The 114,191-nt window shown below is 58.0% G+C and carries 102 protein-coding genes and 1 pseudogene; 54 read left to right on the forward strand and 49 right to left on the reverse strand.

The window, feature by feature from the left end:
* The first annotated feature begins 166 nt into the window (after positions 1-166).
* The gene (locus E5J99_RS08125; protein WP_135497226.1) at positions 167-361 is read left to right on the forward strand and encodes a hypothetical protein; all 195 of its coding nucleotides are present in this window, start codon (positions 167-169) and stop codon (positions 359-361) included.
* Positions 362-472: 111 nt separating this feature from the next.
* Positions 473-847, forward strand: coding sequence for a PH domain-containing protein (locus E5J99_RS08130; protein ID WP_135497227.1), 375 nt, complete (start codon positions 473-475; stop codon positions 845-847).
* A gap of 45 nt (positions 848-892) precedes the next feature.
* On the opposite strand, the gene E5J99_RS08135 is transcribed toward E5J99_RS08130, so the two are convergent.
* A complete protein-coding gene (locus E5J99_RS08135; protein ID WP_135497228.1) occupies positions 893-2,266 on the reverse strand; it encodes an NAD(P)/FAD-dependent oxidoreductase in 1,374 nt (457 codons plus the stop codon).
* 179 nt (positions 2,267-2,445) lie between these two features.
* Positions 2,446-3,135, reverse strand: coding sequence for a carboxypeptidase-like regulatory domain-containing protein (locus E5J99_RS08140; protein ID WP_245318806.1), 690 nt, complete (start codon positions 3,133-3,135; stop codon positions 2,446-2,448).
* A gap of 110 nt (positions 3,136-3,245) precedes the next feature.
* On the opposite strand from E5J99_RS08140, the gene E5J99_RS08145 reads away from it, so the two are divergent.
* Genes E5J99_RS08145 through E5J99_RS08155 form a run of 3 tightly spaced genes read left to right on the forward strand, consistent with a single transcriptional unit; the run spans position 3,246 to position 4,729 of the window.
* Entirely contained in the window at positions 3,246-3,635 is a 390-nt protein-coding gene (locus E5J99_RS08145; RefSeq protein WP_135497230.1) for an ArsR/SmtB family transcription factor, read from the forward strand.
* Between the two features lie 48 nt (positions 3,636-3,683).
* The gene (locus tag E5J99_RS08150; protein ID WP_135497231.1) at positions 3,684-4,004 is read left to right on the forward strand and encodes a (2Fe-2S) ferredoxin domain-containing protein; all 321 of its coding nucleotides are present in this window, start codon (positions 3,684-3,686) and stop codon (positions 4,002-4,004) included.
* Positions 4,005-4,015: 11 nt separating this feature from the next.
* Positions 4,016-4,729: a YjjG family noncanonical pyrimidine nucleotidase gene (locus E5J99_RS08155; protein WP_245318808.1), complete on the forward strand. Its 714-nt coding sequence runs from the start codon at positions 4,016-4,018 to the stop codon at positions 4,727-4,729.
* Between the two features lie 85 nt (positions 4,730-4,814).
* Here E5J99_RS08155 and E5J99_RS08160 read toward each other — a convergent pair whose 3' ends face one another.
* Positions 4,815-5,975 (reverse strand): lanthionine synthetase LanC family protein, encoded by a 1,161-nt coding sequence (locus tag E5J99_RS08160; RefSeq protein ID WP_210114416.1) that lies wholly within the window; start codon positions 5,973-5,975, stop codon positions 4,815-4,817.
* A gap of 235 nt (positions 5,976-6,210) precedes the next feature.
* Entirely contained in the window at positions 6,211-6,390 is a 180-nt protein-coding gene (locus tag E5J99_RS08165; protein WP_135497233.1) for a hypothetical protein, read from the reverse strand.
* Positions 6,391-6,618: 228 nt separating this feature from the next.
* On the opposite strand from E5J99_RS08165, the gene E5J99_RS08170 reads away from it, so the two are divergent.
* Positions 6,619-7,662 (forward strand): sensor histidine kinase, encoded by a 1,044-nt coding sequence (locus E5J99_RS08170; protein ID WP_135497234.1) that lies wholly within the window; start codon positions 6,619-6,621, stop codon positions 7,660-7,662.
* 4 nt (positions 7,663-7,666) lie between these two features.
* The gene (locus tag E5J99_RS08175; RefSeq protein ID WP_135497235.1) at positions 7,667-8,398 is read left to right on the forward strand and encodes a LytR/AlgR family response regulator transcription factor; all 732 of its coding nucleotides are present in this window, start codon (positions 7,667-7,669) and stop codon (positions 8,396-8,398) included.
* A 22-nt stretch (positions 8,399-8,420) separates the two neighbouring features.
* On the opposite strand, the gene E5J99_RS08180 is transcribed toward E5J99_RS08175, so the two are convergent.
* Entirely contained in the window at positions 8,421-11,510 is a 3,090-nt protein-coding gene (locus E5J99_RS08180; RefSeq protein ID WP_135497236.1) for a lantibiotic dehydratase, read from the reverse strand.
* Between the two features lie 406 nt (positions 11,511-11,916).
* Between E5J99_RS08180 and E5J99_RS08185 the strand changes: the two genes are divergently transcribed.
* On the forward strand, positions 11,917-12,468 hold the full coding sequence (locus tag E5J99_RS08185) for a nucleoside/nucleotide kinase family protein (protein WP_135497237.1): 552 nt from the start codon (positions 11,917-11,919) through the stop codon (positions 12,466-12,468).
* Between the two features lie 112 nt (positions 12,469-12,580).
* Here E5J99_RS08185 and E5J99_RS08190 read toward each other — a convergent pair whose 3' ends face one another.
* The gene (locus tag E5J99_RS08190; RefSeq protein ID WP_135497238.1) at positions 12,581-14,671 is read right to left on the reverse strand and encodes a hypothetical protein; all 2,091 of its coding nucleotides are present in this window, start codon (positions 14,669-14,671) and stop codon (positions 12,581-12,583) included.
* Between the two features lie 348 nt (positions 14,672-15,019).
* Between E5J99_RS08190 and pruA the strand changes: the two genes are divergently transcribed.
* On the forward strand, positions 15,020-16,684 hold the full coding sequence (gene pruA, locus E5J99_RS08195; RefSeq protein ID WP_135497313.1) for an L-glutamate gamma-semialdehyde dehydrogenase: 1,665 nt from the start codon (positions 15,020-15,022) through the stop codon (positions 16,682-16,684).
* Between the two features lie 560 nt (positions 16,685-17,244).
* Here the strand turns inward: pruA and E5J99_RS21830 are convergent.
* From E5J99_RS21830 to E5J99_RS22035, 3 genes and pseudogenes are all read right to left on the reverse strand, one after another.
* On the reverse strand, positions 17,245-17,439 hold the full coding sequence (locus tag E5J99_RS21830; protein ID WP_245318810.1) for a hypothetical protein: 195 nt from the start codon (positions 17,437-17,439) through the stop codon (positions 17,245-17,247).
* A 22-nt stretch (positions 17,440-17,461) separates the two neighbouring features.
* On the reverse strand, positions 17,462-17,566 hold the full coding sequence (locus tag E5J99_RS22030) for a Uma2 family endonuclease (protein WP_262712983.1): 105 nt from the start codon (positions 17,564-17,566) through the stop codon (positions 17,462-17,464).
* Between the two features lie 56 nt (positions 17,567-17,622).
* Positions 17,623-17,799, reverse strand: a pseudogene (locus E5J99_RS22035) (Uma2 family endonuclease); the annotation flags it as partial.
* Positions 17,800-17,979: 180 nt separating this feature from the next.
* Between E5J99_RS22035 and E5J99_RS08205 the strand changes: the two are divergent.
* The 12 genes from E5J99_RS08205 (at position 17,980) to E5J99_RS08260 (ending at position 27,259) form a co-directional block, all read left to right on the forward strand.
* Complete coding sequence (locus E5J99_RS08205) at positions 17,980-18,375, forward strand: NADH-quinone oxidoreductase subunit A (protein ID WP_135497239.1); 396 nt, start codon at positions 17,980-17,982, stop codon at positions 18,373-18,375.
* A 78-nt stretch (positions 18,376-18,453) separates the two neighbouring features.
* Positions 18,454-19,011, forward strand: a complete 558-nt coding sequence (locus E5J99_RS08210; protein ID WP_135497240.1) for an NADH-quinone oxidoreductase subunit B — start codon at positions 18,454-18,456, stop codon at positions 19,009-19,011.
* 87 nt (positions 19,012-19,098) lie between these two features.
* Entirely contained in the window at positions 19,099-19,665 is a 567-nt protein-coding gene (locus E5J99_RS08215) for an NADH-quinone oxidoreductase subunit C (protein ID WP_135497241.1), read from the forward strand.
* A gap of 102 nt (positions 19,666-19,767) precedes the next feature.
* Positions 19,768-21,033 carry an NADH dehydrogenase (quinone) subunit D gene (gene nuoD, locus E5J99_RS08220; RefSeq protein ID WP_135497242.1) on the forward strand — a complete coding sequence of 422 codons (1,266 nt, stop codon included), beginning with the start codon at positions 19,768-19,770 and terminating at the stop codon, positions 21,031-21,033.
* Positions 21,034-21,046: 13 nt separating this feature from the next.
* Positions 21,047-21,346: a nucleotidyltransferase family protein gene (locus E5J99_RS08225; protein WP_135497243.1), complete on the forward strand. Its 300-nt coding sequence runs from the start codon at positions 21,047-21,049 to the stop codon at positions 21,344-21,346.
* The gene (locus tag E5J99_RS08230) at positions 21,327-21,680 is read left to right on the forward strand and encodes a HepT-like ribonuclease domain-containing protein (protein WP_135497244.1); all 354 of its coding nucleotides are present in this window, start codon (positions 21,327-21,329) and stop codon (positions 21,678-21,680) included. The genes E5J99_RS08225 and E5J99_RS08230 overlap by 20 nt, the downstream gene beginning before the upstream one ends.
* On the forward strand, positions 21,680-22,258 hold the full coding sequence (locus E5J99_RS08235; RefSeq protein ID WP_135497245.1) for an NADH-quinone oxidoreductase subunit NuoE family protein: 579 nt from the start codon (positions 21,680-21,682) through the stop codon (positions 22,256-22,258). Before E5J99_RS08230 ends, E5J99_RS08235 begins: the two co-directional genes overlap by 1 nt.
* Positions 22,259-22,285: 27 nt before the next feature.
* A complete protein-coding gene (nuoF, locus tag E5J99_RS08240) occupies positions 22,286-23,626 on the forward strand; it encodes an NADH-quinone oxidoreductase subunit NuoF (RefSeq protein ID WP_135497246.1) in 1,341 nt (446 codons plus the stop codon).
* Between the two features lie 128 nt (positions 23,627-23,754).
* The gene (locus E5J99_RS08245) at positions 23,755-24,762 is read left to right on the forward strand and encodes a 2Fe-2S iron-sulfur cluster-binding protein (protein ID WP_135497247.1); all 1,008 of its coding nucleotides are present in this window, start codon (positions 23,755-23,757) and stop codon (positions 24,760-24,762) included.
* A 91-nt stretch (positions 24,763-24,853) separates the two neighbouring features.
* Complete coding sequence (nuoH, locus tag E5J99_RS08250; RefSeq protein ID WP_135497248.1) at positions 24,854-25,936, forward strand: NADH-quinone oxidoreductase subunit NuoH; 1,083 nt, start codon at positions 24,854-24,856, stop codon at positions 25,934-25,936.
* A 7-nt stretch (positions 25,937-25,943) separates the two neighbouring features.
* The gene (locus E5J99_RS08255; RefSeq protein ID WP_135497249.1) at positions 25,944-26,531 is read left to right on the forward strand and encodes a NuoI/complex I 23 kDa subunit family protein; all 588 of its coding nucleotides are present in this window, start codon (positions 25,944-25,946) and stop codon (positions 26,529-26,531) included.
* Positions 26,532-26,740: 209 nt separating this feature from the next.
* On the forward strand, positions 26,741-27,259 hold the full coding sequence (locus E5J99_RS08260) for an NADH-quinone oxidoreductase subunit J family protein (RefSeq protein ID WP_135497250.1): 519 nt from the start codon (positions 26,741-26,743) through the stop codon (positions 27,257-27,259).
* 63 nt (positions 27,260-27,322) lie between these two features.
* Here the strand turns inward: E5J99_RS08260 and E5J99_RS08265 are convergent, their stop codons facing one another.
* Both E5J99_RS08265 and E5J99_RS08270 read right to left on the reverse strand, forming a co-directional pair.
* Positions 27,323-27,712 carry a hypothetical protein gene (locus E5J99_RS08265; protein WP_210114417.1) on the reverse strand — a complete coding sequence of 130 codons (390 nt, stop codon included), beginning with the start codon at positions 27,710-27,712 and terminating at the stop codon, positions 27,323-27,325.
* A gap of 133 nt (positions 27,713-27,845) precedes the next feature.
* On the reverse strand, positions 27,846-28,409 hold the full coding sequence (locus tag E5J99_RS08270) for an RNA polymerase sigma factor (RefSeq protein ID WP_135497251.1): 564 nt from the start codon (positions 28,407-28,409) through the stop codon (positions 27,846-27,848).
* A gap of 421 nt (positions 28,410-28,830) precedes the next feature.
* Here E5J99_RS08270 and nuoK point away from each other — a divergent pair, with 421 nt between their 5' ends.
* The 5 genes from nuoK (at position 28,831) to E5J99_RS08295 (ending at position 34,578) form a co-directional block, all read left to right on the forward strand.
* Entirely contained in the window at positions 28,831-29,163 is a 333-nt protein-coding gene (gene nuoK / locus E5J99_RS08275) for an NADH-quinone oxidoreductase subunit NuoK (protein ID WP_100339108.1), read from the forward strand.
* A gap of 116 nt (positions 29,164-29,279) precedes the next feature.
* Positions 29,280-31,220, forward strand: coding sequence for an NADH-quinone oxidoreductase subunit L (gene nuoL / locus E5J99_RS08280; RefSeq protein ID WP_135497252.1), 1,941 nt, complete (start codon positions 29,280-29,282; stop codon positions 31,218-31,220).
* A gap of 3 nt (positions 31,221-31,223) precedes the next feature.
* Positions 31,224-31,583, forward strand: coding sequence for a superinfection immunity protein (locus E5J99_RS08285; RefSeq protein WP_210114423.1), 360 nt, complete (start codon positions 31,224-31,226; stop codon positions 31,581-31,583).
* Complete coding sequence (locus tag E5J99_RS08290; RefSeq protein WP_135497253.1) at positions 31,583-33,064, forward strand: complex I subunit 4 family protein; 1,482 nt, start codon at positions 31,583-31,585, stop codon at positions 33,062-33,064. The genes E5J99_RS08285 and E5J99_RS08290 overlap by 1 nt, the downstream gene beginning before the upstream one ends.
* 116 nt (positions 33,065-33,180) lie before the next feature.
* Positions 33,181-34,578 (forward strand): NADH-quinone oxidoreductase subunit N, encoded by a 1,398-nt coding sequence (locus E5J99_RS08295; RefSeq protein WP_135497254.1) that lies wholly within the window; start codon positions 33,181-33,183, stop codon positions 34,576-34,578.
* 74 nt (positions 34,579-34,652) lie between these two features.
* Here the strand turns inward: E5J99_RS08295 and E5J99_RS08300 are convergent, their stop codons facing one another.
* From E5J99_RS08300 to aspS, 6 genes are all read right to left on the reverse strand, one after another.
* Complete coding sequence (locus E5J99_RS08300; protein ID WP_135497255.1) at positions 34,653-36,014, reverse strand: OmpA family protein; 1,362 nt, start codon at positions 36,012-36,014, stop codon at positions 34,653-34,655.
* 579 nt (positions 36,015-36,593) lie between these two features.
* Complete coding sequence (locus tag E5J99_RS08305; protein WP_135497256.1) at positions 36,594-37,406, reverse strand: ribonuclease H-like domain-containing protein; 813 nt, start codon at positions 37,404-37,406, stop codon at positions 36,594-36,596.
* Between the two features lie 521 nt (positions 37,407-37,927).
* Positions 37,928-38,581: a response regulator gene (locus E5J99_RS08310; protein WP_135497257.1), complete on the reverse strand. Its 654-nt coding sequence runs from the start codon at positions 38,579-38,581 to the stop codon at positions 37,928-37,930.
* Positions 38,582-38,873: 292 nt separating this feature from the next.
* Positions 38,874-41,939, reverse strand: a complete 3,066-nt coding sequence (locus E5J99_RS08315; RefSeq protein ID WP_135497258.1) for a sensor histidine kinase — start codon at positions 41,937-41,939, stop codon at positions 38,874-38,876.
* 569 nt (positions 41,940-42,508) lie between these two features.
* A complete protein-coding gene (locus E5J99_RS08320) occupies positions 42,509-43,093 on the reverse strand; it encodes a transposase (protein ID WP_135497259.1) in 585 nt (194 codons plus the stop codon).
* A 131-nt stretch (positions 43,094-43,224) separates the two neighbouring features.
* Positions 43,225-44,991: an aspartate--tRNA ligase gene (gene aspS, locus E5J99_RS08325; RefSeq protein WP_135497260.1), complete on the reverse strand. Its 1,767-nt coding sequence runs from the start codon at positions 44,989-44,991 to the stop codon at positions 43,225-43,227.
* 446 nt (positions 44,992-45,437) lie between these two features.
* On the opposite strand from aspS, the gene E5J99_RS08330 reads away from it, so the two are divergent.
* The 6 genes from E5J99_RS08330 (at position 45,438) to E5J99_RS08355 (ending at position 52,878) form a co-directional block, all read left to right on the forward strand.
* The gene (locus E5J99_RS08330; RefSeq protein WP_135497261.1) at positions 45,438-46,337 is read left to right on the forward strand and encodes an ABC transporter ATP-binding protein; all 900 of its coding nucleotides are present in this window, start codon (positions 45,438-45,440) and stop codon (positions 46,335-46,337) included.
* A 162-nt stretch (positions 46,338-46,499) separates the two neighbouring features.
* Positions 46,500-50,123, forward strand: coding sequence for an ABC transporter permease/M1 family aminopeptidase (locus tag E5J99_RS08335; protein WP_135497262.1), 3,624 nt, complete (start codon positions 46,500-46,502; stop codon positions 50,121-50,123).
* Between the two features lie 189 nt (positions 50,124-50,312).
* Positions 50,313-50,777, forward strand: a complete 465-nt coding sequence (locus tag E5J99_RS08340) for a hypothetical protein (RefSeq protein WP_135497263.1) — start codon at positions 50,313-50,315, stop codon at positions 50,775-50,777.
* A 165-nt stretch (positions 50,778-50,942) separates the two neighbouring features.
* Positions 50,943-51,509, forward strand: coding sequence for a DcrB/PsbP domain-containing protein (locus E5J99_RS08345; RefSeq protein ID WP_135497264.1), 567 nt, complete (start codon positions 50,943-50,945; stop codon positions 51,507-51,509).
* Positions 51,510-51,715: 206 nt separating this feature from the next.
* Positions 51,716-52,162, forward strand: a complete 447-nt coding sequence (locus tag E5J99_RS08350) for a nucleoside deaminase (RefSeq protein WP_135497265.1) — start codon at positions 51,716-51,718, stop codon at positions 52,160-52,162.
* Between the two features lie 107 nt (positions 52,163-52,269).
* Positions 52,270-52,878 (forward strand): superoxide dismutase, encoded by a 609-nt coding sequence (locus tag E5J99_RS08355; RefSeq protein WP_135497266.1) that lies wholly within the window; start codon positions 52,270-52,272, stop codon positions 52,876-52,878.
* 61 nt (positions 52,879-52,939) lie between these two features.
* Here the strand turns inward: E5J99_RS08355 and E5J99_RS08360 are convergent, their stop codons facing one another.
* The 4 genes from E5J99_RS08360 to E5J99_RS08375 are packed head-to-tail and all read right to left on the reverse strand — an operon-like array spanning position 52,940 to position 54,765.
* Positions 52,940-53,245, reverse strand: coding sequence for a winged helix-turn-helix domain-containing protein (locus tag E5J99_RS08360; protein WP_245318812.1), 306 nt, complete (start codon positions 53,243-53,245; stop codon positions 52,940-52,942).
* Positions 53,229-53,822, reverse strand: a complete 594-nt coding sequence (locus E5J99_RS08365; protein WP_135497267.1) for a hypothetical protein — start codon at positions 53,820-53,822, stop codon at positions 53,229-53,231. Before E5J99_RS08365 ends, E5J99_RS08360 begins: the two co-directional genes overlap by 17 nt.
* Positions 53,823-53,851: 29 nt before the next feature.
* A complete protein-coding gene (locus E5J99_RS08370) occupies positions 53,852-54,163 on the reverse strand; it encodes a hypothetical protein (RefSeq protein WP_135497268.1) in 312 nt (103 codons plus the stop codon).
* 35 nt (positions 54,164-54,198) lie between these two features.
* On the reverse strand, positions 54,199-54,765 hold the full coding sequence (locus tag E5J99_RS08375; protein WP_135497269.1) for a hypothetical protein: 567 nt from the start codon (positions 54,763-54,765) through the stop codon (positions 54,199-54,201).
* A gap of 831 nt (positions 54,766-55,596) precedes the next feature.
* On the opposite strand from E5J99_RS08375, the gene E5J99_RS08380 reads away from it, so the two are divergent.
* The gene (locus tag E5J99_RS08380) at positions 55,597-56,889 is read left to right on the forward strand and encodes a nucleoside permease (protein WP_135497270.1); all 1,293 of its coding nucleotides are present in this window, start codon (positions 55,597-55,599) and stop codon (positions 56,887-56,889) included.
* Between the two features lie 208 nt (positions 56,890-57,097).
* Here the strand turns inward: E5J99_RS08380 and E5J99_RS08385 are convergent, their stop codons facing one another.
* Complete coding sequence (locus tag E5J99_RS08385) at positions 57,098-57,517, reverse strand: nucleoside-diphosphate kinase (RefSeq protein WP_135497271.1); 420 nt, start codon at positions 57,515-57,517, stop codon at positions 57,098-57,100.
* A gap of 396 nt (positions 57,518-57,913) precedes the next feature.
* On the opposite strand from E5J99_RS08385, the gene E5J99_RS08390 reads away from it, so the two are divergent.
* The 5 genes from E5J99_RS08390 to E5J99_RS08410 all read left to right on the forward strand — a co-directional run bounded on the left by E5J99_RS08390 (position 57,914) and on the right by E5J99_RS08410 (position 61,654).
* Positions 57,914-58,957, forward strand: a complete 1,044-nt coding sequence (locus E5J99_RS08390; protein WP_135497272.1) for a DHH family phosphoesterase — start codon at positions 57,914-57,916, stop codon at positions 58,955-58,957.
* 39 nt (positions 58,958-58,996) lie between these two features.
* Entirely contained in the window at positions 58,997-59,950 is a 954-nt protein-coding gene (locus E5J99_RS08395) for an FKBP-type peptidyl-prolyl cis-trans isomerase (RefSeq protein ID WP_135497273.1), read from the forward strand.
* A 72-nt stretch (positions 59,951-60,022) separates the two neighbouring features.
* A complete protein-coding gene (locus E5J99_RS08400) occupies positions 60,023-60,520 on the forward strand; it encodes an FKBP-type peptidyl-prolyl cis-trans isomerase (protein ID WP_135497274.1) in 498 nt (165 codons plus the stop codon).
* A gap of 78 nt (positions 60,521-60,598) precedes the next feature.
* Complete coding sequence (locus E5J99_RS08405) at positions 60,599-61,156, forward strand: FKBP-type peptidyl-prolyl cis-trans isomerase (RefSeq protein WP_135497275.1); 558 nt, start codon at positions 60,599-60,601, stop codon at positions 61,154-61,156.
* Between the two features lie 21 nt (positions 61,157-61,177).
* Positions 61,178-61,654 (forward strand): FKBP-type peptidyl-prolyl cis-trans isomerase, encoded by a 477-nt coding sequence (locus E5J99_RS08410; protein WP_135497276.1) that lies wholly within the window; start codon positions 61,178-61,180, stop codon positions 61,652-61,654.
* Positions 61,655-61,768: 114 nt separating this feature from the next.
* Here the strand turns inward: E5J99_RS08410 and recO are convergent, their stop codons facing one another.
* The 4 genes from recO to E5J99_RS08430 form a co-directional block, all read right to left on the reverse strand.
* A complete protein-coding gene (recO, locus tag E5J99_RS08415) occupies positions 61,769-62,491 on the reverse strand; it encodes a DNA repair protein RecO (RefSeq protein ID WP_135497277.1) in 723 nt (240 codons plus the stop codon).
* Positions 62,492-62,596: 105 nt separating this feature from the next.
* Positions 62,597-64,930, reverse strand: coding sequence for a type IX secretion system anionic LPS delivery protein PorZ (gene porZ / locus E5J99_RS08420; RefSeq protein ID WP_135497278.1), 2,334 nt, complete (start codon positions 64,928-64,930; stop codon positions 62,597-62,599).
* A gap of 59 nt (positions 64,931-64,989) precedes the next feature.
* The gene (locus tag E5J99_RS08425; RefSeq protein ID WP_135497279.1) at positions 64,990-65,613 is read right to left on the reverse strand and encodes a thymidine kinase; all 624 of its coding nucleotides are present in this window, start codon (positions 65,611-65,613) and stop codon (positions 64,990-64,992) included.
* Positions 65,614-65,933: 320 nt separating this feature from the next.
* Positions 65,934-66,263, reverse strand: a complete 330-nt coding sequence (locus E5J99_RS08430; RefSeq protein ID WP_135497280.1) for a 2Fe-2S iron-sulfur cluster-binding protein — start codon at positions 66,261-66,263, stop codon at positions 65,934-65,936.
* Positions 66,264-66,297: 34 nt separating this feature from the next.
* Between E5J99_RS08430 and E5J99_RS08435 the strand changes: the two genes are divergently transcribed.
* The gene (locus E5J99_RS08435; protein WP_135497281.1) at positions 66,298-67,539 is read left to right on the forward strand and encodes a hypothetical protein; all 1,242 of its coding nucleotides are present in this window, start codon (positions 66,298-66,300) and stop codon (positions 67,537-67,539) included.
* Positions 67,540-67,569: 30 nt separating this feature from the next.
* Here the strand turns inward: E5J99_RS08435 and E5J99_RS08440 are convergent, their stop codons facing one another.
* Genes E5J99_RS08440 through mrdA form a run of 3 tightly spaced genes read right to left on the reverse strand, consistent with a single transcriptional unit; the run spans position 67,570 to position 72,263 of the window.
* Complete coding sequence (locus E5J99_RS08440) at positions 67,570-69,108, reverse strand: hypothetical protein (protein ID WP_135497282.1); 1,539 nt, start codon at positions 69,106-69,108, stop codon at positions 67,570-67,572.
* Positions 69,109-69,132: 24 nt separating this feature from the next.
* The gene (gene rodA / locus E5J99_RS08445) at positions 69,133-70,428 is read right to left on the reverse strand and encodes a rod shape-determining protein RodA (RefSeq protein WP_135497283.1); all 1,296 of its coding nucleotides are present in this window, start codon (positions 70,426-70,428) and stop codon (positions 69,133-69,135) included.
* Between the two features lie 2 nt (positions 70,429-70,430).
* Entirely contained in the window at positions 70,431-72,263 is a 1,833-nt protein-coding gene (gene mrdA / locus E5J99_RS08450; protein WP_135497284.1) for a penicillin-binding protein 2, read from the reverse strand.
* Between the two features lie 831 nt (positions 72,264-73,094).
* Between mrdA and E5J99_RS08455 the strand changes: the two genes are divergently transcribed.
* The 6 genes from E5J99_RS08455 (at position 73,095) to E5J99_RS08480 (ending at position 76,891) form a co-directional block, all read left to right on the forward strand.
* Positions 73,095-73,406, forward strand: a complete 312-nt coding sequence (locus tag E5J99_RS08455; RefSeq protein ID WP_167852044.1) for a carboxypeptidase-like regulatory domain-containing protein — start codon at positions 73,095-73,097, stop codon at positions 73,404-73,406.
* Positions 73,407-73,841: 435 nt separating this feature from the next.
* Positions 73,842-74,231: a hypothetical protein gene (locus tag E5J99_RS08460; RefSeq protein ID WP_135497286.1), complete on the forward strand. Its 390-nt coding sequence runs from the start codon at positions 73,842-73,844 to the stop codon at positions 74,229-74,231.
* Between the two features lie 114 nt (positions 74,232-74,345).
* Complete coding sequence (locus E5J99_RS08465; protein ID WP_245318814.1) at positions 74,346-74,906, forward strand: YceI family protein; 561 nt, start codon at positions 74,346-74,348, stop codon at positions 74,904-74,906.
* Between the two features lie 23 nt (positions 74,907-74,929).
* Positions 74,930-75,844, forward strand: coding sequence for a DUF5777 family beta-barrel protein (locus tag E5J99_RS08470; RefSeq protein WP_245318815.1), 915 nt, complete (start codon positions 74,930-74,932; stop codon positions 75,842-75,844).
* Positions 75,845-75,855: 11 nt separating this feature from the next.
* On the forward strand, positions 75,856-76,287 hold the full coding sequence (locus E5J99_RS08475) for a hypothetical protein (RefSeq protein WP_135497288.1): 432 nt from the start codon (positions 75,856-75,858) through the stop codon (positions 76,285-76,287).
* A gap of 205 nt (positions 76,288-76,492) precedes the next feature.
* Positions 76,493-76,891, forward strand: a complete 399-nt coding sequence (locus tag E5J99_RS08480) for a globin family protein (RefSeq protein WP_135497289.1) — start codon at positions 76,493-76,495, stop codon at positions 76,889-76,891.
* A 245-nt stretch (positions 76,892-77,136) separates the two neighbouring features.
* On the opposite strand, the gene E5J99_RS08485 is transcribed toward E5J99_RS08480, so the two are convergent.
* The 4 genes from E5J99_RS08485 to purH form a co-directional block, all read right to left on the reverse strand.
* On the reverse strand, positions 77,137-77,670 hold the full coding sequence (locus E5J99_RS08485; protein ID WP_245318816.1) for a hypothetical protein: 534 nt from the start codon (positions 77,668-77,670) through the stop codon (positions 77,137-77,139).
* A complete protein-coding gene (gene mreC, locus E5J99_RS08490) occupies positions 77,667-78,593 on the reverse strand; it encodes a rod shape-determining protein MreC (RefSeq protein WP_135497290.1) in 927 nt (308 codons plus the stop codon). The genes E5J99_RS08485 and mreC overlap by 4 nt, the downstream gene beginning before the upstream one ends.
* A gap of 90 nt (positions 78,594-78,683) precedes the next feature.
* A complete protein-coding gene (locus E5J99_RS08495; RefSeq protein WP_100339144.1) occupies positions 78,684-79,709 on the reverse strand; it encodes a rod shape-determining protein in 1,026 nt (341 codons plus the stop codon).
* Positions 79,710-79,996: 287 nt separating this feature from the next.
* Positions 79,997-81,529, reverse strand: a complete 1,533-nt coding sequence (gene purH, locus E5J99_RS08500; protein WP_135497291.1) for a bifunctional phosphoribosylaminoimidazolecarboxamide formyltransferase/IMP cyclohydrolase — start codon at positions 81,527-81,529, stop codon at positions 79,997-79,999.
* Between the two features lie 205 nt (positions 81,530-81,734).
* On the opposite strand from purH, the gene E5J99_RS08505 reads away from it, so the two are divergent.
* The 3 genes from E5J99_RS08505 to E5J99_RS08515 are packed head-to-tail and all read left to right on the forward strand — an operon-like array spanning position 81,735 to position 84,324.
* A complete protein-coding gene (locus tag E5J99_RS08505; RefSeq protein WP_245318817.1) occupies positions 81,735-82,949 on the forward strand; it encodes an acyl-CoA dehydrogenase in 1,215 nt (404 codons plus the stop codon).
* 16 nt (positions 82,950-82,965) lie between these two features.
* Positions 82,966-83,688 carry a PIG-L deacetylase family protein gene (locus E5J99_RS08510; RefSeq protein WP_210114419.1) on the forward strand — a complete coding sequence of 241 codons (723 nt, stop codon included), beginning with the start codon at positions 82,966-82,968 and terminating at the stop codon, positions 83,686-83,688.
* A 39-nt stretch (positions 83,689-83,727) separates the two neighbouring features.
* Positions 83,728-84,324 carry a class I SAM-dependent DNA methyltransferase gene (locus E5J99_RS08515; RefSeq protein WP_135497293.1) on the forward strand — a complete coding sequence of 199 codons (597 nt, stop codon included), beginning with the start codon at positions 83,728-83,730 and terminating at the stop codon, positions 84,322-84,324.
* Here E5J99_RS08515 and E5J99_RS08520 read toward each other — a convergent pair.
* From E5J99_RS08520 to E5J99_RS08560, 9 genes are all read right to left on the reverse strand, one after another.
* Positions 84,321-85,550 (reverse strand): glycosyltransferase, encoded by a 1,230-nt coding sequence (locus tag E5J99_RS08520; RefSeq protein WP_135497294.1) that lies wholly within the window; start codon positions 85,548-85,550, stop codon positions 84,321-84,323. The genes E5J99_RS08515 and E5J99_RS08520 overlap by 4 nt on opposite strands.
* Positions 85,551-85,790: 240 nt before the next feature.
* Positions 85,791-86,957 (reverse strand): BamA/TamA family outer membrane protein, encoded by a 1,167-nt coding sequence (locus E5J99_RS08525; protein WP_135497295.1) that lies wholly within the window; start codon positions 86,955-86,957, stop codon positions 85,791-85,793.
* Between the two features lie 220 nt (positions 86,958-87,177).
* Positions 87,178-88,236 (reverse strand): BamA/TamA family outer membrane protein, encoded by a 1,059-nt coding sequence (locus tag E5J99_RS08530; protein WP_167852045.1) that lies wholly within the window; start codon positions 88,234-88,236, stop codon positions 87,178-87,180.
* Between the two features lie 269 nt (positions 88,237-88,505).
* Positions 88,506-89,420 (reverse strand): geranylgeranylglycerol-phosphate geranylgeranyltransferase, encoded by a 915-nt coding sequence (locus E5J99_RS08535; protein WP_135497297.1) that lies wholly within the window; start codon positions 89,418-89,420, stop codon positions 88,506-88,508.
* Between the two features lie 130 nt (positions 89,421-89,550).
* Entirely contained in the window at positions 89,551-89,745 is a 195-nt protein-coding gene (locus E5J99_RS08540; RefSeq protein WP_135497298.1) for a cold-shock protein, read from the reverse strand.
* 124 nt (positions 89,746-89,869) lie between these two features.
* The gene (locus tag E5J99_RS08545) at positions 89,870-90,376 is read right to left on the reverse strand and encodes a KdsC family phosphatase (RefSeq protein WP_135497299.1); all 507 of its coding nucleotides are present in this window, start codon (positions 90,374-90,376) and stop codon (positions 89,870-89,872) included.
* Positions 90,377-90,466: 90 nt separating this feature from the next.
* On the reverse strand, positions 90,467-90,706 hold the full coding sequence (iscX, locus tag E5J99_RS08550) for a Fe-S cluster assembly protein IscX (RefSeq protein WP_135497300.1): 240 nt from the start codon (positions 90,704-90,706) through the stop codon (positions 90,467-90,469).
* A gap of 77 nt (positions 90,707-90,783) precedes the next feature.
* Positions 90,784-91,113: a 2Fe-2S iron-sulfur cluster-binding protein gene (locus E5J99_RS08555; protein WP_135497301.1), complete on the reverse strand. Its 330-nt coding sequence runs from the start codon at positions 91,111-91,113 to the stop codon at positions 90,784-90,786.
* A 58-nt stretch (positions 91,114-91,171) separates the two neighbouring features.
* Positions 91,172-92,005 (reverse strand): Rossmann-like and DUF2520 domain-containing protein, encoded by an 834-nt coding sequence (locus E5J99_RS08560; protein ID WP_135497302.1) that lies wholly within the window; start codon positions 92,003-92,005, stop codon positions 91,172-91,174.
* Positions 92,006-92,194: 189 nt separating this feature from the next.
* Here E5J99_RS08560 and E5J99_RS08565 point away from each other — a divergent pair, with 189 nt between their 5' ends.
* A complete protein-coding gene (locus tag E5J99_RS08565) occupies positions 92,195-94,930 on the forward strand; it encodes a T9SS type A sorting domain-containing protein (protein WP_135497303.1) in 2,736 nt (911 codons plus the stop codon).
* Positions 94,931-95,353: 423 nt separating this feature from the next.
* Here the strand turns inward: E5J99_RS08565 and ccsA are convergent, their stop codons facing one another.
* The 7 genes from ccsA to E5J99_RS08600 all read right to left on the reverse strand — a co-directional run bounded on the left by ccsA (position 95,354) and on the right by E5J99_RS08600 (position 105,002).
* The gene (gene ccsA / locus E5J99_RS08570; RefSeq protein WP_135497304.1) at positions 95,354-97,951 is read right to left on the reverse strand and encodes a cytochrome c biogenesis protein CcsA; all 2,598 of its coding nucleotides are present in this window, start codon (positions 97,949-97,951) and stop codon (positions 95,354-95,356) included.
* Positions 97,952-98,054: 103 nt separating this feature from the next.
* Positions 98,055-98,480, reverse strand: a complete 426-nt coding sequence (locus E5J99_RS08575) for a cytochrome c maturation protein CcmE domain-containing protein (protein ID WP_135497305.1) — start codon at positions 98,478-98,480, stop codon at positions 98,055-98,057.
* A 180-nt stretch (positions 98,481-98,660) separates the two neighbouring features.
* A complete protein-coding gene (locus E5J99_RS08580; RefSeq protein ID WP_210114420.1) occupies positions 98,661-98,900 on the reverse strand; it encodes a CcmD family protein in 240 nt (79 codons plus the stop codon).
* Positions 98,881-99,549, reverse strand: a complete 669-nt coding sequence (locus E5J99_RS08585) for a cytochrome c biogenesis protein (protein ID WP_135497306.1) — start codon at positions 99,547-99,549, stop codon at positions 98,881-98,883. Before E5J99_RS08585 ends, E5J99_RS08580 begins: the two co-directional genes overlap by 20 nt.
* 151 nt (positions 99,550-99,700) lie before the next feature.
* The gene (locus E5J99_RS08590) at positions 99,701-100,369 is read right to left on the reverse strand and encodes a heme exporter protein CcmB (RefSeq protein WP_262712986.1); all 669 of its coding nucleotides are present in this window, start codon (positions 100,367-100,369) and stop codon (positions 99,701-99,703) included.
* A gap of 280 nt (positions 100,370-100,649) precedes the next feature.
* Positions 100,650-103,874, reverse strand: coding sequence for a hypothetical protein (locus E5J99_RS08595; RefSeq protein ID WP_245318818.1), 3,225 nt, complete (start codon positions 103,872-103,874; stop codon positions 100,650-100,652).
* A 51-nt stretch (positions 103,875-103,925) separates the two neighbouring features.
* A complete protein-coding gene (locus E5J99_RS08600; protein WP_135497307.1) occupies positions 103,926-105,002 on the reverse strand; it encodes an NAD(P)/FAD-dependent oxidoreductase in 1,077 nt (358 codons plus the stop codon).
* Between the two features lie 190 nt (positions 105,003-105,192).
* Between E5J99_RS08600 and E5J99_RS08605 the strand changes: the two genes are divergently transcribed.
* The 5 genes from E5J99_RS08605 (at position 105,193) to E5J99_RS08625 (ending at position 113,185) form a co-directional block, all read left to right on the forward strand.
* The gene (locus E5J99_RS08605) at positions 105,193-105,828 is read left to right on the forward strand and encodes an MBL fold metallo-hydrolase (protein WP_135497308.1); all 636 of its coding nucleotides are present in this window, start codon (positions 105,193-105,195) and stop codon (positions 105,826-105,828) included.
* Positions 105,829-105,849: 21 nt separating this feature from the next.
* Positions 105,850-106,539 (forward strand): CDP-alcohol phosphatidyltransferase family protein, encoded by a 690-nt coding sequence (locus E5J99_RS08610; protein ID WP_135497309.1) that lies wholly within the window; start codon positions 105,850-105,852, stop codon positions 106,537-106,539.
* A 135-nt stretch (positions 106,540-106,674) separates the two neighbouring features.
* Positions 106,675-110,652 (forward strand): type IX secretion system sortase PorU, encoded by a 3,978-nt coding sequence (porU, locus tag E5J99_RS08615; protein ID WP_449549458.1) that lies wholly within the window; start codon positions 106,675-106,677, stop codon positions 110,650-110,652.
* Between the two features lie 43 nt (positions 110,653-110,695).
* Positions 110,696-111,898 carry a type IX secretion system outer membrane channel protein PorV gene (porV, locus tag E5J99_RS08620; protein ID WP_245318819.1) on the forward strand — a complete coding sequence of 401 codons (1,203 nt, stop codon included), beginning with the start codon at positions 110,696-110,698 and terminating at the stop codon, positions 111,896-111,898.
* Between the two features lie 9 nt (positions 111,899-111,907).
* Positions 111,908-113,185, forward strand: coding sequence for a M16 family metallopeptidase (locus E5J99_RS08625; RefSeq protein ID WP_135497311.1), 1,278 nt, complete (start codon positions 111,908-111,910; stop codon positions 113,183-113,185).
* Positions 113,186-114,191 lie beyond the last annotated feature (1,006 nt).

The raw sequence follows: 114,191 nt of genomic DNA on the forward strand, positions 1-114,191 counted from the left end.
AAAATGGCGAAAGTTTTTGTTTTGGCGACGAAACTCGGGAATCTGGGCTAAATGCGTCTGTAAGGACATCGGCGAAACGAGGGAAAACCCGAATTTACCCCACCTGCCTCATAGTGCGGTTAATCTGCCGCTCAGCCCGTACACCAATCTGGTAGCGGCGGTGAATATGCAGCAAGCCAGTACCGATGTAACTATCGACGGCCAAGTGGTCAAGGTGGGCCAGGTTATCTACTTTACCTACGTGCCCGGCCCGCGTATTCGGGAGGCTATTTGCACGCAAAACACTGTGCCGCTGCTTATTCCGCATCTGGTGCTGAGCAACGCGGGTACTACCGCCTGCCCAACGGCCGCTGACCGGTAGCCGCCCCGCAGCAGGACCGCCGCCAAGCGGCATCCGTGGTTTCGATCAACTACGTAAACAGCCACCAATTCTTTAGATTAGCACCCACACCACCCTCTTCTCTTCTCCGCTATGGGAATTCTCGACGGCCTGCTGGGCAATGCTTCCGAAAACGATGCGCAGGAACTCCAACAGGAGCTGACGCAGCTGCTGGCCATTGGCGAACAAGTGGAAAAAGCCTACGCCATCATCCGCGACCAAATTATCTTCACCAACAAGCGCCTGCTGTTAGTCGATAAGCAGGGCGTGACGGGCAAGAAGCGTGAAATCATGAGCGTGCCCTACCGCAGCATCGAGCGGTTCAGCATGGAGACCACCGGCCACTTTGACCTCGATGCCGAGCTGAAAATCTGGATTCGGGGCCAGACCGAGCCCATCAGCAAAACCTTCCGCGACGACCGCAGCATCCACGACATCTGCCGCGCGCTGGCCCAGTACGCACTATAAAGGAGCTAGCGGTTCAGTACTTTCTTTTGGTCTATCATCCTTCCCCTACGCCGGCGTCTGAATGGCGGGCGGCGTAGGGTTGTACTGTGGGGTGCTGGTGTTGTGCTCGGCCTTCTTTTTGCCTTGGTCGTCTTTCACGTCGCGGCGGCTAAAGGGCCGGATGATAAGACGCAGGGCCTGGTCGGAACTGAAGTAGCTGAAAGCCCAGTCGACGAACGCTACTACCTTGTTCCGGAAGCCAACCAGCGTCATCAGATGCACGAACAACCAGGTCAGCCAGCCGAAGAAACCGCTGAAATGCACGCCTTTCGGCAAGTCGACCACCGCTTTGTTGCGGCTCACGATGGCCATTACGCCTTTGTTCTTGTAGGTAAAATCGGCGGGCGTCTGCCCCTTGAGCAGGCGCTGAATGGTGTCGGCCAGGTGCTCGGCCTGCTGCTGGGCCACGGGAGCCAGCATGGGCAGGCCGCGCGGCATTTCGCCGGTCACCATGTTGGCCACGTCGCCGATGGCGAATACGTTGGCGTAGCCCACCACCTGGTTGCAGCGGTTCACGTTGATGCGCTTGTTGCGGGCAATGGCCTCGGCCGGAAACCCGGGTACTTCGGCCCCGTTCACACCGGCCGCCCAAATCAGGTTTTCGGTTGGAATAAACTCGGTTTCGGAGTAGTAGGCCCGGCAGTTCTCGTAGCCTTTAATGTGCGTATTGAGCCGCACCTGCACGCCCAGCTCGTCCATGTAGCGCTTGGCATTCTGCTGCGACTTCACCGACATGGGCCCCAATAGCTCCGTGCCAGCCTCCACCAGAATGATCTGCATCTTGCTCAAATCGAGTTCCGGATAGTCTTTGGGCAGCACGTGCTTGCGCATTTCGGCCAGCGAGCCGCTGATTTCCACGCCCGTTGGTCCGCCCCCCACGACTACGATATTCAGCAGGGCCTGCTTCTCGTCGGGGTCGGCTGTGAGCAGGGCCTTCTCGAAATTCTGAAAGATGAAGCTCCGCAGATTCAGGGCATTGGGAATGCTCTTGATCTGCATGGCATTTTTCTCGAGGCTTTCAATACCAAAGAAATTGGTGAGCGAGCCAGTAGCCAGCACTAGGTAGTCGTAGTGAATATCGCCGACGCTGGTATGAATCGTGTTGCTGGCCGTGTCGACGCGCTGCACGTCGGCCATGCGGTAGAAGAAGTTTTTCTGGCCGGCAAAAATCTTGCGAATCGGGTAGGCAATGCTGTCGGCCTCCAGCGCCCCGGTAGCCACCTGGTAGAGCAGCGGCTGAAAGTTATGGTAGTTGTTGCGGTCGACAACGACCACCTGCACCGGCGCATCGCGCAAGGATTTGGCCAGCTGCAGGCCTCCAAAGCCACACCCCACGATGACGACGCGGGGCTGAGTTGAAACCGGAAGATTCGTATCCATAAGAAGAGGAGTGTGCGGTAAGAGGTGCAGCAAGGTAGCCGCTTTTCGCCAGCGGCACCTGCCCCAGGCTTTACCCCAAAACCAGCGCTGTGGTTGCTGCCGGTAGTTAGCTTGGGCACCCAATAGACGCCCGAAAGCCCGCCGATGGGCGGGCTATCGGTAGCAATGCAGTCGGCCGACTAGTAATCGACGCCTTCTTTCTTCTTGAGTTCGCCCTGCTTGATCTGGTTGATAAGCTGCAACCAGCTGAAGGGGTTCAGCAGCGGGTTGTTGGTATAGGGATTGGGAGCAGTGCCCATGCGACGCGCCTGGTCGTACTGCTGGTTCTGCATGGTTTGGCGGTAGTTGCCCATGCTCGTCACGGGCGCATTGTTGAAAATGCGCCGCAGCACTTGCTCGTTGAGGTTATCAGCCATATTGGAACCACGCTCTTTGGGGAGCTTCAGGGCCAGAAAAGCGCGCTTAAACTCCTTCTCGGTAGCGTAGGGAAAAATGCGCACTTCGGGCAGCACCGTAGCGTCTTCTTTGAGCTGCACAATCACGGAGTAGCTTTGGCGCTGATAGTCGAGCGGAATGGTCACCGTTTGGTTGCGGTAGCCCAGGGAACGAATCACGACACTGTCGCCGGTGAGCACCGGCAGCGAGAAGTAGCCGTAGGCATTGGTGGCGGTGCCGCGCCCGGCTTTGGGCACGAATACAGTGGCCCCGGGCACGCCCAGCAAACTGTCGCCGGTGGCAATAATGCCGGTAAACTGCACCACGCGGCGCTGGCCCTGGGCCTGGGCCCGCAGTGGGGCCAGGCTTAGCAGAGCCACCACGACCAGTGCCACGACCAGCCACCCAGAAGGAATTCGAACACTACCAGACATACTCAACATTACGGGTTACAATAATACGGCTCTTTCAGGGTGGAAGACTGGCTTGGTGTAAATTTGTTCCCGCCCCAGCTTGCTGGCCCGTTTCGCCATTCAGACAAAAGATGCGCCTAAAACACTTCAACGTTGCATTTGGGCAACAACTATTCAAAGCTTTTGGCGATGAGTCGCGTGTGCGCATCCTGCACTTGCTGTGGCGCAACCAGGAAATGTGCATTTCCGACCTCGAACAGGTACTCGACTTCACCCAAACCAAGACCTCGCGGCAATTATTGTATCTGAAAAATGCAGGCCTGGTGAACTTTCGGCGGCTCGACAACTGGGCCTTCTACTTCATTAAGGACGAGGCCGCCGACTTGGTTCAGCAGCTGCTGGCGTTTATGGAGAAAGACCCGCTACTGCTGCGCGACCAGCAGATTTACCAAACGCTGTGGTCGAATCGGGAGCTGGCTGCGTATAAGCTCCAGAACCGCCATTGGACCGGTGCAGCCTGAGCTGGCCACATCTGCACCCCGTTTATCCCCTCTCCCACTCGCTGCCGTATGAGTTCTGCGTACCACCACCTGTTTGTCTGCAACAGCCAGAAAGACGAAATCGGCAAAGACGTGGCCCGCGCCCTGAAGACGGAAATCAAGAAACAGGGCCTGAAAGCCTTGCTGACGGGCGGGGCCAAACGCAAAACCCGCGTGCAGACCTGCAACTGCCTGGATGTGTGCAAGCACTGCAAAAAAGGCCCCGGGGCTGCACTGATTGTATACCCGGAGGGTACGCTGTATGGCGACGTGAAGCCCAAGGACGCGGCCGAAATCGTACAGGAACATCTGCTGGCCGGCCGCGTTGTAAAAAGACTACTTTTAGATTAATCACCTCTGCTGTGCCTACCATCTCACCTGCCAAGCCCTACCGGCACCTCTTCTTCGACCTCGACCATACGCTGTGGGATTTTGAAAAGAATGCCGACGAAACCCTACGCGTCCTGTTTGAGCTGCATGACCTGGGCCGTTTCGGCACCTTTACCGTCGACACGTTCATTGACCGCTACCGGGATGTGAACCATGCCCTGTGGCGGCTCTACCAAAGCAATAAAATCACGCAGCAGCAACTGCGCAGTGTGCGGTTCGTGCGCACCCTGGCCAAGCTGGGAGTGGCCGAGGCCGAGGTGCCGGCCACAATTTCCCAGCAGTTCACCGAGTTGCTGCCCCGGAAGTCAGCGGTTTTCCCCTTCACCTATGAGGTGCTCGACTACCTGCAAACCAAGTACACGCTGCACCTGATTACGAACGGCTTCAAGGATATTCAGCACGTGAAGCTGGCCTCTTCCGGGCTCACCGACTATTTCCAGGAGGTGGTTACTTCTGAGTGCAGCGGCCACCTGAAGCCCGACACGCGCATGTTTTCGCACGCGTTGGCCCGCGCCGGAGCCACGGCCGCCGAAAGCCTGATGATAGGCGACAACCTGGAGTGCGACGTGCTGGGGGCTTACAATGCCGGCATCGACCAAGTATATTTTAACCCCGACAAGCGGCGGCATTTCAACCAGATAACCTATGAAATCAGCTGTTTGAGCGAGCTACGGCAAATTCTGTAACAGCACCGGAGGACCAACCCGAGACTAAAGCCGCCGCTTTCGTCCCAGGCTGGCCCTCCGGTGGCCTCTTTTTTAAAGGTTGTTTTCAGAGCAGTATCTCGTCCCACTGCAGCTCCTGCGGGGTTATGGCCGAGAGCAGCACCAGGCTTACGCGCACTAGGTCCTGGTAGTCCTTTTCGCCCCGGAGGGTTTCCAGATCGGTAGCCAGTTCCTGCGTCAGCCAGCTGCGCGTTTGGTTCAGCCAGAAGGTATAGCCCTTTTGGTACGACTCGTGCCCACTGGCCTGGTACAGCCGCCGGTAAAGATGAGCCACTCCAGAAGCGCCTTGGCTAAACGAGGAGCTATGGATGGCAGTGGCCCGAAAATCAGTGCGCAGTAGGGTATTCAGGCCGACTAGCTCAGCTATTTTTTTCAGCTCCTCATCGGCCAGCAGCCGGTGCGCCTCATAGAGCAGCAGCGAATGCCCCAGGTCGCTGTTACGCCAGCTCAGCTCATTGCTGAAGGTAGCCTCCTGATTGGCAAGGCTCACATCGTCGGGGAATACCGCGTACCGGCCGGTCGAGAAATCTACCTCGCGCTTCGTATTCAGCAGATACCGGATACCCTGGCGCACAATCTCCTTGAGACTTTCGTGGTTCTCCCCGGCCTGCTGCAGCTTAATGAGCAACAGCAATTCCCCAGCGACACCGTTTTCCAGCCCTAAATTCAGCACCGTTGATTGCTCCACCGGGTTTGGAAGGCCAGTAGGCTGTAGCCGCGAGTATTGGCTTCCGGCGGTAGCACCCTGCAGCAACTGTAGCGTGCGCCACAGGTAGCCCCCAGCCACCAGATCGGGCTGCCGGAGCATAAAATACCGCAGCGTCCGGAACAAGTCCATTCGTGCCAACGGCTTATGTTGCTGTAGCAGCCCTTGTGCCTCCGCAAACAGGCGCTGATCCAGTGCTTCCAGCAGGCTGCTTATGCCTGGCTCGGCGTGGCCAGCTGCCGCGAAGCGGGCACTAAGCCACGCTACGCCCACCGCATGCTCCGGCGACAATGTTGGGGCCGCACTACGGGCCAGATCAGCAGTTAGCTGATTGAAAAGCTGCAGTGCCAGAAGCTTATCGGCCTCCCGCCCGAAAGCCACATATACCGAGTAATAGTAAATCGAAAAGCCGATCTGGTCGGAAACCGTTGTAGTAGCACGACTAACGGTAGTGAGTCGTGCATGTGTATCAGCCCATATTTTCACGAACTCCTCCTTCACTGCACAGAGTGGAGAACAGCCAGACTTATCAGTTCTACTGCTCAGAAAAGGAGAGTAAACGGTAAGCACTGCTGTCCCCATCATCTTATTGTGTTATGACCTATCTTGTGTCCCACGCGGTGCCCGATGCAATGCACTGAGCAAATCGTGGTGAATCATCTGGTAAACAAACTGCCATTTTGCCGGCTAAAGCTCCGGTCGATACTTTTACCCCCTGAGCAGCACAACGACGTGCTTACAGCCCGGAGCCACCGGTGAAAATGCCGATAGTGGGGAAAAGGGTCGAAACACTCGAGTTGGTGGTGTCAGCATCATTGTCAGAATGCGCGGCATTGCCCCCAGTGGAGGTTTTCGTGAATTTAGTGATAGTCGTTTTCGTGAATTGGAATTTGCTGGTGGCCTCGAGATTTTTCATGTGACTAAGGATATAAAGTTGTTAGGGTTGCTTTGTAGCTATGTCGCTTACTTGAAACAAACATAGCTTTTGGCCTGCGCCCTGCTAAAAAAATTACACCAACGGGACGTTTTGCGGGACTAATCCGGTCTTTTCCCAACTTTCCGCCTTGGTTGCCCCTCGCGGCTCCTTCCTCAAAAGTGCCGGCCGACCTTGCGCTTCCTTCTACTTCACCCAGGCTTTGCCCGTATGCGTGTTCTTCCCAAGCTTGCCAATACAATCATCATCCACTTTTCCGTCTGGATTTTCTACATCGTTTATGAAATCGGAATCCTGCTACTGTCCCGCCCAAATGAAGTTAACTTACTGGAGACCCTTTTCAATTTCGCGTTGTACGCGGCCCTGTTTTATGTCAATAGCCTGCTGCTGCTGCCGAAGCTGATTGGCACCAAGAGATACCTGACCTATGCCTTGTCATTGCTGGCAGTCATCGGGCTCTTTTTCCTGGCAAAATATATATTATATATCAATATTTTACCAAGTATAACCAGTCATTTACTGCACCCCATTACCACTTTCGACGACTTTATGTCGAATAACCTGTACCGGGGCACCTACTTTGTACTGCTCAGCTTCGGCTTCTGGTTTGCGCGAAACGCGGTGCAGCTTGAAAAGCAGAAACGGGAACAGGAGCGCCAGCTGCGCATCGCGGAAAAGAGCCTGATGGAAGCTGATCTGGCTTTTCTAAAGAGCCAGATCAACCCGCACTTCCTTTTCAATGCCCTCAATTTCCTGTATGCCCACGCCTATCCGCACTCCGAGGATACAGCCAAAGGCATTCTGCTGCTGTCCGATATCATGCGCTATGCCTTGAAGGATGACGACAACAATGGCAAAGTGATGCTGGAAAAAGAGGTGCAGCACCTGCACAATTATATTGCTATCAACCAGCTGCGGTTTAACAATCGCCTGCAGATTCAATTTGAGATTGTAGGTGGGCTGCAGTTCCTGATGATTTTGCCGCTGGTGCTCATCACCTTCGTGGAAAACTGCTTCAAGCACGGGGAGCTGGCCGACGCCGAGCATCCCTTGCGCATCCAACTAAAGACCGAAAACAACCGCCTTCATTTTTCGACGCACAACAGGAAGCGCAACGGCCCCAAGGAAAGGACTACAGGAATAGGACTTGTAAATACTAAGAAAAGGTTGGACCTTGTTTATCCGGACCGCTATGCGCTGGTCGTAACCAATGAGCCGGAGTACTACACCTGCCAACTCACCATTGACCTGTAACTAAATGATTTCCTGCCTGATAGTTGATGATGAACAAGGTGCTGTTGACATCCTGAAAACGTTTATCGATAAGACTCCCTTCCTCACCCTCGCGGGCAGTACCACCAATCCGATTGAAGCCCTGAGCCTGGTACAGGACCAAGCCATCGACCTGATCTTCCTGGACATTCATATGCCCCAGATTTCGGGTCTGGACTTTATGCGCCTTATCAAGGGCAAAACCAGAGTCATTCTGACGACTGCCTACAGCGAGTTTGCCGTCGAGGGCTTCGAGTTGGAGGCGCTCGACTACCTGCTCAAGCCCATTGCTTTCGAGCGGTTTCTGAAAGCGGCTCAGAAGGCGCTAAACACGTCTATGGAACCCTCGGCCCGCTGGCAGTCGCCCGACAAGGAAGATGACTACATCTTCGTCAAGACCGAAAGCAAAGGCAAGATGACCAAGGTCAACTTCGACGAGATTATATTCGTGGAAGGCATGAAGAACTACGTTTCCATTAATACCGGCGACGACCGAATTATTACGCTGCTCAATATTAAGGATCTGGAAGACCGGCTGCCCACGAAAAACTTCATGCGCGTCCACAAGTCCTATATCGTATCCTTGAATAAAATCAGAGCCCTGGACGGCAACCAGATTTTATTCAAGGATATGAAAGCCTTTGTTCCCTTGGGCGACACCTACCGCACCGCTTTCTTTGAGGCGCTGCAACAAAAAGTAATGGGCGGCAAAAAGTAGCCCGGCATACAGCTAAAACGTCCTAAAGCGGCACCTTGCGCACCGCCTGCTGCGACTGGTACTGCCGATGCAGGAAGTCGTAGAGTACCAGCTCGTGCAAGCGGGCATCCACCGGAACCAGCCGGTTCAAGAGCATGTGGATGTAGCTGCCCAGCAGACTATTCTTTTCCACCTCCAGCTCCCCCTGCCGTTCTAGCGCATTGATTTGCTCGGCAATATCCTGGAGGCGTTGAGTCTCCGAAGTAGCGGTAGCCCCCCTTTCCTCCTCCAATCCCCGCTGAATGGCGGGGCGAAAAGTGCGGTACTTGGCATCGAGCTGTAGCTTGAGTGCCTTATTCATCCCAAACTCGCGGCCAAAGCTTTCTTTGAGCGTATGGAGCAAGGCGGTTTTTTCGGCCAGCGTATACCCGAATGCCCGCAGCAGCTCATCCACCTGACGCAGCCCCCAGATCCAGGGAGCCGCGCTGTCGTCGCCGGCGGTTTCGGTCAGCACGGCTAGCACGGCCCGGCTATTCTCATAAAACCAAGCCTCCGACAGCGCCATCGTTCGGGTGCCATACCGCTCCAGCTCGCGGCGGTAGGTGTCGATCTGGGTTTTCCAGATGTAGCCGTTGCGCACGTAGGGCTGCACGAAACTATTGACCAGCTGCACGATGTCGCCGACGCGGCGTACGTCGGGCAGGTGCAGCCGCAACCGGATATGGTTGTCCGGGTCGGCGTAGCGGATAAAGAACCACTGGTCGATCAGGCCCTGCCGGAGCAGCTCTTCCGTCAGGGGCCCAATACCATCTGCCAGCACCCGGTCGGCCACCTTTTGGCCGCAGTAGAGCTTATAATACAGCCACTCGGAACCCAGGGAAAACTCCCGTACCAGTGCCGGCTGAGCGCTGGCACTGACCGGGCCTAACCCCGTGTAGCATGGGGTGTTGCGCACGAGCAAAGCCACCAGCTGGTGAGCATAGGCGTGGCCGGCGGCGTCGCGCACTGGGCTGCTCTGGGCCCCAAACAGGAACTCCTTGAGCTTAACCACGGGCCGGTTGCGGATGGCGGCCAGCCATACGGCCACGCTGGTTGAGTTTTCGGCGTCTACCAGCAGCTCGTTGTCGCCATCGGCCAGGGTAAAGAAACGCGGCAGCTGCCAGCGGCCCCGCAAGGCCTGCAGGCACGCGGCAACGTTGGCGGCCGGAGCCTCCAGCAGCGCGCCCAGATCAGCCCGGTCGAGCTGCCAGGAAGCGGCCTGCAGGATGACCCGGCGGAAGGCAAGGCGCGGCAAAAACTTGGCGTAGAGCGAAACCGAGGCCCAGGCAAACCCCAGATGCGGCTGCAAGCCCTGAGTTTGCAGGTCGCACAAAAACTCGTAAACCGGCAGGGCCTGGTGGGAAAAGTTGTGTGCCGAGCCGAGCCGGGGCACAATGATCTGGTGGTTGTGCCGGGAGCGGAGCACAAGCTGGCGGCCTTGCAGCGACAGGGTCAGATCCTGCAGCCGGATACGGCCTTCAACTGGCCCGCCCGGCTGGGCGAGGTACGGAATTTCGAAGTCACGAAAGGATGGGCGGAGCAAAATATTGCCGATACGGCTCGCGGGCAGGTGGCATATTTCCGCGAACCGCACCGCCGGATTCTGGTCCTGCTCGTGCCGCGTAATCTGGCGTATCACCTGCTCGATACCGGCATCGGCGTGGGCGAAGCGGCCCAGCAGATTTACGGCACTGGAGCCACCGGCGTTTTCAAGCAAGATCTGTCCTTCATCCAGCACCCGAAACATAATTGCGAGGGAAGGCGGCAGCGGGCTGGCTACGGGCTCGAAAGTCTGCACTTCCTCTTTGGTAATAGCGACGCTGTATTCGCGGTTGCGGTCGGCTTCGCGCAGCTTCTGGTAGAGAAAGTGCTGCACGTCGTTCTGCCGGATAGTTCGGGCAGCGCGGCTGTGCCCGGTCAGGGCCAGATCGTGCACCAAAGCCGAATATGTGCTCTTGCCAAAATCAGAGTAGCGCAGGCCGCTCTCGTTGTCCAGTGCTTCCAGCAGCGGCACGGCTTGCCCTTCGTAGCGGGCCTGAAACCGGTCTTTGAAGTCCTCCAGCCGCTCGTTCTTGTGCGGCGGGGTGAGGTAGGTAAGCACATCCAGGGCCTGCAGCAGCTGTTCCTGCAGCTCGTTACTCAGCGTAGCTTCGCCCGCCAGCCCTCGGATGGAGTCGGTCTGAAATAGCTTGCTTTGCTGTATCGGAATACCCAGGGGCAGCAGCGATTCTACGATGTGCTGGTAGGCCGGGGCGGCATTCACCAGGTTCTGATCCAAGATGCGCAGCTGTTCTGCAACCTGCGCCAGAATAGTCAGCACGGCTTGAATTCCGGCATCCGGCGCGGCAGCATTCAGGCGGTGCAGCACGGCTTGCAGGTGGTCGTAAAACTCGGGGCCGGTTACGGTAGGCTCCAGCTCACTGACGAGCACCTGCGCCCCAATCAGCTCCTCGACATAGGCCAATGCGTCCGGCAGCTCGCTTTCATCGGCGGCGAGCAGCGTGGCTATAGCCGTGCGGGTCAGGCCCGGCCGGCTGGCATCGACAACCTGCTGCAGATACGGGGAGGCCCCGACGGAGCTGATCTGATGCACCCGCTCGTTGTGCTCGTAGCGGTGCTCAACGTAGCGGAGCTCTTCGCCAATCTGATACAGGCTGGTATTCGGGAAATAGAGAATCCGGTCTTTCACCGCTTCCAGCTCGGCCAGCTGGTAGGCCAACGCGCACAGGTAGTGCATATCGAGGCGGGTGTGCCGGGTGTTGTTCTCCCTGGCCAGCGTAACACGGCTTTCGGGGCCCCAACTGATTACGGAGCAGCCGGCAAACAAGCCGAAAGGCGTGCTGCGGCTCGTCATGCGGGCGTAGTAGCGGGCCAGGGTGGCTTGCAGCTTATCTATTTTTTTAGGATCCGTTAGCTCGCCATTCAGCCACTTCTGGCACTCCTGACACAGGTCGGGCGAGGCCAGGTACAAGGCTTCCATAAACACTTCGTCGCGCAGCCGGCTTTGCAGCGCTGCCGCGTCGAACGTAGGATCGAAGGGGCCGGCGGCAGTACGCAGAATCAGATTAGGATGGAAACTGTAGTGCTGCTTCATCTATAAAAATGGGCTATAAGCATTACGGCAAAGGAAGTGGGGGACCGAAGCCCAGGTGCCAGACGCGCCGCTAGCGCCTGGTTTTTCGCAGCATCAAGTTGGGGAAAACCCGCCAGCCAGCAAAACCGGACCGTGGGAAGTCGGCGGAACCGTAGCGCGCCAGCAGCGCCACAAAGAGTATTGACGCCCAAAAACCAGCCCGACCAGTCCGCTTTCAACCTCAGTCAAAGCCTCTAAAACCAGTGCGTTGGAGGCACCGCTGGCCCCCGCATACAGGGAACTTGGCAGTGGCAGTCAGTAAACCAGCGGTAGAAAAAGGAGCTAGTGCGTTGCAAGCCAGCAAAACCCATCGGACCTTGCCGGTTTCCTCTCATCCTGTTTCCTGCTCATTGTTGAGCTTTTCTCAATGGTTCATCTCATCGGCCTTTCCGGCAAGCGGGGCAGCGGCAAAGACACCGTAGCCCGCCTGCTGCAACAACTTCAACCCGAGCGGCACTGGCAGATCCTGTCCTTTGGCGACGCCATAAAGGCCGTGTGCGCTACGTTGGCCGGCGAAGATCTGGCTCCTTACTACCGCCAGAGTGGCAAAGCGGAGCTGCTGCCTGCCTTCGGCCGCACCCGGGGTGAAATGCTGCAGCAGGTAGGCGCGGCTCTGCGGGCCTGGAACTACGAAATATGGGTGCAGGCCTTCTTTGCCCGCCTGCCAGCGGATCAGTTTATCATCGTGCCCGACGTGCGCTTTCCCAACGAGGCCCAGCCCATACTGGACCGGGGCGGGCTGATGCTGCGCATCGAAGGTGACCCGCTGGCCCAGCAGGGCGACGGCACCCGCGACGACAATCATCCCAGTGAAACGGTGATGGACACCTACGACCGGTTTGCCGCCGTGCTGCACAACACCGGCTCCCGCGACGCATTGCGCCGCCAGGTCGAGCAGCAGGTAGTGCCACTGTTGTAACGGCTGTAGTATCGGTATCCATTGGTCCGGATTGTGGATATGTAGCATACGAAAAGCCAGTCTGCTTGCGCAGACTGGCTTTTCGACACAGAAGACGGATGACTCAAGCCGGCTAGTGCAGCACCTGTACGCGCTTGTGGAACAGTTGCCCATCAACGGAGCAGGAGAGAAAATATACACCCACGGCGAGACTGCGCGTGTCGATGTAGACTTTAGTATCCAGGCTCGTGCCTTGCGTCATGGTGCGGCCCAGATTATCGCGTAGGCTGTAGGAAACAGAAACCAGCTTATCGGCTCCACCCCTTCTCAGCAGTGCTGCCGGAGCTATTACCAACTCAAAGCCCGTGTTGCTGGGGTTGGGAAATACTTCCAGCGCATCGCCACTACTGGCTGGTGAGATAGCCGCCTTACTGTAGACACCACCTGGGTTATCATTATCACAGGGAATACGAAAGTTGGTGTTAGGGTTGGCCGTTGTGTAGTAGCGTTCAATAGTTGAGCTCAGACCACAGCTATTGGTAACAACACACGATACGGTGACAGGTACATCGTAGCTGTTGGGGGCAATGATAGAACACAGCGGCGTGTTGCCGGGGTTACGAAAACCGGGCGCGGAGCTGCTCCATGCATAGGATAGCGTGCCCTCCAAATCCGGCCGCGAAACTCCTGCTTCAAAGTACATAGTCAGCCCTGGGCATACCAAGTCGGTAGCGGGTTCCTTTTTCATATCTGCCCGTGGCCCCCCTACCCATACTTGGCGCGTCAGGTTGACAGGGCCAGCATAACAGCCATCCGTGTTGTTATAGCTGGCCTTGATGGTGATCATACCGTTGTAGCCGGGCGTGGGCGTTACGCTGTAATGACTTGATTGAGTAAACCACTGCACAACGACCAAGCCCGTAGCAGCGAAGCTAGGCTCTACCGACCAAGTCACCGGAGCGGTGGTAGGCGCGGTGAAGTTCATACTAGAGCCTGGGCACACCAGCGTGCTGGCGCTGGCGATTTTCTGGTTTTTTAGATCTTCAATAATTCCCGCATTGTAGGCAAACCACTGAAATAGAGTAGCTACCGCCCGAATGGAAAAATTGAAGTTGACATTGGCAATCTGCGCCGTATTGATATTGGTTGGCGAACTCCAGCCGAAGGAGCTGTACACGCTATTGATGTAAGCGTTGGAGCCCTGGGACAGGTTGGTGTCGCCCCAGCCGAACGACTGGTTGCCACCCCGACTGAAAGCACCCATATCAGCAAAATTAACCCCACTGGGAAAGAAGTCGGCCAGCTGATTGACGGTGTAAAACATATACTTCGCCCGAGCCATATCGTTGGGTTGGCAGTAGATATCCGAAATCAGACCGCCCTGCTGCGCCGCCGTCGCGGCCGACCAGCTGTAGGCCGGGTACGCTCCGCCCGGGTCATTTTCGCACACATTTAGATTATTGTTTGAGTAATAGGTGTTACCCATGTCATTCTCATAATGGTCGGGCAGGTTAAGCGGGCACGGATGAAAATGGGAATGGGTGTGAGCCGGCACACTCATATCACCGAGCAGGTGGGCTACGCGGCCCAGCAACTGTAGCGCCACGGGCTGGCCGAAGCTCTGATTGAACTGCGGCAAGTGGTAATAATTGACGCGGCCGCTACCATCGGCATTGCTGATACCTTCCAGGAAATAATTACCCTTGTAGAGTTCGGGCAGCGAGGTATAGGTGATGATGTAATTGCGCAGGTAGCCCACGCCGGGCATCACATACGGAATCGTGACATCGTGAGTGCCGTTGCGGTCTTGGCAAAACAGGTACACGCGGGCTTTTTCCCAGGCATTGGGCGCCTTTGAGCTGCCGTTAACGTTCAGCGGCACCGACTCATAATTCTCATTCGGATTATCAGCATCCCAGAAGTGGGTAATAGAAGGCGTGCTGCTATTAACGCCCAGTCTGTAGCCATACACCGGATCTTCCGTATCCTCGCGCCACGCCCCGATACCGATGGGGTAGCTAGTGTTGAAGGGCTGGGCATCATTCCCCTTACCGTGGTAGTTCAGCCCAATGGCGTTCCGCAGTGCTGGAATAGCCCCGATCTGCTGCTCTAGGTACAGGTACGACTGCTTCACCATGTACTGATGCACCCACTCTTTGTGGGCAAATGCCGGCGTGTGGCCCAGGCCTAGGCAGAGTAATCCGAGCGATAAAAGTTTTTTCATAAAGAAGGAATAACAGAAACAAGGATGGTGGAACTACACGCAACTGCCAGGTCCATGCCCCACCCTACCAGGCGGTTGGCGGCTTACCTGGCAGCAAGGTGGGCAGCAACCCGCAACGCGCTAGTTTTATTACACCAATCACCGCATTCACGGTATCAATCGGCCAGTAACAGCCAGTAACAGCCGGTAGCCGCCGTTCCAAAATCCGGAATACTCCCCGGCGCGTGTCAGGTGCGGTTCTGCATTTTGGAAGGCGGCTAAATGCCCGACCGGTAGCATTCCCAACTCTGGGCGGTACCTTTGCTCCGCCCCATCCCCAAACGAAAAACCAACCCCAACACCCAACTTATGGCTAACGGCTTTTTCAACGTCCCGACCCCGATCAACGAGCCCGTGAAGGGCTACGCCCCCAACTCGCCCGAGCGGGTGGAGCTGCTCAAGACCCTGAAGGAGTTCAAGCAGCAGGAGCGCGACATCCCGATGCACATCGGCGGCCAGGAAATCCGCACCGGCAAGACGAAGAACATTACCCCGCCCCACGACCATAAATTCGTGCTGGGCCAGTTCCACGAGGGCGACAAAACCCACGTCCAGCAGGCCATCGACGCCGCCCTGGCTGCCCGCGCCAACTGGGCCGAAATGCCCTGGGAGCACCGCGCCGCCATCTTCCTGAAAGCCGCCGACTTGCTGGCCGGCCCCTACCGCGCCCGCATCAACGCGGCCACCATGCTGGCCCAGAGCAAGAACTGCTTCCAGGCCGAAATCGACGCGGCCTGCGAGCTGATCGACTTCTTCCGGTTCAACGTGCACTTTATGCAGCAGATCTACCAGCAGCAGCCAGAAAGCCTGCCCGGGATGTGGAACCGCCTGGAGCACCGCCCGCTCGAAGGCTTCGTATTTGCCCTCACGCCCTTCAACTTCACCTCCATTGCCGCCAACCTGCCCGCCGCGGTGGCCATGATGGGCAACGTGGTGGTCTGGAAGCCCGCCAACACCCAGATCTACTCGGCCCAGGTGCTGATGGAGCTGTTCAAGGAAGCCGGCGTACCGGATGGCGTTATCAACCTGGTGTATGTCGACGGCCCTACCGCCGGCGACGTCATCTTCGCCCACCGCGACTTTGCCGGCATCCACTTCACCGGCTCCACGGGTGTGTTCCAGAACATCTGGAAGACCATCGGCCAGAACATTGCCTCCTACAAGAGCTACCCGCGCATCGTGGGCGAAACCGGCGGCAAGGACTTTATCCTGGCCCACCCTTCGGCCCACGCCAAGGCCGTGGCCGTGGGCATGAGCCGGGGCGCGTTTGAGTACCAGGGTCAGAAATGCTCGGCGGCTTCGCGGGTGTACCTGCCCTCCAACCTCGCCGATGAAATCCTGGGCTACGTGAAGGAAGACCTCGCCTCGTTCAAGATGGGCGACGTGGAGGACTTCTCGAACTTTATCAACGCCGTTATCAGCGAGGCTTCGTTCGATAAGCTGGCCAAGTACATCGACGGTGCCAAGGCCGACCCGAACGCCGAAATCGTGGCCGGCGGCGGCTACGACAAGTCGAAGGGCTACTTCATCGAGCCGACGGTTATCGTGACCAAAGACCCGAAGTACGTGACCATGTGCGAGGAGCTGTTCGGCCCCGTGCTCACGGTGCACATCTACGACGCCGACAAGTTTGAGGAAACCCTGGAGCTGGTCGACTCGACTTCGCCCTACGCCCTCACCGGCGCCATCTTCTCCCAGGACCGCTACGCCATCGATCTGGCCTCGAAGAAGCTGGTGCACGCGGCCGGCAACTTCTACATCAACGACAAGCCCACCGGGGCCGTAGTCGGCCAGCAGCCCTTCGGCGGGGCCCGCGCCTCCGGCACCAACGACAAGGCCGGCTCCATGCTGAACCTGCTGCGCTGGGTGTCGCCGCGCGCCATCAAGGAAACCTTCGTGCCGGTTACGGACTACCGCTACCCGTTCCTGGGCGCCGCCCCGGCCGAAGACCTGAACCGGGACAAGGGCCTGTAGGAGGCAGTTTAGTTTTGCACAGAAAAGACCGCTTCGGAATTCCGGAGCGGTCTTTTCTGTGCTCATTGATCCTCTAGTGAGACTTTTTGCTGTACTTTCAGCAATATCAGTCCCCCTATATCTATGCTCCGTATTCTTCTTGCTTTACTTCTTCTGAGTTCCACTTCAATATGTTATGGTCAAGCATTTCACTGGCCTGCTAAGTATGCTGTGAAAATTCCGCGGCCGGTGTATCTGCAATTGAAGGAGCAGGTTCAGGTAAAAGAGCATTGGGGGGGTGGCACCTGATATGTTCACATATCTACCTGTATTCAATGTACTCCATCCGACGCAACGCGAATTCACGGACGGTATTTATTATAATGTGGGGAGTGTACATGATTCAGGCAGGTTGTTCATATACCGAAAAGGTAAAACAACTTTCCTACGCAATACCTCTACTGCGGCAATCCTAGCAGACTTTACTGCTTTCATCAAAGCTTATCCTTTACCTGAAGGCACACAAGTTGATTATCTGAACGCAGTAGCCGCCTTCATGAAATTTCTACAAGAAGAGTAGTTTACCCCTCCACCGGTGGCTGGGCTCGCATCGGCGTAATACTGATTTCGTCGTAAATATCAGCCACCCGCAGCGTAATGGCCAACTCTGGGATTTCCAACGTGTCCGTCAGCTCGCCCAGCGGCGTGAATGACCAAACGCCCGTCGGCTCCCGCCGGAACCACTCCACCAGACACGTGTGCTGGGCTACTAGCATAATAGTGCTGCAACGAGGGCAACTACTTGTACTGGTTGAACTTCCAGCTCTGGTCGTGGTCGGCGGTGGACGGCGACAGGATTTCGATGAGCAGCACCGGATGGCGCATGGTGCGCTCCTCGTTCACGTCGTCAGGATGGCTGGTTACCAGTACATCCGGGTAAGTGTGATAGCGCCCGTCGGCTACAGCCAGTGCATCCCCTCGTCGTACACTTTACAGCCCCGGCCCCGTAGCGAGGTGCGCAGGCTGATTACGCAATTCTGCTGGAGAGTATGATGCGTGGCCGAAGCACCCGACATAGCAAAGACTTCGCCCTCGAAATACTCGTGGCGCTGCTCCGAAACTTTTTCCAACGCCTGATACTCTTCTACGGTATAGCGCCAGGTAGGCGCTTAAGGCTGCGACATGGGGCCAAAAGCTAATTTGTCCAAATATACGCCATTCCGCCCCCCACCCTGCCGAACCTTTGTTCCCAACCCGGCAGGACCTACCTTTGCCCTCCAATGCCCGTTTATCCGGGCCTTTAACCGCCGAATCGTATGCTGCTCGCCGTAACCACTAATTACCAGCCGGTTGATTTTCTGCCCATTGTGGTGCAATTCGGTCTCGCCATTGCCTTCGTTGCCTTCGCCATGATTGTGTCTCACCTCGTGGGACCCAAGCGCCAGAGCACCGTGAAGGACTCGTCTTTCGAGTGCGGCATCGAGTCGGTGGGCAACGCCCGCACCCCGATTTCGATTAAATACTTCCTCACCGCCATCCTGTTCGTGCTCTTCGACGTGGAGGTAATCTTCATGTATCCCTGGGCCGTGAACTTTCGCACCCTGGGCTGGGACGGCTTCGTGCAGATGATTGTGTTCCTGACGCTGCTGATGGCGGGCTTCGCCTACGTCATCAAAAAGGGCGTTCTGAAGTGGACCGGCACCCACGCCTAAGCCCATTTCGACCAAACCTTTACCGGTCCGCCGGTGTTCGGAAACAGGGAAACCCTCCCTTCCAAAACGACAAGTCCGATGAGTGATATTCGTGTTCCTGAGATAAAAATAGCTGAGGCTCCCGACGGAGTGGAGGGCGCAGGCTTCTTCGCTACGTCGCTGGAGTCGGTGGTGGGTATGGCCCGCGCCAACTCGCTGTGGCCGCTGCCGTTTGCCACTTCCTGCTGCGGCATCGAGTTCATGGCCACCATGGGCTCCCACTACGACATTTCCCGCTTCGGCTCGGAGCGTCCCTCCTTCTCGCCCCGGCAGGCCGACCTGCTGATGGTGATGGGCACCATTGCCAAGAAGATGGCCCCTATCGTGAAGCAGGTGTACGAGCAGATGGCCGAGCCCCGCTGGGTGCTGGCCATGGGCGCCTGCGCCTGCTCGGGCGGCATCTTCGACTCCTACTCCGTGCTCCAGGGCATCGACCGGATCATTCCCGTCGACGTGTATGTGCCCGGCTGCCCGCCCCGCCCCGAGCAGGTCATCGACGGCCTGATGCGCGTCCAGGACCTGGCCCGCACCGAGTCCATCCGCCGCCGCAACGCGCCCGAGTACCAGGCGCTGCTGGCTTCTTACAACATTAAGTAAGAAGCTAGGAGCTAGAAGTCAGAAGGTAGAATTTGTTCGATCTGACTTCTAGCTCCTAGCTTCTTACTCCTAGCTTCTCCCAAAAGAATGGCTGAAAACACCGAAGAATCGGCTGCCGCGCAGGAAACGGCCGCCATCCAGGACCCGCAGGCGGCTAAGAACGCCCAGCTGCTGGCGCTGCTGCACCGCCTGTTCGGCGCCGACGCGTTTACCGACGTGGAGGAGCCCTACGGCATGCTGACGGCCACCACGACCCGGGAGCGAATCCATGAAATCATAGCCGGCCTGCAGCAGGAAATGGAGCTGCAGCTCCATTTCCTGACCACGATGTGCGGCATCCACTACCCCGAGAACGAGGGTAAGGAGCTGGGCATGGTGTACCACGTGCATAGCCTGGTGAACAACCTGCGGCTGCGCCTCAAGATCTACTTCCCCATTGCCGACCCGACGGTGCCCACGCTCACCGACCTCTACGCTGCGGCCAACTGGATGGAGCGCGAGGCTTACGACTTCTACGGCATCATCTTCACGGGCCACCCCAACCTGATCCGCATCCTGAATGTGGAGGATATGGACTACTACCCCATGCGCCGCGAATACGCGCTGGAGGATGGCACCCGCGAAGACAAAACCGACCTTTTCTTCGGACGCTAACCTTTTAGTACAGAGTAGCGAGTATTGAGTACTTAGTACTCCGAACTGATTTTCAGCTTTTCGTCCTTACTCACTACTCAATACTTCCTACTCACTACTAGAATGGCAGTAAACGACACGCTGGAAGGCACTCGCAAAATAGTCGAATCGGCGCAGGAGCAGCAGCACAACAGCGGCCTGATTCCGACGCTCAACGACTTCAGCCAGGAGCTGACGACCCTGAACCTGGGTCCGACGCACCCGGCCACGCACGGCATTTTTCAGAACATCCTGCAAATGGATGGGGAAAGGATTATTTCGGGCGTGCCCACCATCGGCTACATCCACCGGGCCTTCGAGAAGATTGCCGAGCGCCGGCCCTTCTACCAGATTACGCCCCTGACGGACCGGATGAACTACTGTTCGTCGCCCATCAACAACATGGGCTGGCACATGACGGTAGAGAAGCTGCTCGGCGTGACGGTGCCCAAGCGCGCCCAGTACATGCGCGTTATTGCCATGGAGCTGGCCCGCATCACCGACCATTTGATCTGCAACTCGATTCTGGGCGTGGACACCGGCGCGTTTACCGGCTTTCTGTACGTGTTTCAGGAGCGGGAGAAGGTGTACGAGATTTACGAGGAAATCTGCGGCGCCCGCCTCACCACCAACATGGGCCGCGTGGGCGGCATGGAGCGCGACTTCTCCGATGTGGCCATCCAGAAGCTGCGCGACTGGCTGAAAACCTTCCCGGCCGTGATGAAGGAGTTTGAAACCCTGTTCAACCGCAACCGCATCTTCATGGACCGCGTGGTGAACGTGGGCCCGATTACGGCGGAAAAAGCGCTGAACTACGGCTTCACCGGCCCAAACCTGCGCGCTGCCGGCGTCGACTACGACGTGCGGGTCATGAACCCCTACTCCAGCTACGAGGACTTCGACTTCGAAATTCCTATCGGCACAAAGGGCGACACCTACGACCGGTTCATGGTGCGCAACGAGGAAATCTGGCAGAGCCTGCGCATCATCAACCAGGCCCTGGAAAATCTGCCCGAAGGCCCTTTCCACGCCGATGCGCCGCACTACTACCTGCCCCCCAAGCAGGCCGTGTACCAGAACATGGAGGCCCTGATCTACCACTTCAAAATCATCATGGGGGAGATTGAAGCGCCGGTGGGTGAGGTGTATCACTCCGTGGAAGGCGGCAACGGCGAGCTGGGCTTCTACCTCGTCTCGGACGGCGGCCGCACGCCCTACCGCCTGCACTTCCGCCGCCCCTGCTTCATCTATTACCAGGCTTACCCCGAAATGGTGGTGGGCAGCAGCCTCTCCGACGCCATCGTGACCCTGTCGTCGATGAACGTCATTGCCGGCGAGCTGGACGCGTAATCCGTCTTCTATCATGCACCTCACCGAACAGCAGCTAGAAACCATCCGGACGTTTTTCCGCACGCAGCCCGTGCTGAAGGCTTACCTGTTTGGTTCCTACGCCCGTGGTGAGGCGGATGCCGAAAGCGACGTAGACCTGCTGGTGGACATCGATTACAGCAAATTCAGTCTGAGCTTTTTTAGCATGTATGCCGATTTAGCCCGGATTCTGAATAAGAAAGTAGACATCGTTTCCTCCCGGGGCCTGCATCACCTGTACCGCCCTTTCATTGAAGCCGATAAACGATTGGTGTATGAAAGAGGGTCGAATTGATAGTCGGCAGCGCCTCTTGCACATGCTGGAAGCTATAGCAGAGGTTCAGGGGTTTGTAGCGGGCGTAAGCCGGGCCGAATTTGACCTTGACCACCGGACGCTTTTTGCCTGCGTGCGGGGAGTTGAAATTTTGGGCGAAGCCGCCCGACACGTAGCCGATGAAATTAAAGCGCAGTATCCGGAAATCAATTGGCGTGGCATTGTGGACTTGCGCAACTTTGTAGTTCATCAATACTTCGCCATTGATAATGAGGCCTTGTGGCTCGTTATTCACGACCACCTGCCGGTGTTAAAGCCTCAACTTGAACGAGTGTTACAAGCACTTTCTGTCTAATGGAATCAACAACAAACGCGCCCGTTAAGCCCCGGTTCTCGGCGGCAGCCCAGGCTGAAATAGACCGTATCTGTAAGCAGTACCCCGCCGACCGGCGCAAGTCGGCCATGCTGCCGGTGCTGCACATTGCCCAGTCCGAATTCGGGGGCTGGGTGGCGCCCGAGGTGCAGGATCTGGTGGCCGAGGTGCTGGGCGTGAAGCCCATCGAGGTGTACGAGGTTTCGACCTTCTACACCATGTTCAACCTCAAGCCGGTGGGCAAGCACGTGCTGGAAATCTGCCGCACGGGCCCCTGCCAGCTGCGCGGCTCCGATGAGCTGACCCTGGAGCTGGAGCGCATCACCGGCGCCAAAGTGGGCGAAGGGCCTTCGGCCGACGGGCTGTTCACCCTGAAAGAAGTGGAATGCCTGGCCGCCTGCGGCTTTGCCCCCGTGGTGCAGGTGCGCGAGAAATACTACGAGCAGCTCGATACCGAGGAGTCGGTAGACGCCATGCTCAGCGAGCTGCGCACGATGGTGCACCGCCCCGCCCTGCCCTGGGAGGAAACCGGCCTGCCCAACGCCGTAGCCAACAATTAACCGCCACCAGCTAACCGCTCAGACACTATGGGACGCAAACTGCTGACCGAACATATCAACGTTGAAGGCATCGACACCATTGAGGTATACCGCAAGCACGGCGGCTACCGCTCGGTGGAGAAGGCCATCAAAACCATGACCCCCGACGAGGTGGTGGAAGAGGTGAAGAAGTCGGGCCTGCGGGGCCGCGGCGGCGCCGGCTTCCCCACGGGCCTGAAGTGGAGCTTCCTGGCCAAGCCCGAGGGCGTGCCGCGCTACCTGGTCTGCAATGCCGACGAGTCGGAGCCGGGCACCTTCAAGGACCGGCAGCTGATGTCGAAGCTGCCCCACCTGCTCATCGAGGGTATGATTACGAGCTCCTACGCGCTGGGCGCCAATACCTCGTACATCTACATCCGTGGTGAGCTGCTCTACGTGCTGCGCATCCTGGAAAAGGCCATTGCCGAAGCCTACGCGGCCGGTTTCCTGGGCAAGAACATCCTGGGCTCGGGCTACGACCTCGACCTGTACGTGCACCCCGGTGGCGGCGCCTACATCTGCGGCGAGGAAACCGCGCTGCTGGAAAGCCTGGAAGGCAAGCGCGGCAACCCGCGCAACAAACCGCCGTTTCCGGCCGTGTCGGGCCTTTACGCCCGCCCCACGGTGGTCAACAACGTGGAGTCGATTGCCGCCGTGCCGGTTATCGTGAACGAGGGCGGCGACGAGTACGCCAAAATCGGCATTGGCCGGAGCACCGGTACCAAGCTGATTTCGGCCTGCGGCCACCTCAATAAGCCCGGCATCTACGAAATCGAGATGGGCGTGCCGGTCGAGGAATTCATCTACTCCGATGAGTACTGCGGTGGCATCTGGAAAGGCCGGGAGCTGAAGGCCGTAGTAGCAGGTGGCTCGTCGGTGCCGATTCTGCCCAAAGAGCTGATTCTGAAAACCGCCGCCGGCGAGCCCCGCCTGATGACCTACGAGTCGTTGTCGGATGGTGGGTTCGTGACGGGTACCATGCTGGGTTCGGGCGGCTTCATTGCCATGGACGAAACCACCTGCATCGTGCGCAACACCTGGAATTTCTCCCGCTTCTACCACCACGAGTCGTGCGGGCAGTGCTCGCCCTGCCGCGAGGGTACGGGCTGGCTGGAGAAAATCCTGCACCGCATCGAGCACGGCCACGGCACTGAGCGCGACATCGACGTGCTGGCCAGCGTGGCCAAGCAGATCGAAGGCAACACGATTTGCCCCTTGGGCGAAGCAGCGGCCTGGCCGGTGTCAGCCGCCATCCGCCACTTCCGCGACGAGTTCGAGTGGCACATCCGCCACCCCCAGGAAGCCACCCGCCCCGGCGCCGTGTTTCCCGGCAAAGCAGTGCTGGCCTAGCGGCAATTAAGAATTGAGAATTAAAAATTAAGAATCGACCTCTGCGAACCTCAGCGTTTCCTCTGCGCACCTCTGCGGGAACCGACGTTGAACAACTTCAAAAGGGCCGATTTCTGGACTCTGAACCAATGGCTAAAATAACCTTCGACGGCATCGAGGTGGAAGTTCCGGACGGAACCACCATCCTCAACGCGGCCCGCACCATCGGCGGGGGCATTGTGCCCCCGGCCATGTGCTACTACACGCCGCTGAAAGGCTCGGGCGGCAAGTGCCGCGCCTGCCTCGTGCGCGTGGCGGCCGGCTCGGCCAAAGACCCGCGCCCCATGCCCAAGCTCGTCGCCTCCTGCGTGACGCCGGTGCAGGATGGTATGGTGGTCGAGAATACGACTTCCGAGCAGGTGCTCGACGTGCGCAAGGGCATCGTGGAGATGCTGCTCATCAACCACCCGCTCGACTGCCCCGTGTGCGACCAGGCCGGGGAGTGTGACTTACAGAACTTCGCCTTCGAGCACGGCGTGAGCACCACCCGCTACGAGGAGGAGCGCCGCACCTTCGAGAAAATCGACATCGGGCCGCTGATTCAGCTGCACATGACGCGCTGCATCCTGTGCTACCGCTGCGTGTACACCGCCGACCAGCTCACCGAGGGCCGCATACACGGCGTGCTGGGCCGCGGCGACGCCGCCGAAATCGGCACCTACATCGAGAACATCCTCGACAACGAGTTCAGCGGCAACGTCATCGACGTGTGTCCGGTGGGCGCGCTGACCGATAAAACCTTCCGCTTCAAGCAGCGCGTGTGGTTTACGAAGCCCGTAAACGCCCACCGCGGGTGCGAAAACCCGAAGTGCTGCGGCAAGGTGGTGCTCTGGTACAAGGGCAAGGACGTGATGCGCGTGACGGCCCGCAAGGACCAGTACGGCGAGGTGAAGGAGTGGATCTGCAACACCTGCCGCTTCGACAAGAAGGAAACTGCCGACTGGACCATCGAAGGCCCCGCCCGCATTGACCGTTCCTCGGTCATCTCGGCCAACCACTACGAGCTGCCCGTGCTCAATGCCCAGGTTATTGCCGACCTGCCCGAAAGCTCCGTCCGCGACCTGGAACAGAATCCTCCCATGCGCCTCGGGAATTAGTTTTTAGTTGTTGGTTTTTGGTTTTTGGCTTTGTTCCGACATCCGCCAGTCCAGAGGCCAAAAACCAAAAACCAGAAACCAAAAACCAACCATGATCGAACTACCAACCCTCGGCTGGCAATCCATTGTTATCTTCGTCGTCTTCGCCGTTTCGCTGCTGATTGCGACCTATTGCACTTACGCGGAGCGTGTCATTGCCGCTTTCCTGCAGGACCGCGTGGGCCCGGACCGCGCGGGTCCGCTTGGCCTGCTGCAGCCGCTGGCTGATGCCGTGAAGCTGTTTACCAAGGAAGAATTCTTCCCCGCCGGAGCCAACCGGGCGCTGTTCATTATGGGCCCCTGCCTGGCCATGATTACGGCGCTGATGTCGTCGGCGGTTATTCCGTTCGGCAACGTAATTCAGTTCGGCAACAACGTCTTCAACCTGCAGGGCATCGAAGTCAACATCGGCATGCTGTGGATTTTCGGCATCGTGTCGCTGGGCGTGTATGGCGTGATGATTGGCGGCTGGGCTTCCAACAACAAGTTCTCCCTGCTCGGTGCCATCCGCGCCGGCTCCCAGAACATCAGCTACGAGCTGGCTATGGGCATGTCGCTCATCGCCGTGCTGATGATTTCGGGCACCCTGAGCCTGCGCGACATCACGCTGCAGCAGTCGGTAGCCGGCGAGTGGCACTTCTGGAACATCGTGAAACAGCCCCTGGGCTTCATCATCTTCCTGGTCTGCGCCTTCGCTGAAACCAACCGTACGCCGTTCGATTTGCCCGAGTGCGAAACCGAGCTGGTGGGCGGCTACCACACCGAGTACAGCTCCATGAAAATGGGTCTGTACCTGTTTTCGGAGTACGTAAACGTGTTCGTGGCCTCAGCCGTGATGAGCGTGCTGTACTTCGGCGGCTTCAACTTCCCGTTTCAGTACGAGCTGCGCGACTGGTTCGTGAACAGCCAGGGCTGGGCCCTGACGTCGGCGCAGAACCTGATTTCCGTAGTGGGCCTGCTGGGCCTGTTCGGGAAGATCTTCGCCTTCATCTTCTTCTTCATGTGGATCCGCTGGACCCTGCCCCGCTTCCGCTACGACCAGCTGATGCGTCTGGGCTGGACCATCCTGATTCCGCTGGCCATCTTCAACATCCTGCTCACCGGCGGCCTGATTCTGGGCGGTATCATTAAGTAATCAACCTATGCAGTCCTTAAGCAATAGAGCGAAAAAGCTGGAGGTGAAACCGATGACCCTGGCCGAGCGGGCCTACCTGCCGGCTATCTTCCAGGGCCTGAGCATCACGATGCGCCACTTTTTCCGGGCGGCTACCAAAAAGCAGATTACCATCCGCTACCCCGAGGAGCAGCGCCCCTTCTCCCCCATCTTCCGCGGCCTGCACGTGCTCAAGCGCGACGAAGCCGGCCGGGAGCGGTGCACCGCCTGCGGCCTCTGCGCCGTAGCCTGCCCCGCCGAAGCCATTACGATGGTCGCCGGCGAGCGGAAAAAGGGCGAGGAAGGCCTCTACCGCGAGGAGAAGTACGCCGTCAGCTACGAAATCAACATGCTGCGCTGCATCTTCTGCGGCCTCTGCGAGGAAGCCTGCCCGAAAGCCGCCGTGTACCTGCAAGCCGACAAGATGGCTCCGCCCCGCTTCGAGCGCGACGAGTTCATCTACGGCAAGGACCGCCTCGTGGAGCCCACTGCCCCCGACGCCCGCTCCGCCCGCGGCATCCAGCTGACGCCCGAGCAGGCCGCCGCCCTGGCCCAGCGCATGGCCCAGTCAGCCTAAACCACACCTGCCATCCTGAGCAAAGCGAAGGACCTTCCTCTTTTCGCACTGAAAAACTCCTTTTAATGCTTAGCGTCTTTTACCGTTCGCTCGGAAAAGGCTTTGCTCATCGAAAGGCCCTCGCAGATAACGAAGAGGAAGGTCCTTCGCTCTGCTCAGGATGACAGACGATTTTTTTGCACCTCTCACGTTCGCGCTACTTTCCGCCAATGGCCTCTTCCTCCCTGTTTTTCTTCCTGTCGTTCGTGGCGCTTTTTGCGGCGCTGGGCGTGGTGCTGGCCAAAAACCCGGTGCACAGCGTGCTGTTCCTGATCCTGACGTTCTTCTCGCTCTCGGGGCACTACCTGATTCTGAACGCGCAGTTCCTGGCCGCCGTCAACATCATCGTGTACGCCGGGGCCATTATGGTGCTGTTCCTGTTCGTGATTATGTTCCTGAACCTGAACGCCGACACCGAGCCCCACAAGCCCCTGCTGGCCAAGGTAGCCGCGGCCGTAGCCGGGGGCTCACTGCTACTGGTGCTGGTAGCCGCCCTGCGCGACGTGCAGCCCGGCACCACCTACAACGCCGCCGTCTTCGACTCGCAGATTGGGATGGTCAGCCAGCTAGGTATGGTTCTCTACACGAAGTACCTGCTGCCCTTCGAGCTGGCCTCGGTGCTGTTCCTGGCCGCTATGGTCGGCGCCGTGATGCTGGGCAAGCGCGAAACCGGGGAGCGGAACTTCTAGGATTTGGCAGCTTCTTAAGCAACGAAAGCGGCGTCTGAAGCATCAGGCGCCGCTTTTCATTTGCTACTCAGCCGGCGCGTTTAACGCCGTTTCGGCGGGCTGCCGGCGCATCCAGGGCGGGCTGCAGCTGGTGCGCATTTTCTGGCGGAATTGTTCCTGCTCCTCCGGCGTCATGCCGGCCAGGCGGGATTCCATCTGTTGCTTCCAGTCGTTTTTATGCTGCTGCCACTTGCGGCTGAAGCCGGGCCGGGCCCCGCCGCCGCGGAAGCCGGTGAGCAGGCGGGTGAGCAGCAGCAGGCCGATGGTCTGCCAGAAGGTGAGCACGGGGCCGTTAAAAAGATCGGGCACGAGCCAGTTCCACAGCCGCATCGTGACGAAGCCCATGACGGCGACGAACAGCAGGCCGAGGAGAATGAATTTGAGGACGCGAAGCGGCCAGAGGGTACGGTTCATGAGTTTAATGTGCTGATGTGGAAATGTGCTGATCTGCTAATGTGCTCTTGGGTGCGTTGTTGAAATTCAGTACCCGTTTGTTTTCGGCGACTTTCGAACAGCACATGAGCACATTAATCATTAGCCCATTGAGTTAGTCCGTGAACAGGTTGTTGTACAAGACTTGCAGGCGTTGGCGCAGGTGCTGCACGGCGTAGTGCTTGCGCGAAATCAGGGTTTTGAGCGGCACCCCGGTTTCGGCGGCCAGCTCCTTGAAAGTCTTGCCCTCCAGCTCGTGCCACACGAATACGTCGCGCTGGTTTTTGGGCAATTCGTCGAGGGCTTCGGCCAGGGCTTCCATGAGGGTTTCGCGGAGCAGCCGGTTTTCGGGAGCATCGTCGGCGGCGGGCAGCACGTCGGCCAGCAGCAGGGCACCTTCCTCGTTGTCGTCGGCGTAGCGGAGCATTTCCTCCTCCAGCGAGGCCGTCTTCTTTTTGCGGTAGAGGTCGGTGATACGGTTGCGGGCCACGCGAAACAGCCAGGAGGCCACTTTTTCCACGGGTTTGAGCATCCGGTAGCTTTCGACCAGTTCCCCGAACACATCCTGCAGGATGTCCTCGGCGTCGGCGGGGTCGGGCACGCGGCGGCGGATGAAGGCCAGCAGCCGGCCGCGCTGTTCCTGCACGGCGGCTTGAATCTGCTGGTCCTGTCCTCTCATCGAGCCTAGGGGTAAGGCGTTTAATGCAAGTGCTTCCATTCTGAACAAGCAGACGCGGCAGGCGGAAAATTACTTTATCGGGAGCAGAAAATTTTGGTAGGCCCATAATCAGCAACCATAAGAACGTCATGCCGAGCGCAGCCGAGGCATCTCGCGTGCTGACGTTGGGTTACCAACTCAACGAAGCGAGCGAGATGCCTCGGCTGCGCTCGGCATAACAATACCGTTTTCGCAGCGCCTGTACTACACTGTTGCACACCACCGAATTTTGCGCCATTCCTTACGATTCCTCCCATCAGCAGCCAGCCGGGCACAACTGTACTTTTCCCTGTGGTTTTCCCGATTGTCTGGCTACCTTTGCCAGCTAATTCACCCCGGCGGCCCTTCAGCCGGGCTTTGCCTTGTCCGCTGACCCCACTGCATGGAACAGACCATTCCGGAAGTCATTCGCACCGTCCCGCTGGAGTATTACATCTACTTCGCCACGGCGCTATTTGCCATCGGTGTTACGGGCGTGCTTACCCGACGCAATGCCATCATCATCTTTATGTGCGTCGAGCTGATGCTCAACGCGGTGAACGTGCTGCTGACGGCCTTCTCGGCTTACCGCTCCGACCCCAACGGCCAGATTTTCGTGTTTTTCATCATGGCCGTAGCCGCCGCCGAAGTCTCGGTCGGGCTGGGCATCATCGTGATGATCTACCGCAACTTCCAGAATACCGACGTCAATCTGCTTAACCGCCTTAAGTGGTAACCCCTCCCCCAACCCCTCCCCAAAAGGGAGGGGCTTTAGCTTTAGCTTTTAAAAGCTAGATGCTAGAGCCCCTCCCTTTTGGGGAGGGGTTGGGGAGGGGTTCCAGCATACTCTCTATGCAAGAAACTGTAATCCCCGCGGCCAGCGCCCCTTATTCCACGCTGCTGTACGTCCTGATTCCGCTGCTGCCGTTCCTGGGTTTCCTGATCAACGGGCTGCTCAACAAGAAGCTCTCCGGCACGGTGGCCGGGGCCATTGGTAGCCTCACGGTGCTGGGCTCGTTCCTGATTTCGGTGTATTTGTTCAGCACCTTTCAGTACCAGTACACGGTGCACCTGTTCGACTGGATTTCGGTCGGCTCGATGCAGATTCCCTTCTCCTACCAGATCGACCAGCTGAGCCTGATCATGCTGCTGCTGGTTACGGGCGTGGGCTTCCTGATTCACGTCTACAGCATCGGCTACATGCACCACGATGAGAACGTGGGCAAGTTCTTCGCCTTCCTGAACCTGTTCGTGTTCAGCATGCTGGTGCTGGTGCTGGGGGCCAACTTCGTGATTCTGTTCATCGGCTGGGAAGGCGTGGGGCTGTGCTCCTACCTGCTCATCGGCTTCTGGAATAAGGACCACGCCAACAACAACGCCGCCAAGAAAGCCTTCATCATCAACCGCGTCGGCGACCTGGGCTTCCTGCTGGGCATCTTCCTGATCTACCTCACCTTCGACTCGGTGCAGTACGCCGAGGTGTTCCAGAAAGCCTCGACGATGCAGATCGGGACGGGCGTGCTGACGGCCATTACGCTGCTGCTGTTTGTGGGCGCGATGGGTAAGTCGGCCCAGCTACCGCTCTACACCTGGCTGCCCGACGCCATGGCCGGTCCCACCCCGGTTTCGGCCCTGATTCACGCCGCCACGATGGTCACGGCCGGTATCTACATGGTGCTGCGCGCCAACGTGCTCTTCACCCTGGCCCCCGACACGCTGAGCGTCATTGCCTGGATTGGCGGCATCACCGCCCTGTTTGCCGCCACCATCGGCCTGGCCCAGAACGACATTAAGAAAGTGCTGGCCTACTCCACGGTTTCCCAGCTCGGCTACATGTTCCTGGCGCTGGGCGTCATGGGCTACAGCACTTCCCTGTTTCACGTGCTGACCCACGCTTTCTTCAAAGCGCTGATGTTCCTGGGCGCGGGCTCGGTGATTCACGCCATGAGCAACGAGCAGGACATTCGCCGCATGGGCGGCCTGCGCAAAGCCCTGCCGATTACGTTCCTGACCTTCCTCATCGGTTGCCTGGCCATTTCGGGCATTCCGCCGTTTTCGGGCTTCTTTTCCAAAGACGAAATCCTGGAGCACGTTTTCCAGCACAATAAGATTCTGTGGGGCATGGGCCTGCTCACGGCTTTCCTGACGGCCTTCTACATGTTCCGCCTGTTGTTCCTGACCTTCTTCGGCGAGTTCCGCGGCACCGAGGCGCAGAAGCACCACCTGCACGAGTCGCCGGCCAGCATGACGCTGCCGCTGATTGTGCTGGCCATCCTGGCGGCCGTGGGCGGCTTTATGGGTGCGCCGATGTTCGTGGGCAAGCACTACCTGGCCGACTACCTTGCCCCGCTCTTCACCTACTCCCAGCGCCTGAACCCCGAGGCCTTTGCCGGCGAGCTGGACCACGGCACCGAGCTGCTGCTCATCGGCCTGTCGGTAGCCGCCGGGGTGCTGGGCATCCTGCTGGCCTACGTGCAGTACGTGAGCCGCAAGGTGCGCCCGGCAGAAGACGCCGCCCAGCGCTCGGCCCCCGAAAGCCTAGTCTACCACAAATATTACATCGACGAGCTATATAACGCCCTGTTCGTGCGCCCCGTCATGTGGCTCTCGACCGGCCTGTACCGCTTCGTGGAGCAGGGCCTCATCGACCCGATTGTAAACGGCTTCGGCCGCGTCACGCTCGGCGGCGGGCAGCTGCTGCGCTACGTGCAAACCGGCTTCGTCGGCCTCTACCTGATTCTGATGGTCGTCGGCATCGTGCTGATTCTGGCGCTGAACCTGGGCCGGCTGTAATATATGAATGACACCTCATCCTACTTACTGGAGAATATGAGCGCCGGCGGAATACCCCTGCTACTGCTCGGTATTCCCGCAGTGTTCCTGGTGTTTTTTATTCCTTCAATTATTGCCCGTCACCGTTCCGACTTCTCAACAATCCTCCTGATCAACGTAGTGGCTGGCTGGTCAATCATTGGTTGGGTCGCCGCTTTGTATCTCGCCCTGCGCAAAAACTCTACTACTCTCTCTTCAACTGCTTCGGCTGGGCCTTCTACCTTTTCGGTAGCTGATGAAATAGCCAAGCTCCGGGACCTACGTGAACAAGGCGTACTTACCCCGGCGGAATTCGAGCGTCAAAAGAACAACCTGATTAGCTAATGCTGACTGTCTTTCTCCTACTCTTTCCCGTCGCGGCGGCGCTGCTGCTGCACTTTGCTAAAGGCAATGCGGCGCGTGTGCTGGCCCTCGGCGCGGCTCTTCTCGAATTCGCCGTGGCGGTGTTTGCTGCCGTGTCGGCTTCGCTGAACATGGCGCCCGGCCACAGTGCGGCGGCCTACTCGGTGTTCTCGGTCAACATTCCCTGGATAGCCTCGGCCGGCATCAACTTCCACGTCGGCATGGATGGCCTCAGCCTGCTGATGGTGCTGCTCACCACGTTTCTGGTGCCGCTCATCATTCTGGCCTCCTTCCGCCACGACTACCCCAACGCTTCGGCCTTCTACGCCCTGATCCTGTTTATGCAGACCGGCCTGATCGGCGTATTCGTGTCGCTGGATGCCTTCCTGTTCTACTTCTTCTGGGAGGTGGCCCTGATTCCGATTTACTTCATTGCCGGCGTGTGGGGCGGGGAACGGCGTATTCAGGTCACGTTCAAGTTTTTCCTCTACACCATCATCGGCTCGCTGTTTATGCTGGCCGCCTTCGTGTACCTCTACTTCCAGACCGACATCAACAATGCCGGACTCACCTCCGACATCGATGCCTTCTATAACCTGACGCTGACGGCCTCGCAGCAGGCCTGGGTGTTCTGGCTCATCTTCATTGCCTTCGCCGTGAAGATGCCGATTTTCCCCTTCCACACCTGGCAGCCAGATACTTATACCGAAAGCCCCGTGCCGGCTACCATGCTGCTCTCGGGCATCATGCTGAAAATGGGTATCTATGGTACGCTGCGCTGGCTGCTGCCCATTGTGCCGCTCGGCACCAGCCAGTGGGGCAAAGTGGTCATGATTCTGGCCGTTATCGGCATTATCTACGGCGCTATCATCGCCATCCGTCAGCGCGACATGAAGCGGCTCATTGCCTATTCGTCCCTCTCCCACGTGGGGCTAATGGCGGCGGGCGTATTTTCCCTCACCTTCATCGGGTTGCAGGGAGCCGTTATTCAGATGCTGGCGCACGGCGTAAACGTGGTGGGCATGTTCTTCATTGCCGACATCATCCAGCGCCGCACCGGCACCCGCGACATCTCCGAGCTGGGCGGCCTGACGCGCAACACGCCGCTGCTGTCGGTGTGCTTTCTGGTGCTGCTGCTCGGCACCGTGGCGCTGCCGCTTACCAATGGCTTCGTGGGTGAATTCCTGCTGCTGGCCGGCGTGTATCAATACAACATGTGGCTGGGTGCCGTAGCCGGCATCACCATTATTCTGGCTGCCGTGTACTTGCTGCGCATGTTCCAGCGCGTGATGCTGGGCCCCGAAACCTCCTTCACCGCTTCTATCCAGGATCTGACTGGCTCCGAGCTGGCCGTGCTGGTGCCGCTGATAGTGCTCGTGTTCTGGATCGGCCTGTTTCCCAATATGTTCCTGCGCATCTCGGAGCCGGCGGTGCTCCAGATTCTGACGCTGGTCAACCGCTAAAAACCCCTCCCCAACCCCTCCCCAAAAGGGAGGGGCTTAGATTACTAATCTAACGCCCTAATTCGTCTGGTTCCCCTCCCTTTTGGGGAGGGGCCGGGGGAGGGGTCACCCAGAACATGACTTCTATCATTCTGCTCTCCGTTCTCGGCATCATTAACCTGTTCTTCGGGTTTCTGCGCTCCAACAAAATCCTGCTGCCGGCGGCAATGGTCATTCTGGCCCTCGTGTTTGGCGCTAACCTGCTCGACTGGAATGCGGCTTCACAGTCGTACTTCAGCGACATGCTCACCATCGACCGGTACTCGGTGGCCTTCACCGCCATTATGGTCCTGACGACGCTGCTGCTGATTCCCTTCTCCCAGAAATACGTGCGCGACGGCGAGGAAAACCTGGCCGAATACTACTCGCTGCTCCTCTTCTCGCTCGTGGGTGCCATCATGATGGTGAGCTACGACAACCTGCTGATGCTGTTCGTGGGCATCGAAATCCTGAGCGTGTCGATGTATGTGCTGGCCGGCTCCGATAAGCGCAACGTGCGCTCCAACGAAGCGGCCCTGAAGTATTTTCTGATGGGCTCGTTTGCCACCGGCATTCTGCTTTTCGGCATTGCCCTGGTCTACGGCGCTACCGGCACCTTCCAGCTTACCCAGATCAACGCGGGCATCGTGAATCCGGCCAATGCCTCGCTGCAGCCCATGCTCTACATTGGCATGCTGCTGATGTTCATCGGTATCAGCTTCAAAGTATCGGCGGCACCCTTCCATTATTGGACGCCGGATGTGTACGAGGGCACACCTACCTTCTTCACGGCTTTCATGAGTACAGTGGTAAAAACGGCAGGTTTCGCGGCCTTCTTTAAGCTGCTCATGGCCGCTTTCTTCGCCGCCAAAGGCTTCTGGATTCCCACCATCATGGCCATCACCGTGCTGACGCTGCTGATCGGCAACGTGGGAGCCGTGGCTCAGACCAGCATCAAGCGGATGCTGGCCTACTCCAGTATTTCGCACGCCGGCTACCTCTTCATTGGCCTGGTGGCTGTGAATGGCAAGCTCTCGGCGAATGGTCTTTTCTTCTATTCCCTGGCCTATTCGGTGGCTACCATTGCTGCCTTCGCCGTGCTCAAGCTGGTTTCCGACCAGCGCCAGCGCGAAGACTATGCGGGTTTCAACGGCCTGGCCAAAACCAATCCGCTGCTGGCTTTCGTGATGACGGTAGCCATGCTTTCCTTAGCTGGTATTCCTCTCACGGGCGGTTTCTTCGGCAAGTTCTTCATCTTCGGCGCAGCCATCGACCGGGGCTACATTGGCCTGATCGTATTTGCCGTCGTCATGTCGATGGTTAGTATCTACTACTACCTGCGCCCGGTTATCGCCATGTATATGCGCCCCGCCGAGGACGACAGCACCACGCCTATCGTGGTCGGCGGCTTTCAGTCGGCCGTGCTGGTGCTGCTGGCGCTCCTTACCGTGGTACTGGGCCTGCTGCCCGGCTTGTTGAGCGACGTGTTCCAGTAAGATTTCCTGCGTAGCTATCCACAAAAAGAGCGGCCCATAAGCCGCTCTTTTTGCGTTGTAAACCCTGGGCAACCTTACTTTTCCGTTACCCGGATACTGATTCGCCGATTGAGCGAACGGCCGACGGGCGTAGCGTTACTAGCTACCCCGTGCTTGCCGCCGTAGCCTTTGGCCTCCAGCCGATTGAGCGTGATGCCCATACCCGCCAGCTCCGACATGGCCGCATTCGCGCGGGCCTCGCTCAGCTTTAGGTTGGAAAGTACGTTGCCGGTGGTGTCGGTGTAGCCGCCAATTTTGACGTGGGCTGCCGGAAAGCTTTTCAGAATGCTGGCCACATTGCGCAGCTGCTGGCGCGATTCATCCGTGAGGGAGGCTTTCTTGGTATCGAAATACACCCGGTCGAAATTGATCCAGCCCTTGGTGCGGTTGACGGGGTCTACTTGCACTGCCGGGTCGGCTAGAAACGTGTACAGCTGGTTTTCAGTAGAGTTCACCCCTACCGTCTGGCTAGTGCCATCGACCATCATCAGCGTAATGGCGCGCCCGGGGTCGTAGATGTAGGCATCACGCGCAGCATCGTAATGACCACCTGCGGTGGCCGTCATGGCATTGGCGGCCGGAGCCTCGGGCGCGGTGGCTGTCAGGCCCAGAGAAGCGGCAACGGGAGTTACCGTCGCACCCGTACTGGTTTGGGTGCGCATAAAAAAGTACTCCGCCGCCGCACCCAGCACGACCAACGCCAGTACCCATATCCAGCGGGAAGCGCCGGTGGTACGGGCGGGCGCAGGCATGGGTGGAGCGGGCGAGCTATAGGCGTGGCCCCCGCCTACCGTAGCCCAGGTGCCTCCGGTGCTCAACCCAGCTCCAACTTCTGCATCTGACTCGGCAGCGACTTCCGGGCGTACCTTAGCCGGCCCCACCGGCTCATGGTTGAAAGGCAACGTGCTACTGCCGGGCAGCATCGTTTCCAGTACTTGGGCCCGCTGGCTTTTCAGGAAAGCCAGCAGCTCTTCCGGATTCATATCGCGCTGGGCGGCATCAATGGCCAGCCGGTGCAACACGGCCTGGGCCACGATGGCCAGCAGGGTTTCCACCGACGAGGGTTTGATGGCCGTCGTGTTGGCGACGCGGGCCACGGTAGCGCCGTAGGCCTCGCCCAGCAGGGCCCGCATCAGGTCGGAGCGCCGCTGTAGCGTATCGGCGGTCAGCAGGTTGGGAAGCACGCCCGATTCGCCGGCTTCGTGCGTGAGAGTCCACAGGGCTTCGGGCCCACCCGGCCGCTCGGCGCGACTCATGAAACTACTGAGAATAAGAGGAGTAATTTTTACCAAAGCCTTCCGCACCCCCTCCTCACTCTCGCCCACCACTACGCTGGTCTGGCTTACGGTGTTACCCGTAAAGTACGTTTCGACTTCTTCCAGTAGGTTCTGTTGCATAACTGAAGAATTTTGACGTGTACGATAGATGATAATACTAATTTTTATTTGAATAAGTATAATCAAAGACCTCACAAAATTCCGGCTTAGCCCTACTAGTGCTGCTTATTGGGCGCCCCATAGCCTCCAAAACAGCACAGCCAGCTCCTAAGCAGGAAGCTGGCTGTGCAACCAAAAGGCAGAGATAGAGTGGGTTCGGGGCTTATTATTCTGATTTTTGTGTCATTCCGAGCGAAGTCGAGGAATCTTGCGTGCAACAGTAATCAGACTACTGCTGCGGAAGAGATGCTTCGACTGCGGGAACGTCAGATCAAGCAGGACAGAATCAACTTTTGAGCATTCCCAACACGCTCGTAGATGAAGCTAGAGAAGCCGTGCATCGTAGCTTCTGTCGCGTGGAGGAAGCGACGAGTCGTACCTGACAAGCAGCAGTTGGCGCTGATCTGGAGTATTGAACTAGACGATGTAGCCAGCAAGTAAAAAGAACGTCCTGTCGAGCAGTGCGAGATATCTCGCGTTGCTCGACAGGACGTTCTAGAAAGGAAAAACACCTCCCCAAATGCTTGTTTTGGGCCACGCCTACACTGAGCGCATCACGCCGACTGCCGGCCACGGGGTGTACGTTACCTGCACCGTGGGCCACAGATCTTTCTGTCCGCTAAAATGCAGCAGGACGCGGGCAGTAGTTTCTACGTCTTTCTGGCAGTAGGTCACGATGCGGCCCAGATCCTGATCTTCCCAGTACACCTGCCCGACCTGAGAGCCGTTGATGTCGTTTTTGGGTGATGGAATGCCGAAAAGTCCCGCCAACAGCGCCAGGGAAATGAAGCCTTTGTTGTCGCCGAACTTCCACATATCCATCGTATCGAGCAGATGCGGCAGGTCCCAGGGCTTGTAGGTGGCAATGTTGAGCATCGGCGGCAGCGGAATGCCACAGATCAGCATCCGCCGGCCCAGGTAGCCATAATCAAACTCGCGCCCGTTGTGGGCACACAGGAAATAACCTTTTTCGCGCTGGGTGGTAGAGCCCGGCAGCTTGGTTCCGAAGGGGGCCCGCTCGCCCAGCAGCCCGGCGAACCCGCGCAGCACTTCGCACTCGTCATCATCGGCAAACGACTTCACCCGAAACTCCAGCGTTTCGTCGGGCAGCAGGCGAAAATAGCCAACGGAGATGCACACAATTTTGCCAAACTCGGCGTAGAGCCCGGCATTGGCAAACAGCGCGTCATGCGTCTGGCCCTCGGCTACTTCCTTGTGGTGCCGCTTGCCGCAGAATGTGTTCCAGAGTGCCTGGTGTTCGGGCGGCAGATCGGCGTGGCATTTCTGGCCCGGTACGGTTTCGATATCAACGATAAAAACGCGGGTTAATTCGACGTGACGCAGGGCATTCATAAGCAGCAGGGAGCAGACTGAGTACCGAAGATAGGCTTTTCAACTGCTCAGCTGCGCATGATGGTTGCCTTTTTCTGCATCCAGCTACCGACTACTCCTTACCACGCCCCACTCCAAGTGGCCAGCAGCAGCGGGCGGGCGAGGCAATGCGAACAACCCGGCCCCGCGCGGCCGGGTGCGATGCCGCGTTCTGCTTTCGGGCCGACCCGAAACTACACCGCCCAACCTCCGGTGGTGTGTGGACCGGAAATCGGGCGATGAATATCGGTTGCGGTAGCGCGTGGAGATACGCCAGCCGGCTTCAGGCTAGGGCAGGACGCCCAATGAGCCACAGGCCCAGCATCACAATCAGCACTTGGTGGCGTGGTTTTGGCATGACAACAGACGGTTTGGAAACAGTATCCAGTGGCTCCGCTTGCCCTCCGCCCAGCGGATTTGTCGAGGTCATTGGTCAGATTAAAGTTGCGATTTTCTGGCCTGCGAATCAATCACATGAACATGTGAGCGGGCCTTCATCCAGCTTAGGTCAGGCCCTGGCGCAGGGCCTTGCTTACGGCCTCGGTCATGGAACGCACGTGCAGCTTTTCGTATATTTTCTTGATGTGGGAGCGCACGGTATCGATGCTGATGCCCCGGTCGGCGGCAATCATCTTGTAGCTGTAGCCCTCTACCAGCAGCCCTAATATTTCCTGTTCCCGGGCGCTCAGGTTGGCCGGCGACTCATCGGGCACCGTGACCATGGGCTTGGAGCGCGGAAACAGACGCAGCACCTGCCGGGCAATGGCGGGCGTCATGGGAGCCCCGCCCAGACGCACTTCGCTGATGGCATCGAGCAGCTTCGCGGGCGGCGTTTTCTTGAGCAGGTAGCCATCGGCCCCGGCGCAGATGGCCTCAAATACCCGGTCATTGTCCTCAAACACCGTGAGCATGACCACATTCACCTGGGGTGCCACTTTCTTGATCCGCCGCAGGCCCTCAATACCCGTGATGCCGGGCATATCGATATCCATCAGAATAACGTCGGGAGTGAGGCGGGCAATATCGGTGGTGGCCTGCATGCAGTTGCCCAGCGCGCCCACCAGCTCCAGCCCCTGAGTGCCGGCAAGTAGCTGGCTGAGGCTGGCCCGCAGGTCAGAGTTATCTTCGTAGATCAGAACGCGGGTGGGAGTTTCCATCAGACACTAACAGGGAGAATGTTCAACTCTGTGAAGGTAGTGCACGGCGGAGCATAGTTGCGCCCACATGATAATGTGACTACCCGGCGGCTTACTCGCCATTGCTACGGGTGCATTGGCAGAATTGTCCTGCCTGCTCCGACGTCCGCGCAGTCGAAGCACCTCTCCCGCTCCGGTGCATTGCCAAATGTTTACCACTGCGGTAGAGATGCTTCGGCTTCGCTCAGCATGACGAACTTGGTGTTTTTAGCAATTCCCAAGTACACTGTCAAAACAAACAGGCTCTAATCAACTATTTAAGCGGCACGCTCAGCTGGAGGTCGGTGCCCTGCCCGGGGGCCGTGCGGATAGTCAGGGTGCCGCTCATGGCGGTGGCGCGGTTGCGCATGTTGGTCAGGCCGTTGCCGCCGCCCTGGGCCGGAGCGTCGGCGTCGAAGCCCACGCCATCGTCCTGCACGCTGAGCAGCAGCCGGTGGTGCTCATAGGTCAGCCGGATGGCGGCCTGGCGGCACTGGGCATATTTGGCCAGGTTATTTATGGCTTCCTTGAAGAGCAGAAAAAACTCCCGACGGGCCCGCATATCCAGCCGCAGACCTGCCACCGACGGATCGGCGCGGAAGGTGAAGTCGATGCCACGGGCTTCGAGCACATCGGAAGCGAAACCACGCATGCGGGCCACCACGTCCTCCATCGAATCGTGGGCTGGGTTGATGGTCCAGACGATATCGTCCATGGCATCGAGCATGCGGCGCGAGCTGTCCCCAATCTGGTCGAGCAGCACGGTGGCTTGCTCGGTGCGGTGGTGGTGCTGGTGGGTGCGGGCAATCTGGCTCAGAATAGAGATGCTGCTGAGCGTAGAGCCCATATCGTCGTGCAAATCACGGGCGATATTGTGGCGCACGCGCTCCAGAGCCAGCAACTGCCGTACCCGCAGCCGGTACCCCAGAAACAGCAGGCCAAACACCACCCAGCTGATCAGAATCCGGAACCACCAGGTGCCGTACCAGGGCGGCTGCACGATGATGGTAAGGGCCGTGCCGCGGGGGTTCCAGATGCCGTCGTTGTTGGTGGCTCGCACCCGAAACGTGTAGATGCCGGGGTCGAGGTTGGTGTAGGTGGCCTCGCGCTTGGAGCCCGCCTGCACCCAATCGGGGTCGAAATTCTCGAGCATGTAGGCATAGCGGTTCTTTTCGGGCTGGCGAAAGTTGAGAGCCGCGAATTCCAGGGAAAAGAAATAGTCGCTCGGGGCCAGCTCGATGCTGCGCCGCACGGTGATGCTGGTATCCAGATCGACGAGCTGATTAAACTTGCGAAATCCCGTCAGGACCACCGGTGGCGGCGTGGTATTGGTGCGCACGGTCGCCGGCGTGAAGCGCACCAGCCCATTGACGCCGCCAAAATAGAGCTGCCCGCGCTGGCCGTGATGGTAGCCGCCGGCGTTGAACTCATCGAAGGGAAGCCCGTCGCGCGTGTCGAAGGTAAAAAACTGCCTGCTGGCCGGGGTGAAGCGGGCCAGCCCCTTGTTGGTCGACAGCCATAGATGGGCCGTAGCATCTTCCAGCACCCCATACACCACATCGTTGGGCAGGCCCTGGGGCTCCCGGAACGTAGTGAACGTGCCTCGTGTGCGGTCATCGAGACGGCACAGGCCGCCGCCCTCCGTGCCAATCCAGAGCTGACCAGCGCGGTCTTCCAGAATAGAGCGCACAAAGTTGCTGCTCAGGCTGCGTGGGTCGTGGTCGTCGGAGCGAAAGGCCCGAAAACGGCCCGTTTTGGGGTTATACTGGCACAAGCCGCCGCCGCCGGTGCCCACCCACACCATACCGGCGCGGTCCTGAAGCACTACCCGCACGAAGTTGTTGCTGAGGCTGGTTGAATCGTGGGGAATATTGCGAAATACCGTAAACTGCTGCTGCCCGGGCTCGTAGCGGTTGAGCCCGCCCTCGGTGCCCACCCACAGACTGCCCTGCGGGTCTTCGTACACCGTCCGGACATAATCTTCGCTCAGGCTGCCCTTCACGGCCGGGTCGTGGCGGTAGTGCACGAAGCGCGTGGCTCCCGGCTCCAGGCAGTCGAGGCCCTGACTTTGGGTGCCCACCCACAAACGACCACGCCGATCCACACACACGGCCCGCACGAAATCTTCGCTCAGGCTGCCGGGGTCGTTGGGGTCGTGGCGGAACTGCCGCTGCTGGCCTGTGGCCGGGTCGTAGCAGCGCAGTCCCTTGCTTTCCGTGCCCACCCAGGTGCGGCCGGCCGCGTCTTCGCACACCGCCCACACGGGGCCATCCAGCCCGGGGTAGGTGGCAAAAGTGCTGGGCCGGGCCTCGAAGCTGCTAATGCCGCCCTCGGTACCCGCCCACAGCAGGCCCGAGCGGTCCTGAAACACTGATAGCACCACATTGTCGGGCAAAGTGGATGCGCTGCCGACCCGGTATTGGTATACCTGAAACGACCCGGTAGCCGGCTCATGGCGCACCAGCCCTTTGTTCGTCCCGGCCCATACTACTTGTTGCCGGTCCAGGAACAGGGCCCGAATGGCTTCGCCCATTTCGCCTGGCCGCCGACCCACGGCCTGGGGCCGGCCCGTAGCGGGCAGATACCAGAGCCCATCGGTTTCGGTGCCCACCCAGAGGCCGCCTTTTTGGTCTGGTTGCAGGGCAGTAATGGCACTGGCAGCCTGCCAGCGGGCATCGGGCTCAAGCTGTCCGGTGCTAGTATTCAGCGCACTGACCCGGCCCTCGCCCGTGCCGACCCACAGCGTACCAGTAGTGCTTTGGGCGATGGTCCGGACGGAATTGCGCCGCAGGTTTTCCAGGGGCGTGTCAGGGTGCGTGAAGCGGCGGAAGTTGTTCGTCGTGGGGGCGAAGCGGTGCAGGCCGCCTTCCGTACCCGCCCAGATCTGCCCGTTTCGGTCGCAGAACACGACCCGCACGAAGTTATCGGCTAAGCCGGTACTGAGGTCGGGCGCGTACTCAAACGTGCGAAAACGCCCCGTCACCGGGTTGTAGCGGCACAGTCCGCCCCCGCCCGTGCCCACCCACACGTGGCCCTGCTGATCTTCGGCCAACGACAGAATGAAATTGCTGCTCAGGCTGGCCGCGCGCTGGGGGTCGTTGCGGAACACCCGAAACTCGACGCCGTCATAACGACTCAGCCCATCCTGCGTGCCCAGCCACAGGAAGCCCCGCTTGTCCTGTAAGATGCTGTAGACGCTGTTTTCGGACAAGCCCTGCGCCGCTGTGAGCGTGCGGAACATGAGGGCGGAAGTAGTTTGGGCCGTTACGGCATGGCTCGCCCAGCTCAGCAGGAAGCTCAGGAAACCAATGCGCAGCCATGCCAGAAACGGATAAGTCATACAGGAAGCCAAGCTGCTAAGCAGTACACCACGCTACTGTGGGAATCCTAAGCTGATACTGGACTGCAACCTATGAATTTCCAGCTTTCACCCAAGCCGGTTCTACCAGCAAGAAGGTGGAAGGGCTTTAGTTTAGCTGAATGACTTTTCACGCGCCCGAAGCTCTAAACAATTTTGGGGTAAACAATTTGAAATTGTTTACCCCAAAATTGTTTAGAGCTGACCAAGGGTTGCTCCTATGCTAGAGTGTGTGGACAGCCAATGAAGCTGTTTAGAAAGTCACTGAAAACAAGTAGAACGGCATGCTTCACCTGGCGTCCGCGCAGCCGAAGTATCTCTATCGCTTCTTTGAACGGCTCCTACGAAGTGGTGGAGATGTTTCGACAAGCTCAACATGACCGGAAAACAACTTTCTAAACACCTTCAGTAAAAAGAACGTCATGTCTCGCGCCGCTCGATATGACGTTCCAGAAAGGTAAAATACCTCCCACAGCGCTACTATCCACACAGCCTAGTACAGCGACCAAAAGCGGCACCTGATCCTTCAGGTGCCGCTGCGCTATGCTTCCTCAACCGGCCCAATACGAAAGAGGCCACTGCTGCCATGTATCCGCCACGCCAGCACGCACCGGGTTTTCTAACGTGTAGGCAATGATGTTGCGCATTTCGGCCGCGTAGCGCACCACATGGTCGTAGCTTTCCCGGTGCCAGAACTGCCCGGTGCGCTTCAGCAGTCGATTGGCCTCGCGGGCCGTGTGGGCTTTCACCGATTGCAGCGCCCGTAGCATGGGCACACCGGCCTCCAGTAGCGTGGCTACCAGGTGCACATGGTTGGGCATCACACAGTAGCAAATCAGCGAATAGGCCCGCCCATCGAAGAAATGCAGGGCATCGGCGACCAGCTGCTCAATGGCGGGCAGCTGCAGCCACGTCGGGCCGTGCGCCGAGCCATCCAGCAGCGCGTCGAACTTGCCGAAATACCGCTTTTGCCGCACGTAGGAGGCTTCCTCCGTGGCCGCTTCGCCGTGGTACTCTTCCCGCAGCTGTTCCAGCACAGCCTCCGGTAACGAGCCGGCCAGCCGGAAGGTAACGAAGACCGTTTCGCCGGGCGGCAATATGTGGGGCAGATTGCGGCGATACTCATAAGGATTCATGATTCACTATAGCGTGGCACTGGTTGTAACGCGAAGTTCCACTTCGCGAGGCATTGAACGTTGACGTTGAATATACCTGACAACGTCGTCGTTCAATGCCTCGCGAAGTGGAACTTCGCGGTACAGGCAGGCTACTTTTTCTCCACCACCGCCGTAGCAATGCTCAATTCCTTGAGCTGAGCGCCGGAAATGGGCGAAGGCGAGTCAATCATCACGTCACGGCCGGAGTTGTTCTTGGGGAAGGCAATGAAGTCACGAATCGAGTCGGCGCCGCCGAAGAGGCTGCAGAGCCGGTCGAAGCCGAAGGCAATGCCGCCGTGGGGCGGCGCGCCGTACTCGAAGGCGTCGAGCAGGAAGCCGAACTGCGCTTTGGCTTCTTCATCCGAGAAGCCCAGCAGGCTGAACATGCGGGCCTGCACGGCCCGGTCGTGGATGCGGATGGAGCCGCCGCCCACTTCCACGCCGTTGATAACCATATCGTAGGCATTGGCCCGCACCTCGCCGATAGTGGCGGGGTTGTCGAGCAGGGCCATATCCTCGGGTTTGGGCGAGGTGAAGGGATGGTGCATGGCGAAGTAGCGGCCTTCTTCCTCGATGTATTCGAGCAGGGGAAAATCGACGACCCACAGCGGCGAGAACGTGTCCTTGTCGCGCAGGCCCATGCGGTGGCCCATTTCCAGGCGCAGCTCGCTCAGAGCCTTGCGGGTTTTACCAGGCTCACCGGCCAGCACCAGCAGCAGGTCGCCAGGGTTGGCGTTGAAGGCGACTTTCCACTTCTGCAGCTCGTCCTGGGAATAGAATTTATCCACCGACGACTTCACGCTGCCGTCGCCTTCCACGCGGGCGTACACCAGGCCGGTAGCGCCCACCTGGGGCCGCTTCACGAAATCGGTGAGCTCGTCGAGCTGCTTGCGGGTGTACATGGCCGAGTTCTGGGCGTTGATGCCCACCACGAGGCCGGCCGCGTCGAACACCGGGAAGCCCTGGCCTTTCACCACGTCGTTGAGCTCCACGAACTTCATTTCGAAGCGCGTGTCGGGCTTGTCGTTGCCGTAAAAGCGCATGGCATCGGCGTAGGTCATGCGGGGCAGCTCCCCGATTTCCAGGCCCTTCACTTCCTTAAACAGGTACTGCACCAGCTTTTCGAAGGTGTTCAGAATATCTTCCTGCGTCACGAATGCCATTTCGCAGTCGATCTGGGTGAACTCGGGCTGGCGGTCGGCCCGCAGGTCTTCGTCGCGGAAGCACTTCACGATCTGGAAGTAGCGGTCGAAGCCCGACACCATCAGCAGCTGCTTGAAGGTCTGGGGCGACTGGGGCAAGGCATAGAATTCGCCGGGGTTCATGCGCGACGGCACCACGAAGTCGCGGGCACCTTCGGGCGTGCTTTTGATGAGCACCGGCGTTTCGACTTCGATAAACTGCTGGCCATCCAGGAAGCGGCGCGTGGCCTGGGCCACACGGTGGCGCAGCATCAGGTTATTGCGCACCGGGTTGCGGCGCAGGTCGAGGTAGCGGTACTTCATCCGCAGGTCGTCGCCGCCGTCGGTTTCGTCCTCGATAAGAAAGGGCGGCAGCTTGGCCGGGTTCAGCACCGTGAGGCTGGCTACCCGAATTTCGATGCCACCGGTGGGCATCTTGTCGTTTTTGGAGTGGCGCTCGGCCACCGTGCCCGTCACGCTGATAACGTATTCGCGGCCCATTTCGCGGGCCTGGGCGCGGGTTTCTTCACTCTCCACACCTTCCTCCAGGGCCAGCTGGGTCAGGCCATACCGGTCGCGCAGGTCCAGCCAGAGAATACCGCCTTTGTCGCGGGTGCGCTGCACCCAGCCGCAAAGCGTAACGGTGTGACCAACGTGTTCGGGGCGAAGTTCGCCGCAGGTATGGGTTCGGAGCATAATCGAAGGGTAGTCAGATGAAAGAAGCGCGGGGCCGCTCGGCGCAAAGATAGGATTCATGGGCGCGTGCGCCATAAGCGGCGGGCAATGTGGCGGAATTTGCCGGTTGCGGCCCTAATTAGTCTAAGCTGGAAGCTGAGAAAATTTCGGATCATGCTCTATCTGGCGTCCGCGAAGTCGAAGCACCTCTACCGCAACAGTACCTAGATTTAGTTTGGCGGTAGAGATGCTTCGACAAGCTCAGCATGACGGTCTGTGCCCAACAACAGCAGCATGCCAGATGCTTCACTTTGCTCTGCATGACGATACTACAATGCACCCAAGTAGTTAAAATTCAGGCAGAATACATATTTCTATATATCTACCAGCAACCCCGGACAACCGTTGACTTGCTTCCGGTGTCTACCTCTCCACTCCCTACTTTCCACCCCATATCCTTGCAGACTATGGAACTGGTTATCGACAACCTCTCCAAAACGTACCCCAACGGCACCCAGGCCCTCAACAACGTTTCGCTGCGCATCGCGCCGGGCATGTTTGGCCTGCTGGGTCCCAACGGGGCCGGTAAATCGTCGCTGATGCGCACGATTTCCACCTTGCAGGAAGCCGATGCGGGCACCATTCGGCTCGGCGACCTCAACGTGCTGGAGCAGCCCGAGCAGGTACGGCAGGTATTGGGCTATCTGCCCCAGGAGTTTGGCGTGTACCCCAAGGTAACGGCCAACGAGCTGCTGGAGCACTTCGCGGTGCTCAAGGGCGTCAGCAACAAAGGGGAGCGGCGGCAGGTAGTGGATGCGCTGCTGCACCAGACCAACCTCTGGGAGGCGCGCAACAAGAACCTGGGCGGCTACTCGGGCGGCATGAAGCAGCGTTTCGGTATTGCCCAGGCGTTGCTGGGCAACCCCAAGCTCATCATCGTGGATGAGCCCACGGCCGGCCTCGACCCTACTGAGCGCAACCGCTTCCACAACCTGCTGGCCGAAATCGGTGAGGACCGCATCGTGATTCTGAGCACCCACATCGTGAGCGACGTGTCGGATTTGTGCCGACAGTTTGCCATCATCAACAAGGGCCGGGTGCTGTATACCGGCGACCCGCTGGTAGCCATTGAGGAAATGCGCGGGCAGATCTGGCGGCGCAGCGTGCCGAAAGCCGAGCTGGCCAGCTACCAGCAGCAGTTCGCGGTGATTTCCTCCCGCCTGTTTGCGGGCCAGACCATCATCCACGTGCATAGTCTGGCTCAGCCCGCCCACGGCTTCGAACCGGTGGAGCCCACGCTGGAAGACGTGTACTTCGCCCGCATTCACGCCGCCGAGCAAGTGGCCGTGGAGGTGGCAAAGGGGTAAACCAGAACGTCATGCTGAGCGAAGCCGAAGCATCTCTACCGCAGTAGTAATCAAATCACTTTGGCGGTAGAGATGCTTCGACAAGCGGACGCCAGATGGAGCATGACGTCCCTTTCCGCCACCATCGGCGCAAGCTGTACCTGACTTAGAAACCAACGGACCATGTTCCTCGAAATCTTCCTGTTTGAAATTCGCTACCGGCTGAAACGACCGGCTACCTACATCTACTTTGCCTTGCTGGCCGCCATAGCCTTTCTGCTGATGCTGGCCGTGGGGGGAGTGTTTGGGGTGCGCGTCAGCATAGGAGGCGGGGGCGGCCGGGTGCTGGCCAACTCGCCCTTCCAGATTACCGCCATTCTAATGGTGCTGAGCTTGTTCGGCAGCTTTATCACCTCATCCATGATGGGCACGCCGGTGTACCGCGACTTTGAGCACCGCACCCATTCGCTGTACTACACCACGCCCATCAGCAAATTGGGCTACCTGGGCGGGCGGTTCCTGGGCTCGTTTGTCGTCACGGTCGGGGTCTTTCTGGGCGGGGCGCTGGGCTTGTGGCTGGCCACCTACTGGCCCACGATGCTGCCCGATAAACTGGGCCCCAACCACCTGGCCACGTATCTGCAGCCCTACCTGCTTATCGTTATTCCCAACCTGTTTCTGACCGGGGCCATCTTCTTTACCGCCGCTACGCTTTCCCGCTCGGCGCTGGCTATCTACCTGGGCGGCGTGCTGTTTCTGGTACTCTATGTTGTCAGCGACGGTATCAAGCAGAACTTCGACAACGATACGGTAAAGAACCTGCTCGACCCGCTGGGTGCCGGCGCCATCAACCTGACCCAGCGCTACTGGACCGTGGCCGAGCGCAACTCCCAGCTGCTACCCTGGAGCAGCTATATGGTACAAAACCGCTTGCTCTGGGGCGCGGTAGCCGCGCTGACGCTGGCGGCGTGTTACAGCTTTTTCCGGTTTTCCTTCGCCAATAAAGCCGACTCGGGCTCCCGCCGCAAAGCCGCCGCTGACGCCGAAACGGACCGGCCCACGACCCTGAAGCTGCCCGTCGTCACGCCGCGCTTTACGCCGGGGCTGGCCTGGGCGCAGGCCGGGCGGCTGGGGCGGCTGGAGTTTTTCAGCACCGTTCGCAGCGTCTACTTTATCGGTATTCTGGGCGCGGGGCTGCTGTTCCTGCTGATTGCGGGCCTGCAGGTAGGTAAGATATATGGTACCAACACCTACCCCGTAACGCCCGTGGTGGTGAAGCTGCTGATGGGCGCCTTTAGCCTGTTTCAGCTCATCATCATCATTTTCTACTCGGGCGAGCTGGTGTGGCGGGAGCGGGATGCCAACATTCACCAGATCTACGACGCCATGCCCATGCCGAGCTGGGTGCCCTTCGTGGCCAAGCTCGGCGCGCTCATGCTCATCCAGGTGCTGCTGCTGGCCCTGGTGATGCTCTGCGGGGTGCTGCTGCAAACCGGTATGGGCTACTTCCGCTACGAGCTGGGCCTGTACGTGAAGGAGCTGTTCGGCTTTCAGCTCATCAGTATGCTGCTGCTCTGCGTGCTGGCCATGCTGGTGCAGGTGCTGGTGAACAACAAGTTCATGGGCCACGCCATCATGATTCTGTACTATGTGTTCAGCATTTTCAAGGATCAGCTGGGCCTGGAGCATAACCTGTACAGCTTCAACTCCGACCCCGGCGTGCAGTACTCGGCCATGAACGGCTACGGCCACTTCGTGCTGCCCTATTTCACCTTCAAGTTCTACTGGGCGGCCTTTGCCGTGATGCTGGCCATTGCCAGTAGCCTGCTGTGGCCCCGGGGCACCGAAACCCGCTTTTCGTGGCGCTGGCAGCAGCTGCGCTATAGCTTTTCGCCGGCCCTGCGGGTGGTGGCGGGCGTGGCCTTGGTGGTTTTCGCGGGCCTGGGAGCCTATATTTTCTACAACACCAACGTGCTGAACCAGTACCGCTCCACGGCCCGGCAGGACGAGCTGCGGGCCCGCTACGAGAAAACCTACAAGCCCTACGCCCGCCGGTACCAGCCGCGCGTGGTGGCCGTGAACGTGGCCGTGGATATATTTCCCGAACAGCGCGACATCCGGTTTCACGGCTCCTACTGGCTGCTCAATGGCAGCGCCCGGCCCATCGACTCGGTGCAGCTCGTCGGCGATGCCCAGGCCCGGGTGACGCAGCTGCAGCTGGGCCGCCCCAGCCAGGAAGTGCTCCACGACCAGCTCGGCGACCTGTATTTCCGCATCGTGCGCCTGGCCCAGCCCTTGCAGCCCGGCGACTCGGTGCAGCTCCACTTCGATTTGACCTACACCAACCCGGGCTTTCTCAACAGCGGCTCGAATACCAGCACGGTCTATAATGGCACGTTTGTCAACAGCTCCGCGCTGCCGCACATCGGCTACCAGGAAGGCTTGGAGCTGGTCGATGATGATGTGCGCAAAGAGCAGGGCCTGCGGCCCCGGCCCCGCATGGCTGCCGTCGGCGACCCGGTGGCGCGGATGAAGCCCTACGTCAGCAACGACGGGGACTGGATTCGCTTTGAAGCCACGGTGAGCACCACGCCCGATCAGGTGGCCGTGGCGCCGGGCTACCTGCAAAAGGAGTGGACCACGGGGGGCCGCCGCTATTTCCACTACAAAATGGACGCGCCCATTCTGAACTTCTACTCCTTCCTCTCGGCCCGCTACGCCGTGTATAAGGATAAGTGGAAAGACGTACCGATTGAAATCTACTACCAGCCGGGCCACGAGTACAACCTCAAGCACATGGCCACGGGCGTAAAAAAGTCTCTGGACTACTACACCACCCACTTTGGCCCCTACCAGCACCGGCAGGTCCGCATCCTGGAGTTTCCGGGCTACAGTAGCTTTGCCCAGAGCTTCCCCAACACGATTCCCTTCTCGGAAAGCATCGGCTTCGTGGCCCACGTCGACTCCACCGACCCCGAGGATATCGACTACCCGCTCTACGTGACGGCCCACGAGGTGGCCCACCAGTGGTTTGGCCACCAGATTGTGAGCGGCAACGTGCAGGGTGGCACGCTCATGTCGGAAACCCTGAGCCAGTACGGGGCCCTGATGGTGATGAAGCACCTGTATGGCGAGCAGAAAATGAAGCGTTTCCTGCGCTTCGAGCTGAACTCCTACCTGACCGGCCGCGCCATGGAGCGTAAAAAGGAAGTGCCGCTCTATCTGGTCGAAAACCAGCCCTATATCCACTACCGCAAAGGCTCGCTGGTGATGTACGCCCTGCAGGACTACCTGGGCGAGCAGGTCGTAAATGACGCCATCAAAGAGTACCACGACAAAGTGGCCTACCAGCGCGCCCCGTTTACCAACTCGGTGGAATTCCTAACGGCCCTGCGCCGGCACACCCCGGATTCGCTCCAGTCCCTGGTGACGGACCTGTTTGAGCGCATCACGCTGTATGAGAATAAGGTGGACTCGGCGGAGTACCGCAAGCTGCCCAACGGCCAGTACCGCGTGCAGTTCACCATCGACACCAAGAAGCTCTACGCCGACTCGCTGGGCAATGAAACCGCCGATACCCGGTCCCGCTCGCTGATTGAGGTGGGCGTGATGGGCCGTAAAAAAATAAACGGCAGCTGGCAGGACGTGCCCCTTTTAATGCAGAAGCGCCGCCTGCGCCCCGGCCACCACCGCCTCGAATTTACTGTGCCCCGGAAGCCGGAGCGCGTCGGCATCGACCCGTATAACAAGCTCATCGACCGCAACCCCGACGACAACCTCAAAGCGCCCGAGGAGAAGAAGGCGTAGCGCGTATATTATCCTCGTTCTGAAGCCCGGCCCGCCACGGCCGGGCTTTTTGTTTGGGCGCCGGGCTAACGCCAGCCGTACTACCTTCGTACCCCAGACCGGCGGCTTGCGGACCGCAATAATTTTGGCCCGGATTCTGCAATGCGCCTCCCCGATACTGCTTACCTGCTTTCTCCCCTCCTCCTGAATATGAAACGTACCGTTCTTTTCGCCGCTGCCGCCCTGTTGGCTTTTTCCACCGCCCAGGCCCAGACGTCGCCGACCAAGATCAAAACCAAGTCCAAAACGGAGTCGGGCACCACGGTTAAAACCAAGACGGAAGCCGACGCCGAGCCCGTGACCCTGAACGGCCCCATCAAGCGGGTAGAGACGCTGTCGGGCATCGACGTATTCCCCGCCTCGGGCGGCAATACCATCATGCTCAGCTTCACCCAGCAGTTCACCAAGCCCGGCACGCTGGTGATGACCGACTACAAGAACAAGCCCGTGTACACCACCGCGCTGGACCCGAACAACAACACCGGTCAGCCCGTGGATCTGGGCCGCATTCCGGCCGGTACCTACATGATAGAAGCCAAAACCGGCAACTACGTGTACTGGAAGAAGGTGCGCATCAAGTATCCTTCGGCCCCTGTGTCGAGAAAACGTCGCTAGAACCGCTATAAGGCCTTAGTTCGCCTCCGGAATCGTTCTGATTTCGGGGGCGTTTTATTTCGGCCGGCTTTCCGGAACAGGCCCTCCCGGCTGGCGCGTTTCATCCACTACTTTCCTGCCGCGCCGCGCTCCTTCGCGGTGGCCCGGCTACCTTGCCGCTCGCTTATGAAAACATTCCCCTTTTCCGGCCGTCTGGCGGCCCTGCTGCTGGCAGTGGTGCTGCTCACCGCCTTTGGCGGCCCCAAGCTGACCAAAACTTCCGTTGGCAAAGGCATCACCATTGGGGTGCCGGCCGGCTTCACGGCCCTGCCCGACGAGGGCATTGCGGTAAAATATCCCGCGCCCCGCAAGCCACTGGCCGTTTTCACCAACCCCAGCGGCCGCGTCGATTTGAGCGTCGCCCAGAAGCCGACCACGTTTTCGGACCGGGACTACGCGCTACTGCTGAAGATTTATAAGGCCAGCATTCAGAATATGTATTCCAAGGTGGAATTTCTGTCGGAGGATATTCGCACCGTCAACAAGCGCGACTTCGTGGCCCTGGAGTTCGTTTCGTCGGTGGCCGACAACAAGCGCGGCAGCAATCTGACGCCGATTCGTCGCTACCAGTTTGTGCAGTATGCCATTCAGGGCGACCAGCTGCTGGTGTTCACCTTCAACTGCCCCGCCGACGAGCAGGCCCAGTGGCGCCCCACGGCCCAGGCCCTGATGCAGAGCATTACGGTGAAGTAGGAAGATGGCCGTTTGTCATTGCGAGCAACGCGAAGCAATCCGTCCTCTGAAATGTAGAAAGCACTCTTCTGTGAAAAGCCCTTAATCGTTGCATACGAATAAGGGCTTTCTGGTAAAAGGATGGGGAAACCTTCGCAGAGGACGGATTGCCTCGTCATTCTCCCTCGCAATGACACATTAAACTCACTATCTCACCATCTCAGTTTATGACCCTTTCCCTGTATTCCGACGAGCAGTACATGCGCGAGGCGCTGAAGCAGGCGCGCTATGCCTTGCAGGAGGAGGAAATTCCGATTGGGGCCGTGGTGGTGATGGACAAGCAGATTATTGCCCGCGCCTACAACCAGACGGAGAAGCTGCGCGACGTGACGGCCCACGCCGAAATGCTGGCCCTAACGGCGGCGGCCAACTACGTGGGCAATAAGTACCTGGCCGACTGCACGCTGTATGTAACGGTGGAGCCCTGCGTGATGTGCGCCGGGGCCAGTTTCTGGGCGCAGGTGAAGCGCGTGGTATACGGCGCAGCCGAGGAGAAGCGTGGCTTCCGGCGGCACGGCAACCTGTTGCACCCCCGCACTGAGCTGGCAACGGGCATTCTGGCCGACGAGTCGGCTGAGCTGATGCGGCAGTTCTTCGCGCAACGGCGTAAATAACCTACTTTTGGTTCCTGCTGAGCTTACCCGCCACAACCCTGGCGGGGGCATTGTAGTTACTACCTCGTCCCTTTCCTTCTCATCATCCAACTCAACCTTCACGGCTTATGACTTTCGAACTGCCCCAACTTCCTTATAGCCACGACGCGCTGGAGCCTCATTTCGACGCGCAGACGATGGAAATCCACCATACCAAGCATCACCAAGCCTACGTTACCAACCTGAACAACGCCGTGGCCGGCACCCCGCTGGAGGGTAAGCCGCTGGAAGAAATTCTGCAAAACATTGCCAGCGCGCCGGCTCCCGTGCGCAACAACGGCGGTGGTCACTGGAACCACTCCCTGTTCTGGACTATTCTGAGCCCTACCGGTGGCGGCGAGCCTACCGGAGCCGTGGGAGAAGCCATTACCCAGGCTTTCGGCAGCTACGAGAAGTTCAAGGAAGAATTCACCAAAGCCGCCACCACGCGCTTCGGCTCGGGCTGGGCGTGGCTGTGCAAGCAGGCCGATGGCTCGGTTCAGATCTGCTCGACTCCGAACCAGGACAACCCACTGATGCCCGACACCGGTTGCAAAGGCACACCCGTATTGGGCCTCGACGTGTGGGAGCATTCCTACTACCTCAAGTACCAGAACCGCCGCCCCGACTATATAGCGGCGTTCTACAACCTGATCAACTGGGACGAAGTGAACCGCCGTTTTCAGGCTGCTAGCTAAGATCAGCTGAGACCAATAAAAAAGCCTCTCCGATACCGGGGAGGCTTTTTTTTGTACCATTTCAGGCAGACTCAGGCGGTTTCAGATAGCGCTGCAGGGCCTGCACGTAGGCGTCGAAGGCCGTGACGCCCTGCGGGGTAATGGCGCAGCGGGTGAGCGGATAGCTGCCGTTCATTTCGCGCGTCATGCTCAGGTAGCCAGCGTCTTTAAGCTTGCCCAGCTGCACGCTCAGATTGCCGGCGGTGGCTCCGGTTTTCTCCTTCAGAAACGTAAACTCGGCCTCGCGCACCCCCAGCAGCAACGACATCACCGCCAGCCGCAGCTGCGAGTGCAGCAGCGGGTCGAGTTCTTCAAACGGCGCGGCCACGGTAGTATTGATTTTTGAGCAGATGCCCGGGGATAATGTACGCCACCAGCACGGCGGTAGCTATCAGTAGCAATTGGGTATCGAAGGCGACCCGAAACGCTACCGTGGCCAACAGCCAGCATGCCGCCCCGCCCCAGATCAGCGGCCGGAACCGCAGCGCCCCACCCGTAGCAAACGTGCCCAGACCGTAGAGCCCGATGATGAGCGGATACGCCTTGTCCCAGCCGTGGACTGCGCCGACCCCGATGAGCATCAGCATCAGCACCCCAAACCCAGACCACAGATAGACCATAAAGTCGCCCTGGGCCGTGCGCACCTGCTCGCGGCGGCCCCGGCGCGCCCCGTGTATGAAGGCTACCACCGAGCCCAGGCCCATGAGTACCGGCCAGCCCATCCAGGGCTTGTCGTAGCCAATTTGCAGCAGGCCGTAGTGAGCCAAAGACGCCGCCAGCACCAGCCAGCCCCACAGCAGAAAGTCAAACGAATTGTCGCTCAGATCCTGCTTGGCCGACTGAATCATTTCCTGAATCAGGCGCAGGCTGTCGGGCGCTGAAAGTGGTTTATCGGAAGTTTCCATATGCATTGGGAGAAGAGGCAAGTGTGTGGTTACAAAGAAGAGAAGGAAAGCGGATCGAAAAAGGGGTTGCAGCGCATTTCTCCGGTTGGCCCCGGCTTAGGCCGCGCCTGGCGGGGAGCAGCAGGCAGTGGCACGATGCTGGCTGTCGGTGGTGCCTGCCGGCTCCGGGCCCATAGCGCCAGCATCGTTTGGGGCAGCAACAGGGCTTGGCGCACACGAGCTGCCGTCAGCAACAGCCGGCCTCTCAGACGCTGGCGTGCTGAATCGACGGAGCCGGAGCCAGGAGCTACCAGGGCCAGTTGCGGCTGCGAGACCACTGGAAGTCGTTGCGAAGCGTTCATGGCTGACAACAGATTGAGTGCAGAAATACCTGTAGCTAAGCGCGGGCAGCCGTGCGCAGAGTGGCCCCGGGCAGCAGCAGTGCCGCGGCAGCGGCAGCCGTCAGTAGTATCATTTGATCGACGGGTGCGGGAAAACGCAGCGCCAAAGAGCCGAAAACCCAAGCGGCGGCACCCCCAAAAATGAGCACCCGGCGCTGCAATATGCCCCCGGCCACGAACGTGCGGATGCCCAGCGCGAACAGCATGAGCGGTAGCACAGTGGCCCAGCCCAGCTGCGGAACCAACGCCGGCAGCACGGCCAGCAGCACCCAGGTAGCCAGCCGCAACAGCCGCAACGCCTCGCCCTGACCTGAACGCACGCCTTGGTTCCAACCCCGATAGAAATGAAAGGCAAACGCCAGCAGGCCAGCTCCCGCTATAGCCACGGAAAAAGACAGGCCCCGCAGGTCGGGTGCGGCTGCCTGTGCTACGGCCGCCGCGCCCACCGCCGTTCCCCACAGCAGATAGTCGGTAGCGTTAGTAGCTAACTCTTGCGGCGTGATGGCCAGCGGACGAGTGGCAGCGGGCAGCGAAGCGGACGAAAGCGTGGCGGGCGTTTGCATGATCCTGACGATTGAGGTGGTGGATGAGTGATTGAACGACACAAACATAGACTACTTTATTTTATAAACCAAATTACACGACAAACTTATTTACAAGACCTATCTGCTTATTCCATACGCTTTCTCCCTGCCGCGACCTGTGGCGTAGCTGCGTGGCACCGTTTCTCAGTCCATCAATCCGGGCCTCCTACGCAACGAGTCGAACACCTCACCCGCTGTTTCTTAGAGCCTGTCCGAATAGGCGGTCATGCTGAGCTTGTCGAAGCATCTCGCTCGTGTCGTCAGAGTCGTTCAACGACACGAGCGAGATGCTTCGGCAAGCTCAGCATGGCGTTCTGGAAAAATATATTCGGATAGGTTCTTAGTGGCATCTACCTGCTTTTAGGCAGTTTGTACCAGCCCGTCCGGGCCGATATCCGGAACGTCGGGACCTTTCCATTTTTATTTATCTTTGACGGCTTCGCTCCTTCCGGTGCGGCCATTTCCTTTTTTCCACTCGTGCCTTTTATGGAAAGATTTTCCGGTCTGGTTGACGCCACGCTGGTTCTGGTGCCTGCATAGGCGCATTCGGTCAGCAGAAAACCACTTTCTGGACCCACGGCAGTACTTGTGGCCTTTAGCCCAGCCTGTGTAATTTCCACTTGCACGCGGCCAGCCCAGCCGCTTAGCTGACTTCTGCTCCCTAGCTCATGGGTAGCACCAGCCTATCAGGTTCGGCCACTACCTACTGATTTCCCTCGTTCTCCGCACTTTTCTCCCCCCATTCCTCCGGCCGGAAACCTTGTATCTTGTCGGTCGAAATTCCCACCTTTTCCTTTAAGCTGAACCTGCATGAATACGAAGCTGCGTCTCATTATCATGAGTTTCCTACAGTTCTTTATCTGGGGCTCGTGGCTGATAACTATTGGCGCGTACTGGTTTCAAACCCAGCAATGGTCGGGGGCGCAGTTCGGCGCCATCTTCTCGACGATGGGCATTGCCTCTATCTTCATGCCCTCGCTCATGGGCATTGTGGCCGATAAATGGGTGAATGCCGAAAAGCTCTACGGCGTGCTGCACATTCTGGGCGGGGTCGTGCTCTTCACCGTCCCCCTGGTCACTGACCCCGGCACCATGTTCTGGGTGATGCTGCTGAACATGATTTTCTATATGCCCACCCTGGCGTTGTCCATCGCCGTGTCGTATTCGGTGCTGAAAAAACAAGGCCTCGACGTAGTGAAGGATTACCCGCCCATTCGCGTGTGGGGCACTATTGGCTTTATCGTGGCCATGTGGACGGTAAGCTTGCTGGGCTTGGAGAAGTCGGCCAGCCAGTTCTACGTAGCGGCCTGCGCGGCCATTCTGCTGGGGTTCTACTCGTTTACCCTGCCCCAATGCCCGCCGCCGTCAAAGGGTACGCCGAGTGGCTCCCTGGTCGATGCGCTGGGCCTCAAGTCGTTTGCCCTGCTGCGCGACACCAACATGGCTATTTTCTTCGTTTTCGCCCTCTTGCTCGGCGCGGCCCTGCAACTCACCAATGCTTACGGCGACACGTTCCTGCACGATTTCGACAAAGTACCCGCCTACCAGGATACGCTGACGGTGAAGTATCCGGCCATCATCATGTCCATCTCGCAGATTTCCGAGACGCTCTTCATCCTGGCTATTCCCTTCTTCCTGCGCCGCTTCGGCATCAAGCAGGTGATGTTCTTCAGCATGATTGCCTGGGTGCTGCGCTTCGGTCTGTTTGCATACGGTGACCCCGGCAACGGCCTCTGGATGATTATCCTCTCGTGCATCGTGTACGGCATGGCTTTCGACTTCTTTAACATCTCCGGCTCGCTGTTCGTCGAGACGCGTACGGCTCCGGCCATCCGGGCCAGCGCGCAGGGCTTGTTCATGATGATGACCAATGGCTTTGGTGCCGTGCTGGGCAGCTCGCTGAGCGGCTTAATCATCGAGAAGTACTTCACCTACCCCGACCAAAGCAAGGATTGGCACAGCATCTGGCTGGCCTTTGCCCTGTATGCGCTGGTTATTGCCGTGCTGTTCCTCGTCTTCTTCAAGCATAAGCACGACCCCAACGCCATTGAGGAAACGCACCCCGAACACCCCGAGGCAAAGCTTTCTGTGGAAGCGGCGTAGCTGCCTGTGCCACAAATTGCTCGCATCAATCTTTTTCCCTTACTTGCTGACTAACAACACTATAACCCCTTCTCTTGTAGCAAGAGTCGGGGTTATAGTTTGTAATAAGCATACGATTAGTATAAAAACAGTCTGTTTTTAGCACACGAAAAAACCCGCTTTGCGCAACGCAAAGCGGGTTTTCTTGCTCTAGGAAGCTTACGAAAGCTTAGAACTGCTCGTCGGCCGCGAAGTAGAAGTCGCCTTCGATTTGCGCGTTATCATCGGAGTCGGAGCCGTGCACGGCGTTGGCTTCGATGCTCTTGGCATATTTCTTCCGGATGGTGCCGTCAGCGGCCTGGGCCGGGTTGGTAGCACCAATCAGCGTCCGGAAGTCGGCTACTGCATTGTCCTTCTCCAGGATAGCCGCTACGATAGGACCCGACGACATGTACTTCACCAGGTCGCCGTAGAAGGGGCGCTCCTTGTGTACTTCGTAGAACTGGCCGGCGCGCTCGGCCGTCAGCTGTACTTTTTTCAGGGAAACGATACGGAAGCCACCCTCTTCGATCATCTGCAGGATACCACCGATGTGGTTGTCCTGCACCGCGTCGGGCTTAATCATCGTAAACGTGCGGTTAGTTGCCATTCTGCTGGGAAAGTTAAAACTGTAAAAATGAGATGCGTGCCTGGTGTCTGCGGGGCAGATTGTGGCCGCAAAAGTAGCCGAATCTTCGCAGTTCAGTACAACACCCCAAAAATTGCGGAGCCTGCGGCTGGGTTGTCTGCCGGGCCGCGGCATCTTTCTTAGCGTTGCCCGGGTCCCGCGCGCCGGCCCGTACCACCGCTTCTTGCCATCCAGTGCGCTTTTACAGAACCTCTTGCCAGCGCATGGGGGCCGGCCCCACTCCGGCCACAATCCTTATTCGAACCCAAAGCAGAGGAAGCTTTGTTAGGGCTTAGGTAATATCTGCGGAATATTTCCGACTTTTGCCGCCTTGCTTCCGGCCTAAACCACCGAATTTCAGCCACCTATCAGTAGGCAATGTCCACTATCAGCGACCTGAAGGAGCTGCTCGCGCAGCCCCGGCAGATTTTCATCACTACCCACTACAAACCCGACGCCGATGCCCTCGGCTCTTCGCTGGGTTTGGCGGGCTACCTCCGCAAGAAAGGCCACCACGTTACCGTGGTTACGCCTTCCGACTATCCGAGCTTTCTGGCCTGGATGCCCGGTAATGACGAGGTACTCGTGTACGATTCGCGGCATAATGACGCGCAGGTCCGCGAAATTATCGGAACGGCCGAGATTATTTTCTGTCTCGATTTCAGCTGTCTGGGTCGCATCAATGAGATGGGCGAGTACATCCGCACGGCGCCGGGCACCAAAGTGCTCATCGACCACCACCTCGAGCCCGAGCAGTTTGCCGACCTCGACTTTTCGAACCCCAAAGCGGCAGCTACCGCCGAGCTGGTCTTCGAAGTAATTCGGGACCTGGGCGACCAGGACCTGATTGACGTGGGCATCGGTGAGAGCCTCTACGCCGGCATCATGACCGATACGGGCTCGTTCCGCCACCCCAGCACCTCGCGCAACGTCCATCTGATTATTGCCGAACTGCTCAACGCGGGCATTGACCTTTCGTCCGTGCATCGCCGCATCTACGACTCGCACTCCGAAATGCGCCTGCGCTTTTTGGGCTTCGTGCTGAAGGATAAACTCGTGGTGCTGCGCGAATTCAATACGGCCTACATTGCCATCACCCAGGACGAGCTGCGCCAGTACCAGTCCAAAACCGGAGACACGGAAGGCTTGGTGAATTTTGCGCTCAGCATCGAGGGCGTGGTTTTCGCGGCTGTTCTCATCGACCGGGGCCAGGGCGTGAAGATTTCCTTCCGCTCGGTGGGAGCCTTTTCGGTGAATGAGTTTGCCCGCAAAAACTTCAATGGCGGCGGCCACCACAATGCGTCCGGCGGCATCAGCCACGAGCCGCTGGAGCCTACGGTAGAGAAATTTCTGGCGCTGCTGCCCCAGTATCAGGCCCAGCTCGTGACGGCTCCTTTGGCGGTTGCGCCTCCTTCGGCGTAACTTGCCTCAACTTTATTTTTTTCCAACCCTTCTCTTTTCATGTTCCTTCAACGCAATTTTCTGAGCCTGGCCCTCGCTGCCGGCGTTCTGGGCCTGGCCTCCTGTAACAAGGGCGGCGGTGACTTCACCAAGACCAAGTCTGGCATCGAGTACAAAATCTTCAAAAACGAAGGTGGCAAATACAGCGACCGGGCGGTAGCGGCCGAAGGCGACGCGGCGTACAAAGACCGGTTGGGCAAAATCCTGGCGATGAACGTAGAATACCGGACCGCCAAGGATTCGGTGCTGTTCAACTCCCGCAAGCAGCAGGGCATCCCGATGCGCATTAAGCTGCAGGAGGTGACCGTGAAAGGCGGCATCGAAGAAGCCATTGCCCTGCTTCAGCCCGGCGACTCCGCCGTGTTCAAGTTCAACGTGGATACCATCTTCGCCAAGTCGTTTAAGCAGCCGGTACCTGCTTTCATGAAGAAAGCCGGCAACACCATGACCATGTTCGTGAAAGCTGACAAGCTGCAAACGGAAGAAGAGGCCAAGGTGGACCAGCAGAAGCAGATGGAAGACCAGCAGAAGAAAATGATGGCCTATGCGGAACAGCAGATCAAAAAGGACGACGTGATTCTGCAGGAGTACATCAAGAAAAACAACCTGACCGCGCAGAAAGACCCTTCCGGTGTATACTACGTGGTAACCAAAGCCGGCACCGGCGCCAAGCCCACCGCCGGCCAAACGGTATCGGTGCTCTACAAAGGCACGCTGCTCGACGGCAAAGTATTCGACTCGTCGGAGAAGATGGGCAACAAGCCAATCGACTTCCCACTGGGCGTAGGCCAGGTGATTCCGGGTTGGGATAAGGGCATTGCCCTGCTCAACAAAGGCAGCAAAGCGACCTTGCTCATTCCGTCGTCGCTGGCCTACGGGCAGCGCGGCGCGGGTGCTGATATTCCTGCCGATGCGCCCCTGCGCTTCGACGTGGAACTCGTAGACGTTAAGTAAGTCAAACCACTTACACGAGCCGCCGTGCTTGCGCCCTGGGGCCGGGCGCGGCGGCTTTTTTATTCCCGCATCATGCTTTTCTCCTTCTTTCCCCGTTCGTTCAGCCGCTTACTGCTGCTTGTGCTCAGCACCGCGGGCTTACTCACTGCCTGCGCAAAAGACAAAGACTACACGGCCATCGATGAAGCCATTATCAAGCAATACGTAGCTGATAATAAGCTCACCGGGGCGCAGCGGCAGAATTCCGGCCTGTATTTTGTTCCGATTACGACCACGACCGGCATGCAACCAAAAGCGAAGCAAACAGTCTCCGTACTGTACACCGGCTCGCTGCTGAATGGCACCGTATTCGATGCCTCATCGAAAAACGGCAACAAGCCCTTCCGCTTTCTGTTGGGGGAGAATCAAGTCATTAAGGGTTGGGATGAGGGCATAGCGCTGCTCACCAAGGGAAGCAAGGCCACGCTGCTTATTCCGTCTCATTTGGCCTACGGGTCGCAAGGAGCCGGAGCATCGATTCCGGCCAACGCGGTTTTGCGCTTCGATGTGGAGCTGGTGGATATTGACTAGACGCCTTAAAGGGCTTTAGAAACATCCGAGGCACTATTTTTTTTCAGTACAAGAGAGACCAAGGAAAAAGGAAAAGAGATGAAAAAGTTACTCACCCGTTCGGTTTTTACGCGTTTGCTGGTTCTGCTAGTGGCCGTTGCTCCCATCTTCTCGGCCTGCAACACCGAGAACGACTCGGTTAAGCGCGCCCGTGAGCACGAGGAAGAATACAAGAAGATTGATGACACCCTGATTCAGGAGTACTTTGCCCGGCACAACATCACCAGCAGCAACTACCAGCGCACGGAAGACGGTATCTACATTGTCACCGTTAAGGAGGGAACCGGCCAGAAAATCGTGGCGGGCAACAAAATTCAGGTACAATACATCGGCCGCTACCTCAAGAAGGAACGGGAAGATGTAGTGTTCGACAAGTCGTACGGCAACCGGACGATCTGCGAGTGCACGGAGGTGGTGGTAGGCCAGAATTCCGTGATTAAAGGCTGGGAAAGGGCGCTTCTGCTCATGAAAAAGGGCGACGAGAAGCGGATATTTGTTCCCTCCTACCTGGCGTACGGCCAGTTTGGCAACACCAACATCCCCGGCGACGAACCGCTGCAGTTTGAGATGAACATCACTAAGGTTGAGTTTCAATAGCCCACCTTCTCTTCTCTGGTAATGCAAATCCACTGGCTGCTCCGTATCGGCTTTTTCGGCTTAGCCTGTAGCAGCTTCAGCCACATGGCGCAGGCGCAAGTCAGGCCCGGCCACCCGGCCGTGGCGGATACTGCTCTGAGTCAGAAAACGGCCAACGGCGTCCGCTACACGGTGCGGCAGCTCGGCACTGGCCCCAAGGCCCAAACCGGCGACCGGATGCAGGTTCATTACACCGGCCTGTTGCCCGATGGGCATATCTTCGATTCGTCGGTAGCGCAGGGGCGGCCGTTGCGCCTGCGGGTAGGCCAGGGCGAGGTAATTCCGGGCTGGGATGAAATTCTGCTGTTGCTACCGATGGGCAGCCGGGCGCGGGTCTGGATACCGGCCGCGCTGGCGTATGGCAGCACGGGTGTCCGCAACCCGGATGATGAGCAACGGTTTATCGTACCGCCCAATACTGACCTTATTTTTGAGCTGGAAGTCGTTAAGATACGCTAGCCCTCCTCATCGCAAAAAAGCTCCTGCCAATGATGGCAGGAGCTTTTTTGTGTTAGGCTGCCAGCGGTAAGGGCTGCCGCGGCTACTCGTAGGCAGTGTGCGCTTACCCCGCTGCTACTCGGCCAAAACTTCCGAGAGAACCGCCAAAGAGCGTATATCGCCCAGCTTTTCGATGTGGAGCTGATAGTAGCGAATGAGCACGTTCAGAAGCTCGCGCCGGATGCGGCCGTTGGGAATCGTGGTGTGGTCGGGAGTTTGCAGAAGCTCATCGAAGTACTGATCGAATTCGCGGAAGCGGAGGACCGCCGGGCCGGCCTCGGCGGCGGCCGTAGTGGGAGCCACCGAGGCGAAAGCTACCTGCGTCGTGATTTCCTGCCCCGATTCGATACCAAAGCCCAGATAGCTGGCCAGCTGCAGCAGAAAAATCAAGGCGAAGTTCTCAAATCCCGTCCGTTGCTGATCGAAGCGCACGATGGAGTCGTGGAGGAAAGCGAACAACGGCTCGTTCTCTTCTTCCTCCAGCAGCGTGCGGCTGACGACTTCCGACAGGAAAAAGACGACGCTGCTTTTGGGCACATCGTAGGGCAGCGTGCTGAAGGGCACGGCGCACCGGAACTCGGCCAGCCGCGTGATACCGCCCTGCCGGGACGTGTAGGCTACCAGGTCGAGCAGCGTGAAGGGCTGAAACAGCGCAATACGCCCCGGTGGCTTAGCCTTGCGCACCCCATTGATGATATAGGTCTGCAGACCCAGCCGCTCCGTGTAAATGCGGGCAATGATGGATGTCTCGCGGTATTTGATGTAGTTCAGGACGATGCCCCGGGTTTTGATCAGCATGGATAGGCAGAAGCAGGTAGTGGCGCGCCAGCCAAAGGCGGCTCACGCAGTAGAGAAACACGGCTCCGGGCCCGATGGCTCCCTGGGGCTCCCCAAGGCCACTCTTTATTTTTCCACTACGGCGATTTTACTAACGCAGCCGTTTTTTCCATCCGCATCCGACGACAGCACCAAATACACGCCCGACTGCACTTTGCGGCCGTTGTAGTCATTCAGATTCCAGGTCACGGTGCCGCCGCTGGCCCGGGTCTGATACACCATTTTGCCCGTCACGTCCGTAATTTTGACCGTGCCATTGTTGGCTAACCCGGTAATGCCCACCTGCCCGGTAAAGTCGGTGCGCACCGGGTTGGGCGACACTTTCGCGCAGTCGGGCTTGCCCTCCGTCACAGAAGCCGAGCCCCGGTAGGATACCACTCCTGCATCAGTTACCACGAACACTTCTCCCGTGCGGTCATTCACCTCTACATCCACGATATTATTGGAAGGCAACGGGCTGTTTTCGGTCGTAAAATAGAGCAAGTCCTCGTCGGCATCCTCACTGAAAAGCCACAAGCCCCGCTCCGTGCCAAACCACTTGCGGTTGCCGCCATCCACGGCCACGGTTTTCACCACTTCATTGAGCAGAGCCCGAAACCCGGTACTGATGCCCCGCTGCACAAGCGGCTGCTGAAAGCTGTTGCCATCCGGCAAAAAGACCGTCCCGGGGTCAGCAAAAACGGCAATGCCTTTCGACGTTGCGACCCATATATTGCCTTTGCGGTCTTTGATGAGGTCATAAATCTCGTCGGAGGGCAGTTCGCTGTTGCCGGTTGTGAAGTAGCGGATATTCTGATTGATGGGGTCGTAGGCAATAAGGCCGATGCCGGTGCGCGACTGCGACACCCACACATACCCATTGTCATCCACGACGATACGCTCCAGATTATCGAAACCCGCGAAGTAGGGCATGTTGCGCCAAACGCCGGTGGAGGGGTTATACAGGTGCAGACCCGAAATGCTTTTCAGCTCCGGGTGCCGGTTTACGACCCATATATTGCCAGCGGCATCGGTGGTCAGGTCGGTAATCCGGGTGTAGTTGGGGTCGGTGGGAATGGCACTGCGCAGCGTGACTCCAGGCGTGCCCTGCGTGAACTGCTTGAAATCTTCGGGCCCCTTCCATTGCAGCAGGCCATTGCCATAGGTGGCGATGTAGAGGGTGCCATCGACCGTACGAATGCCCCGGGTAATGTCCTTGAACCTGGGTAAGCCTGGGGTCGGGGGAACGTTGTCGTTCGTAAAATTGGTCCAGCGGCCGTCTTTGTACTCAAAAAAGCCCCCCAGCCAATCCTGCTGCAGATACCGGTTGAAATAGCCCCCGCTGAATATATCCACCGTGTTGGAGCGGGCATCAGCCAGTACGCTGAAGGAGCGCGCAAACGCGGGCGCATTGGTAACAAAGCTTTCGGCCTGCTGCCCATCCATGGTTTTAACCAAGCCCATCTGAAAGTCGGCCACGTAAAAAGCACCTTCCTGGCCTTGCAAAGCCGCCTGCGGAAACGGACTCTGGGCAGCCGTAAGCAGCTGCGTGGTGGAGCCGTCGGGTTTGCGAAGCAGCACCTTCTGGTCGCCCACGATCAACAGCCCGGCAGCGGCGGCTGTGAGTTGCGTATAGCTGGCGGCGTACGTATTGGGTAAGGGCTGCCAAGGCGTAGCACTGCAGGAAAAACACCGCACGGCCCCACCATTAGTGCCGGCGTACACATTTTTACCCTGCGTCGTGAGCGTGCGGTAGGGACTAGACGTGGCACCGGCCGGCAGATCGATGGTCCAGCGGCGGTAGTCGAGCAGGTTGTCGGTGATGCGACCCCGCATCAGGCCCGCCGAGGTGGCCGCGAACAGCACATCGTCCAGCACCGTGGTAGCATACACCACCACGGGCACGCCATTGGGCCCGATGTTGCCGTACGTATCCCGGATTTCCCGCTTCGCCATGTCTATCACCACCAGCCCGAAGCTACTACTCAAATAGGCGCGCCCTTTGTTAAAACTGATGTGGGTGATTGTCTTGTTACCCGTAATCTGCTTGCGCTCAATATCGCTGATGTTCAGAATAGAGCCATCGGCACGCAGCACGTCCAGATTGCCATTGCGGTAGCCCACCAGTACCTGCTCGGTGTTGGGGTCGTAGCCCAGGGCGCTGACGCCCGCATCGTTCAGGCCGTCGCGCCGCGACAGTAGCTGCGTCGTATTCAGCTCTTTATCATAGAAGAAAAAGGCATCTTCGGTAGCCACGTAGATGCGCTTACCAGCCTCGGCCAGGGCGCGGGCGCGGTTGTTGGGCAAGTGCAGCTGCCAGTCGCCGTAGCCAGCGGTGCTCTGCGCCACGGTTGCTCCCACGGAACACAGCAGTAGGGTGAAGAAGCCGGACCACCGGCAGGCACGTAGCAAACGTTTCATCCGCAAATAATAAGAACCCAGAAGATAGTATCAGGCAGCATAACGCCACGCAAGCCGGATTAGTGCTTAGCCGCCGCTGCCGCCGACTCCGTCGTTTTCTCCCGCATTCCCTCCTGAAAGCAGGTTCGGCAGCGCGCCTCATAGGAATCGGTTTCCCCGAGTAGAATCTTGTCGCCGGAGGCCGCGATGCGGAAGGAGTACGTGGCCAGCTCGCCGCAGCACACGCACACGGCATGCACCTTGGTCACAAACTCAGCAATGGCCATCAGCGTGGGCATGGGGCCAAAAGGCTTGCCCATAAAATCCATATCGAGGCCGGCCACGATGACGCGCGTGCCCCGGTTAGCCAGCTGGGTGCATACCTCTACCAGAGACTCATCGAAAAACTGGGCTTCATCGACGCCGACTACATCGCAGGAGCCGGCCAGCAGCAGCATTTCCTGGGCAATGGGCACGGGAGTAGAGCGAATACTGTTGGCGTTGTGCGATACCACATCGTGCTCGTGGTAGCGGGTATCGAGAGCCGGCTTAAATATTTCGACCCGCTGGCGGGCAATTTTAGCCCGGTTCAGACGCCGGATCAGCTCTTCGGTTTTCCCTGAAAACATGGAGCCGCACACCACTTCAATCCAGCCCCGGCGGGGCGTATCACGGCTAGTGCCGACGCGAGGTTCTATAAACACAGTGGTATCTGTTGGCGGTGGTCGGTAGCCAGCAGACTGGCTCCGATTGGAACCTCTAAAGTACGGGTTTCGGGGCGGAGCCTCAAACGCGGCACCCACAGCTTTTACCACTGCCTAGACTATCAGCGGCTTGCACGCCAGCAACTATTTTTTGCCCGGTGGTTTGCACAGTTCAACCGTCCGGTGGGCCAGCGGGGCTACCACCCTAACAAAGCGCACCGCAGCTACCGAGCAAGGAAGTCTGACTTGCCGAGCGTTTCGGGAGTTTTAAAAACTACCAGAGCAAGCACGACCCGAAAATCAACATTCCAAACCCGCTCTTATAGCCGCTCCTGGTAGGTGATATGCGGCAGCTGCGTAGCGGCGGGCACCCGGGCCGCCACGTCGCCTTCGGGTAAGCGGGACTGACAGGTAAGACGCTCGTGGGGCAATAAGCGACCGGCGACGCGGTAGCGCAACTCGGCGTCCGTGGGCGGCGTTAGTAGCTCCAGGCCCTGCGTTACCTCCAACCGGCACGTTGTGCAGCGGCCTTTGCCCCCGCAGGCGTGCATCCAATCGTGGCCGGCCGCTTGCAGCGCGGCGAGTAAAGTAGCACCAGTGGGCACGGAAACTACCGCCCCAGGCATGTTTTGCACGGTCAGAGTGGGCATCTTTGCTTAAATTGCCCGTTGAACCAGGCTTTCGATGAAAGACAAATATAGCCAAGCGAAACGCGAACAATACGGCCAGCGGTTGGCCAGCCACCTCTGCGACCAGCACTTTGGCCCCGCCCCCACCGCTACTCTCGACGGCCCCGCCGTGCTGCGCTTCACGCCCATTCGGCAGGTCAATCTGTTTGTGGTGCAGCAGCTGCTGGCCCAATGGACGGCCGAAATGGCCCGGCTCCGCAGCCCTTATTTCGATTTTGAGGCTCCCGACGTACGCCAGGCCCTAACGCAGTTTATGAACGCGCTGTCGCGCCGAATTAAGCTGAGTCGGGCGGCGTTCGAGCCATTACTGGCCCAGGCCATCAGCGACGCGCTGGGAGTTGCTACCGATCCGGGCCCCACGTTTGAGCACAAGCTGTTGGGCGGCCAGCCTACCGCTACCGCCGAGCAGCTCCGCGACGCCCTGCGCTATCTGGATCTGGACAAGGCTTTGTTTCAGGGGTTCATTGACACTTTGACCCCGAACATTACTCTGGAGCGCGACTTTTTGCTCAACCGCTTCCGGTTGTATCAGGAGGCGAACTACAAAAGCCACGCGCCTCTGGAACAGGTAGTGGCGGAATTCAGTCGCCTGCTGCCGCTTTCGGCCAGCGACTTGCTCGACACGGAGGCCGCGCGGTCCGCACCACAGGTCGAAGTACCGGCTGTCGTTCTACCGTCGGTAGCCACAGCCGCAGCACCTACTGGTGAAGCGAAGCTATCAGCAGCACCTGTGGTGGCAACATCAGCAGCACCAACTCCCAAGCCTGCGCCGACCGGACCGGAAGCGACCCCACCACCTACTTTCGTCGCACAGCCGGCCCCGGTAGCGCCACTGCCACCGCCGGCAGAGCCGGTGCGTGAGCCGATGGCTGAAACGGAGGCTCCGACCAGCGTACCTCTCCACGAAAAGTTGAAGGCTGACCAGCCGGTGACAGCTCCGCTGAGCGAAACCCTACGCGGAGAGCGGCCCAGCGCTACGCTGGCCGAGAAGTCGGCTCCAAAGGTAGAGTCGTTGCGGGAAGCCATTTCCATCAACCAGCGTTTCAGCTTTATTAATGAGCTGTTCAATGGCGAGAACATGGAGTACCATACCGCCATTCAACACCTGGACACGCTGCCCAATGCCGAGCTGGCCAAACGCTACGTCACCACTGAGCTGTCGCACAAATATGGCTGGGTGCGGAAGGAAGAGCACATCAATAAGCTGCTCAAGCTCCTGGACCGCAAATTTGCCTGATCCGCCGCCACCCGTGCTGGCACTCCTGTTTCACTGGATTTCGGTGAGGTAATACGGGCCGAAAGCTGTGGGGAAGGAATCTACTTTCGTGGTGTGGAAGCCTTGGAGCAGGCGCGCGTTCTGGTTGCCAACTACCACTTGGGCACGGTCGAGCAGCTGGGGGCCGCCGAGGCCATCGGTGAAGACGCGGCAGCCGGCGTGGTGCTGGGCCCGCAGCCAGCGGCGCAGCCGGGCAGGCGACTGCCCCGGCCGGCGTACCAGTAGCGTTGGCATGGGTAGCACATTGGGCGGCGCTACGGCTTGCCCGGAGTAATAATGCAGCTGGTTGAGCACCAGATTATGATTGTCGAGCAAAAACCAGCTGGCCGGCTCGCGCCGGATACGGACGAGCAGGCTTTCGGTATTGGTGATGCGCAGCCGATGCGCTGGTACAACCCCGAAAGCCAGATTCCAGCTCAGCACTCCCAGCGCCGTAGCGGCCACCGCCCGGGAGGAGAGCCACGGCAAACTGGGGCAAGCTATGAGTACGGCTAAAGCGGGCACCATTACCATAAACTCCGCATTGCCCTCCGAATACGTGGCAAACAGCAGGTGTAAGCCCAAAACGAGCCCGTGCGTCCGAATAATGGCCGCCATCGGCACTACCATCATCGGTGTGCCGGGCTGGCGGATGCGGACTTGGAAGCTACGCCCGAGCAGCAGCCCGGCGTAGCCCAGCAGACCCATAAATACCCCTACCACAGCTAGCAGCGCCGGATACAGCCGCAGTAGCGCCAGTGTGGAGCCATGTACCTGCAGGAAAGTACGGCCCAGATTGACGCCGGTAAGCAGCAGGCCGTAGCCGGATACACTACCCCCGGCCGTGCCCGCGTAATAGTCGTGAAACACGAAGCGCCACAAAGCCCTACCAGTCAGGGGCTCCTGCCAGTAGGCTAGCGCCGCGAGGTACGCTGCTGGTACCAGTAGCGCCGGCAAGGCGTAGGCCAACAAGCTTCGGACTCGGGCGGGCGCATACCATACGGTGCCCAGCAGCAGGCCCAGCCACCAGAAGAAGTGAATCTGGTGAAACAGACAAGCCAGCGCCGCCCACAACCCGGCCCCTACCAAGTGCCGGCTTTGTTGAGCACTGAGCTGGTACCGAACCCAGGCCAGGCTGGCCAGCAAGGATAGCAGCAGGGGCTGCACGTAAGCTTCGTTTTCGGTGGCAAAGCGCAAGACCCCAAAACTGGAGCCCACCAGCAACAGCCACGGCCAGTGGGTGCTACCGGGCGGCGTAAGCAGCCGCAACAGCCGCAGCACCACCAGCAGGCTCGCGCCGGCTGCCAGGGCATTCAGCACTTTCAAGGCGGCTAAAGCATCTACCGGCCCGGCCGTTTGCAGGGCGCTGTACCACAGCCAGCCGGCGGCGTTATACAGCAGATGATGCGCCAACAGCAGCTCGTGGCCGTGGCGCACGCAAGCGGCGTAATACCACGCGTCCAGGGTGGAGTTGCGGGTGGGCAGCAGCAGGTACAACAGGGTCAGCGCGGCAATAGTGGCGTATTCCGCCCAACGGGTATTCCGGGCCATGCGGGGAGAGTCAGATCAGCAGAGCTAGCGCACCAGATCCTGCTTGCGGTAGGCATCAATGGCCAGCAAGATAAAGAGCAGCGTGGTGAAGGACCACAGCGACGAGCCTCCATAGCTGAACAACGGCAGCGGAATGCCGACCACCGGAGCCAGCCCGATGGTCATGCCGACGTTGATGGCGAAGTGAAAGAAGAGGATGCTGGCCACGCAGTAGCCGTAGGTGCGGCCAAAAACGGATTTCTGGCGCTCCGCCACGTAGAGCACCCGCGCCAGCAAGGCCATAAACAGGAGAATGACGACCGTGGTGCCGGCCCAGCCCCACTCCTCGCCCACCGTGCAGAAAATAAAGTCGGTGCTTTGCTCGGGCACGAAGTCGAACTTGGTTTGAGTACCCTGCAAAAAGCCTTTGCCGACCAGCCCGCCCGAGCCAATGGCAATCTTGGACTGCGTCACGTTCCAGCCCACGCCCAACGGGTCGGCCGACGGGTTAATCAGTACCTCGATACGCTTGCGCTGGTGGGGCTGCAAGACATTATTGAAGAAAAAATCGACCCCGAACACCATCCCGATGACTACTGCCCACACCGACAACGCCAGCGGCAGGTGGTGGCGCAGCACTTTGGTATTGATGGCAAAAACCAGCACCAGAATAACGGTAAAAGCCCCAATCAGCCAAAGTTTGGGCACCAGCAGCGCTAAAATCAGAATGGCCCCGGCGGCGGCCAGAATAATCAGAATCAGCGGCGACATGCCCTCGCGGAAGTAGGCCAGCAGAAACGCGGCAAATACCAGCGCCTGCCCAGTTTCGTTGGCCGCGATGATGAGCAGCGGCGGCAACAGCGTGAGGCCGGCCAGCACCATCTGGTCGCGAAAGTTCTGCTGACGCAGGTTGATACCCGCCATGAAGCGCGACACGGCCAGCGCCGTAATAAACTTGGCAAACTCGGCGGGCTGCAACCGAATAGGGCCCAGCTCCAGCCACGAGCGGGAGCCCGCAATGGGCCGAGCAATGAAAGGGGTGACAATCAGCAGCACGATCATAATGCCGTAGAGCACGAAGGCAAACGTGTCGTAGGCTTTGTAGTCGATAACGACTAGGACCACGATGAGCACCACGGCCGTGCCGATCCAGAGAATCTGCTTGAACCAGTTAAAAGCCATCAGCTCTTGAAAGCCCAGGCCGCTGAACAACCCACCGGCCGGCGCTTCGGGCGAGTAGCTGGCCGCGTACACACTGATCCAGCCCAGGCCCACCATCAGCACATAGATGGCCACCGTTACCCAATCGAGACTACGGCTATAGCGCGCAGGTAAGGCCATCGTTAGCGACGTTTAATAAATTTGTCGGCGCTGCCTTGCACCCAGTACTCCCAGTTTTTGCGCACCACTTTCCCCCGCAGGTATTTCTCAATCATGAGCGAGGCCAGGGGGGCCGCCGAGGTGCCGCCGAAGCCCGCGTTTTCGATGAACACGGCAATGGCAATCTTGGGGTCTTCGGCGGGCGCGAAAGCGGCGAAGGTGGCGTGGTCCTCGCCGTGCGGGTTTTGCACGGTGCCGGTTTTGCCTGCCACCGAAATGCCGAACTGCGCCAGGCTGGCGAAGTTGCCCGTCCCGCCGCGGCCGTCTACCACGGCTTGCATGCCTGGTATCACCGTTGCAAAATAGCGCGGGTCTACGGTCGTGACGTGGCGCTGGGCGTACTCGGGCAGCGGCCCTCCCTGCCCGATGCCGCGCACGAAATGAGGCGTGTAATAATAGCCCCGGTTGGCAATTGTGGCCATGACGTTGGCCATTTGCAGGCCCGTAATACCAATTTCGCCCTGCCCGATGCTCAAGGAATACACAGTTTTGTAGCCCCAGCGGTGGTAGCCGTAGCGCTTGTCGTAGAAGTCCGGGGACGGAATCAGGCCTTTCTTCTCACTGGCCATATCCACGCCCAGCTTGTCGCCGAGCCCGAACGACATCACCTGCCGCCGCCACTCGCCCAGGCCCAGGCGGGCATCCTCGAACCGGTTGGTAGAGCGGCCGCGCAGCACGCTGGCCCGCATTACCTGGTAGAAATAGGGGTTGCAGCTTTGTTTGATGGCAATAGTCAGGTTGCGGGGCGCTTCGTGCCGGTGGGTGCAGCGCACCAGCTTCCAGTTACAGTCGAAGCCGGTTTCGGGCGTCACCACGCCCATTTGTAGGGCTACCAGCTCATTCACCATCTTAAATACCGAGCCGGGCGGGTACGTAGCCATCAGCGGGCGGTTGAACAAGGGCCGTTCGGGGTTATTGAGCAGCTCCATGTAGCGGTTGCCCATGCCTTTGCCGGTCAGAATGGACGGCTCGTACATAGGCGCGGACACCAGCGCCAGGATTTCGCCGGTTTTGGGGTCCAGCGCCACAATGGAGCCACGCTTGCCCTGCATGAGCAGCTCGCCGTACTTCTGCAGCTCAATGTCGATGCTGGTATGCAAGTCCTGGCCGGCAATAGACAGCGTGTCGAACTCACCGCCCCGAAAAGCGCCTTTTTCAATACCCCGCACGTTCACCATGCGGTACTGCACGCCACGCCGTCCCATCAGCGTCGACTCGTAAAAAGACTCCAGCCCCGTGATGCCCAGGTTGTCACCGGGAAAGTATTTGGCGTATTTGGGTTTCTCCAGAAAGGCCGGGGTAATAGCGCCCACGTAGCCCAGAGCGTGGGCCATGTTCTCCGTCTTGTAGGAGCGCGCCATACGGGCCTTGATGCTGAAGCCGGGGAAATCAATCAGATTATCTTGAATAGCTGCCAACTCGGGCGTACTCAGGTTCTGGACCAACGGGGAGGCTTTCACACGCGAGTAGGCACGAGCTGCCCGTAGCGAAACCCTAATTTCCTCGATGGGCAACTGCAACAGCTGGCTAAACCGCAGCGTATCGAGCTGCTTCACCTCGCGCGGCACCACCATCAGGTCGTATACGGGCGTGTTTTGGACCAGCAGCTGGCCGTTGCGGTCGTAGATGAGGCCCCGATAGGGCACCTGCACGATGCGCTGCAGCGTGTTGCGGTCGGCCGCCAGCTTGTAGCTGCCGTCGAGCACCTGAATGTAGAAGAGTCGGGTCCCAAATACCAGCGCCACGACCAGAAATAAGGCCTGAACTACATATTTGCGGCCTTCAAGGTATTGCAAAGCGGAAGAAACTGAAGGTAAATGCCTTCCGGTCCGATAACCGGATTTGCAAAGGTACGACAGCGGGCCGGGGAAATGATGCGGCGGGCTTAGTTCCGCTGCCGCCTGTTCCTGAGTCCGTATTCTCGCCCGGCTACGCCGCTGCCCGGAACGATATGTTCGTGCTTTTCAGCCCAATACAGTAGTACAAGCCGGGTCTGAATACTGGAAATGCAGACATAACCTTAGCAAGTACCCCACAGCACCTAATTCGCCGAATTGTTACCGCATATCCATTACTAACAACGCATTAACGCAAATAAAATACTCGCTTAACAATTATTTACAACTATGGTATTCGTTTATTTTTTAGAACTGTTAAGCAATTATGGCGAAAACTCATACTCAGTCTCGTTCTTCCATACTGCTCTGCTTTTTCTGATTTTCTCATAACAATGCTGCACTGAGAGGAGTTGTGGGTGTCCTGCACGTAAGTGAGTGGCCATTTCATAACCCAACAGCCTTTTTGCTCACTCACTCCTGCCTATGCGATTCGTTTTACCGGCTCTATTCGGACACTGAACCGGCGTTTTACCATTCACATCTAATTCCTGGCCGATATTCTTTTTGGCTTACAACTACCATTGTTACGTGGTCGTAATAGTTCCCACGACAACAGATTTTGTTACACTTTACGGGTATTTTCCTATGCGGCACTTCTCCTCTTTGCTCACCTTCCTTTTCTTAACAGCCTCCCAAGCTGTCCTTGCACAATCTGATCCTAGCCGGCGCCTGGCCTTGGCAGATGATGCAGGTGAAAAAACTGCTGCCGGTGCTGCGCACCTTATCCGCTTGGCCTGCGCCCCACTCACGGGGCAGGTAACAGATGCCGATGGCCAGCCGATATCCAGTGTCACCGTGATGATAAAAGGCACCCGCAACGTGTACCTCAGCGACACTGAGGGTCGTTTTGAGCTCACCGCCCCCGTATACCGCGAGCAGGTGCTGGTGGTAGAAGCAGCAGGCTACCTTGCCCGCGTAGTACCTATGACCGACTGCACACTACCCGTCCTGACACTGGAGCGCGACCCGTCCATGCGCATCCGGCGCAGCGGTAAGCGAGCCGGCCAAGTCACACGCTCTAACAATGCCTACCTGGAATAAGGACAACTTCCTCGTCAGTTACACTCTGCATTCTGCGGTTACATTCTGCCTTGGATGGCATAACGCGGGTAACTAGCGGCGACTATTTTATATAGTTATACATATTAATATTCTATTGTTTTCCTTGCTCCTATCACGCACCACTCTATTTAAGACGAGCGTATTTGGGCAGCAGTGCTATATTATTATTCCTGGCTGAATGAATCCAGATCCACGTTGATCCAACTTTCTGCAACTACCACTGACGCAAATACTCAACCAAATGGCTTTTTTCCTACGGAAGACTTTGTTGCCTTGACCGAGTGCTTTCGGACTTTCAACGAATATTACTAAACCAAGTCACCTTTACACTTTAACTTTTGACCCTCAAAGAGATTATGCGTCCTGTACAAGTATTTCAGCGACGACTTTTCTCTCCGTTTTCTTACCAGCCTAATGCGCAAAATTTTACCTTCACTTACGGCGCGGGCTTTTACCGGCGTCGCCATTTCTCTCCTGGCCTTTGCCACAGCCTGCAGCTATTCTCAGGGCAGTGAGCCAAGCCCCTGCAATGATCCTACGCCGGCCACCTACACAGCAGTCATCTCCCCCATTTTCGATGCCCAATGCCGTTCGTGCCATGGCGCGACGGTGTATCAGACGCTGGGGGGCGGCAATGATTACAGTACGTACCAGGCCATTAAAAGCCAGTCGGCCAGTCTCATCCTGGGGTGCATTCAGCACGCTCCCGGCTACGACCCAATGCCGAAAGGCGGCGCCAAAATACCGGCTTGCGACATCGAGCGAATCAAGACGTGGATTGAAGCCGGCCAACCGAACAATTAGCCACCAGTAGCCCCCCTGCTACCGGCTATCGATGCCGTTGCGTTCCGTTCCTTTTTCCCTCTTAAGCCCCCTTTCATGAAGAGGCTCCTGTCCTTAGTGCTCATCCCGCTGTTAATGACGGCATCCCAGTCCGTCAGCGCGCAGGGTAAGTTCATGACTAAGGTGGGCAGAGTCACCTTTTTTTCCACCAGTATTATCGAGGACATTGAGGCTCGCAACACCTCAGCGGCGGCAGTGCTTGACCTGAGCACCAGCCAGCTGGCATTCTCCGTGCCGGTCAAGGAGTTCCTGTTTAAGCGCACCCTGATGCAGGAGCACTTCAACGAGAACTACATGGAGTCGACCAAGTTTCCGCGCGCCACTTTTACCGGGCATTTTGTCGGCTTGGATGCAGCGGCTCTGGCAACGCCGGGCTCGCACATCGTCAAGGTAGAGGGCGACCTGACCCTGCATGGCGTGACGCACCACATGACAGTGCCGGGCACGCTGGAACTGAAAAACGGCCAACTAATGGCCTTCGCCTTATTCAGCGTAGCGCCCGCCGACTACAACATCGAGGTACCGCTGCTGGTACGCGAGAACATTGCCAAAATCGTGAGCATTCGGGTGGGTCTCACCTGCGACCCGGTAGGTGGCAGTGCGGCCCCGGTTACTCGCTCTACCTCCCCTAACTAGTTACCTACCAAGTACTTTCTTACATGAAATCAATTCGACACGCTTTTTCTTTTTCCTTTTTGATTAGCCTGGGGGCAGCGTTACTGGCGGTAGCACCAGCGGCCCACGCGCAAGATGACCTGCTGGGCCAGCTGGAGAAAGAAACCACCGATCCGCAGAAGCGGGAAGTGGTGACGGCTACCTTCAAAGGCACCCACATCATCAACTCGCAGTCGGTGGAAACGCCGGGGGAAGGCACCATGGCTTTCCTGATTCAGCACCGCTTCGGCACGCTAAACAGTGGCGCGTATAACCTGTTTGGCCTCGACCAAGCCGTATTGCGCCTCAGCTTCGAGTATGGCATTACCAACCGGCTAACGGTGGGTGTGGGCCGCAGCTCGCAAGACAAAACCTACGACGGCTTCTTGAAGTACCGGGCCCTGCGGCAAACGACCGGCGCCCGGGCCATGCCGGTATCGGTTACGCTCTTTGCCTCGTCTGCCATTACTACTCTGAAATTCAACCCGCCCACGGAACGTAGCACGACTTCCCGCGTGACGTACGCGTACCAGGCGCTCATTGCCCGCAAGTTCAGCCCGGCGCTTTCAGTGCAGCTGATGCCTACGCTCATTCACCGCAATTTCGTGGCCACTCCGTCGGAGCAAAACGATGTGTACGCCTTGGGAGGAGCTTTGCGCCAGAAAATCACGAAGCGCACCGTGCTGACGGCCGATTACTACTACCTGCTACCAGGCAATAAGCCCACTGGCGTGCGCAACGCCTTGGGATTGGGTGTTGATATCGAAACCGGCGGACACATTTTCCAGCTGCACGTGACCAACTCGCTGGGGATGACGGAGAAGTTCTTCGTGTCTGAAACCACTGGCAATTTCTTCAAAGGCGACTTGTATTTCGGCTTTACCGTGGCCCGTAACTTCACCATTAAGCCGCAGATCTAATTTTTCGCCTCGTGCGCAATCCGTCTTTTTTCCGTTTTCGCTCGTGGCAAGTAGGCCTTGCTATTCTACTGGGGTGCGTGTTCGTTTGGAGTAGCTGGGAAGACCCCAGCCTACACGAGTATGCCCCGCCCGTGGAGTTCATTATGCTGAACACGCCCCGCTTGCAGGCTGGTGCTGAGGCCGAGCGCCTGCAAGCCCGGGCTGCCGCGCTGCCAGGCGTCACGGCCGCCGCTATCCGGCCCGACAAGCAGCTCCTGACCCTGGCCTACAATCCCGAAAAACTTACGGCCGAACCGCTCTGCCAACAGCTGGCCCTGCAACCGGTGCCCGTGGCTGCTCCCGACCCAACGGCGCGGCAGTACCCGGTGCCGGCGGGCTACGGGCTGGCGCTGGAGCGTCTGCGCTTCGCCCTGAATCTGCGACGCATTTTCGTAGCCGTATAGGCTTTATCGTTTTCCACTTTCCTCTGTTGCTTTTTCACTTACCTGTTACAGAGCTGTTTAGACAGTAGAAAATCTGTAGTAGAACGTTATGCTGAGCTAGTCGAAGCATCTCTACCGCTTCGGCCAAGTCGTGCAACGAAGCGGTAGAGATGCTTCGAACAGCTCAGCATGACCCGAAATGAACTTTCTAAACAGCTTCTACTCTATGAAGCACTCCTTACTTATGGTGGCCCTATTGGCCGGCAGTATGTTTACCAGCTCCTTCGGCAAAAGCGAAGCGGAAGAGGCCCCCGCGCCGACGCTGTATGACCGTTTGGGCAAAACGGAAGGTATTGCCACAATCGTGGATGGCCTGGTTGCCAACGTGGGGGCTGAAACCAAAACGCTTAACTCGTTGATGCTACGCTCGCACAAGCCGATGCTGGATGCCGTAGGAGGTGTAAACGGTGCTGCCCCAACGGACCCTCTGCGCCTGCAGCGTCTGCGGAATAACTTCGTCGACCAGTTGGGCGAAGCTACCGGCGGCCCGCTTGCCTATAAAGGCATGAATATGGTGTCGGCCCACAAGGGCATGAACATCACGAACAACGAATTCAGCGTGTGACGCCAGCAGCTTGAAGCTTCGCTGAACACCAACAAGGCATCAGAAAACGACAAGGCTGCGCTCTACATCATCATCGACAAAATGCATGACGACGTAGTAGGTCACTAAGGCAGCAACGCTGGGCAGCCAGCTACTCATGCCAGCGGCGGCTTGCCTGATTCCAAGTGCGGGAATCAGGCAAGCCGCCGCTGTTTTTGGGCCCGGCTAAGTCGTACCGTCATCTACGCTATGCGTGGGTAGTGTGGCTACCGGCTGCGGCGGCGCGAGGGGAAAAACACCAGCTGGGTAATAAGCAGCGTCAGGCTGGTATAGAGGGTGCTGAGCAGAATTTTGGCCAGCGTGAAGCCGAAGGAGTGAAAGCTACCCAGCTCAAGCAGAAAAAAGACGGTGTGGTGCAATAGTACCAGCACGCCCAGATAGACCACGAACCACTGCCAGCCCATTTGATGGATGCTCGCGGAATCGGCGGAGTCGTAGCCGTCGCGCGGGGTGAGCAGGCGCAGTACCCAGGGCCGGAGGTAGGCCAGCACCACGGCAGCAGCGGCGTGCAGCCCCCCGGTGTCAAAAAACAAGTCGATGACGAAGCCCAGCCCGAACCCAATCAGCAGCTGCACCACGATGGGCGTGCTGATGGGCAGGAAGAGCAGAAAGCCGATGTAAAGAATACACCACCCCAGATCGAACAGGACGAAGTCGGTGCCGCTGATCAGAAATACGTACAGGCCCACGTAGAGCACGAAGCGCAGCAGCTGAATAATGATGTCGCCTACTCCCCTCACGGCTTTTCCTCCTCTTCGGGTTTGATACCGGAGCGCACTTCTACGGTGTCGCGCTCGGCTTTGGGCCGGCTGCTGACCACGTACACGTAGGTGAGCTTGGTGAAATTGACGGCCAGGCGCACCCGCACCGTCCAGAAATTCTTATCGGGCTCCTTCACGAACGACTCCACCTGCCCGATCATGACGCCTTCGGGGAAAATGGCATTGTAGCCCGACGTCATCACCGTGTCGCCGCGCACCAGCTTATTCTGCCTCGGAATGTAGTCGAGCAGCACGTGTGTTGGATCATCGCCGGGCCATTTGATGCTGCCAAACGTACCGTCGCGCAGGAGCTTGGCCGAAATCGACGTTTTGGAATGCAGCACCGACGTGACGGTGGCATAATGCTCACTGGCTACTTTCACGCGCCCCACTACGCCGCCCGCTGCCAGCACCCCCATCCCCGGCCGCACGCCATCCTGGCTGCCGACGTTCAGAGTGAGGTAGTTATCCACTTTTCGCAAGGAATTGTTGATAACTCGGGCCGGAATCAGTGGATAATCCGGGTCGCGGGCCGGTAGTTGGCGCAACCCCAGCAACAGCGAGTCGGGGCGGCCCAGCTGCTGCAGACGTACCTGCGTGAGGCTATCCTTGGCGACGGGCAGCGAATCGGCCACCCGACCAGCCCCGTCGGGGCGGTAGAGTTGCTGGCGCAACACAGCGTTTTCCGCCACCAAGCCTTGGTTTACTTCAATCAACCGGAAATAGTCGTACACCCGGGTGCGGGTAGCCAACACCTGGCCGGTATAGGCATTAGCTGAGTTAAAAAAAGCAGCCCGCTGATAGGAACTGTTGCGCACGTACAAAAACAAGCTCAGCACCTCCAACAGCCCGAATACCAGGATGCCCCGGTAGCGGAAAAGGAAGGTAAAAAGATTGCTCATGCGTCGCGGTCAGAAAGAAAGAATGCAGAAGCAGGAATGAAGAGTTCGGACACCGCCGCCTTCATTCCTCCTCCTGCACTTCTGCTTTGTTTAGGTCAGTAGTACGCCTTTGAAAGCCTGAATATCCTTGATAGCCTTGCCCGTACCACGCACGACGGCGCGCAATGGGTCTTCGGCAATGTGAATCGGTAGCTTGGTTTTCACGGCCAGGCGCTTGTCGAGGCCGCGCAACAGGGCGCCGCCGCCGGTCAGGTGAATACCATTTTCGTAGATGTCGGCCGACAACTCGGGCGGCGAAATCTCCAACGCCTTCAGCACGGCTTCCTCAATTTTGGCCACCGACTTATCCAGGGCAATAGCAATTTCGGACGACGTGACCTTGATTACCTTCGGAATGCCAGTCATCAGGTCGCGGCCACGCACCTCGAAGTCGGGCGGGGTCACGTCCAGCTCGGTCAGGGCCGCGCCTACTTCAATCTTGATGCGCTCGGCACTCCGCTCCCCGATCAGCAGGTTGTGCTGGCGGCGCATGTAGTCCAGAATATCCTGGTTGAAGACGTCGCCGGCCGTTTTGATAGACTGGTCGCAGACAATGCCCGACAGAGCAATAACCGCAATTTCGGTGGTGCCGCCCCCGATGTCGATAATCATGGAGCCGATGGGCTGCTCCACGTCGATGCCGATGCCGATGGCGGCGGCCATGGGCTCCTGAATCATCCACACCTCCTTGGCCCCGGCGTGCTCGGCGGAGTCACGCACAGCGCGCTTCTCCACTTCCGTGATACCCGAGGGAATGCAGATAACCATGCGGTGCGAGGGCTGAAACAAGCGACGACGGGTGTCAATCATCTTAATCATGCCCTTAATCATTTCCTCGGCGGCGTGGAAGTCGGCAATTACGCCGTCCTTCAGGGGCCGGATGGTTTTGATGTTATCGTGGGTCTTCTCGTGCATCTGCTGCGCTTGCCGGCCCACGGCAATTACTTTGTTGGTCGTGCGGTCTTTGGCGATGATGCTCGGCTCGTCCACCACGATAATATCGTTGTGAATAATGAGCGTATTGGCCGTCCCCAGGTCAATGGCGATGTCGCTGGTAAGGAAGTTGAAGAAACCCATTGAGTAGCGGCAATTAGGAGAGAATGCGCGGATTAGCTCCGTGCAAAGTGGGCGCAAAAGTACATAAGTTTAGCCGAAGCACAGCCGGCACACTCCTGGCATTGCTGGCGGCCACAACCTGTCATTGCGAGCAAAGCGAAGGAATCCGTCCGCTGAAATGCACGAAGCTCCTTTTTACCGCAAAGCCCTGACGTACGCATACATCAGGGCTTCGTGGGCTAGTAAGGCTTTTTACATTTCAGCGGACGGATTGCTTCGTCCTTCGTCCTCGCAATGACAGGAAAAAACTAATGTTTAAAGTGGCGCACGCCGGTCATGACCATGGCCATGCCCAACTGGTCGCAGGCGGCAATGCTATCGGCATCTTTGATGGAGCCACCGGGCTGTACCACGGCCCGGATGCCGGCCGCGCCGGCAATTTCCACGCAGTCGGGAAAGGGGAAGAAGGCATCGGAGGCCATAACGGCGCCCTGCAGATCGAAGCCGAAAGCGCGGGCTTTTTCGATGGCCTGCTTCAGGGCATCCACGCGCGAGGTTTGGCCCACCCCGGAAGCCAGCAACTGCCCGGCCCGGGCCAGCACGATGGTATTGCTCTTGGTGTGTTTGCAGACTTTGGCCGCGAAAACCAGCGCCTCGGTTTCAGCCGCCGTCGGGGCCGACTGCGTTACCACGTTGAAGTCGGCGGCAGTTTCGGTCTGGCGGTCAAAGTCCTGCTCAATCACGCCGTTGAGCAGCGTTTTCACCTGCTTGTCAGGAAACGCAACGGGCTTTTGGCGCAGCAGAATGCGGTTTTTCTTGCTCTGCAGAACTGGCAGGGCTTCGGCGGTAAACTCAGGGGCAATCAGTACTTCGAAAAACAGCTTATTAAGCTCCTGAGCCGTAGCTTCATCCACCGGCTTGTTCAGAATGATAACGCCTCCAAAAGCCGACACCGGGTCGCAGGCCAGGGCGTGGGCGTAGGCTTCGGCCACGGTGGCGGCCTGGGCAATGCCGCAGGCGTTGGTGTGCTTGAGGATGGCGCAGGTCGGCTGGCCGTCCTGGAATTCCTGCATCAGCAGCACGGCCGCGTCTACATCCACCAGGTTATTGTAGCTCAGCTGCTTGCCGTGCAGCTGATCGAAGAGCGCCGACAGGTCGCCGTAGAAAGTGCCGGCCTGGTGCGGGTTTTCGCCGTAGCGCAAGCTGGTAGCGGGTTTCTGGCTGACTTTCAGCGCCGTGCCTGCTACGGCAGTCCCCTGGCTGAGGTAGTTGAAAATATGCGTGTCGTAGTGCGAGGTGGCTTCGAAGGCAGCGGCGGCGTAGTGACGGCGGTCTGCCAGGTCGGTAGCACCATTTTTAGCCCGTAGCAGCTCTGTCACGGCCTCGTACTGCTCGCGGCTACTCACGACGAGCACGTCGCGGTAGTTTTTGGCGGCGGCCCGCAGCAGAGAAATGCCCCCGATGTCTATTTTCTCAATCACCTCGGCTTCGTCGGCTCCAGACGATACGGTTTCCTCGAACGGATACAAGTCGACGATAACCAGGTCGATGGGCGGAATCTCGTGCTGCTCGGCTTCTTGCAGGTCGCTGGCCTCGTGCCGGCGGTGCAGAATGCCGCCAAACACCTTCGGGTGCAGCGTTTTGACGCGGCCTCCAAACACGGCCGGAAAGCCCGTCAGGCTCTCAACGGCGGTTACTTCAGCGCCCTGCTGCTCCAGAAATTGCTGCGTGCCACCCGTAGAGTACAGCTTCACTCCGTGTTCTTTCAGCAGCGCCACCAGCGGCTCCAAACGGTCTTTGTAATAGACGGAAACAAGGGCGGAGCGAATGGGCTGCAGCATAGCAAGAATGGTTTGGTCTGAACGATTGACGGCGCGAAGGTAGTCCGCCCACCGCCGTCGAGCCAACTGACCATGTTACTGAATTGTTATGCTGATCCATTCCGGTTGCGGACCCGTACAAGAAGCCAAACCACCCCGCAGCGCCTGCTACCGGTTTCATTCGGCGCTTTTCTGCTTACTCATTCATTCCTTTTACGTTGTTTTCATGCCTGCTGAGCTCATTTCTCCCCTGCTGGAGCAGCCTGCTTCAGAAATTACTCTTAGCGAATCATCGGATACGGAAGTAGTAGAAGCAGCCGTTTTCTCCCCGCCGATGGCGGCAGCGGCCCTGGCGCCCCGCCTGGCGCAGCAAGCTGCCGCCTCAGATCAGGTTGGCGGCTTTCCTGAAGAAGAATTCCGGTGGTTGCGAACGGCAAGTCTGCTCACCGCGCCGCTGTCCGGCGACTTGGGTGGGGCTGATCTGATGCTACCCAATCGCACCCTCGAGCTGCTGCAAACGCTCCGGCACGTGGGGCGAGGAAATCTGGCTGTAGGGCGCGTGTATGAAGGCCACGCCAACGCGCTGATGCTCATGCAACGACACGGGCGGGCGGAGCAAATCAAAAAATGGGCGGCGGATGCTCGAAAAGGCCATTTATTCGGCGTCTGGAACACCCAGGCCCAGGATGGCGTGCGGCTGGAGGCCCTGCCCAACGGGCGCTTCCGCCTACACGGCAGCAAGACCTTCGGCTCGGGAGCCGGGCACCTGACGCGGCCGCTCATCACGGGTGCGCTGCCCGATGGCAGCTGGCAGATGTTCATTTTGCCCACCGATGAGCAGCCAACGACTGTAGACCCCTCGTTCTGGCAGCCGCTGGGCATGCAGGCCACGGCCAGCTTCCGGGTCGATTTGACGAATGCAGAAGTCGGGCCCGAGGATTTGCTGGGCCAGCCCGGCGACTATTACCAGCAGCCGGGCTTCAGTGGGGGCGCTATTCGGTTTGCGGCGGTGCAGCTGGGCGGGGCAGAGGCAGTATTCGACGAAACCCGCCGCTTTTTGCGCGACACCGGCCGCACCGACGACCCCTACCAGCGCATGCGCCTGGGCGAGTTGGCGGTGCTGATCGAAAGCGGTAACCTGTGGCTGCGCGGAGCCGCCGACCACGCCAGCCGCCCCGATGCCGACGCTAATGCTGACGCTACCGTGGCCTACGCCAACCTCATGCGCACGGCCATCGAGGATATTTGCTTGCGCACCCTCCAGTTGGCCGAGCGGTGTGTGGGAGCTCGTGGCCTGCTGCGCCCCGAGCCCTTCGAGCGCCTGCACCGCGACCTGACCCACTATCTGCGCCAGCCCGCCCCCGATGCCGCCGTTGCCGATGCCGGCCGCTTCGTGCTCGAACAAACCACTCCGGCCTATTCTCTGTGGCAGCATGACTGAGTCGGGATTTTCTTTCATGAGCTTACCTGAGCGCCCGGCCAGCTACGCCGCCACGCTCGGCCCAACACTGATTATTATTCCCCACCCCGATGATGAGTCGTTGGGCTGCGGCGGGTTGCTGGCATTGCTGCGGCAGGCAGGCGAGCCGGTGCACACAGTGCTGGTGAGCGACGGTACGATGTCGCACCCTAATTCCCGAAAGTTTCCGGCGGCGGCCCGGCAGGCGTTGCGGGAAGCAGAGCTGCGGGAAGCATTGGCTATTCTGGGGGTGGCCACGAGCGACACACTGCTCATGCGTCTACCCGACGGGGCGGTTCCGACCACTGCCAGGGCTGGTTTCGCCGAAGCCGTGGGCCGGCTACGGGCTCATCTGGAACAGACAAAGCCCGCTACCCTGCTGGTGCCCTGGCGGCGCGACCCTCACCCCGACCACCGCGCCACCAGCCAGATAGCAGCGGCGGCCCTGCGCACCCTGGCCGTGCCGCCGCGCGTGCTGGAATACGTGGTGTGGGCCTGGGAGCGGGCCGCACCCGACGATTTGCCCCGGCCGGAAGAAGCACAGGGTTGGCGGCTCAACATCGAGTCAGTGCTGGCGCGCAAACAGCAGGCCATAGCCGCGCACCGCTCCCAGCTCACCAATTTGATTGATGACGACCCCACCGGCTTTCAGCTATCCGACCACATGCTGGCTCACTTTGCGCAGCCTTTCGAAGTGTATTTCGACTCTTGGCCAGCGTAGACCAGGCTGACTTTCAAATTGATTAGCGTCTTCTCTTCTATGAACACCAACCAGCCCCACACGCTGCCCGCCGGCTATTTCGACGATGTATATCGGGCCAACGAAGACCCCTGGCATTTCGAAACCAGCCCGTATGAGCGGGAGAAATATGCGACCTCGTTAGCGGCGCTGCCACGCCCGCACTATGCGCGGGCCTTCGAAGTAGGCTGCTCGCTCGGGGTGCTTACCGAGCAGTTGGCGGTACGGTGCGCACACCTATTGGCAATCGATGTAGCAGCGGCCCCATTGAAAAAAGCGCGGATGCGCTGTGCGTATTTGCCGCAGGTAGAATTTCAGCAAATGAGCTTGCCGGAGGAGTTCCCAACTACCGCTTTCGATCTGATAGTTTTATCGGAAGTGGGCTATTATTGGTCGGGGCCGGATTTGGCCCGCACGGCCGAGCGGCTGCTCCAGTCGCTAGTGCCGGGCGGGCAGCTGCTACTGGTGCACTGGACACCGCCCGTGCATGACTACCCACTCACCGGCGACGAGGTACACGACTATTTCCTGCGGGAGGCGGGCCCACTAGCTTCAATGCGCCAGTTACACGGCTTCCGCCACGAAACCTACCGTCTCGACGTGCTGGAGAAGAATTAGAAAACCATTCGTGCCGACGCGGCCAGCTCCTGCCGCAGCTCGTGCAGCCCCTGGCTGAGGGGCACCGGGCACCAGCGCTGCGTCCAGGCGGCGTTGGCTAGGGGCTCCTGCTCTGCCCATTCCCACAATTCGCCAAAGAAAGCAGCCTGCCGCAGCTGCAAGGACAAAGGAACGGCCGACACGCCCAGAAAGTCAGCCAGCTGCCCGAGGGCTCTGTTTTGCTCGTCCGAAATCACGTCAGCTGCTCCGGTCAGTTGGGCCTGCTGCCACAGTCGGCGCAGCTGGCGGCGCGCCGTGAGCGTGGCCACGAGGCTGGGCGTACTGGCCACCAAAGGCTCCTGCTGCTTCGCGCCCAGGGCCGCCCATTCGCGCAGCTGCCACGACAAGCCCACTGCCACGCGGCCCTCGTGGCGGTCGGAGGTAAAAACGCGCACTGCCGGGCTGTGCCGCACCCGCAGGTCGTGGCGCTGCAAGGCCCGGTACAGCGCTTCGTCTTCCAGATAAGGCACCACGGGCAAGCCGCCTACCCGCCGATACGCAACCGCCGTGATGGCAAAGCTGGCCCCGAAATGCTGGTGATGGCGCGGCCACGGGTCCGCCGAGTTGGGGTCCAGCTCAGCTTCGAGGCGGGCGCGCAGGAGGCGGTAGGAAGCATCGCGCAGATGATAGCGCCGCACAACGCACTGTTTGTCGCGGGCGGGCGTCAGGATGCGGCCACACACGGCAGCAGCCCGGTGAGCTGTCAGCTCGGCGTGCGTGGCAGCCAGCCAGTCGGCGGCCACGCGGGTGTCGCCGTCGGTGCTGGCAATGAAGCCGTCAGCACTAGTAATCAGCTCCAAGCGGCGGCAGGCTTCATCCATCAGCAACCGGCGCGCCCGGCCAATATGGGCCTCGGTTGGCGGCAGGGTGATTTCGACCACATGAATAGGAAGGGCTGGGTGAAGCTGGGCAAAGCGCCGCGCTACCGCCGCGCTATGGTCCTGGCAGTTATTAGCCAGCACGATAACCTCGAAAAACCGTGGACTCAGCGGCTGGCCGCACAAGTCGAGCTGGGCGGCGAGGGCGGCGAGGGTTTGGGGCAGATTATCGGCTTCATCCTTCACCGGAATAACTACCACGGCCCGCATTTCCGGTGCCGGTGGGATAATAATGTGCAAGCCGGGAACAACTGCCGAGGCGGTGGCTTCATGAGCCGCGTGAAAGCGGGCGGGGGAAACGTGCGTCATCAGCCAGTTGTACGGGCTACCTACGTCATAGGATAGGGCTTGCGGCGGGATATTTCCAAGAAACAGGCCCTTATCAGGTTCCTACTGCGGGTGTGCATGGTAAGAGTGCCGGGCCAGGTCGAAATCTATGATTCGCGGTGGCACCTAAGACACACGTATGCTTGCCACCAAATGCTCCTCCTATGATTACTAAAGGCTGTTACTAATACCTTCAGCGGACTCTCCCTGGAGCCAATACGGTTAAAAAGCCTCGCCAATACTGAAATAGAGGCCCGAGGAACCGTCGCGGCCATAGCCGTAGTCGATGCGGATATTGAGGCGGTCCTGCCGGTTGAATTTGAAACGCAACCCGGCCCCGCCTGTGACTTTCAGATCATTGTTACCCAGCTCTCCTATGTTGTCCCCAACCTGGCCCACGCTGCCGAAGAGCACCCCGTTGAAGCGCCAGAACAAAGCCCGGCGCACTTCAGCTTGTGCCGATACCATTTGCCGGTCGCGGTAGCGGCCTTCGTAGTAGCCTCGCAGTATTTTTTCGCCGCCGATGTTAGCCAGCTCCCGAAACGGAACGGTGCCCGTGTGAAACTGCCCTACCAGCTGGGTTGCCAGAATAGTCTTGTTGTCTTTGTCCAGGGGCCGGAAGTGGCGGGCATCGAGCAGATAGCGGCTAAAGCGGTAGTTGCTGCCCAGCGGGCTACCGTTGAACAAGGCCGCCATTTCCAGGTAATTGCCTTTGTAGGTACTCAGAATATTGTCGCGCCCATCGTAGAGAAGCGACGGGCCGAGGCCGGAGACGGTGGTACCCTGCTGGTATTCGCGGGCAGGCCGCTGCAGTAGTAAGCTGGGCTGCTCTGCCGGGCTGCCCTGATCAATGTTGGCGTTGACTGCTACATCCCGTAGCTCGGTGCGGCGGTACTGCAGGCCTACAAACACATTGCGCTGCACTTGGCGCAGCACCCGCTCATTGAAAATGAGCACTTTATATTCAATAACAGATTTGTCGTCGCGGCTGGTATTGGGGCCAAAGCCGTAGTAGTTGATGGGAAAATTGTAGTAGTAGCTTAGTTCGCCGGTAATCAGGAACTGCTCGCCGGGCGTGAAAATATTGTGCGCCAGCTGCACCAGACTCTGGTTCTTCTGGGTGCGCCAGGCTATTAGCCGGGCATTGGATTTGCGGCTCAGCGTGTCCGCCCCGAAGCGCCACACCGGCAGCACGGCCAGGCCGTAGCCCAGGCCGGTTTCGGGCTGCGAAAACATAATAGGAAACGGAATGAAGCTAGGCTTCTCGCGCTTTGCCAGAGCTGGCTGCGCTACCACTTTTGCGCTGTCGGAATTGGTAGGCGCGGTTTGGGCACGAGCAGCGGGCACCAGCAACACCGACGACAGTAAAAGCGAATAAAGAATGCGCATATGGTACTATCAAAGAAAAGAGCTTACTACTTGACGGGCCGCAAATTCCGCGTTGCGAGGCCGCCAGCGAGTCGGAAGATACGAGTTTGGCCGTACCCCGAGGCAGCGCTTTGGGCCGGTCTACGCAAGTCGGCACCCGATTTGATAGCTGGCCGAAATCCTGCAAAAAGGCTCCTTCAACACTATCAAAGAGCCTTTTTGTAGAAAGCAAAATAGTGGCTTAGAACGCCTCGCCCACCGAGAAGTAGACACCAGAGTTGCCCCCAGAGCCTACCCCGTAGTCGAGGCGCAGATTGAGCCGGTCGCGACGGTTGAATTGGAAACGCCCCCCTACGCCAGCAGCATACTTCATACCGGCGAAGGAGAAATCATCGAGTTGATTGGCCACCTCACCTACGGCCCCAAACACGGCTCCGTCGAAGCGCCAGAAAAGCTTGCGGCGAATCTCGCCCTGCACGGTCATCATCTGCCGGTCGCGGAAGCGGCCTTCGTAGATACCGCGCATCAGCGTGGCGTAGTTGTAGATGGAGCCGCCGAGGTCGGCACCAAATGCGCTAAGCTCCCGGAAAGGCACTTTGCCGCCCGCGTGAAACTGCCCCAGGTACTGGAGCGCCAAAATGGTTTTAGTGGTGCCAAACAACGGCTGAAAGTGACGCGCATCCACCTGAAACCGGCTGAAGGTATAGTCACTGCCGACATATTTGCCGGTGAACAAACTGTGCATGTGCAGGTATTGGCCGCGGTACGTAGCCAGCACGTTGTCGCGGCCGTCGTAGAGTATGGCGGGGCCAAAGCCGGAGGTGTTGCCTCCCGTGGCTTCGAGCGCCGAAATGCGGCCTGCGGTCAGATCCGTCTGAAACTTATTCACTTTTCCTCCTTCGCCCGACTGGTCGTATTTCACATCGCGCAGCCCCGTGAAGCGGTATTGCAGGCCGGCAAACCAGTTGGGCGCGATGCGGGGCATCACCCGTTGGTTGAAAATAAAGAGCTTGTACGCTACCTCCGATTCGTCGGCCTTGCGAGTGTCGTTGCCGATGCCGTAAAAGAAGAAATTGACATCGTAGTAACTAAGCTCCCCCAGCAAATACAGCTTTTCGCCGGGCGTAAAGACGTTGTGAGTGACTTGCAGGCTGGTTTGCTTTTTCTGGCTGACCCAACCCACAAACCGGGCGTTGGACTTGCGGGTAGTCGTATCGGTGCCGAAGCGCCACACGGGCAGCACCGAAAGGCCGCCGGCAAGGCCGGTTTCCTGCTGCGAAAACAAGACTGGAATTGGCACGAAGCTGGGCTTGTCGCTAGCGGCAAAGAGTTTTGCAAACTTGCCCTCTGGCTTGGGGGCAGTTGCAGGCGGCCGGGCGGCAGAAGCGGGGGCGGCAGAATCGGGGGCGGCAGAAGCGGCAGGCGTAGTTTGGGCACGAGCCCCTATAGCCAGCAAACTGAATGCTAGCAGTGAATACAGAAAACGCATAAGGGAGGCTTGAAACTAGAAGGCGCAAAGCTATGCAGGCACGGATCAGCTTACCTAACGCAAGCGCCTCGCCTACGGTTTTAGTCGAGTGCCACCAATAGCATCGACAGCACGCCGGCCAGCATAATCCACTTACACCACGCGCTCAGTTGGGCGAAGTCGCGGCGGCGGTCGGCCCGGACCAGATAGCGGCCTAATAGCAGCAATGGCCCCAGTACCGTGACGAGCAGCCAGCCGCCCAGCGCCCACTGGTGCTGATAAAAGCATTGGGCAGTAGCCCCAGCTACCAGCAGCACCATATTCAGCAGGAAAAAGGCCACGGCCCACTTGGTGCGGGCCACACCCCACACGATGGGCAGCGTATGACAGTCGTGTTGCGCGTCGCCGCGCATATCTTCCACGTCCTTCAAAATCTCACGTATCACCATCAGCAGAAAAGCAGCCAGCGCGTAGATCCACACAATAGATTTGCCTGTGCGCAGCTGCAATTCGGGCAGTAGTACCAGCGCACTGGTCAGCATGCCGATGCTGACGTTGCCGACCAGCGCCAGACGCTTGAAGCGGGCCGAATAGCCCCAGAGCAGCAAGGCCGAGCCCAGATTCACCACGCCCAAAACCGGCGACAGGGCTCCGGCCACTACCACCCCTATCCCCGACAGCACCAGATGCGCCAACATTGCATGCCGCCGGTTCACCACGCGCCCCACTACCAGCCGATCGGGGCGGTTGATGACATCAATCTTGACGTCGTAATAGTCGTTGATAATGTAGCCAGCCGCCGCGATGCTCAGCGCGGCCACCGCCAGCAGCAGGAAGCGCCCCGACAGCACCGCCGCCGCCCCGGCTTGCCCGGGATGTAGCAGGCAAATCTGCACCAGCACCAGGCAGAGCGCCATAATGAGCAGGTTTGGGAAGCGAATCAAGCGCAATAGCGCCTGCCAGCCACCCGGCCCGGCCGGAGCCGCTGCAACCGGATTGGAGGAAGAATGCGCCATAAAACGAAAGATAGTGCTGCGACAAAGATGCATCGGGAGTATCCCCGCCTGGGCCGGAGCAGCCCCAAAAAGAAAGCCTCTCCTGAGGAAGAGGCTTTCTACAAAGCAACAACTTAAGTAGATACAGTGCTTATACGCGCTTCACATTCACGGCATTAACGCCTTTGCGGCCTTCCTGCGTTTCAAATTCCACCCGGTCATTCTGCTGAATCTGGCCCCCGTTTAGGCCGGTTACGTGAACGAAGAAATCTTCCTTCGTTTCATCATCTGTAATGAAGCCGTAGCCCTTCGACTCATTATAGAATTTTACGGTTCCTGTTTTCATGAAATAGAAAGAAAGTGATGAAAGGATGTTTGGGTAAATATAAAGGGATTTTGGAAATCCGCAACCAGGATTGGAGCGTTCTAATGCCTATCACGAATCAGCAATAGGCTGAAAAAGAGGCCCGTTAATACCAGGTCTGCTGCAGCTTCATCACCGCCTCCACCAGTTCGCGCACGGCGCCTTGGCCGCCGGGCAGCGCCGCCTTGTAGTTGCTGATTTGCTGCACGTCGGCGGCGGCGTCAGCGGGGCAAGCCGCCACGGCGCAGCGGCGCATTACCTCGATATCGGGCATGTCGTCGCCCATGTAGGCAATATGGTCGGGGTCGAGGCGGTAGGTATTAATGTAGGTGTTGAATATTTTCATCTTGTCATCCACGCCCAAGAAGATATCGTGCACGTCCAGCGACTCGAGGCGGCGGCGCACACCTTCTTCCTCCCGGCCCGAGATAACGATGACCCGGTAGCCGCGTGCCAGGGCGTGTCGAATGGCGTACCCGTCGCGAATATGAAAAGCGCGGGCCTGCTCTCCGGAGTTGAGCGCCAACAGGGTTCCGTCGGTCAGTACGCCGTCGACATCGAATATAAAGGCTTTGATAGCTGATAAATCCGGGCTGGTACCGTTCTTACTCATAGCAAACAGGGGAGTGAAAATCGAATTGGCGGCGGACTGCGGTGGCAACAGCGGTGCTTGCCTGTTCAGTGCCTGATTTTGAGGAAACTCCTAGTTTTGATTATCGCGCCATTCGTATACCCACTTCGCCTGCACCTGCTCCAGGTGGCCTTCGGTGGCCTGCTCGCGGGTGCCGACGAAGTGGGGCAGGCTGAGCACCCACTCCAGCAAATCAGTAAACCTGATTCGGTAGATTTTGGCTTCGTCAAACTCAGCGCCGAACTTCTCATACAAGGCCATAGCAATGTCCTCGTGGTCGTTCCAATGGATGGGGAGCTCAAAATGGGTCATAGGAAAGCAAACGTAGAGCTGATAGCGAGTAGCTGGCAGCGGTATGGCAAGTAGATGGGTGAAAACGAGCCGCTTGTTTAGTGGCCCAGGAACTCCTGGCGGGGCAATAGAATCACGACGTCCTCATTGCCTTGCACCACACACTGGCAGCCCAGGCGCGAGTTGATGCGCGGGTTTACGGCCCGGTCAATAAAATCTTCTTCTTTATCACTGATTTCAGGCAAATCATTTTCGCCGCGCAGCACATACACGTGGCAGGTGCTGCAGCCGCAGACGCCGCCGCAATTGTGCTGCAGCTGAATTCCATTGTTCAAAGCGACATCCAGTACCGATTCGCCTTCCGCTGCTACGTGCGTCTGGTCGGACTGGCCATCTTGAAATTGGAAGGTAATGTTGACGACTTTCACGGAGTAGAAACTTGAGCGGGGCAGAATTTGGTGCAAAGGTACGCACCCCGGCCCGTAATTAAAGCGGCAGTGTCCCTGGGTTGTTTGGCGCAGCCTTACCGTACTCGGCTTGAATGCTGGCAGTTAACTGGTTATAAATTGCCAGCCAGGCCGGATGCGCGGGCAGCAAGGACCGGTGTCGCTCCAGTGTAACCACATCCTGCCGTACAGCGGGGCCGGTTTGCACCGTGAAAGGCGAGTGAGCCAGTGCTTTCTGCACCGTTTCCCGCACGAGTGGCTCAAGCAGAGTAAATGACAGGTTTGCTTCTTGCAGCAGCACATGCCCGATACCGAGCAAATGATTGGTGAAGTTGCAGGCAAATACTGCCGCTACATGCAGGGTTTGGCGTTGCGGGGTAGCCACTAGTTCTACTACTTGACTTATACTACGGGCTACTTGCACTAACATTTCCTGGTCGACGGCGGTGGCGGCTTCTATACATATAGGTACGGAAGCCCACTCGATACTACGCCCCGCGCTGAAAGTTTGGAGCGGATAGAATACGCCACCACGCAGTGCCGGGTAGGGCTCGAACACTGCGACAGGCAAGGCTCCGGCGGTATGTACCACCAGAGCCATCGGCGGAAAAGCAGCAGTGGCCAGCACCGCCGGCACCACTCCGTCCGGGACGCACACTATATATAGATCAGCAACGGGTAAGAACCGGAAATCCAGGCTGGTGATGGGGGTCGCGCCGGGTATCTGGGCCGCTACGGTGGCGGCGGCTTCGGGTGTGCGGCTCCAGACGTGCGTTACGGAATGGCCTGCCCGCCAAAGTGCGGGCCCGAGGTGCTGAGCTACCCGCCCAGCCCCGACGAGGATGATTTGCCGGCAAGTGGGATTCTGCTGCATACAAAAAGCGGGGAACTGAAGTTGGGCCGAAAAGTACGCACGTCACGGGTTTGTTTTTCCGGCTATCTATTTTGAAGGATTTTTAGCATCTTGTACTCTCGAAGCTTTCTGGCCGGCATATTTTGGCTGCCAAAGCTCGGCTCTTTCCACTTTTCATTCTCCCTTTCCTCCTTACCAACCCATTACCTTATGACCAACTGGTACAAAACGAGTCTCACCACTCAACGCTGGCGGCAGCTGGCTCTCGCTGCTCTGTTGAGCGTTGGAGCAACAGCAGCCCAAGCCCAAAGCCTGAACTACAATCAGTTCGGGGTGCAAAACATTGTCACTGCCTACGATGATCTTGGCGCAAAGGGTACCCTCATTCCCACGCCGAACACCGACGACGCCAACTCGGCCGCTACGCCTATTGGCTTCACCTTCAATTACAACGGAGTAGCTTTCAACGATTTCGTACTAAATACGAACGGCTTCATCAAGCTGGGTACCACGGCTCCGGCCGCGCCTTTCTTCTCACCCGGCAGCCAGGTAAACACCGGTGGCCCGTTGAACGCTGCTGGCGAGACGAACCTGCTGTTGCCCTTCAACGATGACTTGGTCGACGCTACGGCAGGCCCATCGGAGTACCGGGTATTCGTGGACGGTACTCCTGGTCAGCGCGTGTGCACCATCCAGTGGAAAAACGTAAAGGATAAGCCCCGCACAACTACGGCTACCTCAACGACTATTTTAGGCACCCAGCTGGATAATTTCTCGTTCCAGGTTAAGCTCTACGAGACCAGTAACACTATTGACTTCGTGTACAGCAGCGCTATTGCTGGTGCGGGTCCTGAGGGAGCTAAATTTGAGATTGTCGGCATTAAAGGTTCCGGCAGCGCCGTCAACCAGACCGTAGTAGGCACCAAAGGCTCAGCAACGGCTTGGTCGGCTACTACTTTCGGTGGCACCGTGTATTCGGCCACTACCAACGCGCACAATATACGCAGCAGCGTACGCCCCGATGCGGGCCGCACCTACCGCTTTCTATCTGCCCAGCCTATCGACGCGGCAGTTTTGGCAGTATATTCTTTAGGCAAGCTTCCTATTCCGGCAGCGGCTCCTCATGTTATTCAGGCAGTAGTTCGCAACGTAGGTAGCAGTGCCATGACCAACGTCGCGGTTACGGCGACGGTGGCGGGCGTCAACACGTTTACCAGCACCAAAACCATTGCCACGCTGGCCGTTGGTGCCGTAGCAACGGTATCGTTCGATCCTTTCACCCCTACGGTAGTAGGCAACGAAACGATTACGGTGACGGCGGCAGCTGATGATGTGGCAGCAAACAACACCAAGACGTATGTCCAGCAGGTAACTACAGGGGCCTTCGCCATAGCGGAGCCCGGTGTAGCAGCTACCAGCAGCATCGGCTTTGGTGCCAGCACTACCGGCAACATTCTGGCGGTTAAATACACGACCAACTCCCCGCGTCAGGTAACCACCGTCACGACCCGTTTGGCCGACCCTAACTCGGTGGGCAAAATAGTGTACGCCGTCGTAACCAATAGCGCCGGTGCCATTCTGGGCCGCACGCCCGACTACACGGTAGCAACAGCAGATATTAACACCGATAAAGTGTTTACGCTGCCTACGCCGGTATCGATTCCGGCCGGTGACTTCTACGCCGGTATTGCCCAAGGTATTTCGGCTACTCCCCACTTCCCCATCGGTACGCAGAATGAGAACCCAACCCGGCCCGGTGCTTTCTATAGCATTGCTATTGGCGGTGGTGCTCCCGGCGACCAGGTTGCCGGTAACCTTGGCCGTATCATGATCGAAGCCAATACTATAGGTGCTGCTACATGCCCTATTCCTACGGCTGTGAGCGTTACGAGCAACAGCTCTACTTCGGGTACAGTTTCTTTCACTGGCCCGGCCAGCGCTACTGGCTACACCATTATCTACGGTCCTAGCGGCTTCAATCCAGCCAGTGCTGGCACAACTGTAACGGCTACTACGTCGCCCTTTACCATCACGGGCCTCACGCCTTCGACGACGTATCAGGTGTACATCCGCTCCAACTGCGGCGCTACGGACCAAAGCGCCCTGGTTGGCCCCGCCACCTTCGCGACGTTGTGCACGCCCCCAATTATCACGACTTTCCCGTACACCCAGAACTTCGATAACATCGCCCCGAACACGACTCTGCCCTGCGGAATCACGGTTTCGGATGCTAATGGTGACGGTTATACCTGGGAGCCGCTTCCTACCAACTCGGCTTCCGCTCCGAACTCCATGGTTTACCTCTACAACGAAGCTGACATAACCAAAGGTGGCGATGACTGGTTCTACACTCCTTCGCTGTTCCTGCGCGCTGGTTCGAGCTATCAGTTGTCGTTCAAATACAAGACCCTGGCTGATCCAAGTGCCGCTACTTCTGAGAAGCTGGAGGTAAAGTTTGGTGCTGCTGCTACCCCAGCCGGCCAGACGAATCTGCTATGGAGAAATACCAATATCACGAACACGACGTACGTTACGACCACTGCTGGCTCGGGTGCCAACCAGGTAATGGCTATTTCGCCTACTGCCAACGGCAACGTGTTCATTGGCTTCCACGCGTTCAGCAATCCGAACGAATTCGTAATCTTCGTTGATGATGTAGCCATTACATCAGCAGTAACCGGCGTTTCGGATGCTCTGCTGCAGGCAGTCAACGTATATCCCAACCCTTCGGCTGGCGAATTCACGGTAGAAGTACGGGGCGCTAACGCCAAAGGCGCGATGCAGGTAGAAGTAACCAACCTGCTCGGTCAGCGTGTGCACACGGCTACTATTCGCGACAACTTCGAGAACAAAATCAATCTCTCTAGCCTGTCTAATGGCATGTACACCATCAAAGTAAAATCTGGTGACGAGTACATGATCCGGAACATCGTGGTGCAGAAGTAATTCCGCCCACTGCATTGAAAAGGGCAGCCTTATGGCTGCCTTTTTTTTGTTGTCTACCCGCTATGGTGCTGGAGCGCATGCAGAGCGTTGCAAAAACTTTATTCTCTTCCTCGTTGATATGGTTGTAACACCGCCACCGCTTCGTTGAAAAGGGTTCTAACAAAGCAGTAGACATGATTTGGTCAGCAGGAGCCAGATAAAGAAAGACACTCTTCAAAACCATTCGTAATCTGCGACCGACCTATCCTGAGTAGGAATTTCGTTCCTGCAAAGAGTAGGTCGGTCGCGTTATAGCGAGCAACATGCTTGCTGTAGCTGGGAAAAATTGCTGACCTAGCATTGGTGTGGTGAGAGAAGTAGCCATAAAAAAGCCCCAACTGTAACCAGTTGGGGCTTTTTGCGAATGAATGAGCTGTATAATGCCTAGGCCAGCTGTTGCTTAGGCTCACGGGTTTGTTTCTGGCCGGCGACAACCGGCGTGGCACCGTTACCGATACTGGCCTCGCGGCGGCGCTTCACCAGGGCCATGCAGAAGCCTACGGCCATGAGTAGCGTCCCACTCCAGAGCAAATTAATGAACGGCTTCTCCATGGCCTTCAGGATAATATAATCCTTTTGGGTAGTGCTGACGCCAAACGTGAATTTCTTATCAGAAGGATCGACGTTGATGAAGGTGAGGCGTAGCCCGAGGTCTTCTACCTCGTCTGAAACGCGGCCGATAAGCCGGTTTCGCACCACGAACATCGGATGTACGTGGTACTGCTTTTTCTCCCCAAAGACCAGGAAGTCGCCCTGAATAGCCAAGTCGCCTTTCGCCAAGCCGAGGCCGGCGGTTTCGTGAGCGGGCTCCACGCCACGGAATACGGCGAAGTAGTCGTTGAGATAAATCGTGTCGCCGATAGCCAGCGTGTATTCCTTCACCTCACTCCAATCTTTTTCCTTGCTAGGATCGGGTACCGAGCTGATGTGGGAGTAGATGTCGTGGTCGACGAAGCGCTTGATATCGGGCGAAGCCAGCAAGCCTCCCATTTCCTCGTTGACCTGCGCCCGGGGGTAGAGCGTGAAGACTTCGCCGGATTCCTTTTGCTTGTATTCGACGCGGTAATACGTGTTTTCGGGGGATATTTCGAGGGTGTCACCCGCTTTGTAGTACGTCTTGCCTTCGGCCTTGATATCGGCCCGGGCCAGTGCCTTATACTCATCGTCGGTACGGAACAGTAGCTCTTTATTCACGTAGCCGGGCACGCCGGGCACATCGTAGTACTGGCCGGTGTAGCTGATGTCGTATCCACCCATCGGGGCCGCGTCGTTGCGCCACAGCAGTACGTTGTCGCGGTTTAGATCTTCGGGAAACTCCTTGGAGTAAACCAGACCCGACACGTTCTTGGAAATGATATTAGAGTAGCCCGCCGACGCCAGAATCCCGAGCAGCATCAGCGAAATGCCAATGTGCGCTACGCCACCGCCCGACAAGGCCACCCGGCGCTTAATCAACGTCAGCACGACACCCAAGTTGGCTAACACACCAAACAGGCCCGTGGTCAGAAGCACAATGTAGGTGCCGCTCATCTGCAGTTTGTTGTAGCGCACCAATAGAATCACCAGGGCGGCGCTAAGCAGGGTGATAATGCCCGGCACGGCCAGGGAATTGGCCAGGGTGTTCTTGTCGTTCTTCTGCCACCACATGATCTGGGCCAGGCCCGTGAGGAAAGCAACCAGTACGCCCATCCAAAGCTGAATCTTGGTGTAGTGCGCAATCTGGTCGGCGGGTAGCGCGAGGTTAGATTTTATGCCCAGAAAGCCCAAAAAGGCATTATACACTGGAATGCTGGTAGTGAACAATACCTGAAAAGCTCCCAGGCACAGCACCGTGGCACCCACAAACACCCATAGCTCGGGATTGTAGGTGGTAAGCTCCTTCTCCGATACCGGAATAGATTTCCAGCGCCACACCAGCAGCCCGATAGCCAGAGCCATGAAGGCCAGCAGGTAGATCAGCAGCTGGCCCGACAATCCCAAATCGGTGAAGGAGTGAACGGACGCATTGCCGAGTACCCCGCTGCGGGTCAGGAAAGTAGCGTAGAGAATCAGCAGGAAGCTGGCAATAACCAGCACGAAGGACGTGCGCAGGGCTGTGCGGCTCCGCTGCCAGAGCACCATGCCGTGGATGGAGGCCACCAGTACAAGCCAGGGAATATAGACGGCGTTTTCGACCGGGTCCCAGTTCCAATACCCGCCGAAATTCAGTGTTTCGTAGGCCCAGTAGGCCCCCATCATCACACCAACTCCTAGTACTAAGCCGCCAAACAAGGCCCAAGGCAACGCCGGCTTGATCCACTTGCTCAACTCGCCTTTCCAGAGCCCGGCAATAGCGAAGGCAAACGGCACCAGCGTCAGGGCAAAACCCAGAAACAGCGTGGGCGGGTGAATTACCATCCAGTAATTCTGCAACAGCGGGTTCAGGCCGGTGCCATCCTTGGGTACAAAATCGGGGTTTGTCTTGAACACCGGCAGATCGGTCAGGAAGTCGCGCAGCAGGATGAAGGGTGAGGAGCCCAGCTTAACGTCGAACAGCACCACGCCCAGAATCATGGAGGTCAGAAACAGCTGCACGAAGGCAAAAACGGCCATTACCGGTGCTTCCCACTTGCGGTTGAAACGCATGATAGCCAAGCCGATGATGACATGCCAGAAGATCCAGAGCAGGAAAGAGCCTTCCTGACCTTCCCAGAAGCAGGAAATCATGTAATGCACCGGCAGGTGGTTGCTGGAGTGGCTCCAGGCGTAATAATACTCGTACCGGTGGGAGTAGATAATGGTGAACAGGCAGATGATAATAGACATCACTGCTCCGCTGTGCACCAAGAACGACGTGCGCGCCAGGCGCAGCCAGCTGGCATCGGTTTCTCCCAGCGGCTTCTCGCGGGCCGCCATGTAGTAGGAGTACGCCGCTACCGTGGCGGCCACAAACGCCACAATCACACTGATGTGCCCCAGGTCGCCGATGAAGGTATTAAGCATGTGCTTCGTATTTGATAAATGGTACTGCGTACTGAGGAAACCGGCGAGCAGGCCAAACGTTCTTGCGTTTTAGCACTCCGGCCGTTCGTTCCCCGGTACTCGGCTAGCGGGCGGCCGTCGCGCCTTTGATGTCCTTCTCCACGTACTTTGAAGGGCACTTCAGCAGAATCTTGTCGGCCACAAACACCTCGTTGCGCATCGCGCCGGTGATGACAACCTGCTCCGACTTATCAAAATCCTGGGGCTTGGGGTTGAAATAAATCACGCGCTGGGCAATGCGGTTGGTATCGACCAGCGTGAAGGCGAAGTAGTTGGGGTCGAGGGTAGGATTATACTCCAGGCCCATGATGTTTTTCTGCCCGTCGCGCGGCAAGCGGCCTACTACGTGTACTTTGGTCAGATTACCATCGGCAGCCCGCTCGCGCGCTTCCCGGAAGGAAACATAGACGCTGGCGTCGCCGACGGTGCTCATGATGATGCCGATAGCAACGGCAATGACAGCAATGGCAAGAATATGAGATTTTTTCATGATGCTTCAACGGTGCCAGGCATAAGGGGCCGGCTTTACTGAACAACCAAACTGTCCCGAAAAATCCGTCGGGCCGGAATCATTCCTCGATTATGTGGCAAGCACCGTTCACCTTCGACCAAGCGGGAGGCTGCTGGTAGTTTTGGATCTTGCCGGCTGGGAACCAGTCATCAACTACGACTACTGGTCTTTCAATTCCTGCTCGAGGCGGCTCACTTTGCGGTCGAGGGAAATGAGGAAGGCCAGCAAGCCCGCCAGCACCACCGTAATGACGGCCACTACCACGTAGATTTTACCATTCTGGCGCAAGACGTCGGCCATTTCGGGAGCTTCTGACTGGGCGGCGGCGTGCAGCACGGGCAGCAGCAGAGCCGCCAGCAAGAGCAGCACCGCGCGGGTGTTACGCAAACTGTTTTTCATATACTTTTTGTTTGAGCAAAGCAATGCGGCTGGCCACCTGAGCCAGCCAGAAGGCCAACAGCGTCCAGCCGATAACAGCCGGGTAGAATACCAGCCGCATGTTGTCGTCAAGGTCGTACTTGGCAAAAGCCGGGTTGCCACCCGCGCCGGGGTGGAGCGAATCGGTGAGGCGGGGCAAAATATAGAACAGTGGCATGGCCGTGGCGAAGGCAAAAATGTTGTAGATGGCCGACACGCGGGCCCGCTGCTGCTCATCCGTGAACGAGGAGCGCAGTACCAGATATGCGCCATAAATCAGCATGGCAATGGCCGCTCCGTTAAGCTTGGGGTCGTTGGTCCACCAGGTGCCCCAGGTGTACTTGGCCCAGATGCTTCCCGTAGCAAGCCCTACGCAGCCCATCAGAATACCGATGCGGGCCGCCTCATGCGCCTGAATATCCAGGGCGGGCGTGGGCTGCCGCAGGTAGCGCACGGAGTACGCCACCGAAGCAATCAGAATGAAGGTCATACCGAACCACATCGGCACGTGGAAGTACAGGTTGCGGATCGTTTCGTTGAGAATAGCCAGCTGAGGCACGGGCACCAGCAAGCCGGCCACTGCCGTGTAGAGCAGCAACCCAACGGTCAGGGCTTTCCACCAGTTTTTCATTTGCGGCAAGGGAGAAGACGAGCAGAGCTGTAAACCGTGCTCAGTGGGTGTATGGCGGCGTTGCTGAAGAAACAAGCTGACCGCTGTTTTGTGCCAAACATGGCTCTATTTCCAGCCGAAGAGGTAGAGCCGGCCCGCTTGGCGCTGTTTGTTAGCTGCGCCATAAAAAGGGAAACAACAGGTACGACACGGCACTCACAATCAGGTTGAGGGCCACCAGCGTCAACAAAGCACTACGGCTGGCTTCGAACTCCAGTCCGTCCAGCGCGTTTTTCGATACTTTGATGAGTAGCAGCAGCATAGGTATCATGAGCGGGAACCCCAGCACGGCCATCAGCGTGCTGCTGTTGGTCGCCTTGGCAGCAATGCCCGATACCAGCGTCAGAGTGGAGGCAAAACCTACGGCCCCCAGCAGTACGTTCGCCAGAAACAGCGGCATATCCTGCACCGGATTGCCGAGCACGACGGCATACAGACCAAACCCTGCCAAGGCTAACCCTAACAGCAACAAAGCGTTGTAGGCAATCTTGGCCAGAATAACCGCCTGGGGCTGCACTAAAGTATAGTAGTAGAGCAAGCGGCCCCGGCTTTCCTGCAGAAAGCCTTTGGCCACGGCATTCACAGCCGTGAAGAGTAGAATAATCCAGAACAGCGCATTCCAAGCAGGCACCGGCAATTCGCCACCGCGGAGCGCGAAGCTCAGGTAGCAGACGAAGATGGTGCTACCTACGTAGAGCAGCATGCCACTTAGCGCCGCCCGCTGCCGCCATTCGAGGCGGAAGTCCTTCTGAATCAAATACCAAATCTCGCGGAGGAGCAACACGGCACAAGGCTGGTGAACAAGGCCGCAAAGATACAACCCAACCTCCGGATAGGCCTCACCTACGTTCAATATTCGCGAGCCGGCCGCCTGCTGAGAAATACCAGGCCACGCAAAAAAGCCTTCTGTTGCGTGCAGAAGGCTTTTTCTGTTCTAAAGCAAGTAGTACCAATGTACCGCCGATTCAGCAGTGGTAGTAGCACTTTCTCGGGGCAGCCCGTCAGGATATAGCCTGAGCCTTATCGAGGGAATACAAATCCAAGGTGCGACAAGTATTCTGTTAGAAGTCGTAGCCCAGGGTAAAGTAGAACTTAGGGCCTTTCTGCACATAGTCTTCCTGGCCCCAGGCAATATCGGCCTTACCGTAGAAGCCCAGCAGCGTGGTGCGCGTCCCGAAACCGTAGCCGACCAGCAGCGGGTTGCGGAAGTTGACGACCGTTGCCTTGAAACCGTTGCCCGAGCCTCCTTTGATCTGCGTGTTGAAGGAGTTGTTCTCATTGAACGGGTTGGAGCCGGAGTAAGCCGAGCCCGCGTCGCCGAAGGCCGTTAGCTGCAGGTTCCGGAAGAAGCCGGAATAGATAGGCTTGCGCGACAGGTACTGAATGATGGGCACGCGCAGCTCCGAGTTGAAGAGTACGTAGCGGGGGCCGTTGCGTTTGCTGTAGTCGAAGCCCCGCAGGTTGGTCACGAACTGCTGGTAAAAGAGCTGCGTGGGGTCGCTCAGAGTGGGCGTGAGCGGCGTGAGCCGGCCGTCCTCGTAGCGGGCGTTCAGCCAGTTGTCCATGCCACCCAGGCGGAAGGTCTGGGCCGCAGACCCGAAGAAGGAGCCAAAACTGGCCCGGTTGGCCCAGATAATCTGGCGGTGGATTTTCTGGTAGTGCCGCAGGTCAACGTAGATTTTACCGAAATCCTGGTTACCATCATCTATACCATTGAGCTTCAGCACCCCTATTTTCATGCGGGTGCCTTCCATCATATTTACGCCCGTCGAAATGGCATTGTCGAATACCAGCTCGCCGCTGAACCCGATGTAGCTGCGGTTAGCGTCATCGTCCGTTTTGAACTCGGTAACAATCGTGCGGTTGACATTCACGAAGCGCGGGCCGCCACGCACACTAATGTTATGCGTGAGTGGATAGGCAATGGTTGGTGATACTTCGTGGCGGCCAAAGCGCAGCCGCTGGTTCTGTATCTCGCTGTCGAAGAAATACGCCTGTTTCTGGTAGCCGATGCTCCAGTCGTAGCGCTTGCGCAGGTTGGTATACTCGGCGTAGATGTTGCTGGTGCGCAAATCGGTGAGGGCGAAAATGCCGGCCCGGATGCGGTGGTCCTCGAACAGATCCGACATATTGGCCTGCCCGATCAGGCCCATGCCCAGCAGCGGATCAGCATACAGGGACGAAACCACGTTGTCGATGCTGAAGCGCCGGTCGTACTTATACGGGCCGACCACGGCAAAGGCATCAGTCGGCGGAGCCGTTGGCAGTGCCACTACATCGGTACGCTTGCGGCGGGGCGCGTTGGCCCGGCTCGGCACGTCTTCTTCGAACTGATAGTCACTGGTGTTGATCTGCCCGTCGCTTTTGCGGGGAGCCGTGGTGGGGGCAGCACCGTTCTGGGTATCGGTTGCTACCGCTTTGGCAGGTTGCACGGCGGCTTTTTGCGGCGCACGGGAGCGGTCTTCCAGGGTTTCCTGCCGGGCAGTCTTATACAACGTCAGATTTTCGGGCAGCACATAGCTGGGATACAGATACACGAAGTCGCGCGACTTATCGGCGGCCACGAAGCCCAGCGCACCAGTCGTTGGGTTGTAGTCGAAGCTCTCCAGGTTGGCCGCAAAGCTGCTGACGGGTACGTGCTGCCTGGTTTTGAGCGAATACCGATAGATGCTGCGGATGCCACTTTCCTCGCCCAAAAACAGAATCTCGTCGTCGGATAGTGCCCGGGGCCGGCCTTCGTTGGAAATAGTGCTCACCAGCGTTTCCACCGGCTGCGGCCGCCCGTCGAGGTGATACAAAAACAGGTCGTAGTTGTTGACCACGCTACCAAACGAGCCCTTGGCCGTGCCAGCCGAATCGAGCCAGCGGTTAGAACTGAAAACGATGCCGCCGCCACCGGGCAGAAAGACGGGCTGCACGTCGTCGAACACGTCGCTGGTCAGCTTTTCGGGGGTGCGGCTCCCGGCCCGCAGCAGGTACAGGTCGTTTTGTCCGTTGCGCACCCCACTAAATACCAACGACTTGCCTTCGGGCGAATAGCTGAGGTCCAGAACCTGGGAGAAGGAAGTGAAAATGGTGGAGCCACCACCCGAAAACGGCAGCGCTTCCTTCAAGCGAGCCAGGATGCCGGAGGCACCGCCATCGGCGGGCCGCAACCGCAGACTCATGCTGCCTTTGGCCATTTCGGCCACGGCTACTTGCCCGTTGCCGCGCCATGCCAGCGCGGGCAGCCGCGTTTCGACCTGCTGATCCGGAGTTTTGTAGCCGCTACGGTGAATCACACGGCGACTCGAGCCATCCCGGTTGGCAACTAGCACCCGGTAGCGGCCCCGCTCGTTCGAGACGTATGCCAGCTGCTGGCCGTTGGGGCTCAACACTGGCTGCGAGTACAGAATACCTTTGCGGTTGCTGCGGGCCATCTGCCGGCTTTCTTCGGGCACCACAAATGGCGTTTGAGGCTGCACGTTCAGCTGCCGGTAGTACGCCACCCAATCCTTCAGAAACACTTTGTAAGGCACATTGAGGGAGCTGCTGATGCCGACTTCCACGTCGCGCGTGATGCGCGTCAGGTTCAGGATATTCTGGATGGTGGTGTAGCCGTAGCGCTCCGCAATGTAGTTCCAGATGCTTTGGCCAGCCAGCTCGGGGTTGCGCACGAAAAACTGCGCCGGCCGGTTCGACTCCACTTTCTGCGTCATGTCGCGCATGTAGTCGTCCATGTCCACGCTCCAGCCTTCCGAGGCGTAGGCTGAGGCTCCCGACACGAACCAGTCGGGCAGTTGCAGCAGGTAGCTACTCTGAATAACTTCCTTCAGGCTGCCGCCATACATCATATCGTTGAGCAGCACCCGCGTAATCTGGTAGCTCAGGTCGCGCTTAAACGTGGTTTGCTGCCCCTGAAACGCCAGCTGCACCTTGCTCATGCGCAGCAGCTCAGTTTCGCCGCCGGTCTGGTACTTGTCGGTATCGAGGCCCACATTGCTCTGCCGCAGGTCGCCCACGGAGTTATAGAGCATGATTGTGGTTTTGGAATACGGGTAGTAGCCAATGAGCGAGGTCACACGCTGCAATTCCTTTTCGGCGTACTCCGCGGCGCGGCGAGCGGTAGTTTCGCCCCCGGCATAAAAGTAAATGCTGAAGTTTTGCGTGCTCAGCTGCTGCCATTCGAAGTCCTTGTACTGAATGCGGACCCGTCCAAAAGGCTCCTGCGCCGTCTGGGCCTGGGCTGTTCCGGCCGGCAGCAGCAAGGCTACCGACAATGCCATGAGTAAGGATAAGTGCTTCATAGAGAAGGCGAAAAGCAGAGAAAGCAGAGAAAGCAGAAGAAGAGACTCGCCTTACGATTGGCGAGCCATATATAACGCAGAATACCGCTGAATATTGACTTCGGGCCACAGTTCCGCAGTGCCAGCCAGCACATCGGCAAAATGGGCGGCCAGCCGTGGAGCAATCATTACTCCTTTGGAGCCGAAGCCATTGAATATACTCATAACCGGCCACGCCGGATGCGTGCCCACCAACGGTTTCCGGTCTTGCACCGCCGGACGAATGCCCATGCGCTGATCCACTACCGAAAACGGCTGGTCCGTCATCGTTCCCAGCTTGTGGCTGAGGTCGTGGCGAGCCTGCTGCGTAATGTGCTCCGCAAAGGGCAGTTGCCGATAGGTAGCGCCCACGCGAAAACGCCCCTCGCCCAACGGCACTACGTAGGCCCCTTTGTTGAGCACTTGCGCCGCCGATAAGCCCGGGCATTCTATATCAAGCACCTCTCCTTGGTTGGGCCGAAGTGGCAGCCAGGTAAAGTACGGGTTTTGGGTGGCCGCGCTGCCCTCGCAGAAGATAATATGCGGCGCACGCACCGCTCCCGCGTAGCAAACTCCGGTTGGCTCGACAACAAGCTGGTGCGGGTCAAAAGTTTCGCGCCGCAGCCAGCCATTTTGCAGCCCTTCGGCCGCCAGCGCGGCCAGCAGCTCGCGTAGCGCCACGTAGCCGCCGTGCCGGATAGTGGCACCACCAAATTCCTGCCGCACGCCCGGCAAAGCCGCCGGCTGCGGCTCAATTTTCTCCACGAAATCCTGCCACGGCGAGTCAGCGCTACGGGCCAGCACGGTATTCTGCTCAGCCACCGACGAAAACAGCTTTAGGATAGGGGCTTCCACAAAGAATTGCTGCCCGAAATGCGCCTCTAGCGCCTGGTAGAAAGCCTTTGCCGCCGGCATCAGCTCGGTGGCCCGCCACGTTAGGGCGAAGCGCTGGCCCGCCACCGGATTCATAAGTCCCGCCGCCACATTCGAAGCTGAATCGGGTTGGTAAGTATCGAGCACCAGAATGCTTTTGCCCCGCCGCCGCAGCTCATGAGCCAAGGTAGCACCAGCCACCCCGTGACCAATAATCAGATAATCGTAAGCCGTCATGGCAAGCAAGGTAAGATGAAAACAACAGTGGCCGCCGCCAGCCGAAGCGTGGGCAACCAGCGTAGTGGAAGGCGTATGCGGGCAGTGCGGCGTATTTCAGGGCCGGGCCAGGGCGTGCATGTTCACGGGAAGACTCGTACCTTACCTGCCCAATCCGCTTGGCTACCGCCGGCCTTATTCAGTAAGCTGCATGACCGTTTCTGGTTTTACTTTCAACGCTTTTTCCGAAAATACTTACCTGCTCCACGACTCCACTGGCCAGTGCGTAGTCGTGGACCCCGGCTGCTACGATGCCGCTGAGCAGCAGGCGCTCCGGTCGTTTATCGACGCCGAGGGCCTGCAGGTAGTATTGTTACTCAACACCCATTGCCACATCGACCACGTGTTCGGCAATAAGTTTGTTCTCGACACCTATCGGGTGCCGTTTCTGATTCACGAAGCCGATTTGGGCACCCTGCGGGCCGTTCCCACCTATGCTCCCGCCTACGGCTTCGCGCAGTACCAGCCGGCCGAGCCCACGGGTTTTCTCGCGCCGGGCACGCCCGTTACGTTTGGCGACACCGAGTTGGAAGTTCGGTTCGCACCCGGCCACGCACCTGGCCACGTCGTTTTCTACCATGCCCCCACCCAGGTAGTCATCGGGGGCGACGTGCTGTTTCAGGGCAGTATTGGCCGCACCGATTTGCCCGGCGGCGACCATAGAACCCTGCTGGAAAGCATCCGCACGCAGCTGCTCACGCTGCCCGATGAAGTTACCGTGTATTCTGGCCACGGCCCGGCTACTACCATTGGGGCGGAGCGCCGGTCCAATCCATTTCTGCGCTAAGCTCGTTTGTCTTTTCTCTGCATGAAGAATCACCTTCCCAACGCGGTTACCTGCCTCAATCTGTTTGCGGGTTGCTTAGCCTTGTGCAACATCTTTACCAGCCACCTCGAAACGGCGGCGTACTTGGTGGGTTTGGCCGCCGCTTTCGATTTTGCTGATGGCCTGCTGGCGCGGGCCCTGCATGCCTCCTCCCCTATTGGCAAAGACCTGGATTCGCTGGCCGACATGGTTTCATTTGGCGTGGTGCCGGGCGCTATTCTGTTTCAGCTGCTGGCCCGGCCCGAGGCAGGTTTGCCCGAGTGGCTGCCCTACGCAGGCTTTATCGTGACGGTGTTTTCGGCACTGCGGCTGGCTAAGTTTAACAACGACACTCGCCAGACTACTTCCTTTATCGGGTTGCCAACCCCGGCTTGTACGCTGGTGGTGGCCTCCCTGCCACTTATTCTGGCGCATGATACCTTTGCCCTCGGCTCCATTCTGCTGAATCCGTGGGTATTGCTGGCTCTTACTATTCTGCTGTCCGGGTTGCTGGTGGCCGAAATTCCTTTGTTCGCTCTAAAATTCAAAAACCTGACCTGGCAGGACAATTCGCTCCGCTTCATCTTTCTGCTGCTGGCCGTTGCGTTGCTGGTCGTGCTGCAGGCCGCCGCTATTCCGCTCGTTGTGCTGTTGTATGTACTGCTTTCCGTGGTTCGTCCCGCTTACAGCTAATATTTTGCTTGGAAACTCACAATATTTGCGCCTTCCGGTAGTTAAGTAGCTACTGCGGTGATGAACCGCTTCTATAGTGAGTGTGTTGCAAGCTCATCACTTCTTCTGCTTTTCTGTTGCCCCAGACCTACGCTTATGCGCTACTCTACTTTACTGGTTGTTTTATGGTGCTTGACTCTTGGTATGGTCGTGCCGGCGAAGGCCCAGACCGAGCAGGTAGTACGAGGCCAATTGGTATGGAAGGGCTACGCGCAGGCTGCTAATCAGGCCGGCCGGCTGCGGCGGGTACCTATTTTCGGGGGCGGCACTTTCCGCCCCGGCGAGCAACACCCGAACTACCAGCTGCGCATTCCCGGCCGCATCGTACAGGGTCAGGTGCGCAATGCTGTGTATGAGGCTTTTTCGCCGGCTGATGCCAAGCTTTTTGATGCTGCTACGCTGCCAGCAACCGCCGATGTGAGCCTGACTACCGGCACCGAGCAGCGGCAGCCCATTACGTTTGCGCTGGTGCAGGCCGTGCGGCGCAGCCCCCAGACGGGCCAGGCCGAAAAGCTAGTTTCGTTTGAGTATGTATATGCCTTGAACGCCCAGCAAAGCCGCCCGACCCGCGTACAAAGCCGGAAGTATGCCAATTCCTCCGTATTGAAGCAGGGAGACTGGTTTAAGGTAGGCGTAGCGACCAGCGGAATCTACAAGCTCGATAAAAAAGCCCTGACGGCACTCGGCATTGACATGCAGGGCCGCGACCCGCGCCGCCTCAAAATCTATGGCAACGCAGTCGGCACCCTCCCGCAAGCCAATAGCGCTTACCGACCCGATGACCTGGTCGAAAACGCCATCTACGTAGCTGGTGAAAACGACAACAGCTTCGACGACAGCGACTATGTGCTGTTTTACGCCCGTGGCCCCCATACCTGGGATTTGGAGAAAGGCCCGGTTCCCCGGTTTCGGCACCACCTGAATGTATACACTGATACCGCCTACTACTTCGTCACGGTAGGTACTGCGCCCGGCCTGCGAGTTGGCCCGGCGCGCACTGTCACCGGGACTCCTACTGCTACCGTCAATCAGTTTACAGAGCGGCAGTTTCACGAACAGGAGTTGATAAACCTGGGGAAGTCTGGGCGGCAATGGCTCGGTGAAGGATTTACTACGAATACTACCTCCCGGGAAGTGGCCTTCACCATCCCCGACTTGGTTCCCGGCTCCACGCTACAGCTCACCTCGCAGTTGATTGGGGCGGTGGCCTACACCAACAGCGCCCTTTTTCAACTTTCCCTGAATGGCACTTCACTTGGCTCCCAACCCTTGCAGGGCATCAGTAGCTCTCCGGGAAACTTTCCGGAAATAGCTAACTCCGACCTACGAACCTTCGCCTACCCGATACCCGGTACGCCAACGGCCGATTTACGCGTCAGACTCACCTTTAGCAGTCCATCTGACCCGGCCGCGCAAGGCTACCTCGACTATCTGGAGGTAAACGCTCCCCGCCGCCTGCGCCTCACAGGCAGTCAGCTGGCGTTCAATTCGCTGCCTACGGTTCCGTTCAGCGAATTCCTGTTGGGTGCTTCGGCAGCGGCTTCGGTTTGGGACGTCACGAATCCGCGTCACCCCCGGCCGCTGGCACTTGGCAGCACGGGCAATTTCGTCTCCCCCACCGACAGCTTGCGCGAATTTGTGGCTTTCACGGGCACCGACTTTCCCGCGCCTCCCCGCTTTTTCGGCAAGGTGGGCAACCAGGACCTGCACGCCCGCCTGAATCTGAATGGCAAACTCGACTTGGTTATCGTTACCTATCCTCCCTTTAAAGCAGAAGCCGACCGGCTGGCCGCTCACCGCCGCTCCCATGATAATCTCAACGTGGAGGTAGTAACGACCACGGAGGTATATAATGAGTTTAGCTCGGGTGGGCAGGATGTGACGGCTATTCGGGACCTGATGAAAATGGTGTACGACCGCAACACCACTGGCAAGCGCAACTATCTGCTGTTGTTCGGCGATGGTTCCTACGATTACAAATCTGACCTCACCAACGACCCCAAAGCAGTACCGACGTGGTGGGCTGATCGGTCGCCCCTGAATGGGGACAAGATTGCGCAAAACTTCGTACCGACATATGAGTCGCGGGAGTCTTTCTCCTTGACCTACGCCCGCCCGCTGTCGTTTCCGCAGGGCAAAGGCGTTACCTTTTGCTCCGACGACTACTTTGGCCTGCTCGACGATGACGAAGGCGAATGGGACGAGAGCAGCAGCAACGAGTTTATCGATATCGGCATTGGTCGGCTGCCTATTCGCACGCCCCGCGACCAGCCCCGCTCCACGGCTCAGGCGGCCTTGGTCGTCAACAAGCTTATTCGCTATGATGCGCCCACTAGCTTCGGTAAGTGGCGGAACCGCATTACGTTCGTAGCCGACGACGGCGACGGATCCATCCACATCAGTACTTCCGCCGACCCTCAGGCCGACAGTATCACTCGGTTTCATCCCGAGTACAACATTCACAAAATCTACCTCGATCTGTACCCGCAAACTATCGCCTCCGGTGGTCAACGCTCACCGGAGTGTAATCGGGCCATTGATGAGTCTATTGAGCAAGGTTCGCTCATCGTGCACTATAGCGGCCATGGCGGCCCCAAAAACTTGGCCGATGAGCAGATCGTAACCAAACAATCCGTGCTGGCGCTCAAGAACCGGAATAAGCTCACCTTCATGGTAACCGGCACGTGTGATTTTGGCACCTTTGATAACCCGGAAGAAGACTCCGGTGGCGAGTTGGCGCTGACTAATGTGGAAGGCGGAGCAGTAGGACTGTTGACGACTACTCGTCTGGCTTTCTCCCACTTGAGCTTCGCGCTGACCAGTAAGTTTTATACGACCGCCTTTAAATCGATTGACGGGCAAATGCCCCGGCTGGGAGAGGCCATTATGGTTGCCAAGAACGCCAGCAACAGCGGCAGCAACAACCGCAACTTTGTCATGCTGGGCGACCCAACCAGCCGCTTAGCCTACGCCCAGCAGGAGGTAGCACTCGATTCTATCAACGGGAGGCTTACCAGCACAACTGCCAGCGATACGCTCAGAGCACTGTCCACCGTTAAGCTGTCTGGCGTAGTCAAGTCTGGGCAGGCCATCAACACCACTTTCACGGGTCAGGCACACGTCACGGTTTACGAAAAGCCGGCTGTTATCTACACGCTGAAGAATCAGTTTGATGATGTCGTCCTGCCAATCATTGTGCAGGAGAATATCATTTACGATGGTCAGGCCACGGTTCGCAATGGCCGGTTCAAAGTGAACTTCGTCGTTCCCAAGGATATCAACTATAGTGTTGGTATGGGCAAGATCCAACTCTACGCCAAAGATTCCGTTCATGTCATCGATGCCAACGGCTACCGCGAAACTGCCGTTGGTGGTGCCGATCCGAATGCCCAGCTGGACACGATTCCACCCCGGATGCGCTTGTTCATGGATAAGGAGTCATTTGTCTTCGGTGGCGTCACTGGCACAAACACTACGCTGATTGCCCTGCTGTCCGATTTGAGCGGCATAAACACCGCCGGTGCTGGCATTGGCCACGAAATCACGGCTACTCTCGATAACGACCCCTCCAAGCTCACGGTGCTCAATGACTTTTACACTGCCAACGTGGACAGTTTCCAGTCGGGCAAAGTGAAATACTTATTCAAAGACCTCACTACCGGTCCACACGTACTTCGCCTCAAAGCCTGGGATACGTTCAACAATTCTGCGCAGCAGGAAGTAGAATTCATTGCAGCCAGTACCGAAAAGCTAGCCTTGGCACATGTCCTGAACTACCCAAACCCCTTCTCCACCAAAACCACCTTCCAATTTGACCATAATCGCACTACCGAAGATCTGGACGTGCAAGTGCAGATCTTTACTGTATCAGGGCGGTTGGTCCGTACGCTGCGCACTACCGTCGTCAGCAGTGGCCCCCACGTGGGTCGCGACCTAGATGCCCTTACCTGGAATGGTCGCGACGAATACGAGGACCAGCTCGCCCGGGGCGTGTACGTCTACCGGGTGAGTGTCCGCTCCCAGCACGACGGAGCTACGGCTTCCAAGTTCGAGAAACTGGTTATTCTTAATTAAGTCTCGAATATATTCCGCCATTTTCGTTTACTTTCCGCTCTTCTTGTTCTCTTTTATGACATTGTTGAAGCTGCCTTTGCGATTAGCGTTACTGCCCGGCCTGCTGGGCTTCTCTATCGCGGCTCAGGCTCAGAGTTCACCGAACACGATTACGACTGCCGTACCCATTCTGACGCTGAGCCCTGATGCGCGCTCGGCGGCACTCGGCGAAGCGGGCGTAGCCATCTCCCCTGATGCCAACGCGTCCTACCATAATGCGGGCAAGCTGGGCTTCGTAACGAGCAAATACGGTGTTTCTCCCTCCTACTCGCCGTGGCTCCGTAACGTGACCGACGACATGGGCTTGGCCTATCTGTCCGGCTTTGCCAAACTCAATCAGCGCTCGGCCATCTCGGCTTCGCTGATGTATTTTGATCTGGGCACAATTTCCTTCCGCGACAAAGACAACCGCTCTTTAGGCGACTTCAACCCGAAGGAGTATGCGGTCAGCGTTTCGTACGGACAAAAGCTAAGCGAAAATTTCGGCGTCGGTATTACGGCTCGCTACATTCGATCCAACCTCACGGGCGAATCGGCCAGCGGCCGGCCCGGCAATGCAGCTGCCGTCGATTTGGGTGCCTACTACACCAAAGACCTCTCCATTGGCCCCGGCGACTACAATCTGGCGCTTGGTGCTACGGTCTCCAATGTTGGTAATAAAATGACGTATACCAACGCGCTACAGGCCGACTTCCTGCCCACCACGCTGAAGCTCGGAACCGCTATTACCCGTGAACTGGATGCGTACAATAAGATTACGCTGACCGTTGACGCTAGTAAACTCTTAGTACCTACTCCCTTCTACATGGAAGGTGATACAGTAGGGTTTGGCAAAAGCATTAAGGCGAAAAATGCGGAAATACGGGCTAAATCACCGATCAGTGGCATTGTCGGCTCTTTCAGCGACGCGCCCGGTGGTTTTAGCGAGGAATTGAAGGAAATTAACATTTCGGCTGGCCTCGAGTACTGGTACAATGATTTACTGGCGGCCCGAGTTGGCTACTTCTATGAGAACCCTGTTAAAGGCGACCGGCAATACCTCAGTTTTGGCATAGGCGTACGCTACCAAGTGTTCGGAGTAGACGGCACCTATTTGGTGCCTAATCAACGTGCTAATCCATTGGCTCAAACTATTCGCGTATCCTTGCATTTCAACTTCAACAAGTCTGAAGAGGCTTTCGGCAGCGACTCCAGCCCCGTCAACTAACTCGTTTCTATGCTCGACCGTCAAGTCGCTCCTCCCATTCAGCCGCTGGCCAGCGTTACGCTTCCAGCGGCTGACGTGTTTTCGCTCCCCAACGGTGCCCGTCTCCATAGCATCCGCAATAATGCTCAGCCCGTTATCCGGCTTCAATTAGTATTCCCAGCTGGTAAATGGGCAGAGCCAACATCTGGCGTATCGTTGCTGACTGCCCGTATGCTTCTGGAAGGTACTATCACACGCACCGCCCGACAGATTGCTGACGAAACCGCATTTTATGGGGCCTCGCTGGAGTGCGAGCAAGGCTACGATCAGGCTACTCTCACGCTATATTGCCTGGCCCGCCACCTTGAAAAGCTTTTACCGCTGGTATTGGATGTAGTCTGTGAGCCTTCTTTCCCTGAAACAGAACTGGCCCAACTCAAAGCACGGACCACCCAGAACATTCAAATCGAACGGCAGAAAACTAGCTATTTAGCATCGGAGTGCTTTGCTTACACTCTCTATGGGGCAGAGTACGCCTATGGGCGCATGTTTGATGAAGTAGAATTCAATAAAGTAAGTCGTGACGCTTTACAAGACTTCCATCAGTCAGCTTATAGTATAGCCGCCGCTGAGGTTTTTCTTTGTGGCGATGTTACTACGGAACAGTTGCGGCTTGTTAGTCAAGCTATTAGCCAAATAGCTGTATCTCAATCCAGTATTCATGTTCTGTCGCCGTCTGCGCAGCCAATAGCCTCCTCGTCCAAGAAATATACTCAGGTTACTGATGCCATGCAGTCTTCCTTGCGTATTGGCCGTTTATGGCCTTCGCTGAACCACCCCGATGCACACAAGCTTCAAGTATTAACTAAAGTACTCGGCGGCTATTTCGGCTCTCGTTTGATGAAGAATATTCGGGAAGACAAAGGGTTTACTTATGGAATTTACGCTAGCATAAGCTCCAGGGAGCACGCCAATAGCTTTCTAATTGGTACTGATGTTAATGCAACATCTACGCAAGCCACAGTTTATGAAATATACAAGGAACTCTCATTATTGCAGGATGAGCTAATTCCAGATACTGAACTACAGACTGTCAAAAATTATATGACTGGCAAATTCGCTAATGAACTAAGCACCGTTTTTGAGCAGTGTGACAAATATAAAAGCCTAGTCTTTTTCCAACTTCCAAATTCCTATTACTCAGATTTTTTAGCGCAAGTAAACCAAGTTACTTCTCAAGATCTACAGAAATTAGCACAGAAATATTTGTCACCTGATAAAATGACAGAAATTATCGCTGGGCCTTAGAGGATTAGCAGCCCACCAAATCACATTGAGCATTTGCTGGCGGCAAACATTAGTATGGGTGTTATATGCAGCAGCACGATTATCGCTGCTGCTGCATATATCTATTGTGCCAGTCACTATATTCGCGAGAATAGCAGTAACAATATGCAGGCCACGCAAGAGTGCACAGCCTAATAATACAGGGGCTTAGGAAGTGACGAGAGCATCAAAAAGTGTGGGGCAATCCTACTTTCTGACTGGCCAAGTAGAAACGGAGCGAATAGTTTTTTAACCCAAAAAGGTACTGCCCCACACTTTTTGATGCTCTCCTGTGCTACTGCTCGTACCCGCCCCGGTCGGGAGGAACTGGTAAAGAGCCCGGTCGTAATCCAGTTGGAACCACCTGTGAAGGTACGATACACCGCCCCGTTCGAACCGCACACCCAACCCACATTGGCATTGTAGAAGTTGATCGACGCAAAGGCTTGTCCATGTGGGGAGTTTTGACTAGACCATTGCGCCTGGGCGTAATCTGTTTTACAAAGGAGTAAAACGGAAGCAAAAAAACAGTTTTTTCACTTATTGAAGCAAAAAGATTTTGAAATCAATTGTGACTAATTACCGACTTCTTTATTATTCTAAATTTTCCTCTTTTCTTTTTTAGCAAGAAAATTGTGCTTTGATAAAACATTGTTCTTTTATTTTCTCGAACCTCGCATATCATGAACCCGTCGAAAGGACAAGAGTAAGACATTATATACTTTATATCTTTATTATTAGAATACAAACTATCTTCATGCATGGAATTGATATTGAGTCTCTCTTCTAATGAAACAATATAATTTTGTGTATATTTAATATTTAATTGATATAGATCCAATTGAAAAAAGGACATTGGAAGGGTGCAACCCAAATTGTCGCTACGCCGCCCTGGCCGTGTTGAAGGGTTCAATGTGTTGGCGTACCAGCTGCCATCGGTTACTCATCGCGCAGACGCGCAAGGTCAAGACCCGCTGTGCGCCGTTGG

The sequence above is a fragment of the Hymenobacter elongatus genome (genome assembly GCF_004745955.1).
GTDB classification, from domain to species: Bacteria; Bacteroidota; Bacteroidia; order Cytophagales; family Hymenobacteraceae; genus Hymenobacter; species Hymenobacter elongatus.

Excerpts from the sequence above, each read along its gene's own strand:
- E5J99_RS08125 (WP_135497226.1), top strand. The coding sequence starts at position 167 with ATGCAGCAAGCCAGTACCGATGTAACTATCGACGGCCAAGTGGTCAAG.
- E5J99_RS08130 (WP_135497227.1), top strand. The coding sequence starts at position 473 with ATGGGAATTCTCGACGGCCTGCTGGGCAATGCTTCCGAAAACGATGCG.
- E5J99_RS08135 (WP_135497228.1), bottom strand. The coding sequence starts at position 2,266 with ATGGATACGAATCTTCCGGTTTCAACTCAGCCCCGCGTCGTCATCGTG.
- E5J99_RS08140 (WP_245318806.1), bottom strand. The coding sequence starts at position 3,135 with ATGTCTGGTAGTGTTCGAATTCCTTCTGGGTGGCTGGTCGTGGCACTG.
- E5J99_RS08145 (WP_135497230.1), top strand. The coding sequence starts at position 3,246 with ATGCGCCTAAAACACTTCAACGTTGCATTTGGGCAACAACTATTCAAA.
- E5J99_RS08150 (WP_135497231.1), top strand. The coding sequence starts at position 3,684 with ATGAGTTCTGCGTACCACCACCTGTTTGTCTGCAACAGCCAGAAAGAC.
- E5J99_RS08165 (WP_135497233.1), bottom strand. The coding sequence starts at position 6,390 with ATGAAAAATCTCGAGGCCACCAGCAAATTCCAATTCACGAAAACGACT.
- E5J99_RS08170 (WP_135497234.1), top strand. The coding sequence starts at position 6,619 with ATGCGTGTTCTTCCCAAGCTTGCCAATACAATCATCATCCACTTTTCC.
- E5J99_RS08175 (WP_135497235.1), top strand. The coding sequence starts at position 7,667 with ATGATTTCCTGCCTGATAGTTGATGATGAACAAGGTGCTGTTGACATC.
- E5J99_RS08180 (WP_135497236.1), bottom strand. The coding sequence starts at position 11,510 with ATGAAGCAGCACTACAGTTTCCATCCTAATCTGATTCTGCGTACTGCC.
- E5J99_RS08185 (WP_135497237.1), top strand. The coding sequence starts at position 11,917 with ATGGTTCATCTCATCGGCCTTTCCGGCAAGCGGGGCAGCGGCAAAGAC.
- E5J99_RS08190 (WP_135497238.1), bottom strand. The coding sequence starts at position 14,671 with ATGAAAAAACTTTTATCGCTCGGATTACTCTGCCTAGGCCTGGGCCAC.
- pruA (WP_135497313.1), top strand. The coding sequence starts at position 15,020 with ATGGCTAACGGCTTTTTCAACGTCCCGACCCCGATCAACGAGCCCGTG.
- E5J99_RS21830 (WP_245318810.1), bottom strand. The coding sequence starts at position 17,439 with ATGCTAGTAGCCCAGCACACGTGTCTGGTGGAGTGGTTCCGGCGGGAG.
- E5J99_RS08205 (WP_135497239.1), top strand. The coding sequence starts at position 17,980 with ATGCTGCTCGCCGTAACCACTAATTACCAGCCGGTTGATTTTCTGCCC.
- E5J99_RS08210 (WP_135497240.1), top strand. The coding sequence starts at position 18,454 with ATGAGTGATATTCGTGTTCCTGAGATAAAAATAGCTGAGGCTCCCGAC.
- E5J99_RS08215 (WP_135497241.1), top strand. The coding sequence starts at position 19,099 with ATGGCTGAAAACACCGAAGAATCGGCTGCCGCGCAGGAAACGGCCGCC.
- nuoD (WP_135497242.1), top strand. The coding sequence starts at position 19,768 with ATGGCAGTAAACGACACGCTGGAAGGCACTCGCAAAATAGTCGAATCG.
- E5J99_RS08225 (WP_135497243.1), top strand. The coding sequence starts at position 21,047 with ATGCACCTCACCGAACAGCAGCTAGAAACCATCCGGACGTTTTTCCGC.
- E5J99_RS08230 (WP_135497244.1), top strand. The coding sequence starts at position 21,327 with ATGAAAGAGGGTCGAATTGATAGTCGGCAGCGCCTCTTGCACATGCTG.
- E5J99_RS08235 (WP_135497245.1), top strand. The coding sequence starts at position 21,680 with ATGGAATCAACAACAAACGCGCCCGTTAAGCCCCGGTTCTCGGCGGCA.
- nuoF (WP_135497246.1), top strand. The coding sequence starts at position 22,286 with ATGGGACGCAAACTGCTGACCGAACATATCAACGTTGAAGGCATCGAC.
- E5J99_RS08245 (WP_135497247.1), top strand. The coding sequence starts at position 23,755 with ATGGCTAAAATAACCTTCGACGGCATCGAGGTGGAAGTTCCGGACGGA.
- nuoH (WP_135497248.1), top strand. The coding sequence starts at position 24,854 with ATGATCGAACTACCAACCCTCGGCTGGCAATCCATTGTTATCTTCGTC.
- E5J99_RS08255 (WP_135497249.1), top strand. The coding sequence starts at position 25,944 with ATGCAGTCCTTAAGCAATAGAGCGAAAAAGCTGGAGGTGAAACCGATG.
- E5J99_RS08260 (WP_135497250.1), top strand. The coding sequence starts at position 26,741 with ATGGCCTCTTCCTCCCTGTTTTTCTTCCTGTCGTTCGTGGCGCTTTTT.
- E5J99_RS08265 (WP_210114417.1), bottom strand. The coding sequence starts at position 27,712 with ATGAACCGTACCCTCTGGCCGCTTCGCGTCCTCAAATTCATTCTCCTC.
- E5J99_RS08270 (WP_135497251.1), bottom strand. The coding sequence starts at position 28,409 with ATGAGAGGACAGGACCAGCAGATTCAAGCCGCCGTGCAGGAACAGCGC.
- nuoK (WP_100339108.1), top strand. The coding sequence starts at position 28,831 with ATGGAACAGACCATTCCGGAAGTCATTCGCACCGTCCCGCTGGAGTAT.
- nuoL (WP_135497252.1), top strand. The coding sequence starts at position 29,280 with ATGCAAGAAACTGTAATCCCCGCGGCCAGCGCCCCTTATTCCACGCTG.
- E5J99_RS08285 (WP_210114423.1), top strand. The coding sequence starts at position 31,224 with ATGAATGACACCTCATCCTACTTACTGGAGAATATGAGCGCCGGCGGA.
- E5J99_RS08290 (WP_135497253.1), top strand. The coding sequence starts at position 31,583 with ATGCTGACTGTCTTTCTCCTACTCTTTCCCGTCGCGGCGGCGCTGCTG.
- E5J99_RS08295 (WP_135497254.1), top strand. The coding sequence starts at position 33,181 with ATGACTTCTATCATTCTGCTCTCCGTTCTCGGCATCATTAACCTGTTC.
- E5J99_RS08300 (WP_135497255.1), bottom strand. The coding sequence starts at position 36,014 with ATGCAACAGAACCTACTGGAAGAAGTCGAAACGTACTTTACGGGTAAC.
- E5J99_RS08305 (WP_135497256.1), bottom strand. The coding sequence starts at position 37,406 with ATGAATGCCCTGCGTCACGTCGAATTAACCCGCGTTTTTATCGTTGAT.
- E5J99_RS08310 (WP_135497257.1), bottom strand. The coding sequence starts at position 38,581 with ATGGAAACTCCCACCCGCGTTCTGATCTACGAAGATAACTCTGACCTG.
- E5J99_RS08315 (WP_135497258.1), bottom strand. The coding sequence starts at position 41,939 with ATGACTTATCCGTTTCTGGCATGGCTGCGCATTGGTTTCCTGAGCTTC.
- E5J99_RS08320 (WP_135497259.1), bottom strand. The coding sequence starts at position 43,093 with ATGAATCCTTATGAGTATCGCCGCAATCTGCCCCACATATTGCCGCCC.
- aspS (WP_135497260.1), bottom strand. The coding sequence starts at position 44,991 with ATGCTCCGAACCCATACCTGCGGCGAACTTCGCCCCGAACACGTTGGT.
- E5J99_RS08330 (WP_135497261.1), top strand. The coding sequence starts at position 45,438 with ATGGAACTGGTTATCGACAACCTCTCCAAAACGTACCCCAACGGCACC.
- E5J99_RS08335 (WP_135497262.1), top strand. The coding sequence starts at position 46,500 with ATGTTCCTCGAAATCTTCCTGTTTGAAATTCGCTACCGGCTGAAACGA.
- E5J99_RS08340 (WP_135497263.1), top strand. The coding sequence starts at position 50,313 with ATGAAACGTACCGTTCTTTTCGCCGCTGCCGCCCTGTTGGCTTTTTCC.
- E5J99_RS08345 (WP_135497264.1), top strand. The coding sequence starts at position 50,943 with ATGAAAACATTCCCCTTTTCCGGCCGTCTGGCGGCCCTGCTGCTGGCA.
- E5J99_RS08350 (WP_135497265.1), top strand. The coding sequence starts at position 51,716 with ATGACCCTTTCCCTGTATTCCGACGAGCAGTACATGCGCGAGGCGCTG.
- E5J99_RS08355 (WP_135497266.1), top strand. The coding sequence starts at position 52,270 with ATGACTTTCGAACTGCCCCAACTTCCTTATAGCCACGACGCGCTGGAG.
- E5J99_RS08365 (WP_135497267.1), bottom strand. The coding sequence starts at position 53,822 with ATGGAAACTTCCGATAAACCACTTTCAGCGCCCGACAGCCTGCGCCTG.
- E5J99_RS08370 (WP_135497268.1), bottom strand. The coding sequence starts at position 54,163 with ATGAACGCTTCGCAACGACTTCCAGTGGTCTCGCAGCCGCAACTGGCC.
- E5J99_RS08375 (WP_135497269.1), bottom strand. The coding sequence starts at position 54,765 with ATGCAAACGCCCGCCACGCTTTCGTCCGCTTCGCTGCCCGCTGCCACT.
- E5J99_RS08380 (WP_135497270.1), top strand. The coding sequence starts at position 55,597 with ATGAATACGAAGCTGCGTCTCATTATCATGAGTTTCCTACAGTTCTTT.
- E5J99_RS08385 (WP_135497271.1), bottom strand. The coding sequence starts at position 57,517 with ATGGCAACTAACCGCACGTTTACGATGATTAAGCCCGACGCGGTGCAG.
- E5J99_RS08390 (WP_135497272.1), top strand. The coding sequence starts at position 57,914 with ATGTCCACTATCAGCGACCTGAAGGAGCTGCTCGCGCAGCCCCGGCAG.
- E5J99_RS08395 (WP_135497273.1), top strand. The coding sequence starts at position 58,997 with ATGTTCCTTCAACGCAATTTTCTGAGCCTGGCCCTCGCTGCCGGCGTT.
- E5J99_RS08400 (WP_135497274.1), top strand. The coding sequence starts at position 60,023 with ATGCTTTTCTCCTTCTTTCCCCGTTCGTTCAGCCGCTTACTGCTGCTT.
- E5J99_RS08405 (WP_135497275.1), top strand. The coding sequence starts at position 60,599 with ATGAAAAAGTTACTCACCCGTTCGGTTTTTACGCGTTTGCTGGTTCTG.
- E5J99_RS08410 (WP_135497276.1), top strand. The coding sequence starts at position 61,178 with ATGCAAATCCACTGGCTGCTCCGTATCGGCTTTTTCGGCTTAGCCTGT.
- recO (WP_135497277.1), bottom strand. The coding sequence starts at position 62,491 with ATGCTGATCAAAACCCGGGGCATCGTCCTGAACTACATCAAATACCGC.
- porZ (WP_135497278.1), bottom strand. The coding sequence starts at position 64,930 with ATGAAACGTTTGCTACGTGCCTGCCGGTGGTCCGGCTTCTTCACCCTA.
- E5J99_RS08430 (WP_135497280.1), bottom strand. The coding sequence starts at position 66,263 with ATGCCCACTCTGACCGTGCAAAACATGCCTGGGGCGGTAGTTTCCGTG.
- E5J99_RS08435 (WP_135497281.1), top strand. The coding sequence starts at position 66,298 with ATGAAAGACAAATATAGCCAAGCGAAACGCGAACAATACGGCCAGCGG.
- E5J99_RS08440 (WP_135497282.1), bottom strand. The coding sequence starts at position 69,108 with ATGGCCCGGAATACCCGTTGGGCGGAATACGCCACTATTGCCGCGCTG.
- rodA (WP_135497283.1), bottom strand. The coding sequence starts at position 70,428 with ATGGCCTTACCTGCGCGCTATAGCCGTAGTCTCGATTGGGTAACGGTG.
- E5J99_RS08460 (WP_135497286.1), top strand. The coding sequence starts at position 73,842 with ATGCGCAAAATTTTACCTTCACTTACGGCGCGGGCTTTTACCGGCGTC.
- E5J99_RS08465 (WP_245318814.1), top strand. The coding sequence starts at position 74,346 with ATGACGGCATCCCAGTCCGTCAGCGCGCAGGGTAAGTTCATGACTAAG.
- E5J99_RS08470 (WP_245318815.1), top strand. The coding sequence starts at position 74,930 with ATGAAATCAATTCGACACGCTTTTTCTTTTTCCTTTTTGATTAGCCTG.
- E5J99_RS08480 (WP_135497289.1), top strand. The coding sequence starts at position 76,493 with ATGAAGCACTCCTTACTTATGGTGGCCCTATTGGCCGGCAGTATGTTT.
- mreC (WP_135497290.1), bottom strand. The coding sequence starts at position 78,593 with ATGAGCAATCTTTTTACCTTCCTTTTCCGCTACCGGGGCATCCTGGTA.
- E5J99_RS08495 (WP_100339144.1), bottom strand. The coding sequence starts at position 79,709 with ATGGGTTTCTTCAACTTCCTTACCAGCGACATCGCCATTGACCTGGGG.
- purH (WP_135497291.1), bottom strand. The coding sequence starts at position 81,529 with ATGCTGCAGCCCATTCGCTCCGCCCTTGTTTCCGTCTATTACAAAGAC.
- E5J99_RS08505 (WP_245318817.1), top strand. The coding sequence starts at position 81,735 with ATGCCTGCTGAGCTCATTTCTCCCCTGCTGGAGCAGCCTGCTTCAGAA.
- E5J99_RS08510 (WP_210114419.1), top strand. The coding sequence starts at position 82,966 with ATGAGCTTACCTGAGCGCCCGGCCAGCTACGCCGCCACGCTCGGCCCA.
- E5J99_RS08515 (WP_135497293.1), top strand. The coding sequence starts at position 83,728 with ATGAACACCAACCAGCCCCACACGCTGCCCGCCGGCTATTTCGACGAT.
- E5J99_RS08520 (WP_135497294.1), bottom strand. The coding sequence starts at position 85,550 with ATGACGCACGTTTCCCCCGCCCGCTTTCACGCGGCTCATGAAGCCACC.
- E5J99_RS08525 (WP_135497295.1), bottom strand. The coding sequence starts at position 86,957 with ATGCGCATTCTTTATTCGCTTTTACTGTCGTCGGTGTTGCTGGTGCCC.
- E5J99_RS08535 (WP_135497297.1), bottom strand. The coding sequence starts at position 89,420 with ATGGCGCATTCTTCCTCCAATCCGGTTGCAGCGGCTCCGGCCGGGCCG.
- E5J99_RS08540 (WP_135497298.1), bottom strand. The coding sequence starts at position 89,745 with ATGAAAACAGGAACCGTAAAATTCTATAATGAGTCGAAGGGCTACGGC.
- E5J99_RS08545 (WP_135497299.1), bottom strand. The coding sequence starts at position 90,376 with ATGAGTAAGAACGGTACCAGCCCGGATTTATCAGCTATCAAAGCCTTT.
- iscX (WP_135497300.1), bottom strand. The coding sequence starts at position 90,706 with ATGACCCATTTTGAGCTCCCCATCCATTGGAACGACCACGAGGACATT.
- E5J99_RS08560 (WP_135497302.1), bottom strand. The coding sequence starts at position 92,005 with ATGCAGCAGAATCCCACTTGCCGGCAAATCATCCTCGTCGGGGCTGGG.
- E5J99_RS08565 (WP_135497303.1), top strand. The coding sequence starts at position 92,195 with ATGACCAACTGGTACAAAACGAGTCTCACCACTCAACGCTGGCGGCAG.
- ccsA (WP_135497304.1), bottom strand. The coding sequence starts at position 97,951 with ATGCTTAATACCTTCATCGGCGACCTGGGGCACATCAGTGTGATTGTG.
- E5J99_RS08575 (WP_135497305.1), bottom strand. The coding sequence starts at position 98,480 with ATGAAAAAATCTCATATTCTTGCCATTGCTGTCATTGCCGTTGCTATC.
- E5J99_RS08580 (WP_210114420.1), bottom strand. The coding sequence starts at position 98,900 with ATGAAAAACAGTTTGCGTAACACCCGCGCGGTGCTGCTCTTGCTGGCG.
- E5J99_RS08585 (WP_135497306.1), bottom strand. The coding sequence starts at position 99,549 with ATGAAAAACTGGTGGAAAGCCCTGACCGTTGGGTTGCTGCTCTACACG.
- E5J99_RS08595 (WP_245318818.1), bottom strand. The coding sequence starts at position 103,874 with ATGAAGCACTTATCCTTACTCATGGCATTGTCGGTAGCCTTGCTGCTG.
- E5J99_RS08600 (WP_135497307.1), bottom strand. The coding sequence starts at position 105,002 with ATGACGGCTTACGATTATCTGATTATTGGTCACGGGGTGGCTGGTGCT.
- E5J99_RS08605 (WP_135497308.1), top strand. The coding sequence starts at position 105,193 with ATGACCGTTTCTGGTTTTACTTTCAACGCTTTTTCCGAAAATACTTAC.
- E5J99_RS08610 (WP_135497309.1), top strand. The coding sequence starts at position 105,850 with ATGAAGAATCACCTTCCCAACGCGGTTACCTGCCTCAATCTGTTTGCG.
- porU (WP_449549458.1), top strand. The coding sequence starts at position 106,675 with ATGCGCTACTCTACTTTACTGGTTGTTTTATGGTGCTTGACTCTTGGT.
- E5J99_RS08625 (WP_135497311.1), top strand. The coding sequence starts at position 111,908 with ATGCTCGACCGTCAAGTCGCTCCTCCCATTCAGCCGCTGGCCAGCGTT.